General features: G+C 32.9%; 77 protein-coding genes and 1 tRNA gene (1 of these 78 running past the window's edge). 60 read left to right on the forward strand and 18 right to left on the reverse strand.

The genetic code is table 11. From position 1 onward, the window contains the following. A protein-coding gene (locus tag Q0807_RS09845) for a nucleotidyltransferase domain-containing protein (RefSeq protein WP_299109177.1) crosses the window boundary here: on the reverse strand, positions 1–214 show its start. Its footprint begins 692 nt before the window's first position; 214 of the gene's 906 nt are visible here — the first part of the coding sequence; its start codon is at positions 212–214; its stop codon lies beyond the left edge, outside the window. A 160-nt stretch (positions 215–374) separates the two neighbouring features. Then, on the reverse strand, positions 375–1,349 hold the full coding sequence (locus Q0807_RS09850) for an L-threonylcarbamoyladenylate synthase (RefSeq protein WP_299109179.1): 975 nt from the start codon (positions 1,347–1,349) through the stop codon (positions 375–377). 77 nt (positions 1,350–1,426) lie between these two features. Between Q0807_RS09850 and Q0807_RS09855 the strand changes: the two genes are divergently transcribed. After that, the gene (locus tag Q0807_RS09855; protein WP_299109182.1) at positions 1,427–3,058 is read left to right on the forward strand and encodes an ABC-F family ATP-binding cassette domain-containing protein; all 1,632 of its coding nucleotides are present in this window, start codon (positions 1,427–1,429) and stop codon (positions 3,056–3,058) included. Between the two features lie 186 nt (positions 3,059–3,244). Continuing rightward, positions 3,245–3,610: an endonuclease domain-containing protein gene (locus tag Q0807_RS09860; protein ID WP_299109184.1), complete on the forward strand. Its 366-nt coding sequence runs from the start codon at positions 3,245–3,247 to the stop codon at positions 3,608–3,610. A gap of 376 nt (positions 3,611–3,986) precedes the next feature. Here Q0807_RS09860 and Q0807_RS09865 read toward each other — a convergent pair whose 3' ends face one another. From Q0807_RS09865 to polA, 3 genes are read right to left on the reverse strand one after another with little or no spacing between them, the layout of a single operon-like run. Further along, positions 3,987–6,302, reverse strand: a complete 2,316-nt coding sequence (locus tag Q0807_RS09865; RefSeq protein ID WP_299109186.1) for a DUF2357 domain-containing protein — start codon at positions 6,300–6,302, stop codon at positions 3,987–3,989. 5 nt (positions 6,303–6,307) lie between these two features. Then, a complete protein-coding gene (locus Q0807_RS09870; protein WP_299109188.1) occupies positions 6,308–8,197 on the reverse strand; it encodes an McrB family protein in 1,890 nt (629 codons plus the stop codon). Between the two features lie 58 nt (positions 8,198–8,255). Further along, entirely contained in the window at positions 8,256–11,099 is a 2,844-nt protein-coding gene (polA, locus tag Q0807_RS09875) for a DNA polymerase I (protein WP_299109190.1), read from the reverse strand. A gap of 222 nt (positions 11,100–11,321) precedes the next feature. Here polA and Q0807_RS09880 point away from each other — a divergent pair, with 222 nt between their 5' ends. Continuing rightward, positions 11,322–12,251: an isoaspartyl peptidase/L-asparaginase family protein gene (locus tag Q0807_RS09880; RefSeq protein WP_299109193.1), complete on the forward strand. Its 930-nt coding sequence runs from the start codon at positions 11,322–11,324 to the stop codon at positions 12,249–12,251. A gap of 136 nt (positions 12,252–12,387) precedes the next feature. Here the strand turns inward: Q0807_RS09880 and Q0807_RS09885 are convergent, their stop codons facing one another. Beyond that, entirely contained in the window at positions 12,388–13,251 is an 864-nt protein-coding gene (locus Q0807_RS09885; protein ID WP_299109195.1) for a cyanophycinase, read from the reverse strand. A gap of 96 nt (positions 13,252–13,347) precedes the next feature. Between Q0807_RS09885 and cphA the strand changes: the two genes are divergently transcribed. Then, positions 13,348–15,990 (forward strand): cyanophycin synthetase, encoded by a 2,643-nt coding sequence (cphA, locus tag Q0807_RS09890; protein ID WP_299109198.1) that lies wholly within the window; start codon positions 13,348–13,350, stop codon positions 15,988–15,990. An 89-nt stretch (positions 15,991–16,079) separates the two neighbouring features. Here cphA and Q0807_RS09895 read toward each other — a convergent pair whose 3' ends face one another. Further along, positions 16,080–16,340, reverse strand: coding sequence for a hypothetical protein (locus Q0807_RS09895; RefSeq protein WP_299109200.1), 261 nt, complete (start codon positions 16,338–16,340; stop codon positions 16,080–16,082). A 275-nt stretch (positions 16,341–16,615) separates the two neighbouring features. On the opposite strand from Q0807_RS09895, the gene Q0807_RS09900 reads away from it, so the two are divergent. The 3 genes from Q0807_RS09900 to Q0807_RS09910 all read left to right on the forward strand — a co-directional run bounded on the left by Q0807_RS09900 (position 16,616) and on the right by Q0807_RS09910 (position 19,826). After that, complete coding sequence (locus tag Q0807_RS09900; protein WP_299109202.1) at positions 16,616–18,028, forward strand: aldehyde dehydrogenase family protein; 1,413 nt, start codon at positions 16,616–16,618, stop codon at positions 18,026–18,028. Between the two features lie 96 nt (positions 18,029–18,124). Beyond that, complete coding sequence (locus Q0807_RS09905) at positions 18,125–19,354, forward strand: metallophosphoesterase (protein WP_299109204.1); 1,230 nt, start codon at positions 18,125–18,127, stop codon at positions 19,352–19,354. A 175-nt stretch (positions 19,355–19,529) separates the two neighbouring features. Next, positions 19,530–19,826, forward strand: coding sequence for a co-chaperone YbbN (locus tag Q0807_RS09910; RefSeq protein WP_299109206.1), 297 nt, complete (start codon positions 19,530–19,532; stop codon positions 19,824–19,826). A gap of 10 nt (positions 19,827–19,836) precedes the next feature. Here the strand turns inward: Q0807_RS09910 and Q0807_RS09915 are convergent, their stop codons facing one another. Both Q0807_RS09915 and Q0807_RS09920 read right to left on the reverse strand, forming a co-directional pair. Then, positions 19,837–20,490, reverse strand: coding sequence for a polysaccharide deacetylase family protein (locus Q0807_RS09915; RefSeq protein WP_299109208.1), 654 nt, complete (start codon positions 20,488–20,490; stop codon positions 19,837–19,839). 6 nt (positions 20,491–20,496) lie between these two features. Further along, the gene (locus tag Q0807_RS09920) at positions 20,497–23,907 is read right to left on the reverse strand and encodes a DUF2723 domain-containing protein (RefSeq protein ID WP_299109210.1); all 3,411 of its coding nucleotides are present in this window, start codon (positions 23,905–23,907) and stop codon (positions 20,497–20,499) included. A 150-nt stretch (positions 23,908–24,057) separates the two neighbouring features. Here Q0807_RS09920 and Q0807_RS09925 point away from each other — a divergent pair. Further along, positions 24,058–24,134 (forward strand) — tRNA-Gln (locus Q0807_RS09925). Positions 24,135–24,357: 223 nt separating this feature from the next. Here Q0807_RS09925 and Q0807_RS09930 read toward each other — a convergent pair. After that, positions 24,358–25,182, reverse strand: coding sequence for a universal stress protein (locus tag Q0807_RS09930; RefSeq protein ID WP_299109212.1), 825 nt, complete (start codon positions 25,180–25,182; stop codon positions 24,358–24,360). A gap of 156 nt (positions 25,183–25,338) precedes the next feature. Between Q0807_RS09930 and rimP the strand changes: the two genes are divergently transcribed. From rimP to infB, 3 genes are all read left to right on the forward strand, one after another. Next, positions 25,339–25,803: a ribosome assembly cofactor RimP gene (gene rimP / locus Q0807_RS09935; protein ID WP_299109215.1), complete on the forward strand. Its 465-nt coding sequence runs from the start codon at positions 25,339–25,341 to the stop codon at positions 25,801–25,803. A 12-nt stretch (positions 25,804–25,815) separates the two neighbouring features. Next, on the forward strand, positions 25,816–27,048 hold the full coding sequence (nusA, locus tag Q0807_RS09940) for a transcription termination factor NusA (RefSeq protein WP_299109218.1): 1,233 nt from the start codon (positions 25,816–25,818) through the stop codon (positions 27,046–27,048). A gap of 87 nt (positions 27,049–27,135) precedes the next feature. Next, on the forward strand, positions 27,136–29,931 hold the full coding sequence (gene infB, locus Q0807_RS09945; RefSeq protein ID WP_299109221.1) for a translation initiation factor IF-2: 2,796 nt from the start codon (positions 27,136–27,138) through the stop codon (positions 29,929–29,931). Positions 29,932–30,045: 114 nt separating this feature from the next. Here the strand turns inward: infB and Q0807_RS09950 are convergent, their stop codons facing one another. Next, complete coding sequence (locus Q0807_RS09950) at positions 30,046–30,426, reverse strand: SPOR domain-containing protein (protein ID WP_299109223.1); 381 nt, start codon at positions 30,424–30,426, stop codon at positions 30,046–30,048. Positions 30,427–30,722: 296 nt separating this feature from the next. On the opposite strand from Q0807_RS09950, the gene Q0807_RS09955 reads away from it, so the two are divergent. The 21 genes from Q0807_RS09955 (at position 30,723) to Q0807_RS10055 (ending at position 66,122) form a co-directional block, all read left to right on the forward strand. Beyond that, on the forward strand, positions 30,723–32,009 hold the full coding sequence (locus tag Q0807_RS09955) for a c-type cytochrome (protein ID WP_299109346.1): 1,287 nt from the start codon (positions 30,723–30,725) through the stop codon (positions 32,007–32,009). A gap of 102 nt (positions 32,010–32,111) precedes the next feature. Further along, positions 32,112–35,402 carry a TAT-variant-translocated molybdopterin oxidoreductase gene (locus tag Q0807_RS09960; protein ID WP_299109226.1) on the forward strand — a complete coding sequence of 1,097 codons (3,291 nt, stop codon included), beginning with the start codon at positions 32,112–32,114 and terminating at the stop codon, positions 35,400–35,402. 27 nt (positions 35,403–35,429) lie between these two features. After that, a complete protein-coding gene (nrfD, locus tag Q0807_RS09965) occupies positions 35,430–37,178 on the forward strand; it encodes an NrfD/PsrC family molybdoenzyme membrane anchor subunit (RefSeq protein WP_299109228.1) in 1,749 nt (582 codons plus the stop codon). An 8-nt stretch (positions 37,179–37,186) separates the two neighbouring features. Continuing rightward, positions 37,187–37,726, forward strand: a complete 540-nt coding sequence (locus Q0807_RS09970) for a DUF3341 domain-containing protein (protein ID WP_299109231.1) — start codon at positions 37,187–37,189, stop codon at positions 37,724–37,726. Position 37,727: 1 nt separating this feature from the next. Next, positions 37,728–38,288 carry a cytochrome c gene (locus Q0807_RS09975; RefSeq protein ID WP_299109233.1) on the forward strand — a complete coding sequence of 187 codons (561 nt, stop codon included), beginning with the start codon at positions 37,728–37,730 and terminating at the stop codon, positions 38,286–38,288. 22 nt (positions 38,289–38,310) lie between these two features. Continuing rightward, positions 38,311–39,687: a quinol:cytochrome C oxidoreductase gene (locus Q0807_RS09980; protein ID WP_299109235.1), complete on the forward strand. Its 1,377-nt coding sequence runs from the start codon at positions 38,311–38,313 to the stop codon at positions 39,685–39,687. A 23-nt stretch (positions 39,688–39,710) separates the two neighbouring features. Then, positions 39,711–40,769 carry a cytochrome c oxidase subunit II gene (locus Q0807_RS09985; RefSeq protein ID WP_299109237.1) on the forward strand — a complete coding sequence of 353 codons (1,059 nt, stop codon included), beginning with the start codon at positions 39,711–39,713 and terminating at the stop codon, positions 40,767–40,769. 32 nt (positions 40,770–40,801) lie between these two features. Continuing rightward, a complete protein-coding gene (locus Q0807_RS09990; RefSeq protein WP_299109239.1) occupies positions 40,802–42,598 on the forward strand; it encodes a cbb3-type cytochrome c oxidase subunit I in 1,797 nt (598 codons plus the stop codon). A gap of 136 nt (positions 42,599–42,734) precedes the next feature. Next, positions 42,735–43,757 (forward strand): Holliday junction branch migration DNA helicase RuvB, encoded by a 1,023-nt coding sequence (ruvB, locus tag Q0807_RS09995; RefSeq protein WP_299109241.1) that lies wholly within the window; start codon positions 42,735–42,737, stop codon positions 43,755–43,757. Positions 43,758–43,781: 24 nt separating this feature from the next. Then, positions 43,782–45,116 carry a cytochrome P450 gene (locus tag Q0807_RS10000; RefSeq protein WP_299109243.1) on the forward strand — a complete coding sequence of 445 codons (1,335 nt, stop codon included), beginning with the start codon at positions 43,782–43,784 and terminating at the stop codon, positions 45,114–45,116. Further along, positions 45,116–46,042: a tRNA epoxyqueuosine(34) reductase QueG gene (gene queG, locus Q0807_RS10005; protein WP_299109245.1), complete on the forward strand. Its 927-nt coding sequence runs from the start codon at positions 45,116–45,118 to the stop codon at positions 46,040–46,042. Before Q0807_RS10000 ends, queG begins: the two co-directional genes overlap by 1 nt. 247 nt (positions 46,043–46,289) lie before the next feature. Further along, positions 46,290–47,615, forward strand: coding sequence for a sugar porter family MFS transporter (locus tag Q0807_RS10010; RefSeq protein WP_299109248.1), 1,326 nt, complete (start codon positions 46,290–46,292; stop codon positions 47,613–47,615). Then, positions 47,605–49,221: a glycoside hydrolase family 32 protein gene (locus tag Q0807_RS10015; RefSeq protein ID WP_299109250.1), complete on the forward strand. Its 1,617-nt coding sequence runs from the start codon at positions 47,605–47,607 to the stop codon at positions 49,219–49,221. The genes Q0807_RS10010 and Q0807_RS10015 overlap by 11 nt, the downstream gene beginning before the upstream one ends. 1 nt (position 49,222) lies before the next feature. Then, the gene (locus tag Q0807_RS10020; RefSeq protein WP_299109252.1) at positions 49,223–50,101 is read left to right on the forward strand and encodes a carbohydrate kinase; all 879 of its coding nucleotides are present in this window, start codon (positions 49,223–49,225) and stop codon (positions 50,099–50,101) included. A gap of 520 nt (positions 50,102–50,621) precedes the next feature. Then, positions 50,622–53,657 carry a SusC/RagA family TonB-linked outer membrane protein gene (locus Q0807_RS10025; protein WP_299109254.1) on the forward strand — a complete coding sequence of 1,012 codons (3,036 nt, stop codon included), beginning with the start codon at positions 50,622–50,624 and terminating at the stop codon, positions 53,655–53,657. Positions 53,658–53,667: 10 nt separating this feature from the next. Continuing rightward, the gene (locus Q0807_RS10030; protein WP_299109256.1) at positions 53,668–55,173 is read left to right on the forward strand and encodes a RagB/SusD family nutrient uptake outer membrane protein; all 1,506 of its coding nucleotides are present in this window, start codon (positions 53,668–53,670) and stop codon (positions 55,171–55,173) included. Positions 55,174–55,297: 124 nt separating this feature from the next. Next, the gene (locus tag Q0807_RS10035) at positions 55,298–58,618 is read left to right on the forward strand and encodes a VCBS repeat-containing protein (protein ID WP_299109258.1); all 3,321 of its coding nucleotides are present in this window, start codon (positions 55,298–55,300) and stop codon (positions 58,616–58,618) included. Continuing rightward, positions 58,611–61,853, forward strand: coding sequence for a VCBS repeat-containing protein (locus tag Q0807_RS10040; protein WP_299109260.1), 3,243 nt, complete (start codon positions 58,611–58,613; stop codon positions 61,851–61,853). Before Q0807_RS10035 ends, Q0807_RS10040 begins: the two co-directional genes overlap by 8 nt. Next, a complete protein-coding gene (locus Q0807_RS10045) occupies positions 61,822–63,171 on the forward strand; it encodes a vanadium-dependent haloperoxidase (protein ID WP_299109262.1) in 1,350 nt (449 codons plus the stop codon). The genes Q0807_RS10040 and Q0807_RS10045 overlap by 32 nt, the downstream gene beginning before the upstream one ends. A 1-nt stretch (position 63,172) precedes the next feature. Beyond that, entirely contained in the window at positions 63,173–64,081 is a 909-nt protein-coding gene (locus Q0807_RS10050; RefSeq protein WP_299109265.1) for a hypothetical protein, read from the forward strand. Positions 64,082–64,157: 76 nt separating this feature from the next. After that, positions 64,158–66,122 (forward strand): trehalase family glycosidase, encoded by a 1,965-nt coding sequence (locus tag Q0807_RS10055; RefSeq protein ID WP_299109267.1) that lies wholly within the window; start codon positions 64,158–64,160, stop codon positions 66,120–66,122. Between the two features lie 25 nt (positions 66,123–66,147). Here Q0807_RS10055 and Q0807_RS10060 read toward each other — a convergent pair whose 3' ends face one another. Continuing rightward, positions 66,148–67,182: a LacI family DNA-binding transcriptional regulator gene (locus Q0807_RS10060; protein WP_299109269.1), complete on the reverse strand. Its 1,035-nt coding sequence runs from the start codon at positions 67,180–67,182 to the stop codon at positions 66,148–66,150. Between the two features lie 427 nt (positions 67,183–67,609). Here Q0807_RS10060 and Q0807_RS10065 point away from each other — a divergent pair, with 427 nt between their 5' ends. Genes Q0807_RS10065 through Q0807_RS10075 form a run of 3 tightly spaced genes read left to right on the forward strand, consistent with a single transcriptional unit; the run spans position 67,610 to position 71,652 of the window. After that, a complete protein-coding gene (locus tag Q0807_RS10065) occupies positions 67,610–68,941 on the forward strand; it encodes an MFS transporter (RefSeq protein WP_299109271.1) in 1,332 nt (443 codons plus the stop codon). A 22-nt stretch (positions 68,942–68,963) separates the two neighbouring features. Further along, positions 68,964–69,890 (forward strand): carbohydrate kinase family protein, encoded by a 927-nt coding sequence (locus tag Q0807_RS10070; RefSeq protein ID WP_299109273.1) that lies wholly within the window; start codon positions 68,964–68,966, stop codon positions 69,888–69,890. A 22-nt stretch (positions 69,891–69,912) separates the two neighbouring features. Continuing rightward, a complete protein-coding gene (locus Q0807_RS10075; RefSeq protein ID WP_299109275.1) occupies positions 69,913–71,652 on the forward strand; it encodes a glycosidase in 1,740 nt (579 codons plus the stop codon). A gap of 2 nt (positions 71,653–71,654) precedes the next feature. Here Q0807_RS10075 and Q0807_RS10080 read toward each other — a convergent pair whose 3' ends face one another. Continuing rightward, positions 71,655–74,018, reverse strand: a complete 2,364-nt coding sequence (locus Q0807_RS10080; RefSeq protein WP_299109277.1) for a DUF5686 and carboxypeptidase-like regulatory domain-containing protein — start codon at positions 74,016–74,018, stop codon at positions 71,655–71,657. 104 nt (positions 74,019–74,122) lie between these two features. On the opposite strand from Q0807_RS10080, the gene Q0807_RS10085 reads away from it, so the two are divergent. The 8 genes from Q0807_RS10085 (at position 74,123) to Q0807_RS10120 (ending at position 89,167) form a co-directional block, all read left to right on the forward strand. Next, positions 74,123–76,402, forward strand: a complete 2,280-nt coding sequence (locus Q0807_RS10085) for an NADP-dependent malic enzyme (protein WP_299109279.1) — start codon at positions 74,123–74,125, stop codon at positions 76,400–76,402. Positions 76,403–76,482: 80 nt separating this feature from the next. After that, positions 76,483–77,064 (forward strand): Holliday junction branch migration protein RuvA, encoded by a 582-nt coding sequence (gene ruvA / locus Q0807_RS10090; protein ID WP_299109281.1) that lies wholly within the window; start codon positions 76,483–76,485, stop codon positions 77,062–77,064. Further along, a complete protein-coding gene (gene sprA, locus Q0807_RS10095; RefSeq protein WP_299109283.1) occupies positions 77,064–84,428 on the forward strand; it encodes a cell surface protein SprA in 7,365 nt (2,454 codons plus the stop codon). The genes ruvA and sprA overlap by 1 nt, the downstream gene beginning before the upstream one ends. A gap of 60 nt (positions 84,429–84,488) precedes the next feature. After that, the gene (gene gcvH, locus Q0807_RS10100; protein WP_299109285.1) at positions 84,489–84,869 is read left to right on the forward strand and encodes a glycine cleavage system protein GcvH; all 381 of its coding nucleotides are present in this window, start codon (positions 84,489–84,491) and stop codon (positions 84,867–84,869) included. Then, the gene (locus Q0807_RS10105; RefSeq protein WP_299109287.1) at positions 84,862–85,224 is read left to right on the forward strand and encodes a VanZ family protein; all 363 of its coding nucleotides are present in this window, start codon (positions 84,862–84,864) and stop codon (positions 85,222–85,224) included. Before gcvH ends, Q0807_RS10105 begins: the two co-directional genes overlap by 8 nt. A 65-nt stretch (positions 85,225–85,289) precedes the next feature. Further along, on the forward strand, positions 85,290–86,018 hold the full coding sequence (locus Q0807_RS10110; RefSeq protein ID WP_299109290.1) for an energy transducer TonB: 729 nt from the start codon (positions 85,290–85,292) through the stop codon (positions 86,016–86,018). Positions 86,019–86,133: 115 nt separating this feature from the next. After that, the gene (locus Q0807_RS10115) at positions 86,134–86,928 is read left to right on the forward strand and encodes an energy transducer TonB (protein ID WP_299109292.1); all 795 of its coding nucleotides are present in this window, start codon (positions 86,134–86,136) and stop codon (positions 86,926–86,928) included. A gap of 124 nt (positions 86,929–87,052) precedes the next feature. Further along, positions 87,053–89,167 (forward strand): gliding motility protein RemB, encoded by a 2,115-nt coding sequence (locus tag Q0807_RS10120; protein ID WP_299109293.1) that lies wholly within the window; start codon positions 87,053–87,055, stop codon positions 89,165–89,167. 3 nt (positions 89,168–89,170) lie between these two features. On the opposite strand, the gene Q0807_RS10125 is transcribed toward Q0807_RS10120, so the two are convergent. After that, positions 89,171–90,073: an MBL fold metallo-hydrolase gene (locus Q0807_RS10125; RefSeq protein ID WP_299109295.1), complete on the reverse strand. Its 903-nt coding sequence runs from the start codon at positions 90,071–90,073 to the stop codon at positions 89,171–89,173. Between the two features lie 149 nt (positions 90,074–90,222). Here Q0807_RS10125 and cyoE point away from each other — a divergent pair, with 149 nt between their 5' ends. The 15 genes from cyoE (at position 90,223) to tsaB (ending at position 103,736) form a co-directional block, all read left to right on the forward strand. Then, on the forward strand, positions 90,223–91,116 hold the full coding sequence (gene cyoE, locus Q0807_RS10130) for a heme o synthase (RefSeq protein WP_299109297.1): 894 nt from the start codon (positions 90,223–90,225) through the stop codon (positions 91,114–91,116). Next, on the forward strand, positions 91,117–91,716 hold the full coding sequence (locus Q0807_RS10135; protein WP_299109299.1) for a cytochrome c oxidase subunit 3: 600 nt from the start codon (positions 91,117–91,119) through the stop codon (positions 91,714–91,716). 37 nt (positions 91,717–91,753) lie between these two features. Further along, positions 91,754–92,752 carry a cytochrome c oxidase subunit 3 gene (locus Q0807_RS10140; protein WP_299109301.1) on the forward strand — a complete coding sequence of 333 codons (999 nt, stop codon included), beginning with the start codon at positions 91,754–91,756 and terminating at the stop codon, positions 92,750–92,752. A gap of 110 nt (positions 92,753–92,862) precedes the next feature. Beyond that, positions 92,863–93,309, forward strand: a complete 447-nt coding sequence (locus tag Q0807_RS10145) for a cytochrome C oxidase subunit IV family protein (protein ID WP_299109303.1) — start codon at positions 92,863–92,865, stop codon at positions 93,307–93,309. Positions 93,310–93,453: 144 nt separating this feature from the next. Beyond that, complete coding sequence (locus tag Q0807_RS10150; protein WP_299109305.1) at positions 93,454–94,173, forward strand: hypothetical protein; 720 nt, start codon at positions 93,454–93,456, stop codon at positions 94,171–94,173. After that, positions 94,166–94,933 carry an SCO family protein gene (locus Q0807_RS10155; protein ID WP_299109307.1) on the forward strand — a complete coding sequence of 256 codons (768 nt, stop codon included), beginning with the start codon at positions 94,166–94,168 and terminating at the stop codon, positions 94,931–94,933. Before Q0807_RS10150 ends, Q0807_RS10155 begins: the two co-directional genes overlap by 8 nt. A gap of 2 nt (positions 94,934–94,935) precedes the next feature. Next, positions 94,936–95,481, forward strand: coding sequence for a DUF420 domain-containing protein (locus Q0807_RS10160; RefSeq protein ID WP_299109309.1), 546 nt, complete (start codon positions 94,936–94,938; stop codon positions 95,479–95,481). A 53-nt stretch (positions 95,482–95,534) separates the two neighbouring features. Beyond that, positions 95,535–95,777 (forward strand): hypothetical protein, encoded by a 243-nt coding sequence (locus Q0807_RS10165; RefSeq protein ID WP_299109311.1) that lies wholly within the window; start codon positions 95,535–95,537, stop codon positions 95,775–95,777. Positions 95,778–95,918: 141 nt separating this feature from the next. Continuing rightward, positions 95,919–96,620, forward strand: coding sequence for an ABC transporter ATP-binding protein (locus Q0807_RS10170; protein ID WP_299109312.1), 702 nt, complete (start codon positions 95,919–95,921; stop codon positions 96,618–96,620). Then, positions 96,613–97,857, forward strand: coding sequence for an ABC transporter permease (locus tag Q0807_RS10175; RefSeq protein ID WP_299109314.1), 1,245 nt, complete (start codon positions 96,613–96,615; stop codon positions 97,855–97,857). The genes Q0807_RS10170 and Q0807_RS10175 overlap by 8 nt, the downstream gene beginning before the upstream one ends. Before the next feature lies 1 nt (position 97,858). Then, positions 97,859–99,118: an ABC transporter permease gene (locus Q0807_RS10180; RefSeq protein WP_299109317.1), complete on the forward strand. Its 1,260-nt coding sequence runs from the start codon at positions 97,859–97,861 to the stop codon at positions 99,116–99,118. 42 nt (positions 99,119–99,160) lie between these two features. Further along, on the forward strand, positions 99,161–100,321 hold the full coding sequence (locus Q0807_RS10185; RefSeq protein WP_299109319.1) for an HlyD family efflux transporter periplasmic adaptor subunit: 1,161 nt from the start codon (positions 99,161–99,163) through the stop codon (positions 100,319–100,321). A 50-nt stretch (positions 100,322–100,371) separates the two neighbouring features. Continuing rightward, complete coding sequence (locus Q0807_RS10190; RefSeq protein ID WP_299109322.1) at positions 100,372–101,694, forward strand: TolC family protein; 1,323 nt, start codon at positions 100,372–100,374, stop codon at positions 101,692–101,694. A gap of 2 nt (positions 101,695–101,696) precedes the next feature. Further along, on the forward strand, positions 101,697–103,010 hold the full coding sequence (locus Q0807_RS10195; RefSeq protein ID WP_299109324.1) for an efflux RND transporter periplasmic adaptor subunit: 1,314 nt from the start codon (positions 101,697–101,699) through the stop codon (positions 103,008–103,010). 54 nt (positions 103,011–103,064) lie between these two features. Continuing rightward, positions 103,065–103,736 carry a tRNA (adenosine(37)-N6)-threonylcarbamoyltransferase complex dimerization subunit type 1 TsaB gene (gene tsaB, locus Q0807_RS10200; RefSeq protein ID WP_299109326.1) on the forward strand — a complete coding sequence of 224 codons (672 nt, stop codon included), beginning with the start codon at positions 103,065–103,067 and terminating at the stop codon, positions 103,734–103,736. Here tsaB and Q0807_RS10205 read toward each other — a convergent pair whose 3' ends face one another. The 4 genes from Q0807_RS10205 to Q0807_RS10220 all read right to left on the reverse strand — a co-directional run bounded on the left by Q0807_RS10205 (position 103,737) and on the right by Q0807_RS10220 (position 107,661). Further along, complete coding sequence (locus Q0807_RS10205) at positions 103,737–104,549, reverse strand: mechanosensitive ion channel family protein (protein ID WP_299109328.1); 813 nt, start codon at positions 104,547–104,549, stop codon at positions 103,737–103,739. A gap of 82 nt (positions 104,550–104,631) precedes the next feature. After that, on the reverse strand, positions 104,632–104,832 hold the full coding sequence (locus tag Q0807_RS10210) for a dodecin family protein (RefSeq protein WP_299109330.1): 201 nt from the start codon (positions 104,830–104,832) through the stop codon (positions 104,632–104,634). Between the two features lie 73 nt (positions 104,833–104,905). Then, a complete protein-coding gene (locus tag Q0807_RS10215) occupies positions 104,906–105,808 on the reverse strand; it encodes a NifU family protein (protein WP_299109332.1) in 903 nt (300 codons plus the stop codon). Positions 105,809–105,915: 107 nt separating this feature from the next. Continuing rightward, on the reverse strand, positions 105,916–107,661 hold the full coding sequence (locus Q0807_RS10220) for a hypothetical protein (RefSeq protein WP_299109334.1): 1,746 nt from the start codon (positions 107,659–107,661) through the stop codon (positions 105,916–105,918). A gap of 279 nt (positions 107,662–107,940) precedes the next feature. Between Q0807_RS10220 and Q0807_RS10225 the strand changes: the two genes are divergently transcribed. Both Q0807_RS10225 and Q0807_RS10230 read left to right on the forward strand, forming a co-directional pair. Beyond that, entirely contained in the window at positions 107,941–110,994 is a 3,054-nt protein-coding gene (locus Q0807_RS10225) for a choice-of-anchor J domain-containing protein (protein ID WP_299109336.1), read from the forward strand. Between the two features lie 118 nt (positions 110,995–111,112). Beyond that, positions 111,113–114,970: choice-of-anchor L domain-containing protein (locus tag Q0807_RS10230; protein ID WP_299109338.1), on the forward strand; the 3,858-nt coding region annotated here is incomplete at its 3' end.

Here is a 114,970-nt window from a genome sequence, read left to right on the forward strand (position 1 = left end):
TTTTATTGCCCTTTAGTCGTCTGTTAACTAGTGCTATATCATTAATGTCAGAGTAGTAATCCCCTAAATTAAAGATGATTTTTTTATTAAGTAATGTTTCAAGTTCACGCTCTGTTTCTTGTAAATTAGGAGACGAGGAAAATGAATAAACTTCCTCTTTGGTTAAAGGATATTTAAAAATGGAAAAATAGATTATGACTTTTAAAGCATTCATCTTTAGCGTGGTGAATTTTTATAAAAATAAGGCATATTTTCAGATTAGTATAAAATTATAGCTTATTCCTCAGTGTTAGCATTGATTGTTGTCTATAAAACAACACAACTTTAAAAACTACTGATTAAAATAAAGATAAATTAGATGTTTTTTATATAAACTATTTTGTAGCTCTTGTCAGCCTATCATTAATTGATTTTCCTAAACCGTAATCTGGCAGTTTTTCGGCTATTATAACATCGAGATGCATATTATCTAACTGGTGTAAAATGTCGTAAAGGTTTGAAGCTGATTCTTCTAAGTCTCCAGATTTAGAAAGTGCTATTTGTACTTCTATTATTTTATGATTTATTTCGGATTGGAAGGTAATGAGTCCAATGCGTTTGTTTTTATACAAATCTAATGTCTCTTGGACGTTCTCCGTTAAAACCGTTTTGGTTTTTGGAGCATAATGACGCGCTAACATACCTGGCGCATCTGGTATTGTTTTTTGTTTAGGCGCTTCGGTAACTGTATTTTTTATTTCAATTTTACCAACGACCGCTTCAATAGCTTCTATTGCCGTAGAACCTAATCGGTATATAATAGGTTCGTCATTTTCAAAGCCAATGATTGTAGATTCAATACCACTTGTACATGCACCACCATCTAACACCATTTTAATGTTGTTTTTAAAATAGGTTTCTACGTGTTGTGCTGTGGTTGGACTAATACTACTAAAAGGATTAGCACTTGGTGCAGCTAATGGGAAATTTAAGCGATTTAATAATTCTAAAGTTGTGGGATGATTAGGTACACGTACGGCAACCGTATCTTTGCCTCCTGTAATTAAATCAGGAATTATAGCTTTCTTTTTTAAGACTAACGTTATAGGTCCTGGCCAAAACGCTTCGGCTAATAATTGGGCTTTTTCTGGGATGTATGCTACAATATCAGAAAGTTGGTCTATAGAAGGAATATGCACAATAAGCGGATTAAAAAACGGACGTTTCTTTGTTTCAAAAATAGACTTTATCGCTTTTTCGCTATAGATGTTACCTGCTAATCCATAAACCGTTTCAGTTGGGATAGCAACAATGTCTTCAGCTGTTAAAAGTTGAATGGCTTTTGATATGTCTTTAGAAATGATACTCATATTAACTTTCAGACTGCAATATTAGTTGAAAAAATCGAAAGATTTATTAGTAGTTTTGCACCTTTAAAAAATAAAGTATGATTTCAGTAGATAATTTAGCCGTAGAATTTAGTGGACAAACACTTTTTAAAGATGTGTCTTTCACTATTAATGAGAATGATAAAATTGCCTTAATGGGCAAAAATGGCGCCGGAAAATCTACCATGATGAAAATTATTGCTGGTGTTCAAAATGCCACACGTGGCAATGTACGTTCGCCAAAAGATACTGTTATCGCTTATTTGCCACAGCATTTGTTAACTAAAGATAACGCTACGGTTTTTGAAGAAGCGTCTAAAGCCTTTGCTCATGTTTTTGAAATGCGAGATGAAATGGAAGCGCTCAACAAACAACTAGAAACCAGAACTGATTACGAATCTGATGAATACATGAAAATCATTGAGCGTGTCTCAGATTTAGGTGAAAGTTACTATGCTTTAGAAGATGTAAACTATGATGCTGAAGTAGAAAAAGCCTTAAAAGGTTTAGGGTTTAAACAAGAAGATTTTACAAGACCAACCGATGAGTTTTCTGGTGGATGGCGAATGCGAATAGAACTGGCGAAAATATTACTACAGAAACCAGATTTAATATTGTTAGATGAGCCAACTAACCATATAGATATTGAATCTGTAATTTGGTTAGAAGACTTTTTAGTTAATAAAGCGAATGCCGTTTTGGTCATTTCTCACGATAGAGCGTTTATTGATAATATTACCAACCGTACTATAGAAGTCACTATGGGACGTATTTACGACTACAAAGCCAACTACTCACATTACTTGCAGTTGCGAGAAGATAGACGCATACATCAAGTTAAAGCTTACCAAGAACAGCAAAAGTATATTGCAGATAATATGCAATTTATTGAGCGCTTTAAAGGCACATATTCTAAAACGAACCAAGTATCATCGCGAGAACGTATGCTCGAGAAATTAGAAAAAATTGAAATTGATGAAATTGATACGTCGGCTTTAAAATTAAGATTTCCACCAACGCAACGTTCTGGTGATTATCCTGTAACGGTTAAGGATGTTTCTAAATCTTATGATGCGCATGTGGTGTTTAAAGATGCTAATATGTCTATTGCAAGAGGCGAGAAGGTGTGTTTTGTAGGTCGAAATGGAGAAGGGAAATCTACAATGATTAAAGCTATTTTAGGCGAAATTGATGTAGAAGGTACTTGTGCTTTAGGTCATAATGTAAAAGTGGGTTACTTTGCTCAGAACCAAGCTGCCATGTTAGATGAAGGTTTAACGGTTTTTCAAACGGTAGATGAAGTTGCTAAAGGTGATGTACGTACTCAGATTAAAAATATTTTGGGTGGTTTTATGTTTAGAGGTGATGATATTGAGAAAAAAGTAAGTGTGTTGTCTGGAGGAGAAAAAACCAGATTAGCCATGGTAAAACTATTATTAGAACCTGTTAATTTATTGATTCTCGATGAGCCAACCAATCACTTAGATTTAAAATCTAAAGATGTATTAAAAGAAGCCTTACAAAATTTTGATGGTACTTTAATTCTCGTGTCTCACGATAGAGATTTTCTACAAGGCCTTTCTAATAAAGTATTTGAGTTTAAAGAAAAACGCGTTATAGAACACTTTGAGACGATTGATGATTTCTTAATTAGGAATCGTGTTGAGAGTTTGAAAGGTTTGGATTTGTAGGATAAGGTTAAGAGTTTTGTTTTAAATAATGTTATCTTGAATAAATATAGAAGTGCATAAGCTGTTGATTATTAGTTGATAACAATTCAAATTATTATCTTTTACTAGAATTTTTTATCGGTCTAGATTGTCCCCTTGAGGGGACTTTAGGGGTGTAAAAAATGATGGGAACTTCTACAAGTACCAATGAAAAACAAAATAATCCCATACAACCCTAAACTAAAACTACTAGCCAGGCAACTAAGAAAAAACAGCACCTTACCAGAAGTTCTACTTTGGCAAAATATAAAACAACGTGCTTATGGAGTTCAATTTCATAGGCAAGTACCTATGCTAAATTACATAGCAGATTTTTATTGTCACGAAATAGGATTAGTAATTGAAATTGATGGTGACAGTCACGACCATAGTTTTTTGTATGATGCAAAAAGACAAGGAGAATTAGAGGCTTATGGAGTGAGTTTTTTAAGATTTTCTAACGAAGAAGTAAAAAAGAATATGTTTAGTGTGTTGTTGGTTATTGAAGAAAAAGTGAAGGAGCTAACGGAATAGGTACTACAAACACCCCTAAAGTCCCCTCAAGGGGACATTTGATAAAGGAAAACACAATATTTATAGGATTTTCGATTATGAATTGTTAAATAAATATTAGGATTTAGACTCAAGTTTGTTGGAAAGGATTGTCTCTTTGAGAGGACGTTTAATAAAGTAAAAATTTATTAAATCTTGATTATATTTTGTAGTACTAAATATTATTTTTTAAACACAAGTTTGTTGGTAAGGATTGTCCCCTTGATGAGATATTTTATAAAGGAAAACTAGGATTTTGATTATGCTTTGTAGAACTAATTACTATATTTTAAACACAGGTCTGTTGGTGAGTATTGTCCCCTTGAGGGGACTTGAGGGGTGTGAAATAATACACTATTTACTTTTCTAAAACTTTTCTCACTTTCAGTAATTGAGGTAAGCTAACTATAAAAGGTATGCCGGAAGCTCTGCCTGTTTTATAATTATTTAAGTCTTTAAAATTCCATGAAATATTTTCAAATTCAGTTTCACAAGATTTTTCTACACTAACGACTAAGTAATTTTTTTGTCTAGGATTTGGGTAATTTAGTCGTTTTAGCGTTGCTCTTTTTGTTACTCTATATTCCGGTTTTTTAATTGTGTAAAGCCTTGAAGAAGCTTGGTCGCCTGCCATATGGAGCAATAAATATTTTGCATTGAGAGTTTCTTCGTTTAATTTTAATGCACCTCTATTGCTATCCATTCTAAAATTATAGAGTAATTTGTCATCTATCCATTTTAAATGTTCTTCAGATTTACAATACCCAACCAAAACATAAGTTTCATCAGGAATTAATTTTTTCCCATTCACATATTCAGGAAGTGGTTCGTTTAAAGGCTTTGATTTGCCGCCTTTAATAATGTCGTAAGTTTTTGAGGCAATGTTTTCTCTTTGAGATGTTCTATTTAAAAGATGACTAATTATTTTATCAATAAAATCGCTTAGCTCTGCTGTTCCATTATTATTTAGACTAGGTCTTAGAGCAAATGCGCCTAAACCTGGTATTATCTCATGAAACCCTCGTTTCATATCTCCTTTACTATTTCCAGGATAGAGAATGTATGCGCCTCCTGTTCTTCTTATGGCATCTTTATAAGCATGCATTTTAAATAAATCTACATTCTTATAGTCTCCTTTTCTTTCTGCTTCTTCTTCTGTTTCTCTGGTATCGTCAATAGCTCCAGAATAATTTACTTTGTATTTTGCATCAAAGTGAATATGAACTATTAACTCTTTTTCTTCTGCTTCTTCATCTGTTGTATCTGCAGGCCAAAAAGACAAAGTGTAATCAGGATACATGTTTTTAGTATAACTGCCTTCTATCTTCTCAGATAGTTTTGTATCGCCTTTGAAAGTTTGATTATACGAAAAACGAACATTTAGCTTTCTGTTTTCAAATTCACTAATGCCATTAAAAGCAGTATGAGTCCCAGATTTTATAATAAAATTTAAACTCTTGTCTGTCTTCCTTATTAAACTATGGTAAGGATTACCATCATGTTCAATGTTTTCTATTGGGAATTTACTTTTAAATAAATCATACAACATAAAAAACAACCAATATTCATATAGTTTAGAAATATCTCTTTTGCCAGCATTGTAAACATCCTCACCACCAGTCCAAGTCAGTTTTGCAGCTAAATCAAATTTTAACCATGATTTTAAAATTTCTCTATAGCCACTTTTTCTTTGTAAAACAGGACTGTTAAAATTTAAGCTTGTTGGTCTCGAAACTTGTTTGAAAAACGAATTGTTTAAGTGCAACTCTAATTTAGTAGTTAAATATTTTACTTCTTTATGTGCACGAGTTTCGTTTTTAAATTTATCTAAACATTTTTCACTAAAGTGAAGATAAGTTTGTAGTGTGTGTTTGATAAATCTGTTTTCAGCATTATCAATAATCTCTACTTTTCTGTTATTGATAATATGTGATGGTAAGTTTTTTAGTGGTTTACCATATAAAGGATGAGAATCTGGTATTGATATTCTGTTTCCTCTACTTATTAATTGTTTAATAGAACTCCTTGTAAATTTCTTTACACTTCTAATATCCGCCAATTCTTCATTGCCTGCCCAATCCGTTTTTGGTGAGCTTATAATTTTCTGTATAGCTTCTTCAAACTCTATGCTTCCAATTACAGAATTAACAAAACTAAATTGTTGATATAGACTTTCACTTTCTTTGTTAAAATCGGTTTCAAAATGTTGTTGAATAGGAGAGTTAACTTGTAAAAGAAGTTCTGTGCATTTTTCGGTAATATCCTCAAGCATATACCTATAATTCTCCCTGTAACTTTTATCTATATTATCAGAATTAAATTTGGTGGCTTTCACTTCCAAAAAAGTGTGTTTCCGTTTTAATTCTTTCTCCTTGTGTGTAATGTTGAGTTTTAATGTGCCTACATAATAACTCGGATTAATTTTACCAGAAAATTTTTCTCTATGCGATTGTTTTACAATGCCTTTATTGTCACAACTTAATCGATAACCTTTTTTATTAAACGCATATTCATAGCTTTGGCTTTCCAATATTTGATATGGAAATTCACCAAATTCAATTGCCTCTGCTTCTTCAATTTTAAAAACTTTACTTTTTCCTTCAGGAAAAATATGTAGTTCTAAATCTTCAGTGATGTAAGATAATGGTATAGATATGTGTTTTTCTTTGGCCATTTATTTTAAGCTTCAGCATAACTTGCAAATCCATTTTCAATGGCATTTTTATACATACGCATAATCTTCTCGAAGGATAATTTGTACTTAATGTTTACATCTTTTTTAAAATCAATATTTTCAAAGTTTTCAAAATATTCTTTATCAAATTTATCATTTAAATCTATTAAACATAGCTTTGCTAATGGTTTAAGAGTACGCGTAAGTTTTGTTCTCGAACCATGAAGCTTTGGTAGCATCTTTTGCATAATAGCAATATCTAATTTGTCATTTTCATCAGATAATCCAAATTCTTCTAATTTGTAAATCAATTTAGATATTTCAAAAGCTGTTCTATAGCCAAACTCGGCTCCTGATTTTTGTAACTCTTTAAAGAAATCATTAATTATATCTTGATTATCTTTAAGTCGATAGTCCTCTTCTATTTTCTCTCCATCTTTTATTGCAGTTGCTATTTCAATAAAGTTTGTAGCCATATTAGCTCCTTTGCCATTTAGTTTTTCTAACTCTATATCTTTAGGGTTATTTAGAAAATCTGAAATATCTGTATCGCTAACTCTAAACTCAATAACATTAGCTCTATCTAAAACTTTTGGGCTAAACATATACGTAGTTTCGTCTATGTTTACGGTTCCAATTACATATAAGTTTTTTGGCCAAGTAAGTGCATTAGGTACTTCTGGTGAATTTTTAAATTTGTCTTTTTTATTTAAGTTTTCTTCAGAACTATGTAATTTAAATTCATTTTTAGATTCCATAACACTTAAAAAGTCTGCGAAATAGCGCTCTACATGACTCAAATTCATTTCATCTAATATTAGAAAATAAGGCTTGTTTTTATTTTCTTCTTTGTTTGCCTCAATTAATAATTTTAAGGCACCATTTTCTGGTAAAATATATTCGTCATTATCTAAAGCATTAACGTAACCTAACAGCGGTTCTCTATTAGTCCAATCTGCTCCAACAGGTATTAAAGTATATTGTTCTTCACTTTTGCAAATCCATTTCGCAAAAGCTTCTGCTAATTTTGTTTTTCCAGAACCTGATAATCCACTTAATAAAACAAATGGTTTTGTAGCTAATGATGCAATATATCTTGTGATTAGCTCAGGGGAATAAAATAAACCAGAATTAATAGTACCTCTTTCAAAGTCATTAATGTCAAAAGGTATAGTATCTTTAGTCTCTTCTACAATTTTAGAGGTTTCGTTTTTGACAACATCTAATTGACAGATTTTTAAAAATAATGGCTTTAAATCTTCTAATGTTTTGAGAATTTCATCATCGATTGATTCAGGTAGTGTTTCGGAAGTATATTGCTTAATTAAGTGAATTCTATTATCCCAGTTTTTTTCTATCTCAATTTTAGATTGAAAACGAACTTTATCTGATTCTTCTGCCAAATAATCTGCACCTTGAGTAAGTCTATATGCTGGGATATTTTTATTTAATTCAATAATAAGATCTTGAATTTCAATATTGTTTTTAACCTCTTGAACAATCGGTGATATGTTTTCGATTTGAGCGCCATAATCAATCCCAAATTTTATTCCATTAGAGTGAACCAAGACGTACAATTGTGGAGAACTTGAGGCATAAAGTGATTTGACATGTGGATATTTATAATATATACATGCCCAAACGAATTCATGCAAATTGTTGTTGCCGTAATGTTGATAGTTTCCTAATGTATATTCAGGCGGTAGAGTGTGCTTAATGGTTTCTAAATATTTCTTTAAATATTTATTAGGCGTCGTTTTGTAATTGGCTTTAAAATTTTCAATTTCAGGTTTAACAGTTTCAGAGTAATTCTTATAAGAAATAGATTCATCAAGATGACCATTTTTTATTTTTTTATTTATTCGTATAATATTTCTTATCGCTTCTGTAGACATGTTTTTCGAATTGAAATTTAATTTTTTTTTGACCAGGATTGTTTCTAACTTATTCTTCCTAATGCGCCTCCAACCAATTAATACCAGTATCTACTTCAACATCTAAAGGCACATCCATAATAAACGCACTTTCCATTTCAGTTTTAATCAACGTAGATAATTCTTCGAGTTCTGGTTTGTAGATATCAAATACCAATTCATCATGCACTTGTAAGAGCATTTTAGATTTGTAATTGCCAGCTTCTAGCTTGTTGTAAATATTAATCATGGCAATTTTAATAATATCCGCTGCGCTTCCTTGTATTGGTGCATTTACGGCATTTCGTTCTGCTGCACCACGTACAATGGCATTACGAGAATTAATATCTTTTAAATAACGACGACGACCCAAAACGGTAGATACATAACCATTATCTCTAGCAAAATCGACTTGCTTACTCATGTAGGCTTTTAATTTTGGATACGTTTCATAATAGGTATCAATTAATTCTTTGGCTTCGCCACGTGATAAATCGGTTTGGTTACTTAGGCCAAAAGCTGAGACACCATATATAATTCCGAAATTAACAGTTTTGGCATTACTACGTTGTTCTCTTGTCACTTCTGCCAATGGTACATTAAATACTTTTGAAGCGGTTGACGCATGAATATCTTCACCATTCTTAAAGGCTTCAATCATCGTTTCCTCTTCACTTAATGCAGCGATGATTCGTAATTCTATTTGCGAGTAATCGGCAGCTAGTAAGGTGTATTCTTCGTTTCTTGGTACAAAAGCTTTTCGCACTTGGCGACCACGTTCTGTACGGATTGGAATATTCTGTAAATTAGGATTATTACTGCTTAAACGACCAGTAGCAGCTACGGTTTGCATATAATCTGTGTGCACTCTACCTGTTGATGATTCAACTTGTAACGGTAAGGCATCTACATAAGTACTCTTTAATTTTGCGAGTCCACGATATTCTAAGATGTCTCTAATAATTTTATGCTCTTTTGCTAAAGCAGATAAAATATCTTCTCCTGTTTTGTATTGTCCGGTTTTGGTTTTCTTTGGCTTATCTACCAACTTCATGTTTTCGAATAAAACAATTCCCAATTGCTTTGGTGATGCAATGTTAAATTCTTCGCCTGCAGCTGCATATATTTCTTGTTCTAGATTTAAGATGTCTTTATTTAAATCGTCGGATAGTGAATTTAGAAATTCGGTATCTAAATTAATACCTTCTAATTCCATAGCAGCTAACACGCGTACCAACGGAATTTCAATATCATCAAATAATTTTTGAGTGTTGGCTTCGCCTAATTCTTTTTCAAAATGTTCCTTAAGTTGAAGGGTAATATCTGAATCTTCAACGGCATATTCGGTTTGTTTCTCTAAAGGTACATCTCGCATAGAGAGTTGATTCTTGCCTTTTTTACCAATAAGTTCTGTGATAGAAATTGGTGTGTAGTTTAAATACGTTTCAGCAAGAATATCCATATTATGACGCATATCTGGGTTTATCAAGTAGTGCGCTAACATGGTATCAAACAATTTACCTTTTACATTAATATTGTATTTGGCTAGGACTTTAATATCATATTTTAAATTCTGACCAATTTTTTCGATGTTTTCATTTTCAAAAAACGGTCTTAAGATTTCAATTAAAGCTTGAGCTTCGTTTTTGTCTTCAGGAAAAGGCACATAAAAACCTTTACCAACTTCCCATGAAAATGCAATACCAACCAATTCTGCAGTTAGTGGATTTAAACCTGTAGTTTCGGTATCAAAACATACCGAAGTCTGGTTCATTAAGTTTTTTACAAACAGTTGGGTTGCCATACCAGAAGCAACACTTTGATAAAAATGCGAATAGGTTGCTGCCGTTTTTCTCGTGTTTTCAGAAACCGCTTCTGTTGCAGAAGGTGTACCGCCTCCAAAAAGTGAAAACTGACCTTCGCCTGCTGATTTTTCTTCTTTAGGTGTTGTCTTTGGCGCTTCTGCTTTTGCTGAAGTTTGTGTTGGTGCAGCGATAGCTTCTGCTGAAAATGTTTTATTAAAATTATCTATTAGACGTCTAAATTCAAGATCTTGAAAAATTTCAGTCACCTTAGGAATATCGGGTTCAGACATTTCAAAATCTTTCTCGTTAAATTCCACAGGAACATCGAGCATAATGGTGGCTAATTGTTTAGATAATAAGCCTAGTTCTTGGTTAGCTTCTATCTTTTCTTTCATTTTACCTTTTAACTCATGCGAATTGGCAAAAAGGTTTTCCATACTTCCGTAAGCGGCTAAAAATTTCTTAGCAGTTTTTTCGCCAACTCCAGGTAAACCGGGAATATTATCAGAAGCATCACCCATCATACCTAAAAAATCTATGACTTGCAAAGGGTCTGTAACTTCAAATTTCTTTTGCACTTCTGGGATTCCCCAAGTTTCGTATCCACCACCAAACATTGGTCTGTACATAAAGATGTTTTCGCTAACTAATTGTGCGAAATCCTTATCTGGTGTTACCATAAAGGTTTGGTAGCCTTCTTTTTCCGCTTTTTTGGCTAAGGTTCCTATAACGTCATCAGCTTCAAAACCTTCTTTTACCATAATCGGTATGTGCATGGCTTTTAAAATCTCGTAGATATAGGGTATAGCAGTTTTAATGCCTTCTGGAGTTTCATCTCTATTGGCTTTGTATGCTTCAAACATTTCTACGCGATCAGCACTGCCGCCTTTATCAAAACAAACGGCTAAATGATCTGGTCGTTCGCGTTTAATGACATCTAAAAGCGAATTCATAAAACCCATAATAGCTGAAGTATCTTCACCTTTAGAGTTAATTCTTGGGTTTTTTATAAAAGCGTAATAGCCACGGAAAATTAGTGCGTAAGCATCAACTAGAAATAAGCGTTTTTGGTCTGACATGTTATATGGTTTGAAAAATGAATGTCACCTTGAGCATTACTGAAAACAAAATACATTTTGTTTGAAAGTACATTGCGTAGTAATACGAAAGGTTTTATTTGTAACGAATTGTTGAAAATTTAGTTCCCGTCTGCGCTCTAGCGGACAAGAGTTTCAAAACTACAAAAACTAAAGCGTTTATTTAAAATGCAATTCGTAATTTTCCAAACTTAAATTATAAGCATGAATACATTTTCGATAGCCATACATGGAGGAGCCGGAACTTTAGTAAAAGGGATGATGACGCCAGAATTAGAAGCACAATATAAATTAGCATTGCAACGTGCTTTAGATACTGGCTATGCACTTTTAAAAGGAGGAAAAACGGCTGTTGAAGCTGTTGAAGAAACTGTAAAAGTATTAGAGGATTCACCTCTATTTAATGCAGGAAAAGGCTCTGTATTCACGGCAACCGAAACGCACGAAATGGATGCTTCTATTATGGATGGTAAAACTTTGAATGCAGGAGGTGTGAGTTTAATAACAGGAATTAAAAACCCTGTATCGTTAGCTCGAGATGTCATGGAAAAGAGTGAACATGTTTTTTTAGCAGGAGAAGGAGCGATGCAGTTTGCTAAAGAATTAAATTATAAGCTTGAAGATGCTACTTATTTCTATGATGAGCTTAGACATAAGCAATGGTTAGAAATAAAGGATACAGATAGTTTTCAATTAGATCACGCTAAAAAGAAAGATTCTAAATTCGGAACTGTTGGCGCAGTAGCTTGTGATCAAGATGGTAACATTGCAGCAGCAACATCTACAGGTGGAATGACCAATAAAAAATGGGGACGCGTTGGTGATTCTCCTATGATTGGTGCCGGAAATTATGCCAACAATAAAACTTGTGCTATTAGCTGTACAGGAAGTGGTGAGTTTTTTATACGAGGTGTAGTGGCTTACGATGTTGCGTGTTTAATAGAACACAAAAACATGAGTTTACAAGACGCTTCAAACGAAGTCATCCATAAAAGAATTCTTGAAATTGGTGGTGATGGTGGTTTAATTGCTGTTGATACAAAAGGAAATATTGCTATGCCGTTTAATACGGAAGGCATGTACAGAGGGCAGAAATCTTCAAATGGAATAGATGAGGTTTCTATTTATAAATAAAATAAATCCCTTTAAAAAAAGGAATCTCTAAACCATTTATTTTGGTGTTATCAACAAGTATAAGCTGTACACTATATCTTTTTTACGCGTTCTAGATACATTTTATTCTTTCATCACAAAAAAACGCTAACTGTTTTTAAATAAAAGGTGCTTCAATAGGTAAAACCTTCACCTTTCTATTTTTAATATTGTATTGGTCACCATTAGATAAAACATGAACTGTAAGATTTGCCATAGTCATTGGTGTACCTTCTTCTAATATTTTTTCGTTGTTATGTGTGAGTTTACTACCATCAAAAACAATGACCATTCCAGAACCAATAACAGTGCAGTCGTTTCCGTTTTTAATAATCATTCCGGTATCTTCAGCGAGTCCAAATCCAATTAAATTAGGGAATTTTGCAACCGCTTCCGATTGTCTTCCAAAACGACCTCTTTTGATAAAGTGCGTATCTATAATCAATTCGGGTATTAACCCTAAACCTTTATACATGTTTACAGCACCTTTAATGAAAGACTCAGATGCGCTTCCGCCAGCAATCATTTCGTTTGCCATGACCATTGCACCAGCACTTGTACCAGCAATAACAAAACCGTCTTCGTTTTTGTAGCGATCCAATAATATATCTTGAATGGTTGTACCTCCAATTTTATCAGTAATTTTAGATTGATCTCCACCAGAAAACATAACACAATCTGCATTTTTAATCAATGCAATAGCATGTTCTGTTTCAGAATCTTCTTTAGAGCGAATGTCTAAAACTTCAACATTTTTACAACCTAAAGTGGTAAATGCAGTTAAATAATTTTCGCCAACTTCAACAGGAATGCTTGAGGCAGTAGGAATTACAACAATATTTGCATCAACACCTCCAGCTTCTTCAACCACATGAAATAAAATTCCGTCGTCAATAAATTCTAAAGTGTAAATTTCACTGTCTTCAATACCTTTATCTTCATTTCCTCCAATTGGTATTAATGTTCCCTTAATCTGCTGCATAATTTTATCTAAAATATAGGGCAAAAATAAGCTAATTTTTTTAGTGAAAATGTCTATATTTATAATCTTTCACTAACTAAACCAAAACCAACTTATATGAAAATACGCGAAATCAATGCGATGAGAGGACCTAATTATTGGTCAGTAAGAAGACATAAACTTATAGTAATGGTTCTCGACCTTGAAGAGATGGAAGCGTTACCTTCAAATAAAATTGATGGTTTTGCAGATCGTTTAAAAACAATGTTTCCATCAATGTATTCGCATCGTTGTTCTGAAGGTTGCGAAGGTGGTTTTTTTATGCGTGTAGATGAAGGCACGTGGATGGGTCATATTATAGAGCATATTGCTTTAGAAATACAAACTTTAGCAGGAATGGATACTGGCTTTGGAAGAACCAGAGGCTATGGAGAAGAAGGCGTTTATAGTGTGGTTTTTTCTTATATGGAAGAATCTGTAGGGCGTTTTGCAGCAAAATCAGCAGTGAGAATTTGTGAAGCATTAATTGCTGGTGAAGCTTATGATTTAACTGATGATATTCAGGAAATGAGAGAGCTTCGTGAGGCAGATCGTTTAGGGCCAAGTACAGGTTCTATTGTTGCTGAGGCTGAAGCAAGAGGTATTCCTTGGATTCGTTTAAATAAATATTCACTATGTCAGTTGGGTTATGGAGCCAATCAAAAACGTATTCAGGCAACGGTTACAAGTGAAACAAGTAGTATTGGTGTGGAATTGGCTTGTGATAAAGAAGATACAAAGTATTTATTAGAGCAGGCAGAAGTAGAAGTGCCAAAAGGTGATATTATTAGAAGAGAACGCAGTTTAGAAGAAGCTTGTGAGTATGTTGGTTTTCCTTTAGTAATTAAGCCAATTGATGGTAACCATGGAAGAGGAATTACGGTAGATATTAATAATTACGAGGATGCTTTAGTGGCTTTTCATCATGCTAAGGAAAGCTCTAAAAGCGGAGCAATTATCGTAGAAAAATTTATTGTCGGTGAAGATTATAGATTGTTGGTTATAAATAATAGGTTAGTTGCTGGAGCGATTAGAACTCCTGCGCACGTTATTGGAGATGGGAAATCTACAGTGCAAGAATTAATAGATAAAGTTAATAGTGATCCACGTCGTGGTTTTGGACATGAAAATGTATTAACGCAAATAACCGTTAACGAATTAACAAAAACCATTATAAAAGATGCTGGTTATACCTTAGATTCTATAATTTCAGAAGGAGAAAGGTTGATATTAAAAGATACGGCTAACTTAAGTACAGGCGGAACTGCTGAAGATATAACAGACATTATTCATCCTGCTAATGTGAGTATGGCAGAACGAATTTCAAAAATTATTGATTTAGATATTTGTGGTATTGATATAATGACCACAGATATTTCTCAACCATTATCAGAAACAGGAGGTGCTGTCTTAGAAGTTAATGCAGGTCCAGGATTTAGAATGCATTTAGCGCCAACTTCTGGCTTACCACGTAATGTGGCTGCTCCAGTTATTGATAAATTATTTCCTCAAAAAGGGGATACAGGTCGTATTCCTATTATAGCAATTACCGGAACTAATGGAAAAACGACCACTTCAAGATTAATCTCTCATATTGCTAAGATGAATGGTTATCGTGTAGGATATACGACGAGTGATGGTGTTTATATTCAGAACAGATTATTAATGACAGGTGACTGTACAGGTCCGGCAAGTGCAGAGTTTGTATTAAAAGATCCAACGGTGAATTTTGCGGTTTTAGAATGTGCTAGAGGAGGTTTATTAAGAGCTGGTTTAGGGTTTAAAAAATGTGATGTTGCGATTGTAACCAATGTAGCAGCAGATCATTTAGGGCTTAAAGGAATACATACTATAGAACAGTTGGCAAAAGTAAAAGGTGTTGTACCAGAAACTGTTTTGCCTGATGGTTATGCGATTTTAAATGCCGATGATGATTTGGTATATGATATGCGACGCAATTTAGATTGTAATGTCGCATTATTTTCTATGGACGAGAACAATCCACATATAAAAGCTTTACAGCGCCTAAATGGTATTACTGCGGTTTACGAAAATGGTTATGTAACCATATGTAGAGGAGAGTGGAAGATGCGCTTAATGAAGGCAGAACACATTCCGTTGACTTATGGTGGGAAAGCAAAATTTATGATTCAGAATGTGCTAGCAGCAGTTTTAGGAGCGCATGTACAAGGTATAAGTATAGAAGACATGAAAGCAGGTTTAGAAACCTTTATTCCTTCTGCAGCACAAACACCAGGACGCTTAAATTTATTTGAATTTAAAGACTTTACTATTTTATTAGATTATGCACACAATCCGGCAGGAATGCGAGCCTTACAGAACTTCACAGATGAACTTGAAGCAACCGTTAAAGTAGGCATTATTGCAGGTATTGGAGACAGGCGTGTTGAAGATAATAATGAAATGGGTGCTATAGCTGCTGATATGTTTGATGAAATTATTATTAGACAAGACAAACGTTTAAGAGGTAAAACGGAACAAGAATTAATTAAGATGCTAGATGATGGTATTAAGAAAAGAGACCCTAATAAAAAGACGACCATAATTCCTTCAGAGAAAGAAGCAATAAAGTATGCTGTTAAAAATGCAGTAAAAGGATCACTTATTATATTATGTAGTGACGTTATCCCTGATGCTTTAGATTTAGTGAAAAAATTTAAGGAGCAAGAAGCCAATGGCGAATTGAATTTCGCAGATTAATAACTATAAGTTATTATAAGAATAAAAAAGCCGAAACTTACGTTTCGGCTTTTTAAATATATATGGTTAATAGCGTAATGTTTGAAGGCTTAACAAAGCTTTACTGTCTTAACTTTAATTTGAAGACTCTTTCTGTAAGCTTTTATACTAATGATTGCGTTACTCTTTTTACGATTCATTTTTAAAACCTTAGCTTTTACTTCTGCAGAGATACTAATTGTTTTAGCTTCTACCTTTTCAGCTTTTTCAGTTTCAACTAGTTCAGTTTCGTTATTTGTAACTACATCTTGCTGAGCAAAGCCTGCTAGAGACATTGTTAAACATAATATGATGACTAAACCTTTTTTCATAATTTGTTGAAGCTATATTTGTTTAACTTCGGGTCAAAGGAACATAAGTTTCTAGTTGTGGTTAAAAATTTTAGACGAAAAGAAGAGTTCTGTAGTTAAGTGGTAGTTGATTGTGTAATTTTTCGACGAACGGCGTGTTTTGGGCTCGTAGCCCTTTAAAACCATTGTTTTTATAGTTCAAAACTTGATTTTTTCAGTTGAAATACAATATGTAAACATTAGTGTCGACGAATGGTACTAAATGAGCTTTTAATGTGTATAAATACCTATGATTTATGAATGATTTTAGTAATAATCCATATTTTGAATTGTTTACGAAGCAATACCAAAACCAGTTTAATATTGGTAATAGCACGTATAATAAGCGCATAAAAAAGTTGAATAGGCTTCAATACGCTATAGAATCTACTTATAGAATAGAAATACAAGAAGCGCTAAGTAAAGATTTAGGGAAACCAGTTGTAGAAACAGAGTTAACAGAGGTCTATGCAATCTTAGGAGATATTAAACATGCGAAAAAGCATTTAAAACAATGGATGAAAAAACATAAGGTAGATACTCCTCTGTCTATGTTAGGTTCTAGCTCGCACATTAAATTTCAGCCCAAAGGTGTTTGCTTAATAATTTCACCATGGAACTTTCCTTTTAATCTCACCTTTGGACCATTAGTGTCAGCAATTGCAGCCGGTAATACTGCGATTATAAAACCATCTGAAATGACACCACATTCTTCTAGCTTAATGGCTAAAATTATTTCTGATGTGTTTACTGAAGATGAGGTTGCTTTGCTAGAAGGCGAAGTTGAGGTTTCTACAGAGTTATTAAAATTACCTTTTAACCATATCTTTTTTACAGGGTCACCACAAGTTGGTAAAATAGTGATGACCGCAGCAGCTAAGAATTTGGCTTCTGTAACTTTAGAACTTGGTGGAAAATCACCAACGATAGTAGATACAACAGCCAATGTAGATAAAGCAGCAAAGAAAATTATGTGGGCGAAATTCTTAAATTGTGGACAGATATGTGTGTCGCCAGATTATGTTTTGATTGATGAAAGTATAAAAACAGAATTTATACAATCTTGTAAAAAATGGCTTCATATATTTTATAACGATAATCCAAAAACATCAGATTCTTACGGAAGAATTGTAACCAATAAACATTTTGAACGCTTAAATTCTTATTTAGAAAATGCAAAGACATTAAATGCTAAATTTGAAGTTGGAGGAGAAACCGATAGTACTTCAAAGTATATTGAACCTACAATAATTTCAGATTTAAAACCTGAAGCACAATTACTACAGGAAGAAATATTTGGTCCTATTTTACCAATTGTAACTTATGAAAGTTTGGATCTAGTAATAGTATACGTGAACTCAAAACCAAGACCATTAGCACTTTATATCTACAGTAAAAGCAAAGCTAGCACTAAGAAAATTATAGATAATACTAGGGCAGGAGGTACATGTATTAACAATAGTGTATTGCATTACGCTAACCACAACTTACCTTTTGGCGGTGTAAATAACAGCGGAATTGGTAAAAGTCATGGGTTTGATGGATTTAGAGCATTTAGTAATGAACGTTCAGTCTTAAAACAGCACACGTTTGGTGTTACAGAATTGTTGTTTCCGCCTTATTCTGGTTTTAAAGAGAAATTGGCGAGGTTGACTATTAAGTGGTTTTAGAAAGGTAATGGTGTTATTCTTGAAGTGAAACCTTTAACACTTTGATAAGATAAGTCGCTTAACATATTCTTAAATTTGTGATCTTAAATTAATGAGATGATTCGCTGGATACTATTTGCTATTAGTTTTATAATACTTACTCTTTACGGTTTTCAAGCCATTAAAACGGTTACTAAACAACCATGGGTTTATTACTTGTTTTTTGCTGTAGCATTAGTTGTAGTCGGAAATTTTATTATTCAATTTACTTTAGGTAATGAAGGTCGTGTTTTAACGGTTCATAAAAGTTATGCTTTTGGCTTTTTACTTTCCTTTATGGCTTTTAATTTGGTGTTATTGCCTATTTTATTTGGAGAAGATATTATTAGAGGTGCTATTGGTTTATATGAAAAAGTAACTACTAAAGGTGATGAATTCCATATGCCGTCTCGAAGAAAATTTGTGAGTCAGGTTGCCTTAGGTTTAGCAGCAATTCCTTTTTCTTCTTTATTATATGGTATGTTTAGAGGTAAATATAATTTTAGAGTTCTTAATTATACACTACATTTTGAAGATCTACCAGAAGCCTTTGATGGTTATAGAATTACTCAGATAAGTGATATTCACTCTGGTAGTTTTGATAACAAAGAAAAAATAGAATATGCTGTAGATTTAATTAACGAACAGAAATCAGATGTGCTTTTGTTTACAGGTGATATGGTCAATAATAAAGCCTCTGAAATGTTACCTTGGAAAGATACCTTTGGAAGATTAAAGGCTAAAGATGGAAAGTATTCCGTTTTGGGTAATCATGATTATGGTGATTATGTAGATTGGGATACACCTGAAGCTAAGCATCAAAACCTCGAAGATTTAAAACAAATTCAGAAAGATATTGGATTCGATTTATTGCTTAATGAAAGTCGATTCCTTGAAAAAGATAATCAGAGATTGGCTTTAGTAGGTGTAGAAAATTGGGGAAAAGGTGGATTTAAAAAAGCAGGAAGTTTGGAAAAAGCTTCTGAAAACATTCAATCAGACGATTTTAAAATCTTAATGTCTCACGACCCAAGCCATTGGGAAGCAAAAGTTATTGACGATCCATATCACTACCATTTAACTTTAAGTGGTCACACGCATGGCATGCAATTTGGAATTGAAATTCCGGGTTGGATAAAATGGAGTCCTTCAAAATGGCGATATAAACATTGGGCAGGTATTTATACAGAATTGGGTCAACACATTAATGTAAACAGAGGATTTGGCTATTTGGGTTATCCAGGACGTGTTGGTATTTGGCCAGAAATTACAGTGATTGAGCTTAAAAAAGGTTCTAAACCAGTTTAATACCAAGCTAAGTAAATCATAATTCAATTTCTGAATTGAACATTACATATTCAAATTGGTATAATTGCAAAGAATTGCTTATTTTTATAAGATATGTACTCTTGTTATACCATTTAATCGTCAAGATATAACGAAATAATGTAGTGCTTATTTATCAGACCAAAACTAAAAACATATGTCAAAATTTGGTGAATTAATAGATGTTGAAATTCCAGTGCTTCTGGATTTTTATACAGAATTAAACGAAGATTCTAATGCCATGCATCATATCCTTAGAGATGTTGCAGCCGGTTTAGGTGACAAAGTTAAAGTGATTAAAATTGATGTTGATAAAAATAGAGAACTCGCAGAAGCTTTAAGGGTAAAAGGTTTGCCAACCTTAATAATTTACAAAAATGGTGAAATGAAATGGCGTCATAGTGGTAAACAAGATGCTAACACTTTAATTGAAATTATTCAAGAATTCGTTTAAGGAATACAACCTATCCAGCTATACTCAGAAAGCTATAACCCTTTTCGTTATAATATTCTAAAACTTTGGGAAGTGCATATTTTAAATTTCGTGATGCTTTTACGCTATCATGAAACACAATAATACTACCTTCTTTTGCTGTAGATATAACATTTTCTAAACAGCGTTTTTCTGTTACAGCAATGTCCCAATCATAAGACAAAACGTCCCACATTATAATTTTATAACCTAAAGCTAGTGTTTGCTTACTTTGTTTAGATTTAATCTTGCCATAAGGTGGACGAAATAGATTTAAGCTTGTATGTTGATGCCTTTCGGATTTTGAATCTATTAACTCTTGAGTTTTCTTTATATCTTCTAAATAGGTGTTCGTTTTATGTTTCCAGCCTTTTAAATGATTATAAGTGTGATTGCCTATAGTATGGCCTTCTTCAATAATATTTTTAAAAACTAGAGGATGCTTTTCAATATTATTTCCAGTACAAAAAAAGGTAGCTTTTGCATTGTATGCTTTTAATGTTTCTAAAACCCAATTTGTAATTTCTGGTGTCGGACCATCATCAAAGGTTAAGAATATTTCTTTATTATTGGTATTGATATTCCAGATAAAATTTGGGAACAATGTTTTTACAAAGTCTGGCGTTTTAGCTGGAATAATCTGCATACTCTATTAATTCTCTGGCGTAATCATCTCAACGGTATCTTTTATAGCACGTTGAATATCTACATCTTCTGGTTCTGTAGTAGCTTCTCCATTTCCATAAAGCTCCATTAAATCATCAAACATACTTAGGTAACTATTGAATGTTTTAGTTTCTTGTAACGCAAAGTCCTGATCATTGTAGATAACTAAAATATCAATTAATGACCTATAACGTTGAATGTCCATATATATGTCTTCACCTACTACGCGATCTTGGTCTTTTAACGGTAGGCTACTATAATAAGCTAAGTTTTCTTGATACTTTTTAGCCACATCTTTATATAATGCACGTCCTTTTTCTTTATTACCAACTTCATAATAAGCGCTTACATAAGGTTCAAGAAGTGAATAAAATCCAAACTTATCAACTGGCATTTTTTCCATTGCTATGTCTGCAATTTCTTCTGCTTTGTCTAATTTATCTTCATTGATGAGTTGCTCAATTAAACGTGCTAAATTTCCTCTGTAAGTAATACCGTTTCTTCTCGTTTCAATGTCGTAATACATGTCTTCACCACTTCCTCCCCATTTCCAGTTCTTAACCATATCATACATTAAGTCTGGGTCAACTCTTCCCATATCATAAGGATTAGCTTTGTCTACTGCTGTTTTAATAGGAACAAGTTTGTAACACATACCATCAAGTTGAAGATAATCTTTTAGCCATACATAGTCTTCAGCTCCAAAAGCACCTCCTGTAAAATATATTGGTCGTTCCCAATTGTTATTAGCAAGAATATCTAACATTAAAAGGCGGTTTTTATATAGGTATCCTCCACTTATTCTAGTATAAAGATTGTCTACAATTAAATCAGCATCTTTAGGTTTTACTATACCATTTTTTAATACCATTTCCTTGTTTACAGGAATACTAATATTTCGTGTTGGATAGTAGTTAGAATTTAGCAAGTGCTTTGGATAACGGTTAGGGTCATCACCTTGGTTTTCAACAACAAATTTTACTTTAGTATTTGGTTTTTCACTAGAGACAAAGTCCATAAATTGTTTTATGTCTAAGGTATCTCTGGCAATACTTTCGTTAATTTCTTTATAAGCAACAACATCTCTTGTGCCACCACGATATTGCTTGTGTGTAAGTTGCGACGGAATTGGGTCACTATCATACGCCTTACGTTTCATTTGGTCAATGTACCAATCTGTTTGAAATAGACTTGTATTGATGACGCGTACATCTCTACGAACACCTTCAATTTCTTGCAAGTACCATAATGGGAACGTGTCATTATCTCCAATAGTAAATAAAATAGCGTTTGGTCCGCAAGACTCTAAGTATTTGCGAGCCATAGCGTTTGTAGTGTATTTACCAGAACGATCATGGTCATCCCAGTTGTTTGCAGCCAGAACTCCAGGAACAATGACAATGCAAACCAGAGTAATAACTGGTGCTAATAACTTCGTTTTAAAACTTGATTTTAATAAATCATAAATGGCATAAACACCAAAGCCAATCCAAATAGCAAATACATAGAATGAGCCTACTACAGAATAATCTCTTTCACGAGGTTCAAAAGGTCTTACATTGGTGTAAAATTGAATTGCTAAACCAGTCAGTAAAAAGAATACTAGTAAAACCCAAAAACGTTTTAAGTCAGAATACATTAAGAAAAAGAAACCTATTAGTCCTAAAATAAGAGGCAAAAAGTAATAGGTGTTTCTCGCTTTGTTTTCTAATACATCAGTAGGTAAGTTGTCTTGAGACATACCTAAATGTAACTCGTCAATTGCGTTAATTCCAGAAATCCAGTTCCCATTTTCATGCGTATATTTTCCTTGGATATCATCTTGTCTTCCTGTAAAATTCCACATAAAATAACGCCAATACATATAACCAAATTGGTATTGAAACATGTACATGGTGTTATCTATAAAAGAAGGTTTTTCTATTTCTAAATATTGTTGACCATAACGACTTAAAAACTGATTATAATCCTCATAATCCATTTCTCCATTAGCAACACGCATTTTAAAATCGTTAACTAACTGGTCAATTTGTAGTTTTTCTTGTAATGCATACTGACCTGCTTGTTCTTCTGATAAACCAGCATTCATGGCTTCATTGTATGCGCGTGTTTGTAATGTTGGGTCCGCTTTAAATTGAATTAACCCAGTAAACATCATGTAATTTTCTGCATGCTCTGAGCTCCACATTCTTGGTAAAATTGAAGCATGCTCATGGTTGTAGTTCTGCTTACTTTTCTCCCAATCATTAATAATAACGTATTCGCCAGCTTCTTCATCACGCTCATAATTTTTCTTATCATCAACAAAGGGTTCATCTTCGTCTGCGCCAGAATAAGCTTCAGTAAATTGTGGTCCGTAGAATAAATGTGTTTCTGGATATTGTTCTAAATTATAATAAGCTAAAAGTTCTCGAGCATCCGAAGGATTATTTTCATTAATAACTACTTGCGCATTGGCACGTATAGGTAACATCATCCAAGATGAGAAACCAATAAAAATAAACATTAAGCTAAGTACTAATGTATTGATGTGCTTGTAGCCTTTTTTTCTTGTAAAATTTAAGCCAAAATAGAACAAACCTATAACCATTAAGCCTGTGATAATTGTACCAGAATTAAATGGCAAGCCTATTGAATTCACAAAAAATACTTCTAAATAACCGAAGAGCTTAAGTGTAGATGGTAGTAATAATTTAAATATAAATAGTAGAATTGCAGCAGATGCTATGTTTGCTAAAATAAAATTCTTTACAGTAATAGTTTTGTAGTTCTTAAAATAGTAAAGAAGACCAATGGCTGGTATGGTTAATAGACCCATAAAGTGAACACCAAAAGAAAGCCCTATTACAAAAGCAATAAGTATTAACCAACGATTTCCTCTAGGTTCATTCATTTCTTGTTCCCAGCGTAAACCTAAATAAAACAGAACAGCCATTATTAAGGTAGCCATTGCGTAAACTTCCGTTTCAACAGCATTAAACCAAAATGAATCTGTAAACGTAAATGCTAAACTACCAACTAAAGCACTTCCTAAAATAGCATAGGCTTTGCTTGGGCTATCGTCTTTATTGTATTTAACTAGTTTAACTAAAAGTAAACTAATAGTCCAAAACATAAAAAGAATGGTAAATGCGCTGGCAACACCGCTCATCATGTTCAAAATCATACCAATTTGCGAAGGTTCTAACGCAAAAATGGAGAAAAATGCGCCAAACATTTGAAATAATGGTGCTCCTGGTGGGTGACCAACTTGTAATTTAGATGAGGTTAAAATATATTCTCCAGCATCCCAAAAACTCACTGTTGGTTCTATAGTAAGTCCGTAAACTACTACTGCTACTGCAAAAACAAACCATCCTAAAATGTTGTTCCACTTTTTAAAGTTAAAATCTGTCATGAAAACCTTGCTTAATAATGCAGGCGAATTTACTAATTATTACATAAACGCCTACGTTTTTAAGTTAACGTTAAGTATTTTTAAATATTTTTTCATTTTTTTTTGTCTAACTCAAACTTTGTATTAAATTTGCAGCCTCAATTGAAAGATTGGCCTATGGTGTAACTGGCTAACACATCTGTTTTTGGTACAGAAGAGTCTAGGTTCGAAACCTAGTAGGCCAACCAAAATTTAAAACCTAATCATTTATTTGATTAGGTTTTTTTTGTTTTTAACATGAAAACTATTGATATTAATCAGTTTATCTCTGTTTTAGGTAAGGAACTCAGCAAGCAATTGAAATAAAAATCCTAATCAATTTGATTAGGATTTTTTAAATTTCCATGGTTTTAAATAGCTCTTCGATGTCTTTTAAAGTCTGTGTTCTTCTAATATACCGAATATTCGAAATTATATTTTAAAGGTAATAACTGGTCGTTTAGCATGGTTTACTAAATCTTCGCTAATACTGCCGTTAAAGAAATGTGCTATACCTTGTCTACCATGTGTGCTAATACCTATTAAATCTGCATTAATGTCTTTGGAAACATTTAAAATGCCGTGTTCTACAGTAGTGTCGTTATGTATAGTGATAGTGTAATTATTAAAATCCTGTCCAGAGATAAAGTCCTTAATTCGAGAATTTGCTTCATAAGTAGTCATAAAGTTGCTCGATGTAATTACTAAGAGCAAATGGATTTTTGCATTGAATGCTTTTGCAAACTTAACAGCTTGCTTGTAGGTTTCTTTGTTGTCATTTTTAAAATCCGAAGCAAACACAAAATCAGAGACGTTAAAACTAGTGTGTTCATTTTTTATTACTAAAACTGGTACTTCAGATGTTCTTACCACTTTTTCTGCGTTAGAACCTACAAACATTTCCATTAGTCCAGAAGAGCCATGAGAACCCATTACAATCAAATCAATATCAAACTCTTTACAAGCATCTTTAATTTCATTAAATGTAATGTCAGCTTTTAAGGTTTCATGAACAGTAATACCTTCTAAGTAATCTTCAGCCATAAGATTTGCAAATCTTTTTTGAGCTAATTTCATAAAAAATAAAGTTTCCGGAATATCACTTTGTGTGCTGCCTTGGTCAGTTTGTTGCAACGGAATCTCCATCATGTGTAATAAGTATATTTCAGCATTATGGGTCTTGGCGAGCATTGCAGCTACCTTAAGTGCGTTTCCGGCTTGTTCAGAAAAATCTGTTGGAACTAGAATTTTATTCATATATCGATTGGTTTATATTAGTCTCAATAAATTTAAGAAAATAATTCCACATTAGGAAGCTTAGGTACTTTAATATAAATATCGTATATTTGCACCGTTATTTACTAAAAATAAATAAGCGAGAGGACGAAAAGTCCTCTCTTTTTATATCAAGAAATGTTTAAGAAAATAGTAGAAGACTTATTACAAGTAGCATTAAAAGAAAGACTAGATTTGTTCTTAATAGATTTTAGTGTTTCTGGAGACAATGCCGTTAAGGTTGTTATCGATGGTGATAATGGCGTTTTGGTAGAAGATTGCATGTTTATTAGTAGAGCTATTGAGCATAATATTGATAAAGATGAGCATGATTTTTCTTTAGAGGTTTTATCATCCGGAGCAGCAACACCTTTAGTATTACCAAGACAGTACACAAAACATATTGGTAGAAATTTAGAGATTAAGACTTTAGATAGTCAAAATTTAGAAGGAGAACTTAAGGAAGTAAATGAACAAGATGTGGTTTTAAGCTGGAAAGCAAGAGAACCAAAACCTGTGGGAAAAGGAAAAGTAACAGTAACTAAAACAGCAACTGTTGCATTTGAAAATATTAAGGAAGCAAAAGTTAAAATAAAATTTTAATTCATATCAATCATGGAGAATATAGCGTTAATTGATTCATTTTCAGAATTTAAAGACGACAAATCAATAGATAGAGTTACGCTAATGGCAATTCTTGAAGACGTATTGCGTAATGCGTTGAAGAAGAAGTATGGTGATGACGATAATTTTGATATTATTATAAATCCAGATAAAGGAGATTTAGAAATCTGGAGAAACCGTATTGTAGTTGCAGATGGAGAGGTTGAAGAACCAAATCAAGAAATAGCATTGTCTGAAGCTCAGAAAATAGAGCCAGATTTTGAAGTTGGTGAAGATGTTGCGGAAGAAGTAAAATTAATTGATTTAGGAAGACGTTCAATCTTAGCATTAAGACAGAATTTAATTTCTAAGATTCATGAGCACGATAATACTAACATCTACAAGCACTTTAAAGATCTTGAAGGTGAAATTTATACAGCAGAAGTTCATCACATTCGCCACAGAGCAATAATATTGTTAGATGATGATGGTAATGAAATTATACTTCCAAAGGACAAACAAATTCCTTCAGATTTCTTTAGAAAAGGAGAAAATGTAAGAGGAATTATAGAAAGTGTAGAGCTAAAAGGAAGTAAGCCTGCGATTATAATGTCTAGAACGTCGCCTGTATTTCTTGAGAAATTATTTGAACAAGAGATACCAGAAGTTTTCGATGGTTTAATTACAGTTAAAAAAGTAGTGCGTATTCCTGGTGAAAAAGCAAAAGTAGCGGTAGATTCTTACGATGATAGAATTGATCCTGTTGGTGCTTGTGTAGGTATGAAAGGTTCTAGAATTCACGGAATTGTACGAGAATTAGGAAATGAGAATATTGATGTTATTAACTACACAAACAATGTTCAGCTTTTTGTAACAAGAGCATTAAGTCCGGCTAGAGTAACATCTTTAAAGTTAGATGAAGAAAACATGCGTGCTGAGGTATTATTAAAACCAGAAGAAGTTTCTAAAGCTATTGGTAGAGGTGGTCACAACATTCGTTTGGCTGGTCAATTAACAGGTTACGAAATTGATGTGTTTAGAGAAGGTGCCGAAGAAGATGTAGAATTAAAGGAATTCTCAGATGAGATTGAGAGCTGGGTAATTTCAGAATTTAGCAAGGCTGGTTTAGATACAGCTAAGAGTATTTTAGAACAAGACGTTAACGATTTAGTGAAGCGTACAGATTTAGAAGAAGAAACGATTTTAGACGTTATCAGAATTCTAAAAGAAGAATTTGAAGATTAAAATATCAGTTAAAATTAGAATGAATTTTAAATTTCATTTTGAAGTTGATTTGGTATAACATATATTTAAGTATTTTACAGGCAGTTTATGGCTCAAATGACAAGATTAAATAAAGTATTAAGGGAATTAAATATCTCAATAGATCGTGCTGTGGATTTTTTAGAATCCAAAGGCGTTGAGATAGAGAAAAGCCCTAATACTAAAATTTCGCAAGAAGTTTACAATACACTTTCTGATGAATTTCAGACGGATGCATCTAAACGTGAAAAAGCTCAGGAGGTTAGTGAAGCAAAACTTAAGGAAAAAGAGGAGCTTCGTGAACAAAGAGAGCGCGAAATTGAGGAAAAGCAAAAACTTAAAGCCGAAAGAGAAGCTGTTGTTAAGGCAAAAGCTGAATTAAGTGGACCAAAACAAGTTGGTAAAATTGATTTAGACAAGAAACCTAAAACAGTAAAAGAGGAAACTCCTAAAGCTCCTGAGGTTAAGGAAACCCCTAAAGTTGAAGTTCCTAAGAAGGAAGTTGAAAAGCCTAAAGAGGAACCTAAGAAGGTTGAAAAAGTTGAAGAAACTGAGAAGACAGCGAAGACTGAGAAGGTTGAAACAACGGAAAAGGTAGCTAAAGTAGAAAAGGTAGAGAAAACTGAAAAAGTTGAAAAGCCTAAAGCGAAAGAAGCTCCTAAAAAAGAAGAGGCACCAGCTAAGCCAACTGCACCAATAGAAGAGACTTTAAAGACACAATATAAAAAACTTTCTGGACCAAATATTACAGGTAAAAAAATTGATTTATCTCAGTTTAATAAACCTAAAAAGAAGAAAGAAGTTAAACCAGCAGGTTCTGGCGATGCTAATAAACGTAAGAGGCGTAGAATTAGTAAAGGAGGAAATGATACTGCAGGGAAACCTAACTTCGATAATAGAAGAGGTGGAAAAGGAAGAGGTGGTAATGCTGCTAGACCAAAAGTGGTCAAAGAAGAGCCAACAGAAGAAGATGTAAAGAAACAAATTAGAGAAACCCTTGAGAAATTACAGGGTAAATCTAATAAAGGTAAAGGTGCTAAATACAGAAGAGATAAGAGAGATCAACACAGAGAACAAACTGAAATTGATCAGGAAATCGCTGCAGCAGAAAGTAAAACTATTAAAGTTACAGAGTTTGTAACTGTTAGTGAAATTGCTACGATGATGGAGGTTGGTGTAACGCAAGTTATTTCAGCATGTATGTCTCTTGGTATGATGGTAACCATGAACCAAAGACTTGATGCAGAAACATTAACTATTGTAGCTGAAGAGTTTGGTTATGATGTTGAGTTTATTACTGCAGGTATTGAAGAGTCTATTGAAGAAGTTGAAGATAAGCCAGAAGATTTAAAACCAAGAGCTCCAATCGTTACTGTAATGGGTCACGTAGATCATGGTAAAACATCTTTACTAGATTATATACGTGAAGAAAATGTAATCGCAGGAGAGTCTGGTGGAATTACACAGCACATTGGTGCATATGGTGTAGAATTGGCAGATGGTCAAAAAATAGCATTTTTAGATACACCAGGTCACGAGGCATTTACTGCCATGCGTGCTCGTGGTGCTCAAGTTACTGACATCGCAATTATTGTTGTAGCTGCCGATGATGCTATAATGCCACAAACAAAAGAGGCTATTTCACATGCGCAAGCTGCAGGCGTTCCTATCGTATTTGCGATAAATAAAATTGATAAGCCAGATGCAAACCCTGAAAAGGTAAAAGAGCAGTTGGCACAAATGAATCTGTTAGTAGAGGATTGGGGTGGAAAAATTCAGTCTCATGATATCTCTGCGAAAGTAGGAACAGGTGTCAAAGAATTACTTGAAAAAGTATTGCTTGAAGCTGAATTGTTAGAATTAAAAGCTAATCCTAATAAAGCGGCTAGCGGAACAGTTGTAGAAGCTTATTTAGATAAGGGTAGAGGATATGTATCAACTATATTAGTACAAGCAGGTACTTTAAAAGTTGGTGATTATGTTTTAGCAGGAAAAAATAGTGGTAAAGTAAAAGCGATGCAAGATGAGCGAGGGCACGATGTTGCTGTAGCTGGTCCTGCAACTCCAGTATCTATACTAGGTTTAGATGGAGCACCTCAAGCAGGTGATAAATTTAATGTTTTTGAAGACGAGCGTGAAGCGAAACAAATTGCAACAAAACGTACGCAGTTACAACGTGAACAATCTGTTAGAACACAACGTCATATTACATTAGATGAAATAGGAAGACGTATTGCACTTGGAGATTTCCAAGAGTTAAATATAATTCTTAAAGGTGATGTTGATGGTTCTGTGGAAGCATTAACGGATTCATTCCAAAAATTATCAACTGAAGAAATCCAGGTTAATATTATACATAAGGGTGTTGGTGCCATTACAGAAAGTGATGTGTTATTAGCAACAGCTTCAGATGCTATTATAGTTGGGTTTAATGTTCGTCCTGTTGGAAATGCAAGAATGATTGCAGACAAGGAAGAAATCGATATTAGAACTTATTCTATTATCTATGCAGCGATTAACGATCTTAAAGACGCTATGGAAGGTATGTTGTCTCCAGAGGTGAAAGAAGAAGTTACAGGTACTGCTGAAATTAGAGAAATATTTAAAGTATCTAAAGTTGGTAATATTGCTGGTTGTATGGTAATGAACGGTAAAATCTTTAGAAATTCTGGAATCCGTATTATTAGAGATGGTGTAGTTGTTCATACTGGTACGCTTGAAGCTTTAAAACGATTTAAAGATGACGTTAGAGAAGTAGCTAAAGGATACGATTGTGGTATGCAGATTAAAGGTTACAATGATATTGCAATTGGTGATGTAATTGAAGCATTCCAAGAAGTAGAAGTAAAGAAAAAGTTGAAGTAATAAGAAGTTATTAATTCAATAGATATAAAAAAACCGACAAATACTTGTCGGTTTTTTTATGTTTTAAAATAAAATTCAATTGTTGAATAATCAGTTTTTTTTAAGAAGAAAAGATTACTTATCTAATCTTGGTTGAATAACATTAGCATTCATGTATTTCTTTCTGATTTTTACCCAAGCACGATCAGCTTCAAGTCGTGTAGCAAAATTCCCGACCCAAACTTTATAGTTAGGTGTATTCCAAACGATTTCTACTTTCCATTCGTTGTAAGAATTTAGGAAATTAGATTTTTCTCTTTTAGCCTTATCTGGATCTGTACTATTGTAAACTTGTATAGTGTAAGTCTTAGACGTTTTAATATCCTTTTTGTATTCTAATAGTTTATCTATATCGCTATCTTGAGTGACGTTTATTTTACCTTCTTGTGCATTAATAGATAATGTAAGTGAGAACCCTAAAAGAATAAGGTATATAGTTTTTTTGTTAATTTTCATGTAATATTATTTAATGGCAAAGGTATAGTATTCAGTGAAAGAAGTAAAATTTTTTATTCAGATTCTATATGTAATCAATTGCACTTCAATATGTCGATGGATATCTAACGAATATTCACTCATAAAATTTTTAATCCTTATTATTTAGAATTGGTATAAATTATATATTAACAGTTCTCTAAGATTTCCAAAATCCACTTTAAATGTTACTTTTGCCTGAGTTTTTAAAAACATCTTTTTTCAAATTTTTAATGAAAAAATCGTACCAAAGTTTAGAAGATAATCCAAATTATAATATGAAACAGGTGATTTACTGTGGTTTAACCTCAAAGATATATAGTCTTTGTATTGTACTTTTACTTACGTTTTCAACTTCTCTTATTGCTCAAGAAGGTGATCCAGCTAATGGAAAATCACTTTTTAATTCTAATTGTGCGGCATGTCACAAATTGGATAAGCCAATGACTGGTCCTGCTCTACGTAATATAGAAGCAAGATTAGCCGATGAGCAAGGTTTAGATAGAGAGTGGTTGACGTCTTGGATTAGAAATAGTTCTGCGCTAATCAAATCTGGTGATGCGTATGCTAACAAAGTGTATAGTGATTATAACGGTGTTGCCATGACGCCTTTTCCTCAGTTGAGTGATACGGATATCTCCGATATTTTAGCTTATACTGCTGCTCCGGCTCCCGCACCTGTTGTTGTTGAAAAGACGACTGGCGAGGCCTCTGGAGAACAAGGAGGAGTTTCAAATAATCTAATTCTTGGAGCTTTAGCTTTATTGTTTGCTCTATTGGCAATGGCATTAGTATTAGTGAAACGTACATTAGATCGTTTTGCTGAAGCAAAAGGTTTAGACGTTGTTACGGAAAACAAAAGAACACCATTATGGAAAGCGTTTGCTCAAAATCAATTCTTAGTACTAGTTACTGCAATATTCTTTTTGCTTGCTAGTGGTTATTTTGTTTATGGTTATTTAATGCAGGTTGGTGTAGATCAGGGTTACGAGCCGGTTCAGCCAATACATTATTCACATAGAATTCATGCAGGTGATAACGGTATTGATTGTAAATATTGTCACTCTTCTGCAAGAGTAAGTAAGACTTCAGGCATTCCTTCTTTAAATGTATGTATGAATTGTCATAAGTCTATATCAGAAGTAGCACCAGAAACTTTAGCTGAAGGTGAAGAGTTTGGAGTTAATTATAATGCTGAAATTCAAAAATTATACGATGCAATTGGATGGGATGGAACTGGTTATACTGGAGAGTCTCAGCCAGTAAAATGGATTCGTATTCATAATTTACCAGACTTTGCATACTTTAATCACTCACAACACGTAACTGTTGGTGGTATTGAGTGTCAAACTTGTCATGGTCCAGTTGAAGAAATGGAAATTATGTATCAACACGCTCCATTAACAATGGGTTGGTGTATTAACTGTCACAGAGAAACTGACGTAAAAGTTAAGGATAACGCATATTACACTAAAATTCACGAAGAACTATCTAAAAAGTATGGTGTTGAGCAGTTAACTGCAGCACAAATGGGTGGTTTAGAATGTGGTAAGTGTCATTATTAATAAAAAGAATAAATTTAAAGAAATACGGTAAGCCGAATTTAATAAGCTAGTAGCTCATTAGATATTGTTAATCGTAAGTCAAAAAAATCATAAATAAACACTATGTCATCAAACAAGAAATACTGGAAAAGTGTTGAAGAGCTAAACGAGAATAGCTCTATTGTTGAGGCGCTACAACAAAACGAGTTTGTGGAAGAGATTCCTACAGATGAGTTTTTGGGAGATAAAGAGTCGTTAGAGTCTTCGTCTACTTCGCGTCGTGATTTCTTAAAATACGTTGGTTTTAGTACTGCAGCAGCTTCTTTAGCGGCTTGTGAAGGACCAGTGATTAAATCAATACCTTATATTGTTCAACCAACGGAAATTATTCCAGGTGTGGCAAATTATTATGCAACTACGATTGCAAATGGATTTGATTTTGCTAGTGTTTTAGTAAAGACAAGAGAAGGGCGACCAATTAAAATTGAAAATAACACGGATGCTTCTACCAACGGAATAGCAAATGCGAGAGTTAATGCTTCAGTTTTAGGGTTGTATGATAATCTAAGAGTAAAGGCACCAATGAAAGGTGATTCGAAAATCTCTTGGGAGACTTTTATGTCTGAAACAACTTCAACATTAAAAGGACTAAATGGTAAGTCTATTGTATTGTTAACGCAATCAATACCAAGTCCTTCTACTCATAAATTAATTGCAGAGTTTAAAGCTAAGTATGGCAACGTCACACATGTTGCTTATGATGCGGTTTCAGAATCTGCAACTTTAGATGCTTACCAAGCTAAGTACGGAAGAAGAGGAATGGCTAATTACGATTTCTCTAAAGCTAAAACGATTGTTTCTATTGGAGCTGATTTCTTAGGAGATTGGCAAGGTGGAGGTTTTGATTCTGGTTATGCAGCAAAGCGTATTCCTGATCATGGTAAAATGTCTAGACATATTCAGTTTGAATCTAATATGTCATTAACTGGTGCAAATGCAGATAAGCGTGTGCCATTAACACCAAGTCAACAAAAATTAGTTTTAGCTAAATTATATAGTGAAGTAACTGGGAATTCTGCAGGAGGTGTAAAGCTTACTGAAGGATTAGATGCAGCAGTAAAAGCAGCAGCTAAAGAGTTAAGTTTAGCTGGTAGAAATGGTGTTGTTGTAACAGGGGTTCAAGATGTAAATGCTCAGACAACTGTATTAGAGATTAATGCATATCTTAGAAGTGCAGCATTTGATCCTAGTACAACTATAAACACAAGACAAGGTAGTGATAAAGCTGTTTCTCAGTTAGTAGCTGATATGAAAGCTGGAAAAGTTGGAGCTATTATTATGGACGGGGTGAATCCGGTTTACACGTTGCCAAATGCTTCAGATTTTAAAGAAGGATTGGCTAAAACGGAATTATCGGTTGCTTTTTCAATGAAGCAAGATGAAACGTCTACAATTTGTCAGTACATCGCTGCTACACCTCATAACTTAGAATCTTGGGGAGATTATGAATTAAAGACTGGTCATTATTCTATGATGCAGCCAACAATTCGTCCTTTATTTGATACTAAGCAGTTTCAGGAAGTGTTAATGAGTTGGACTGGTTCTACATGTTCTTATAGAGATTATTTAAAATCTGTTTGGACTAAGGATATTTTAAATGGAGCTTCATTTAATAAAGCAGTTCAAGATGGAGTATTTGTAACACGTACTGCTGGAAGTGGTAGTAGTTCAAATGGTTCGTCATCAACGATTGATTCTTCTTCTACAGAATTAAAAGATAAAAAAGATAGAACGTTTTTAGGTGGTGTTATACATGATGTTGCTGTAGGAGTTGGTATCAAAGATGAAGATAAAGATGAGTATGTTACTAGTACGACGTCTACAACAGTAAATAATACAGGGAGTAGTAATGCGGATGTAAGTTCAGTATTGACTGGAGGAGCTGCAGCATTAGCTTTAGCTAAAACAAAGGTTTCTGAAGGTATGGAGTTGTCACTTTATACTAAAACAGGAATGGGTGATGGCCAACAAGCTAATAACCCTTGGTTACAAGAGTTTCCTGACCCGATAACAAGAACAACTTGGGATAACTATTTAACGGTATCTCAAGCTGATGCTGATAAATTAGAATTAAAAAATTGGAATGTTGCAAATGGTGGTTTAAATGGTAGCTACGCTAAAGTTTCAGTAAATGGAGCAGAAGCGATTACAGTACCAGTAATTATTCAACCGGGTCAAGCAAAAGGGTCTGTAGGATTGTCATTTGGTTTTGGAAGAACGTCTAAGGCTTTAAAAGATGAAATGAAAACAGGTGTTAATGCTTATCCATTATACCAAAATTTCAATTCAGTACAAAGTGTGTCTATTGAAAAAGCTGTTGGTGAACATGAGTTTGCTTGTGTACAGTTGCACAATACTTTAATGGGTCGTGGTGACATTATTAAAGAAACGACTTTAGAAATATTTAATACTTACGATAGAGAAGATAAAAAGCACGGATGGAATAAAGTTCCTGTAGTGTCTTTAAATCATAATCCTGTAAAGGTAACTGAATCAGAGGTTGATTTATGGGATGAATTTGACCGTTCAATTGGTCATCACTTCAACTTATCAATTGATTTAAATGCATGTACAGGTTGTGGATCATGTGTTATTGCATGTCATGCTGAAAACAATGTACCTGTAGTTGGTAAATCTGAAATGAGACGTAGTAGAGATATGCACTGGTTGCGTATTGATAGATACTATTCTCATCAAGAAACATTTGAAGCTGACGATGCTAAAAAAGAGGGTTTCAATGGCTTATTTGGTGACAATGGTTCTTTAGGAGGTTTTGGTGAGATGGAAAATCCTGCTGATAATCCACAAGTGGCTTTTCAACCTGTAATGTGTCAACATTGTAACCATGCACCTTGTGAAACAGTTTGTCCTGTTGCAGCAACTGCTCATGGTCGTCAAGGTCAAAACCACATGGCTTATAACCGTTGTGTAGGTACGAGATATTGTGCTAACAACTGTCCTTATAAAGTACGTCGTTTTAACTGGTTCTTATATAATAAGAACGATGAGTTTGATTATTACATGAATGACGATTTAGGTCGCATGGTATTAAATCCAGATGTAACTGTTCGTTCTCGTGGTGTTATGGAAAAATGTTCTATGTGTATTCAAAAAACACAAAAAACAATTTTAGATGCTAAACGTGAAGGTCGTTTAGTTAAAGATGGGGAATTCCAAACAGCTTGTTCTGCAGCATGTGGAAATGGAGCTATGATTTTTGGAGATGTTAATGATAAAGACAGTAAGATTACTGCATTAAAAGAAGATGATCGTATGTATCACTTGTTAGAAAGTGTTGGGACAAAACCTAATGTTATCTATCAGACAAAAGTGAGAAACACATCAAAAGCATAAAATAATTAAAGAAACAAGTATATAATTATGGCGTCTCATTACGAAGCACCTATTAGAAGACCTTTAGTAACTGGAGAAAAATCGTATCACGATGTTACAGTTGATGTAGCAAGACCAGTTGAAGGCAAAGCCAACAGAGCATGGTGGATTGTTTTCAGTATTGCTTTGGTAGCATTCCTTTGGGGAATAGGTTGTATTATTTATACAGTATCTACGGGTATTGGAGTTTGGGGTCTTAACAAGACTGTAAACTGGGCTTGGGATATTACTAACTTCGTTTGGTGGGTTGGTATTGGTCATGCAGGAACATTAATTTCTGCAGTACTATTATTATTCCGTCAAAAATGGAGAATGGCAATTAACCGTTCTGCTGAAGCAATGACAATTTTCTCTGTAGTCCAAGCAGGTTTATTTCCAATTATTCACATGGGTCGTCCATGGTTAGCATATTGGGTATTACCAATTCCTAATCAATTTGGTTCATTGTGGGTAAACTTTAACTCACCATTGCTTTGGGATGTATTCGCAATTTCTACATATTTATCTGTGTCATTAGTCTTCTGGTGGACGGGTTTATTACCGGATTTCGCGATGTTAAGAGATAGAGCGGTTAAACCTTTTCAAAAGAAAATTTACTCTTTAGTAAGTTTCGGTTGGTCTGGTAGAGCGAAAGATTGGCAACGTTTTGAAGAAGTGTCTTTAGTACTTGCTGGTTTAGCAACACCTTTAGTACTTTCTGTGCACACAATTGTATCTTTTGATTTTGCTACTTCAGTAATACCAGGTTGGCATACAACAATTTTCCCACCTTATTTCGTTGCAGGTGCGGTATTCTCAGGATTCGCAATGGTAAATACGCTTCTTATTATTATGAGAAAAGTTTGTAGCCTTGAGGACTATATTACAGTGCAACACATCGAATTAATGAACATTGTAATTATGATTACTGGTTCTATTGTAGGTGTGGCATATATCACTGAGCTATTTATTGCATGGTATTCTGGTGTAGAATACGAACAGTATGCATTCTTAAATAGAGCAACTGGTCCTTATTGGTGGGCTTATTGGGCAATGATGTCTTGTAATGTTTTCTCTCCACAATTTATGTGGTTTAAGAAATTAAGAACAAGTATTATGTTCTCATTCTTCATCTCTATTGTCGTAAACATTGGTATGTGGTTTGAGCGTTTTGTAATTATTGTAACATCATTACATAGAGATTATTTACCATCATCTTGGTCTATGTTCTCTCCTACATTTGTTGATATCGGTATTTTTATTGGAACTATAGGATTCTTCTTTGTATTATTCTTGTTGTATTCACGTACATTCCCAGTAATAGCACAAGCAGAAGTTAAAACAATATTAAAGTCTTCAGGTGAACGTTATAAAAACATTAGAGAACGAGGTGATAGCCTAGTTGGTACTGGTGCTGATAGTAGAACATCTAAACCTATTGCTTTTAATTCAATTACAACTGCTCCAGATAAGCCTGCAGAATTACCAAAAAATAATGATGAAAAGCTAAATAGCTTATTTGAAGGAATTGGTAAATTTGATGCGGCAACTCAAACAGCTGATGATTTAAAAACTGTTAATGGAATTGGTCCTAAAATGGAAGAAGTTCTTAATAGTATAGGTATTTATACTTTCCTTCAGGTAAGTAAAATGACGAAAAAAGAATATGATTTGTTAGATTCAATTACAGGTTCTTTCCCAGGAAGAGCAGAACGTGATGATTGGTCAGGACAAGCTAAAAACTTATTAAACAACTAATATAGTCTATGGAAGCTTCGAAAGTAATTCATGCTATTTATACAGATGATGATGTATTAATGTCAGCCGTTAAAAAGGTAAAGGCAGAAAAATATCACATTGAAGAAATATACACTCCTTTTCCGGTTCACGGACTAGATAAGGCAATGGGATTAGCACCAACACGTTTAGCAATAACAGCATTTATTTATGGTTGTATTGGTTTAACAGTTGCTGTTGTAATGATGAATTTCATAATGATTAAAGATTGGCCTCAAGATATTGGAGGTAAGCCGAGCTTTAGTTATTTAGAAAATATGCCAGCATTTGTGCCTATTATGTTTGAACTTACAGTATTTTTTGCTGCTCACTTAATGGTTATTACATTCTATATGAGAAGTAGAATGTGGCCTTTTAAAAAGGCAGAAAATCCTGATCCAAGAACTACAGATGACCATTTTTTAATGGAAATTGCAGTTCATAATAATGAAGAATCATTAACTAACTTGTTGAAAGAGACAGGAGCAGTTGAGATAAATATTGTTGATAATAATGAAGATGCACATTAATATGAAGACAGTAGCGAAATTTAGCGCAGTTATAGTTGTATTGGTTAGTCTTGTGTCTTGCCAAAAGACCTCAAGTCGAAACTATCAATACATGCCTAATATGTATGAGTCAATTGGCTATGAGACGTATCAGGAGTCTGATGCATTTGGTAATGGTGTAGAAGCACAGTTGCCAGCAGAAGGGTCAATTCCAAGAGGTGATTTTATGCCATTTGAAATTGAAAACACTAATGATGGTTATGCTTTTGCAAAGGCTAATTTAATTAGTCCTTTAGATTCTACGCAAGTGGATTATGAGGTAGGTGGACCATTATACAATATTTATTGTGGAATCTGTCACGGTAATAAAGGTGATGGAAAAGGTAAATTAGTTCAACGTGAAAAAATATTAGGTGTTCCTAGTTATGCGGATGTTGGAAGGGCAATTACAACAGGTAGTATTTACCATACTTTATATTATGGTAAAAACACAATGGGTTCATATGCTAACCAATTGAACGAAAATGAGCGTTGGCAAGTTGTTGCTTATGTTGAGAAGCTTAAAGCAGATTTAGAAAAGTAAGATTTAGATAAAGATTATATAAATGGAATATAAAATTTCAAATCGATTAAGAATAGGTGCTATCGTTTTAATGGTTTTAGGACTATTAGGTGTTGGTTACGGCTTTATGGATGCACATAGTGTGACTGAAGAGAATATAACTGAATTTTTAGCGAATGAAGATCATCATGGAGATGCTCATGCTGAAGAATCTCATACTGATTCGAATGAAGCAGCAGCGTTACATGTAGATGACAATCATGGCGAAGAAGCACACGGATCTTCGCATGCTGAGTCTGACCACGGAATGAGTCATGAAGAGCATGTATTACATCAGATACATAATAGACCATGGTCTGCTTTATATATAGCGGCTTTCTTTTTCTTTATGATTGCGTTAGGTGTATTAGCGTTTTATGCAGTACAATATGCAGCACAAGCAGGTTGGTCACCAGTCTTATTTAGAGTAATGGAAGGAATTACATCGTATGTATTACCTGGTGGGTTATTAGTATTGGCTGTCGCATTTGCTGCAGATAGTCATTTATTTGTTTGGTTAACAGATGGTGTAACTGAAGTAGGTAATGATAATTATGACGCATTAGTGGCTGGAAAATCAGGATGGTTAAACAAAACAGGATTTTTTATAAGAGGTCTTATTTTCTTAGCTGGTTGGTCGTTATATCGTCATTTTTCAAGAAAGTTTTCGTTGGCTCAAGATAGTGCAGATGATAACCGTTACTTTAAAAAGAATTTCAGAATTGCTGCGGCATTTTTAGTATTCTTTATTTACACTGAATCTATGATGTCTTGGGATTGGATAATGAGTGTAGATCCACACTGGTTTAGTACGTTATTTGGTTGGTATTTATTAGCAGGTATGCTTGTTTGTGGTATTACTGTAATCGCTATGATTGCTATCTACTTAAAATCTAAAGGCTTATTAGAGCATGTAAATGATAGTCATATTCATGATTTAGCTAAATTTATGTTTGGATTTAGTGTTTTCTGGACATACCTATGGTTCTCTCAATTTATGTTAATCTGGTATTCAAATATCCCGGAGGAAGTGACTTACTTTGTAACACGTATTGAGGATTATAATTTACCATTCTTTGGTATGATAGCGATGAATTTTATATTCCCACTATTATTATTAATGAATAGTGATTTCAAACGTGTAAATTGGTTTGTAATTATGGCTGGAGTTGTAATACTTTGTGGTCATTATATAGATATTTTCAATATGATTATGCCTGCAACTGTAGGAGATAGATGGTTTATTGGAATTCCTGAGATTGGGTCTATTTTATTATTTGCTGGTATATTTTTGTTGGTCGTTTTTACAGCGCTTAGCAAACATCCATTATTGGCAAAAAGAAGCCCATTCATTGAGGAAAGTAAACATTTCCATTATTAATATAAAAAAGAACAGAAACGATAATGACTGCTTTATTAACTATTATAATTGTACTCTTTGTTGCTATTGCCTTATGGCAAATGGTAAAGATTTTTGACTTGGCTCAGGTGGGCACAACGAATTCTCAGGTTGCCGACGACCATGATAATAAAATCAATGGTTATTTAATGATGGGATTTTTAATCTTTATCTATTTAATAACAATCCTTAGTTTTTGGTATTTAGGAGATTTACCATTGATGTCTAATGCTGCCTCAGAACATGGTGTTGAAGTTGATAATCTAATGATTATCTCAATGGTTGTGATTTTTATAGTGCAAATTTTAACCCAATTTGTACTTCATTTCTTTGCCTATAAGTACAGAGGAGAAAAGGGTAAGAAAGCATTATTTTATGCTGATAATACAACTTTAGAATTTATCTGGACTGTTATTCCTGTTATTGTATTGGCAGGTTTAATTATCTATGGATTATTTACTTGGAATGATATTATGAATATCGATGAAGATGAAGATCCTATGGTTATTGAGTTATATGCACAACAGTTTAACTGGAAAGCACGTTACAGTGGAGCTGATAATGTCTTAGGTAAAGCTAATGTAAGATTAATTGATATTGATCGCGCTAATATCTTAGGGGTTGATGAAGAAGATCCAAATGCAAAAGATGATGTAATTGTTACTGAACTTCATTTACCAGTAGGAGAACCAGTTGTATTTAAAATGCGTTCTCAAGATGTATTACACTCGGCTTATATGCCTCACTTTAGAGCACAGATGAACTGTGTTCCTGGTATGGTAACACAATTTAGTTTTACACCAACCATTACTACTGCGGATATGAGAGAAAATCCGGATATGGTTGAAAAAGTAAAAAATATTAATGGACTTAGATTAGAGCGAAAAGCTGAAATTGAAGAAGCAGGACAGGAGTTAGTTTACGAATTTGATTACTTATTATTATGTAATAAGATTTGTGGTAAATCACACTACAATATGCAAATGAAGATTATTGTAGAAACTCAAGAAGAGTTTGATGCATGGATGAAGGAGCAGAAAACCTTTCCAAATTCATTAAATTAATAATATATTTTTAAGAAAAGATAATTCAGATTATGTCAGCAACTATTGATACACACGGTCACGAAGAAGATCACGACGTACATCACCATAAAGAAACGTTTATTACTAAATATATTTTTAGTATTGATCATAAAATGATCGCTAAGCAGTATTTAATTACTGGTACTATAATGGGAGTTATAGGTGTTTTAATGTCTATTATGTTCCGTATGCAAATTGCATGGCCAGAACAGCCAAATGTTTTATTTGAAGCATTATTAGGTAAATGGGCTCCAGATGGTGTTATGGATGCAGATATTTATTTAGCATTAGTAACTATTCATGGTACCATTATGGTATTCTTTGTACTTACCGCGGGTTTAAGTGGTACGTTTAGTAACTTATTAATTCCGTTACAAATTGGTGCGAGAGATATGGCCTCAGGATTCCTAAACATGGTATCTTATTGGTTATTCTTTTTATCTAGTGTTATAATGATTTGTTCATTATTTGTTGAAGCTGGACCAGCTGCTGCGGGTTGGACGATTTACCCACCTTTATCTGCATTGCCTATGGCATCAGGTGGTTCTGGTATGGGAATGACTTTATGGTTAGTTTCAATGGCTATCTTTATTGCATCGTCATTATTAGGGTCATTAAATTATATTGTTACCGTAATTAACTTACGTACAAAAGGAATGTCAATGACAAGATTGCCACTTACAATTTGGGCTTTCTTTGTAACAGCTGTTATTGGTGTTGTTTCATTCCCTGTATTATTATCTGCAGCATTATTATTAATAATGGATAGAAGTTTTGGTACATCATTCTTTTTATCAGATATATTTATTCAAGGAGAAGTTTTACATTACCAAGGTGGTTCTCCTGTATTATTTGAGCACTTATTTTGGTTCTTAGGTCACCCAGAAGTATATATTGTAATTTTACCAGCAATGGGATTAGTGTCTGAAATTATGGCTTCTAATTCACGTAAACCAATTTTTGGTTATCGTGCAATGATTGCTTCAATTTTAGCAATTGCATTCTTATCTACTATTGTTTGGGGCCACCACATGTTTATTTCAGGTATGAATCCTTTCTTAGGGTCTGTATTTACATTTACAACATTGTTAATTGCAATACCTTCAGCTGTAAAAGCCTTCAACTGGATTACCACCATTTGGAAAGGTAATCTGCAAATGAATCCAGCCATGTTATTTTCTATTGGCTTTGTATCTACTTTTATTACAGGTGGATTAACAGGAATCATTTTAGGAGATTCAGCTTTAGATATTAACGTTCACGATACATATTTTGTTATTGCACACTTCCACTTAGTAATGGGTATTTCTGCTCTTTACGGTATGTTTGCAGGTATTTATCATTGGTATCCAAAAATGTTTGGACGTATGTTAAATAAAAACTTAGGTTATTTGCATTTCTGGATTACTGCAGTGTGTGCATACGGAGTTTTCTTCCCAATGCACTTTATCGGTATGGCAGGTTTACCTAGACGTTATTATACAAATTCAAACTTTCCATTATTCGATGATTTAACAAATGCAAATGTTGTGATTACAATATTCGCAATCGTTGGTGGTCTTGCACAGATTATATATTTATATAACTTCTTTGCAAGTATGTTCTTTGGTAAGAAAGCTGAGCAAAACCCTTGGAGATCTACAACATTAGAATGGACTACACCAGTTGAACATATTCATGGTAACTGGCCAGGAGCTATTCCTCACGTTTATCGTTGGTCTTATGATTACAGTAAGCCAGGTCATGATGTAGACTTTGTACCTCAAAACGTTCCTTTAAAAGAAGGAGAAGAGGAATTACAACATTAAACTTGTCTCTATTAAAATGGGATTTAATTAACGAGACTCACAATATAAAAGCCTTTCTGTTTTCAGAAAGGCTTTTTCGTTATATTTGATTATTGAATAACAATTAAAAGTAACTCTTGCTTTAGTAGGAAGTATTATGAACGAAAACCTAAATCCAAACAACGATAATTTCACACCAGAAGAGTTAGATGTCGAAAAGAAATTAAGACCATTATCGTTTGATGACTTTACAGGCCAAGATCAAGTATTAGAAAATCTATTGGTTTTTGTACAAGCGGCAAACCTTAGAGAAGAAGCTCTAGATCATACGTTGTTTCATGGACCTCCTGGTTTAGGTAAAACAACTTTAGCACACATTTTAGCAAATGAATTAGATGTAGGTATTAAAGTAACTTCTGGACCGGTTTTAGATAAGCCAGGAGACTTAGCAGGCTTACTTACTAATCTTGATGATCGTGATGTACTTTTTATAGATGAAATTCACAGATTAAGTCCTATTGTAGAAGAGTATCTATACTCAGCAATGGAAGACTATAAAATTGATATAATGATTGAGTCTGGACCAAATGCTAGAACTGTTCAACTCAATTTAAATCCTTTTACACTTATTGGTGCAACAACACGTTCAGGATTGTTAACAGCGCCAATGCGTGCACGATTTGGTATTCAAAGTCGTTTACAATATTACAAAACAGAATTACTAACAACTATCGTTCAGCGTAGTGCTTCAATATTAAATATGCCTATCAGTATGGAGGCAGCTATAGAAATTGCAGGTAGAAGTAGAGGTACACCTCGTATTGCAAATGCCTTATTAAGACGTGTTAGAGATTTTGCCCAAATAAAAGGTAATGGTAAAATTGATATTGAAATTGCAAAATTTGCACTTAAGGCTCTTAATGTAGATGCTTACGGATTAGATGAAATGGACAATAAGATTCTAACCACAATTATCGAAAAATTTAAAGGTGGACCTGTAGGTATTAGCACTATTGCTACAGCAGTGAGCGAAAGTACAGAAACGATTGAAGAAGTCTATGAACCTTTTTTAATTCAGCAAGGATTCATTATGCGAACACCTCGTGGACGTGAAGTCACCGAACAAGCTTATAAACACTTAGGTAAAATAAAAGGCCCTACCCAAGGAGGATTGTTTTAAGCCAAATTAATAAGACACCTCAATATGGAAACTAAACAAAATATACCTACTGTGCCTCTTAGGAGATTCTTCAAACATTCTTTAGAAATTTTGAAGAACCCTTTACCTTTTCATCATCAAAATTTTGAAGAGCAAGGTGATGTTTTCAAACTTAAAATCGGATTTAAAAACAGCGTCATTTTTATACGTGATGCTTCTATGGCAGAATATGTTCTTCAAAAAAATCAAAAGAACTATACAAAATCCAAGATTCAAACTGAAGATTTAGTAAAGTATGTTGGTAAAGGTTTATTGACGTCAGAGGGAGAGCTATGGAAAAAGCAGCGTAAACTGATTCAGCCAGCTTTTCATAAAAAACAATTAGAGAATCTTTTAGAAAGCATAAAAGACGCTATTCAATTAGAGTATAATAAGATTATACCAAATAGTGTAATAGACATTTTTCCTATTCTCAATGATTTAGCATTTCAAACGGTTGTAAAGTCGTTATTTAGTAGTGCTGCAAATCAAACCGATATTAATCGACTTCAATATATTACAGAGCAAGCACAACAGATGTTAGTTAAAGAATTACGCCAGCCTTATTTAGGTTGGTGGTTTAATGTTAGTGGAGAGATTAAAAAGCATGTAGACCTTACTAATGAAGCTAGGGAAATATTAAAGCGAATAGTTAACGAACGTCGGATTTCAAATATAAAGGAACACGATTTGTTAGATATGTTGTTAGATGCAAAATATGATGATGGTACTTCCATGGAAGAAGAACAACTTGTAGATGAAATTTTAATTCTATTTACAGCAGGACATGAAACGACCTCTAATGCACTTACTTTTATTACGCAATTATTGGCTTTGTATCCAGAATGGCAAGAGAAAATTTATAACGAGCGTATAGCCTTAAAAAATGAAAGCGATGATTTAATGGATTTAGTTACTAAATCTAAAATTTGTCAGCAAGTTATAGAAGAAGCCATGCGATTGTATCCACCAGCTTATTTTATTGATCGTGTTAACAAAGAACCAGACACATTTAATAACATGGATTTTGAAGCTGGATCTAACTTATTGTTTTCAGTTTACGAAATACATCGTCATTCTAAATTATGGGAACAACCAGACGAATTTTTACCCGAGCGTTTCAGTGAAGGAAGCCGAAAGTTTTCATCACAGTACTTTCCTTTTGGAGCAGGTCCAAGAAAGTGCATAGGAAATAATTTTGCCATGTTTGAAATGATAATTGCAGTTTCAGAACTAGTATCAAGCTATAAAATTATCCCAGATTTTGAAACTATTGATATTACACCATTAATCACATTAAAGCCAAAAAATGCATTTTTAAAGTTTGAAGAGAGAATGTAATGCTTAATAATACCACTAAATATACTGAGTTGATTAAATCCGAAGCTAAACGTCTCGGATTTTTGTCTTGTGGTATAAGTAAAGCAGGATTTTTAGAAGAAGAAGCACCACGCCTAGAAACTTGGCTTAACAAGAATATGAATGGAGAAATGCGTTACATGGAAAACCATTTCGATAAACGTTTAGATCCAACCTTATTAGTTGAAGGTTCAAAATCTGTGGTGTCTTTGCTATTAAATTATTACCCTTCTGAAATTCAGGATCAAGATTCTTATAAAATTTCAAAATATGCTTATGGCAACGATTATCATCATATTATAAAACACAAGTTAAAATCACTTTTGTATTTTATTCAAGATGAAATAGGAGAAGTTGGTGGACGCGCTTTTGTAGATTCCGCACCAGTTTTAGACAAGGCTTGGGCTGCAAAATCTGGTTTAGGTTGGATTGGGAAACATAGTAATTTATTAACTCAGCAAGTTGGCTCATTCTATTTTATAGCTGAATTAATAATAGACTTAGAATTAGATTATGATACACCTGTAACTAATCATTGCGGAACTTGTACTGCTTGTATTGATGCTTGCCCAACGGAAGCGATTACAGAACCTTATGTGGTAGATGGCAGTAAATGTATTTCTTACTTTACAATAGAACTCAAAGAAAATATTCCCTCAGAATTTAAAGGGCAGTTTAATGACTGGATGTTTGGTTGCGATATTTGTCAAGATGTTTGCCCTTGGAATAGATTTTCAAAACCACATAACGAACCTTTGTTTAATCCACATCCTGAGTTATTAGATATGACCAAAAAGGATTGGGAAGAGATTACTGAAGATACCTTTAAAAAAGTGTTTCAAAAATCAGCATTGAAGCGAACTAAGTTTTCTGGATTGGAACGAAATATTGGGTTTTTAAAAGACTAGTTCTTCACTAATCAAATTTTATTTAATGGAATTGATTAAAATTCCTCTAGTACTCTTTACGATTAAATATTATGTACATTTTTAGTCTCTACTAACAATAAATAAAGACTTTAAAATAAGAGCAATCAATAAACGATATATTACCGAAATCGTTTTCGGATGCAGAAAGGCCTAATTGTGGCTAATAATTAATTACCATATATAAAGTTTAGTTAATTTAACGTGCTAATAGGTAACAAACTAAATTATGAACAAAAAGATATTAATCTGGTCGATAACAGCAGCCTTGGCTGGATTTTTATTCGGTTTTGATACTGTTGTCATTTCTGGAGCAGAAAAAAAATTACAAACATTATGGGGTTCTTCAGATATGTTTCATGGTGTTGTAGTAATTGGAATGGCACTGTGGGGAACTGTTGTAGGTGCTTTATTTGGTGGAATTCCAACAAATAAACTAGGCCGTAAAAAAACATTGTTTTGGATAGGTGTTTTGTATACCATTTCAGCAATTGGCTCTGCATTGTCTAACGATCCCGTAACATTTGCTGTTTTTAGATTCATCGGTGGTTTAGGTGTAGGAGCATCAACAATTGCCGCACCAGCCTATATTTCAGAAATCGCACCAGCCAAAGATAGAGGTAAACTAGTGGGTCTATATCAATTCAATATTGTATTTGGTATCCTTGTAGCATTTCTATCTAATTATCTTTTAAATGATATAGGTGAAAACGCATGGAGATGGATGGTTGGTGTGGAAGCGATTCCTGCAGTTATATACACACTATTTGTTTTGACTGTTCCACAAAGTCCGAGATGGTTATTAACTAAGTTAAGAAATAGTGAAGCGGTCAGTGTACTCCAAATAATAAATCCAGATCAAGATCCAGAAAAACTCATGTTAGAGATTAAAAACGAAATGGAAAATACGGTACCTAACGAAAACATTTTTTTGAAAAAGTATAGGTATCCGTTAATCTTAGCTTTTTTAATAGCATTTTTTAATCAATTATCTGGTATTAATGCATTGCTTTACTATGCTCCTAGAATTTTAGCAGAAGCAGGATTAGAGGAAAGTTCTGCACTTTTAAGTAGTATAGGAGTTGGTGTTACTAATTTATTGTTTACGCTATTAGGTATTTTTTTAATTGATAGATTAGGTAGAAAGCAGTTAATGTATATTGGATCTATAGGATATATCGTTTCATTAAGTTTAGTGTCATTAGCGTTCTTCTTAGATTGGGAAGGCGGTTTTATGCCTGTGTTTTTATTCTTGTTTATTGCTGCGCACGCCATAGGTCAAGGAACTGTAATTTGGGTGTTTATTTCTGAGATTTTCCCAAATCATTTAAGAGGCTCTGGGCAATCATTTGGTAGTTCTGTTCATTGGGTGCTGGCAGCTATAGTACCATCGTTAGTACCAGTTCTTTTTTCAACTATTGGAGCTGGAACTGTATTCATGATATTTGCTATAATGATGGTATTTCAACTATTATTTGTAATTTTTATGATGCCAGAAACTAAAGGGATTTCACTTGAAAAACTAAGTAAAAAATTAATCAGAGATGAAAAATAAATTATACAATTATTTACTATTGATTTCTTTAGGAATCTTTTTAGTTAACATAACAGCTTGTAAAGAAAACAAATCTAAAAAGCAGGAAGACGCTGTAGTAGTTTCTGAAACAAGTCTTGAAGAGGAGCTTTATAGGCCTAATTTTCATTTTACGCCAGAAGCTAATTGGATGAATGATCCAAATGGTATGTTTTATCTAAACGGAAAATATCATTTATATTTTCAATATTACCCAGAAAGTAATGTTTGGGGTCCAATGCATTGGGGACATGCTATTAGTGATGATATGATTAATTGGAAAGAACAACCAATAGCGCTTTATCCAGATGATTTAGGTCTCATTTTCTCTGGTAGTATTGTAGTGGATACAAACAACACATCTGGGTTTGGTGAAAATGGTATCGCACCTGTGGTTGCCATTTTTACGCATCACAATATGCAAGGTGAAAAAGACGGTAAATTAGATTTTCAAACACAGTCAATTGCTTATTCTCTGGATGAAGGATTTACATGGACTAAGTATAGTAATAATCCCGTGATTTCAAATCCAGGAATTAAAGACTTTAGGGATCCAAAAGTTATTTGGGATGATAAAAATAAAAAATGGATTATGTCATTGGCTGCTGGTAATAAAATTATGTTTTACAGTTCTACTAACTTAAAGGAATGGAATTTTGAATCTGATTTCGGTGAAAACCTAGGGCAACATGGAGGACTTTGGGAATGCCCAGATTTATTTCCAATAAAAGTAGATGGAAGTGATGAAACTAAATGGGTGTTGATTGTAAGTATCAATCCTGCAGGTCCAAATGGCGGAAGCGCTACTCAATATTTTATAGGTGATTTTAATGGAAAAAGTTTTGAGTTAGATAAGAAGTTTTCTAAGCAATTAAATGAAGATAATGCGGTGTGGTTAGATTATGGGCGAGATAATTATGCAGGTGTTACTTGGTCTAATATTCCAGAAACTGATGGTAGAAAATTATTTATTGGTTGGATGTCTAATTGGGAATATGCTAGAGATGTTCCAACTTTTAAATGGAGAAGCACAATGACAATAGCTAGAGAACTTAAACTCAAAAGCAATAAAGACAAATTTATATTACATAGCTTACCAGTGGATGAATTGAATAGTTATAGCAATAAAACTATTAAAAAAGACAAAATAGAAAGTTCAGATATTAAAAAATTGTTGAATGACTCTGATTTAGATATGGCTAAGTTAAATCTTGAATTTGAACTTAATGATTTAAAAGAAGAAACCTATAATATTTCTTTCTATAATAAAGAAGGTGATACACTTATAATAGGATTAAACAACTTGGACAATAAGTTTTTTATTAATAGACAAAAATCTGGTAAAGTAGATTTTTCAGAAAAATTTGCTCCAAATACTTCTACCGTCTCAATGCAAAAAGGGATGAAATCTCTAAAGTTCCAAATTCTTTTAGATAAGACTTCAATTGAAATATTCTTAAATGATGGAGAAATAGTTATGACAGAATTGTTTTTTCCTAATTATCCTTTAGAATTGTTTTCGATAACATCTAAGGACAAAACCTTTAAAATAGAAAATCTACAAATTCAAGAATTTAAGTTTAATTAATATGTCTAATATTGTTTGTTTTGGTGAAATTTTATGGGATGTGTTTCCTACGCACAAGAAGATTGGTGGAGCACCTCTAAATGTTGCATTGAGATTACGTTCTTTTGGCAATGAGGTAACTATAATTAGTAGTGTAGGCAATGATAAAGATGGAAGTGAGCTTATAAAATTTATAAAAGAAAAAGGTATTTTGTATAAAGAAGTGCAAGTAAGTGATACTTATAAAACGGGTTGTGTTAAAGTTGCATTAGATAATAATGGCTCAGCAACTTATGATATAGAATTTCCTTGTGCATGGGATTATATTGAATTACATAAGTCTTCTGTAGACATTGTAAAGAATTCTGACGCATTCATCTACGGAAGCCTTATCTGCAGAAATGATATGTCTAAGTCCACGCTACAAGAGCTATTAAAATTTGCAAGATTTAAAGTCTTTGATATAAATTTAAGAGTACCACACTATAACATGACTCAATTAGAAGAATTAATGAATGATGCCGATTTCATTAAGTTTAATGATGAAGAATTGATAGAGATATGTGAGCATCTTAATTATAAATATGAAGATATAGAAGATGCCATTAGGTTTATTGCCAAAACTACAAGAACAAATAACATTTGTGTAACCTTAGGTGGAGATGGTGCATTGTTATTTAAAGATGATAATATCTTTAAAAGTTTAGGATATAAGGTAACCGTTAAAGATACTGTAGGTGCAGGTGATTCTTTTTTAGCTACTTTAATAAATAAATTATTGAGCAATATCCATCCACAGGAGTCTTTAGAATATGCTTGTGCTATAGGAGCATTAGTAGCATCAAAGGATGGAGCAAATCCTAATATTAAAACAGTAGAAGTTAAATCACTAATGGGTTAGCATAATTTTACTAAATATCTAAGAATATTGAAGGTATAACTAATGCATTGGTTTAGTTCTAAACCTGAAATATTAGAGAGTTCTCATTTAACAATTTTACATTTTCTTTAAACTCGCTTAATATCACATTAAGGAATGTCAAAAGTGTATTGAATTGCAATAGACTAGTATGATAAAACTGATTTTTTTTCATATAAATATGAAAGCAAATCAATATTTAATCATTTATGATGTGACATAAGTTAGACGAAAAAAAGAGTTTGTTCAGTCTTTTTACTAGAATAATTTCCGACTAATATTTATAATAACTAATGATATCGATTGACTCATTAGCTTCACTTGGTGAAAATATTATTTTATTAATATGATAAACGAAAACGATTTCGGTTGCTTTTTATGTGATTTTTAACTCTTTTTTTGGCAAAACATTAAAAAAGTTTGACATTGCTTTAACATTTAGCATCATTTGTTAATGGGTTTTAAACTAAATAATTAACGTAAACAACTAAATAAATTCAATATGACACAACAATTATTAAGAAAACTTATAGGTAGTTTATTCCTGCTATTTGGTGGACTATTATATGCACAAACTGTTACAGGAACAGTTTCTGATGCTTCCGGCTCATTACCTGGAGTAAATATATTAGTTAAAGGAACTACTAATGGAGTGCAAACAGATATGGATGGGACATATGTACTAAATGATGTGAACAATAATGATGTTATTGTTTTTAGTTATTTAGGATATAAAACCCAAGAGGTAATATATACAGGACAAGAGGTTGTCAATGTAATTCTAGTAGAAGACGCAGCTGCTTTAAATGAAGTCGTTGTTGTTGGTTATGGATCTATTAGCAAAAAAGATGCTACTGGATCTGTAGATGTTGTAAGTACTGAAGACTTTAATAAAGGTGTTACGACATCTCCAGAGCAATTACTTCAAGGTAGGTCAGCTGGTGTACAAGTGACTACTGCAAGTGGTGAACCTGGTGCAGGTGCTTCTATTAGAATAAGAGGTGCTTCTTCTGTAAGATCTGGTAATGATCCTTTATACGTTATAGATGGTGTTCCATTTAACAATGCATCAAATTCTGCAGGTTCAAGTACTGGAGATATTGCTGGTAGCTCAAGCGCAAAGAATCCATTAAATTTTATTAACTCAGATGATATAGAGTCTATATCAATTCTTAAGGATGCTTCAGCAACAGCTATTTATGGTTCACGTGCAGCAAATGGTGTTATAATTATTACAACGAAATCAGGTAAAAGAGGAGAAGGAAGATTAAGTTATTCATTTACAACTACAACCTCTGCAGTTGCAAATTCGTATGATTTGTTAAGTGCTGGTGCTTTTGCTAGTGCTAATTCAGCGGCAGATGCTGGATCTAATGTTGACGCTTTTGATGAAATTACAAGAAATGCAGTAACTACGCAACACAATTTATCTTATTCTGGTGGGTCTGAAACAGGAAAATATAGGGTGTCTCTAGGTTTATTGAATCAAGATGGTGTTATTAATAATACTGGTTTAGATAAATACAATTTAAACACTAATATATCACAAAAGTTTTTTGATAATGTTGTTGAAGTTTCTGCAAGTATAACTGCGTCACAAATTAATAGTGAAGCTACAGCTCTTTCAGAGTCTATTGGTGCACAAGGCGATTTATTACTTTCTGCGTTAAAATGGAATCCAACACAATCGTTTTATAATGCTGATGGAACGTATTTCCAACCATCAGATAATCAAAGAAATCCTTTAGCGTTTTTAGATTATTATAGTGATAATAGCGAGACAACTAAATTATTTGGTAATGTAAAAGCGGCAATTAATTTCACTGATGATTTAAAGTATGAATTTACATATGGTTTTGATAGAACTAATTCTTATAGAGGAATTGGAGTTTCAAGACTAATGAATACCAATAATACACTTGATAGAGGGTTTGCTAACGTTCAAAACTCACGATTTTTGAATCAATTAATAACAAACACATTATCGTTTACTAAAGATGTTTCTGAGAATTTGAATGTTAACGCAGTAGTCGGACATTCTTACGAAACTTATGATGGAGCAGGAGAAAGTATTACATTAAGAGATTTTTATTCTAATGATCAAAATTCTTATTTAGACAATATTTTTGCTGCAGAATCTATAGATAGAGCAGATTATTCATCTTTTTCCTTTGATCCAAACAATACATTGGTTGGTTTTGTACCTGTTTCTTTGCAATCTTATTTCGCGAGAGGTATTTTTAATTACAAAAGCAAATATATTTTTACAGCGACTGTAAGAGCTGATGGATCAAGTCGTTTTGGAGGAAACAATAAATATGGTTATTTCCCAGCGTTAGCGGCTGCATGGAAAGTTCATGAAGAAGGTTTTTTACCTGAAGTAATTAATGAGTTTAAATTAAGAGCAGGTTGGGGACAAACTGGTAACCAACAGTTTAATGCTGAAGCAGCAAGAGATGTATATGCAGCTCAAGATGGTGGTGGAACACCGGTAGCACCTGGTCTTATTAATATTGGAAATCAAGACTTAAAATGGGAAACAACTACACAATTTAATGTTGGTATTGATTTTGGATTGTATAATGGCATTGTCACTGGTAATATAGATTACTTTAGAAAAAACACGGACGATCTATTATTTAGACTTCCAGTCGCACAACCAGGACCAGTTGGCTCATTTACATGGTCTAATTTTAGTGATGAAATAGTTAATTCTGGTGTGGAAATTGGATTAAACTTTAAAGCCATTCAAAAAGAAGACTTTACATTAGATGTTGGTGGTAATATTTCATTCTTAAAGAATGAAATTAGAGGAAAAGATGCTTTTTTAGATAACGGAACTCCGACAGGTTTTGCGAGTGGGCAAGGGCTTTCTGGTGAGAATTTACAATTATTATATGATGGTCAACCGTTATATGCATTTTACCTTCCAGTTTTTGAAGGGTTTGATTCTACAGGAACTCCAATTTATGCAGATACAAATAATGACGGAACAGTAAATACAAATTTTGATCAGCCAGGTGGTGAAAGTGATAGAGCTTTTGTAGGTGATCCAAATCCAAACATTAATATTGGTTTATATTTAAGAGCAGGATATAAAGATTGGGATTTTACTGCTAATGGTTATGGAGCTTATGGACATCAAATTTATAATAATACTGCCAATGCTTTATTTAGTCAAAGTGCTTTAAATAGAGGTGAAAATGTTATTGGAAGTGTTGTTAATAATGGTGAAGACCCAGGTTCTAGCCCAATAGTATCTACTAGGTTTTTAGAATCAGGTGATTTCTTTAGATTATCAAACGCTAGTATTGGTTACACATTATCCGGTGACAAATTGGGTAAAGTAGGTAAATATTTATCAAGTGCTAGACTCTCTTTAACAGGACAAAACTTATTTATTATTACTCCTTATAGTGGTTTTGATCCAGAGGTAAATACAAACAAACAAGTAAATGGTGTGCCTTCTTTTGGAATTGATTACTCAGGATATCCTAGAGCTCGCTCATTTTCATTAGGATTAAACTTAAACTTTTAAAAAAAGAATTATGAAAAAACAATTAATATTAGCATTCAGTGCTGTACTTATATTTGCCTGTACAGATCTTGAAGAAAATTTAGATGGACTTTCAGAAGAAAGTGGGCTTGCAGATCAAGAAATAGTATCTGGTGGTATAGCTTCAGCATATAATCAATTACGTTCGTTTCAAACTGTTGGTAATCAGTATGTGCTTCAACAGCATTCATCTGACGAAATGGCTGGTCCTACGCGTGGTGCAGATTGGGATGATGGTGGAGCATGGAGGGCTTTACATTTACACCTTTGGAATTCATCGCATCCAAATGTAAATAATACGTGGAACCAATTATTAGGTGGCTTATTTCCTGCTATTAATGCATTGTCAAATAATCCTAATATTGAAGATGAGGCAGTTGCAACATTTTATTTGAGCTTTTATATGTTTAATGCTCTTGATATTTTTGGACAAGTACCATTTAGAGAACCAGGTTCTGATTATGCGGATGATCCAATTGTATTATCGAGAATTGAAGCTGTAGATTATGCTATTACAGCGTTAGAAGCTGTATTTGATAATCTTCCTGCAATAGCAGAGAGTAATTCAGCAAATAAATATTCTGCAGCGACGTTATTAGCTAAGTTATATCTGAATAGAGCGGTATATAAAGCTACAGATGAAGATGGAACACCCCAAGCAGGACCATATACTTTTGATGCTACAGATATGCAGAAAGTAATAGACTATTGTGATATAATAATGGCTGGTCCTTATAGCTTACAATCCACGTACTTTGATATGTTCGCACCAAATAATACGGATTTGTCTACAGAAGATATTCTTGTGTCTGAAAATAGCAATAACAGTGGTGGGAATTTAAGAGAGTTATATCTGATGACTTTGCATTACAATCAAGGTGGTTGGAATGGTTTTGTAGGATTAACAGATTTATACGAAAAATTTGATGATAGCGATGCTAGAAGAGGCGGTTCATATCCAGGTCTTACGGATGTTTCTGGTATAAATGCAGGTATGTTAGTAGGGCAACAGTACGATGAAAATGGGGTAGCACTAGAGGATAGACAAGGAAATCCTCTAAATTATACGCAGGAGTTTGAAATAGCTAATACTACTGAAGTAAGAGGTATGAGGGTTATTAAATATTTGCCTGACTATGAAAACGTAGATCGTCCTGCTAATGACTATGTTGTGTTCAGATTAGCAGATGTTTACTTAATGAAAGCTGAAGCAATGGCAAGAATGGGAGGAGACCCTTCTGCTTTGTTAACAGAATTAAGAACAGCTAGAGGAGTAGAAACTGTATATACAGGTACGACGTTAGCAGATATTTTAGATGAACGTTCTAGAGAATTATACTGGGAAGGCTGGAGAAGAAATGATCAAATTCGTTTTGGTACATTTTTAAATCCGGTACAAGAAAAACCTGAAACTTCAGATAGAACAAGGTTAGTTTTCCCAATTCCTGCAACTGCACTTAGTACAAACCCTAATTTGAAGCAGAACCCAGGATATTAAAAGTGAGAAGTGTTGATTAAATTATTTGATTAGTTTATTTAATTAAACAACTGAAAAGAGGCGCAAATAATTTTGTGCCTCTTTTTTAAATTATACTTATATTTAATTAGTATATTTTGCTATTATGATTAGAAGAATATTTGCATTAATTATTGTTGTCTTTACTTTTTCTTGTGACGAGAAAAAAGATGAATTGCTTGTTGAGAATAAAGTTTTATTTACAAAACTGAATAGTACTCAAACAGACATTATATTTATAAACAAAATAGAAAATTCACCTGAATATAATATTTTTAAATATCGTAATTTCTACAACGGAGGAGGTGTTGCAATTGGCGATATTAATAACGATGGTTTATCAGATGTATACTTAACAGCAAATCTTGGTAAAAACCAATTGTATTTAAACCAAGGAGATTTCAAATTTGAAAATATCACCAATCAAGCAAATGTTGGCGGCACAAATACATGGTCTACAGGAGTCGTAATGGTAGATATCAATGCAGATAGATTATTAGATATTTACGTTTGCAACGCTGGTAACGTAAATGGCGATAATTTAAAAAACGAGCTTTTTATTAATAATGGTGATCTCACATTTACAGATAGGGCTGCTGAATACAATCTTGATGAAAACGGACTAACTACCCATGCTTCTTTTTTCGATTATGATAAGGACGGAGATTTAGATTTGTATTTACTAAATAACAGTTTTATTCCTGTAAATTCTCTCAATTACAATAATAAACGAGAGTTGCGAGACAAAGATTGGGATGTACCAAATATTCTCAAAGGTGGTGGTGATAAACTCTTAAGAAACGACAACGGTATATTTACTGATGTCAGTGAAGAAGCAAATATTTTTGGAAGCTTAATTGGCTTTGGGCTTGGTGTAACAGTAAGCGATATAAATAATGATACGTATCCAGATATTTATGTTTCTAACGACTTTTACGAGCGCGATTATCTATATATTAATAATACAGATGGTACGTTTACAGAATCTATTAAAGAGTGGACAAACCACTTAAGTCAATCTTCAATGGGAGCCGATATTTCCGATATTAATAATGACGGTTTATTAGATGTATTTGTAACCGATATGTTACCAGAGAATAGTAAAAGGCTAAAAGAAACTACTCAATTTGAAGATTATGATGTATTTTCAAGAAAACAGAATTTAGATTTTTACCCACAATATATGCAAAACTCTTTGCAACTCAATTTGGGTAATAATCATTTTTCTGAAATAGCTAATTATGGTAATGTCGCTAAAACTGATTGGAGTTGGGGAGCTTTGGTGTTTGATATGGATAATGATGGCTATAAGGATATTTTTGTGTGTAATGGAATTTATAATGATTTGACCAATCAAGATTTTATGAATTTCTTCGCTAATGATATCATTCAAAAACAAGTCTTAACAGGAAAAAAAGAAAAGGTAGAATCTATTATTGATAAAATGCCAAGTACACCAATTCTAAACTATGCGTTTCAAAATAATAATGACCTGACATTTACCAATGTTGCGAATAATTGGGGATTTGACACCCCAAGTTTTTCTAATGGAGCTGCATATGGTGATTTAGATAATGATGGTGATTTAGATCTCATTATCAATAACGTTAACCAAGATGTTTTTGTGTATAAGAACAATTCTGAAAGCTTCAATAATAACAATTACTTACAATTTAAGTTAGTTGGTTCAGAAAAAAACACTTTTGGTGTTGGTAGTCGAATTCAAATCTATTCAAAAGATGAAACAATAATACAAGAAGTATTTCCGGCTAAAGGATTCCAATCTTCAATAGATTATGTGCAAACTATTGGTATTGGTAATAAAACAATAGATTCTATTTTAGTGTCTTGGCCAGATAATAAACAACAATTAATTACTTCAGTAACTCCAAATAAAAGGATTGTTATAGATTACAAGGATGCTATATCTAAAAGTATAAGAAATAAACAATTCTCATCTCCCTTGTTAAAAGAGGTAAATACAAGTTTTAATAAACATCAAGAAAATGTATATGTAGACTTTAATTATGAAGGCCTAATACAGAAAATGTTGTCTAAAGAAGGACCTACATTCTCTATAGCAGATGTTAATAAGGATCAACGTGACGATGTATTTATTGGTGGCGCAAAAAATCAAGAAGCCCAATTATACATTCAAAACGCATCTGGTAAATTAGAATTATCCTCAATAGAAGCATTCAATGTAGATAAAGACTTTGAAGATACTGCTTCTGCTTTTATTGATGTTGATAAGGATGGTGACTTAGATTTAATCGTGGGTTCTGGTGGCAATGAACTTAATGAAGCAAAGAACTATAATACAAGATTATATCTTAATAATGGTAAAGGTAAATTCACAAAATCTCAAATAGCAATCCCTTCAACCAAACACAATACATCTGTAATTAGACCTTTTGATTTTGATAATGATGGTGATAAAGATTTATTTATAGGAAGCCGAAGTGTACCAGCCGTTTATGGTATTAACCCAACACATCAATTACTCGAAAATGATGGTAGTGGTGTTTTTAAAGATATTACAGAATCTAAAGCTTACGATCTAAAAACCATAGGAATGGTAACTGATGCACAATGGAGAGATGTCGATAATGATGGTATTAAAGATTTAGTGATTGCCAGAGAATGGGATGCACCAATAATTCTTAAAAATTCAGGTAAACGCTTATCTAACATGCAATCGAATTTAGATAATTTAAAAGGCTTGTGGAATTCTTTTGCGATAAAGGATCTTAATAATGATGGTTTTGATGATTTTATTTTAGGTAACGACGGTCTTAATTTAGCCTACAAGCCTTCAAAAGATAAGCCATTAAAATTGTATATAAATGATTTTGATGATAACGGAACCATTGAGCAAATCCTAACAGAAACTATTGATGGAAAGGATATTCCAATTATAACAAAGCACGAATTAACCAATCAAATAGTGTCTTTAAAGAAGCAAAATTTAAAGTTTTCGGACTATGCGACTAAATCTATTCAAGAATTATTTCCAAAGGAAAAATTAGATCAATCCATCATAAAAGAGGTGAATATAACTGAAAGTATTGTGGCTTATGGATCAGATTCAGGCGAGTATGAAATTAAAATATTGCCAGCCGAAGTTCAGTTATCTTCCGTTAATGCTATAGAAATATTAGACATCAATAATGATGGCAAGCAAGACCTTATTCTTGGCGGAAATGAATATAATTATAAACCTCAATATGCCAGATTAGACGCGAGTTTTGGTTCTGTACTTTTAGGTACATCCTCTGATGATTTTGAAGTATTGAAACAAGCGAATTCTGGCTTCTTTGTTCGAGGTGAAATCAAGGCTATAAAAACAATTCAGCTAAATAATAAACCGCATATTTTGGTCGTAATTAATAATGAAATCCCTAAACTGTTTAAGATTAATGACTAAGGTTTTTAAATTTCATATCATATTAGTAGTCTTAACGATTTTTAGCTGTAATTCAGATAAGAATCTCAAATTTTCTGTGATACCATCTAGCGAATCTGGTGTAACATTCAACAACGTGCTTAAGGACACTACAGATCAAAATATACTAGATTATTTGTACCATTACAATGGAGGCGGTGTTGCAATTGGAGATATTAATAATGATGGACTTTCCGACTTATTTTTTACATCTAACCAACAAGAGAATGCACTGTATCTAAATAAAGGAAATCTAAAATTTGAAGATATTTCTGAAAAAGCAAGCATACAAGGACATAGTACTTGGAATACAGGTGTGAGTATGGCTGATGTTAATGGTGATGGTTTTTTAGATATATACGTTTGTGCTGTGGTTGGTACCAACGGATTTAGAGGAGCCAATGAACTTTACATTAACAATGGCGATTTAACCTTTACTGAAAAAGCTAAGGACTTTGGATTAGATTTCGAGACGTTCTCATCTAATGCCTTTTTCTTCGATTATGACTTAGATGGCGATTTGGATCTTTACCTATTAAATCACGCTATTCATACACAAGAATCTTTTGGAAAAGCGAGCACCAGAAATAAAAGAAATGAACAAAGTGGTGATAGATTATTAAACAACGATAATGGTGTTTTTGTTGATGATAGTGAGGTTGCAGGAATTTATGGTGGTCCAAATGGTTACGGTTTAGATGTGTCTATTTCAGATTTTAATAATGATGGTTATCCAGATTTATATGTAAGTAACGATTTTCACGAAGATGATTATTACTACATAAACAAGGGTGACGGAACGTTTAAAGAAACTTTAAAATCATCTTTTGCGCACATTAGTAAATTCTCAATGGGAAGTGATGCAGCAGATATTAATAATGATGGCTTTACAGACTTAATGACACTAGATATGTTACCAGAAGATGAGGTTGTTTTAAAATCGTCTGCTGGTGATGATGACGTACAATTACAAAAATTAAGAACGGAAAATTTTGGATATCACTATCAGTATAGCCGAAATATGTTACAAATTAATAGTAACTCAAATACATTTACAGAAACGGCATTGCTAAGTAATGTTGCGGCCACAGATTGGAGTTGGAGTACACTAATTGCAGATTACAATAATGATGGTGTTCAAGATATTTTTATTTCTAACGGAATACCTAAACGACCAAACGACCTAGATTATATTAATTATATCTCTAACGACCAGGTCAGTAAAAAATTAAGCACAACTAATTTTATTGATAAAGAGGCACTAGCAAAAATGCCATCAGGAAAATTAGAAAACAATTATTTTGAAGGACAACAAGATTTAAAGTTTAACCACATTAAAGACTGGACAAAACAGGAGTCAACATTTTCAACAGGAGCAGCTTACGGAGATTTAGATAATGATGGCGATTTAGATATCGTAGTGAATAACATTAATCAAGAAGCTACAATCTATAGAAATAACACGGAAAACAACAATTTTCTGGCAGTTAGTCTAAATTACAAAGACAAAAATCGAAGAGGTATAGGCAGTAAAGTTATTGTTTATGTGAATGATACAAAGTTGCAACGCGAATTGTTTCCACAACGCGGTTTTCAATCTTCAGTAGAACCAAAATTATATTTCGGAATTCATAAGGAAACATCAATTGATTCCCTTAAAGTAATTTGGCCAAACAAAACAGAACAAGTTATAGCTAATCCAAAGGTGAATTCACAATTAGATATAAGTTATGACAAAGCCAAGACTCAACCCTTTAGTAGTTATAAATTAAAAAGTATAACGCCAATTTTTGAACAAGCAGATAGCCTAATCACACCAGCTTATACACATATTGAAAACGATTATATTGATTTTAATAGGCATAAGTTAATTCCTTATAAAATTTCAGATAGAGGACCAGCTGTTGCTATAGGCGATTTTAATAATGATGGCCTAGACGATATTTATTTAGGAAGCAGTAAACACATTGAAGATCAAATATATCTGCAAACTGCTGAAGGTTTTGTAAAAATGAAAGATTCAATTTTTAAAACGTCTGCTTTAAAGGAAACAGTTTCAGCTCAAGCGGTTGATATCAATAATGATTCAAAAGAAGAATTGTTAATTGGAGTTGGAGGTGGTGAGTTTTTTGGAAAATCAAATGCACTAACTAATCAGTTGCTAGGATTTACGGAGAGTGGCATAAAAACTATAGAGTTATCAAAAAATTTTGAAGATACTGCTGTCGTAAAAGCATCAGATTTTGATAATGATGGTGACACGGACTTTTTTATCGGTAATGCAACTATTTCGAACGATTTTGGACAAATTCCTGAGAGTTATATTCTGGTAAATACAAACGGTAAATTCTCTAAATTATCTTTAGGTAAACTAGGTATGGTTAGAGATGCAGTTTGGACAGATTTCAACAATGATAATGCCTTAGATGTAATCGTTGTTGGCGAATGGATGTCACCACAATTTTTAGAAAATAAGGGCAACACTTTTAAAAACGAAACGTCGAAATACGATTCAAATTCAACTAATGGCTTATGGAGAGCCATTTCACCTTTTGATATCGATAAGGATGGTGATATGGATTATTTAATCGGAAATTGGGGCACAAACACCAAATTTAAAGCCTCTGAAGCGTTTCCTATGTTAATGTATTATTCGGACTTTGATAATAATTCTAAAGCAGAAACCATTATTGCTACCGAAAAGAATAGTACTTACTATCCTATAGAAGGTTTAGATATGTTAAGTAGTCAGATGTCATCGCTATTTAAGAAAAAATATAATACTTATAAATCCTTTGCAGGTCAACCAATTTCAGAACTATTAGATGCGTCTAAATTGAAAAGCGCAACAGTTTTTGAGGTACATACCTTGCAATCTGGTTATTTAGAAAATAACAACGGTGTGTTTAGTTTTCAACCTTTTAATAACGAATTGCAAGTTGCACCCATAAATACATTTCTAAAAATAAACACAAGTCAAGGTGATGGTATTTTAGCTGCTGGAAATTACAAAGGTATTACACCATTTCATGGTAAACTAGACGGATTCAAAGGCGCTTTAATTTTAGGTGAAAACCAAGCATTAATGGGTGATGAGATTGGTTTAGATTTCTATGATAAGGTGATAAATAACATCAAAATTATAACCATCAATAACCAACAATATTTAGTAACTGTAGTACATAATGACAAACTTCAATTTTATAAAATTAATTAAGAAAGCTGCATCAGTTCTTACAATTTTCATCAGTTTTAGTTGCTCGCAACCTACTGAAGATATCGTAATTACATCAGATATGTATTTCGAATCTGTTGACCAAGTAACACAGGTTATGGTACACGATATATTTTCACCACCTGTAGCAAGTAGAATTTACGTATATCCAAATATTGCAGCTTATGAAATTATAGCCAATACAGATAAAAATTACAATAGTTTAGTAGGTCAGGTTCAAGGTTTAGAAGCAATTCCTGTGACCAGTGATAAAAATGTAAACACACGTTTAGCATCATTAATTGCACATATGGATGTAAGTAGAGGTTTAGTGTTTTCCGAAGCTACTATAGAACATTATAGAGACAGTCTTTATGCGTTGTGGCAAAATAAAAACGAAAAGCAATTTGAAGCTTCAAAAACTTACGGATTAGAAGTTGCCAACCATATAAAAACTTGGGTCAGTAAGGACAATTACAATCAAACCAGAACAATGCCTAAATATGATGTAGATGCAAGTAATCCATCTAAATGGCAACCAACACCACCTGCATATATGTCTGGTATAGAACCGCATTGGAATAAAATTAGGACTATGGTCATCGATTCTGCGTCACAATTTAAGCCTAAAGCGCATCCAGAATTTTCGTTAGAAAAAGGAAGTAAATTTTATGAAGAATTAATGGAAGTCTTAAATGTAAGTAATACAATTACAGAAAAAGGTGATGCATCCGAAGAAATTGAAATTGCTCAATTTTGGGATTGTAATCCTTATGTATCTGTAACTCGTGGACACTTAATGTTTGCAACAAAAAAAATAACGCCTGGTGCACATTGGATTGGTATAACTAAAATAGCCTGTAGAAAAAATGAGTCAACTTTTGAAGAAACAGTTTATACCTATACAAAAACATCAACCGCAATTTTTGATGCTTTTATAAGTTGTTGGGACGAAAAATATCGAAGTAATCTCATAAGGCCAGAGACACTAATTAATCAACATCTCGACGAGGCTTGGAAACCTATTTTACAAACACCACCATTCCCTGAATACACAAGTGGTCACTCTGTGGTTTCGGGCGCTGCTTCAACGGTTTTAACGTCAATATTTGGAGATGACTTTCAGTTTGATGATGATACAGAAACACCTTATGGCTTGCCAATTCGCTCATTTAAATCATTTAATTATGCTGCAGATGAAGCTGCGTTAAGTAGATTATATGGAGGCATACATTACAGAGCAGCTATCGATGAAGGTCTTATACAAGGTCGAAGCATCGGTAATTTTGTCATTAATAATCTTAAAATGAAAGTGAATTAATATGCTCAAAAAAGTATTGTTTAGTGTTATCGTTATTATTCTACTTGCAGGAGTATGGTATTTCTTTATTAAAAGTCATGATTATCAAATAAGTTTTGAGATTAAGAATCCAAAAGGTGTGGCTTATGAGAACATTGTAAAGTGGAATAATGGTCAACCTAAATCGAAGCAAGAAGTATTTACAATTTCAAAAGAACCATATTCTGCAATTCATCAAGAATTCAAGCCAACACAAGATTCTATTTTTGCTATAGATTGGCAACTATCAAAAAAGAATGATTCTGTAACCAAGATTAAAGGTTACTTTACAGATAAAAATTCGAGATTAAAACAAAGAGTTAAAATTCTATTTGGCAAAACAGATTTCGTAAAGCGCAGTATTAGTTTTACAAAAGATATGAGAGAATATATGTCTTATGATATTGAAACGCACAGAATTTCTAAAATAGATACCACAACCATTTTACCTAAAAAATATATCTATACAACACTGAGTACAACGGTTGCCAACAAAGCAAATCTTATGATTTCCGAGAATGCTAAAATGATGAGTTATATTAATCAAAATGAATTAACCTTAAACGGTTTTCCATTTTTACAAGTTGAGTCTTGGGATAAAACAACAGATAGTATAACCTTTAAATTTTGTTATCCAATTAAAGAAGTACATAACAGTCCTAGTAATATGGTTACATACAAAGAAGATGAGAGTTATAAAGCTATGCAAATAATTTATAACGGAAACTATAGAAAATCTCATGTAGCTTGGTATGCCTATGATGATTATTTTGATACAATTGAAATAGATAAAAATGTACTTCCGACAGAAGTTTTTATGAACGATCCACATCAAGGAGGTGACGAATTAAAGTGGGTAACAAAAGTTTTAATTCCTATTGATAAGGAATAATTTTTTTTTCTGATTAATTCTAATACGAGTGTTGGAGTTTTGATGTCTATCTTCAAAAAGATAAAATTTATTTACAATGGAATACAATTACAGAATACTTATAGTTCTAGGCTTGTTGATGCTGTCATGTAAAAATGATTCTGAAAAAATGTCCGCAGAAGGTATATCCTTTAAGGTAGATATAGAACAAACCTTAGCCCAATTGTTAAAGCAAGAAGATACTGATGGCGATAAAAAAATCACGATTGAAGATAAGTCTTCTAAAGTGTTCGAATTAAAATCAAACTCAGGTGAAACATTAAAAATAGAAGGAACTTATAAACTTTCTAATTTACTACAAGAGCTAGTTTTGGTAAAGAACAAAGGTGAGACTATTGGGACTATAAAGACGAAATACATCGATGAAAAGCCAGTTGATAGAACATCGCGATTAATCAAAAATTATTATTGGGATGGACTCACAAGGCATTTAGATAAAGACGGAATTGAAAATCTTATTAAAGATACTAAAAATAAGAGTCTAGTTTCCGAAGAACTTAGAATATATGTACCATATCAAGATTCTGTAGCTTTTAATTATTACCAAAAATTAGAAACTAGTTTACCAATTACCACAATAAAACTACCAGAATCAATCACACCAGCATATGTTAAATCCATTAATAATCAGCCAGGAATTTTAAGCTTAAAACTCGATAACAACAATGGCAAGTTACAAGGTGTTCCGTTTGTTGTTCCTGGAGGTCGTTTTAATGAGATGTACGGTTGGGATAGCTATTTTGAATCTATAGGATTAATTGTAGATGGTAGAGTGGATTTAGCCAAAGCCATGGCAGATAATTTTCAATATCAAATCGATAATTATGGTAAAATTTTAAACGCCAACAGATCCTATTATCTTACAAGAACACAGCCACCTTACTATTCAAGTTTAGTAAGAGCTGTTTTTGAAAAAACTGAAGATTTAAAATGGCTAAGCAAGCATTTAGAAACTGCTATTAAAGAATATGAAACCGTCTGGATGGTATCTGAAAAGCGATTAACTTTCAATGGACTAAATCGTTATTTTTCTGATGGAATTGGTATTCCACCAGAGACAGAAGAGGGTCATTTTAACCATGCATTATCGAAGTATGCAAAAGGGCAAAATATGACGATTGCAGAATTTACTGAGCAGTATCAATCAGGCAAACTTAAATTGCCAGAAGTCGATATGTTTTTTACCCACGACCGCAGTATGCGCGAATCAGGTCATGACACGTCTTATCGTTTAGACGGCAAAACAGCAAATCTTAATATAATAGATGTTAATGCTTTATTATATAAATATGAAATTGATTTCGCAGATTTAATAGCTCAAAATTTTAAGGGTTCATTTAAATCCTCCAACGGAAAAGAATACACATCAGACTACTGGAAAAAGAAAGCGGAGAATCGCAAAAATCGAGTTGATGAATTATTGTGGAATGAAGAAAAAGGATTATATCTAGATTATAATATAGTAACAAAACAACAAGAGACCTTTGTGGCTGCTACTACATTTATGCCAATGTGGGCAAATATGGCAGATAAAGAACAAGCTAAGCAATTAGTAGAGAGGACATTGCCATTACTAAAAGAAAAAGGAGGTATTGTCGCTTCAACACAAGAAAGTCTAGGCGATATATCCGAAGGTGGACCTGCAAGACAATGGGATTATCCAAGCGGTTGGGCACCACACCAGATGATGATTTGGAAGGGGTTAATAAATTATGGCTACAATGAAGAAGCTCAAGAATTAATTTACAGATGGTTGTATATGATTACAAAAAATGCTGTGGATTATAATGGTACTATTCCTGAGAAATATGATGTTGTAGCTGCCACACACAAAGTATTTGCAGAATACGGTAACGTAGGTACAGATTTCGAATATATAACTCAAGAAGGTTTTGGTTGGATGAACGCGTCTTATCAATATGGATTGACGTTATTAGAATCAAATTTATTAGATAATTTGAATCAACTTAAAGCACCAGAGTTAATTTTTAATTCACAATAATTCAAATTATAATTGGGATGCGCGGTTATTTAGCTTCAATTGTTGATTCTCTTACAACAAGAGCTGTATCTAAAACAATTTTTTTATGGGTAACGGTTTCGTTTCGCTTTATTTGTTGTATCTCTTTATAGAGTCGCTTAAAAGCTGTTTTACCCATTTGGTATCCAGGCTGATCAATTGTTGTTAAGGTTGGTGAGATTACAGAAGACATAAACCAATTACTAAAACCTACAATAGATATATCTTCCGGAACTTTAACACCTAATTTCTGAAATTCGGTCATTGCACCAATAGCTACTAAATCGGTGTTAATGAAAATCCCATCTACATCATTATGCTCATTTAATAATTTACGAGCACTTTCTTTTCCTTCTACAAAACTCCTGTCTCCACATTCACAGATGTAAACTAAAGAAGAATCGTATGGCATATTATTATCTAATAATGCTTGTTTGTAGCCAAGAAATCTATCTATAGAATTTTGTGGTAATAGCGACCCTCTGAAATGCGCAATTTTTTTGCAGCCAATATCTACTAAATGCTGAGTGGCCGTGTAAGCCGCTTTTCTATCATCTATTATTACTTTAGAACATTTTATGATTTTTGCAATCTTATCAAACATAACAAGAGGTTTGTTTTGCAGAAGAACGTCATTAAGATGATCAAAATTTCCAGTGCCATTTGCAAGTGATATTAAAATCCCGTCAACACGCTGACTCAATAATAGGTCTAATTGCTTTTTTTCGAGTTTATAAGATTCATTAGATTGAAGTATAATAACTAAATATCCTTTTTTCTCTGCTTGAGAGATTATACCTTTAATGACACTTGAAAAAAAATGATGCACAATTTCAGGGACAATAAGACCTATAGTTTTAGATTCACTTGTTCTAAGATTTACAGCAAAAGAATTGGGTCTATAATTCATAAGCTTAGCGGTCTCTAGCACAAGACGCTTTGTTTTCTCACTTACATCTGAGTAACCTTTTAATGCTTTTGAAACAGTTGATGTAGAAATATCTAACAGTTCTGCTATTTGTTTTAGGGTAGTGGGTTTCATAGAGTTCTTAATAAAGCACTAAATATATTAGCGCAACAAAGTAGTTAAAGCACTAATGTAGTAAAAGAAATTAAAAATCGAAAACGATTTCGGTAAAACGAAATCGTTTTCGTTACGAAATTTTTAATTAGATAGATTATAAAATGTAAATTCATTATAAGAATGATATTTAAATACTAATTAGATAATCTATGGTCTTAATTATTCCATTGAGGTTTTTATTATAAAGCGAACATTTTTTTGATTGATTGTGAAAATAGGCGTGAATTAATTTTAAAAGTATTTATATACATGTTTTAAAAATTTTTGAGTTTGATTGATTGGTAAGAAAGAGTTAATGTAAATATTTTGTCATTGGCTCTTTTTTAATTAAAATGATTAATTTCCAACATTATAGCGATACAACTAATTAAAGAAATTTAGAACTATGTTAAAAACAAAACCAAAACTAAGTTTCTGGCAAATACTCAATATGAATGTTGGATTTTTTGGCATACAGTATAGCTTTGGCTTACAACAAAGTGCTGTAACACCGATTTATGATTTTTTGGGTGCTAGTCCAGATCAAATTCCGATATTACATCTCGCTGGTCCAGTTACAGGATTATTAGTTCAACCCATTATAGGTGCATTAAGTGATAAAACATGGAGTCCCAGATTTGGAAGGAGAAAACCATTTTTCTTAATTGGCGCAATTTTATGCAGTTTAACTCTATTAGCATTCCCGTTTAGTAGTAGTTTATGGATGGCTGCTGGTTTACTCTGGATTCTAGATGCAGGTAATAATACAGCAATGGAACCTTACAGAGCACTTATTGCAGATAATCTAGATGATGAGCAACAACCTTTAGGTTTCCAAATGCAAAGCTTCTTTACTGGTTTAGGGCAAGTTTTAGCTAATTTATCATTGTTTATCTTTCCTATGATTTTTATTGGAATGACTGGGTCATTACCAACTTGGGTATACGCTTCCTTTTTCTTAGGAGCATTTTGTTCTATAGCTTCAATTTTATGGAGTATTAGTAAAACAAAAGAAATTCCACCAACTGATGAAGAGTTGGCAAAGTTAAAAAGTGAAAAACGAAGTGTTTTAGGCCCCTTAATAGAAATTTTTGCCGCCATAAAGGATATGCCAAAAGTAATGTGGCAGTTAGCATTGGTATATTTATTTCAATGGTATGCTTTATTCTGTTACTGGCAAAATTCATCAAAAAGTGTTGCACTTTCTGTTTGGAATGCAACACCAGATAATAAAGAAGCTTATAGTGAGGCAGTTAGTTGGACTGGTTTGGTAAACGGTTGGTACAATGTGGTTACTTTTTTAGTAGCATTTGCATTAGTTGGCTTCGCGAAAAAGTACAGTGCAAAAAGGGTACATGCCTTTTGTTTGCTTATAGCTGCAATAGGTTTTTTAGCTTTCCCTCATATAGAAAACAAAAACTTATTATTTTTTGCAATAACAGGATTTGGTATTGGATGGGCAAGTATGATGGGAATACCTTATCTAATGGTAGTTTCAGAAATTCCAAAAGAAAGGTATGGTGTTTATATGGGAATTATAAATATGATGATTGTTATACCTATGATTTTACAAACGTTGTCATTTGGTTTTATTTTAAAGAATTTTCTAAATAATGATCCTCGTCAAGCCATTACATTTGCAGGAGTGCTTTTAGTAATTAGTGCAGTTTTAACATTATTTATTAAAAGTAAAAAAGTGTCAGATACAATTACGTCAGTGTCTATGTCTGGTCACTAAATTTTTTTAACATTAGTTTATTATGAAAAACATAGACATTCTATGTGTAGGCGAAGTCCTAATAGATTTTATAGGACATCAAAAAGATGTTCAAATTAACAATACTAGAGATTATCACAGGTATTTAGGAGGTTCACCCACAAATGTGGCCATGAATTCGGCAAGGTTGGGGTTAAATTCTAGAATGGTAGCCAGTATTGGTGATGATGGCTTTGGTGAATACGTTTTTGAACGATTAAATGAGGTTGGTGTTAATACAGAATCGATTTTTAAAATTGATAAAACGCCAACTAGTGTCATATTTGTATCGAGAACTCAAAACACACCAGAATTTATTCCTTATCGCGAAGCAGATTTTGTCATATTAGAAAAACAAATTCCAACAGAATTATTATCGGTAACAAATATTTTTCACACCACTTGTTTTGCACTGAGTAAAAATCCAGCGCAAACAACTATTTTAAAAAAGGCAGAAGAAGCCTTTAATTTAGGTTGCCAATTAAGTATAGACATTAATTATGCAGATGAACTTTGGGCGAATAAAGAAGAGGCATTAAGAGTTATTAAGGCATATTGTAAATTTAATCCGCTAATAAAAATTAGTGAAGATGATATGCTAAGGTTTTTTGAGCGCACTTTACCTCATAATGACATTTTTAAATTTTTCCACAATGAAGGAGTAGACACTATCTGCTTAACATTAGGGAGTAAAGGAGTTAAGCTATCTCAAAAGAATAAAGAACTTATTCAATTACCTGCAATTAAAGTTGAAAATGTAATGGATGCAACTGGAGCTGGTGATGCTTTTTGGTCAGGGTTTTTATTTGCTTACATAAAGGAAAAGCCAGTAGAAGAATGCTTAAAAGTTGCTTTACAATTGGCAGCTTTAAAATTACAAAATGTAGGACGATTACCCGATAACATTGATATATTATCTAAACTTTTATAATCATTTTTTGTAAATAGATATTATGCAAATAACAAAAAGTAATACGATTACTAATGGTGTAATGCTTAATGCGTATCCAGATAGTATAGGTCAAAAATTAAGCGATACTATTAAAATGCTTAAAATGCCAGAGTTTAAAGATGCCTTTTCTTTATTCTATGTGTTACCTACATTTTTTAATAGTGATTTAGATCGAGGGTTTTCCGTTATTGATTATAACCTCAACAAAGAACTTGTTTCAGAAGTAGATTTAGAAGCATTAGAGGCTCTCAATATCTTATTGAAATTTGATATTGTCTTAAACCACTTATCAGTCGCTTCACCACAATTTAAGGATTTATTAGAGCATGGTAACGATTCTAAGTACAAAGATTTTTTTATTAACTGGAATACCTTTTGGGAAGGTTATGGTGTAAAAAATAAGGATGGAATTGTAATTCCTCATAAAGAATTTCTCGATAAATTATTTATGAGAAAATCGGGTTTACCGATATTAAAAGTGCCATTTCCAGATGGTTCAAAACAGCCATACTGGAATACGTTCTATCAGCAAATTACTTACAATAAAATATCGATAGCTGATTTAGAGGATATCAAAGAATTTAATAATGTCAATAAAATAGCCATAGTAGAAAAGGTTAATAGGGCTATAGATGAAAATCTAGAGATAACGACCATTGACTTTGGAGAAAGTAATTATTTAAAATCCGAAATATCAAAGGTTGTAGATAGAGCCTGTACCTATTTAGGGCAGATGGATGTTAATGGAAATTCTGAATTGGTTTGGGATTTTTATGAAGAAACCCTAGCAAAAGTAAAAAGCTTTGGATGCAAAATTTTAAGACTAGATGCTTTTGCTTATTTACATAAAGAAATTGGAGAATCTAATTTTTTTAATAAACCTGGAACATGGAATTATCTAGAACGTATTAATCAAATAGCGCAGAAAAATGATCTTATACTTTTACCAGAAATCCATGCGGAATATGGATTAGACTTGCATGATGAGGTTGCGAAAAAAGGATATCAAATTTATGATTTTTTCTTGCCAGGATTGGTAATTCATACCTTAGAGAAAGGAACTAATAAGGCTATTATAAAATGGGCTAAAGAAATTATAACTAAAGGTTACCAAACAGTAAATATGTTAGGCTGCCATGATGGTATTCCTGTTTTAGATTTAAAAGGCAAAGAAGTTAACGGTACATATCACAATGGCTTATTAGAAGATAAGGAGATTGAAGATATAATGAATATTATTTTGGAGCGAGGAGGTCGTGTTAAAAACCTCTATGATCCATCTGGTAAAAAGATTTCTTACTATCAAGTTAATGCGACCTTTTTTAGCGCTTTAGGTGAAGATGAGCAAAAATTATTACTAGCAAGAGCCATCCAATTATTTATGCCAGGAATTCCTCAAATCTGGTATCTCGATATTTTTGCAGGAAAAAATAATTATAAAGCCGCGGATCAAGCGGGTAGTGGAGGGCATAAAGAAATCAATAGAACAACGCTGTCTTTAAAAGATATTGAAAACGGACTTGACACAGATATTGTTAAAAATCAACTTAAATTAATTAGACTAAGAAATACTTCAAAAGCATTTTTTGGAATTGTAAAAATTAATAATTCATTAGATAATGAAATAGATATCAAATGGTCTAATAATGGAGATTTTGCTCAATTACAAGGAAATCTTAAAACTTATAAGTTTACTATAACATATAATGAAGGAAATGAGAATAGAGTTATGAGTTTTTAATTCTACTTAAAAGTAAATCCAACGGAATATTTTAGAGTAAAATTATCACTAGACTTCTCAAGATTATGATAACCATAGCGATAAAAAGCACCAAAGCCCATTCCTAAATAACCTAAATTCTGAAATGGTACCTTTATTAAATTATGAAGTTCTAAACCTGTTTCTAAAAATAAGTGATTTTTAGTTTTAAATTCAATATTTTGATGATACTCATTATGGTTTAAATCACCAATTCCAACATTGTTGTAAAGCAAAATATCAGGTTGAAAATAACCTTTATTATTAAAAAGTCTTCCAAAATTATGAGTAATAAATAAGTGTGCATACCTATCGGATAAAAATTCATAAGGTGTTACTGTTTGAAAATAATTTTTAACCACAAAGGGTATTTGTCGGTCTAAAGTCCCTTCTCCAGTAAATAGTAATCCATAAGGTAATGCAGTGTCTATATAGCCTAAATCGAGTCGATAAGTTGTTCTGCCGACACCTTTAGTCATAAAACTATGGTCTAACGTAAAACGCAGTTTGTTGTAACTAAAATTAGATTCAAAAGCACCTTCTAATCCTCTAGAATATATAAGTTTTAAAACCGGAGCGTCATTAGCAAGTCTAGTTGTGGCACCAAAAGAATTAATTAGTTTTTCATTAACATGGTAACCAACACCAATGGTAACTTCAGAATTATTATAACCAGTTACCGAATTATTATTTTGAATAAATTGGTAGTTGTACAACGGATTTATTTTAGCGGTATTAAAACCCAAAAACCAGTTGATGTTTCTCAATAACTTCATGTCAGTTCTAATACTGTAAGATTCAATGGCATCCATTTGGCTCGCTATAATATTACGTGATACAAATGGATTGTTAACTCTGTTTCCAGAATAGGTGCCAGCCTCTCTAATGCTATTTTCATATTTTAGATTAAAAGAAATATCTTTTTTTCCAGGCACATCAATCTCTAATTCTCCTCCATATTTCCATGTATCATCTTTAAATCCATAACCAGCAAATGCGCCTAAGGAAACATTTTTAAGAATGTCGTCATTAGTGTAAAAACCAGCACCTAATCTTGTGCCTTCATATTTATTAAACCTTACGATGTTTAGCAAGTCTATATCAACATATTTTAAAGGATATTTTCCTTCAAATAACTTTTGAGGAATTGATAAATATTTATCGAGCTTTATTTTGTCTCCAATACTATCAATCAGTGCATAGGTTCGCAGTTCTCGTTTGTCTAAAGCATCTTTTCTGTAATCGTCCCAGTACTTTGAATCTCTTCCATCTACATTTTTAGGCAATGTGAGCGATACAAACGGAAAATCTTTCTTTTCCAATGTTGCATTTGGTGCAATTTCATAAAGGTAACTTTTACCAACATATTTAAAACTGCCAAAACCTTGTCCCAAAATAATGACAAAATTCAGCTGTTCAGGAAACCAATATTCATCATTTATATATTTATATTTCTGTTGAATAGTAAAATCAATTTTTCCAGAGTTAAATGTAGAAGCATCGACGCTTTCAACTGCATATCTGTTAGAGTTGATGTAAAGCAATCCTTTTAAGCCTTCAAAATTTCTATTTGTCTTTGGTTCAAAAGAAATAACAAAAACTGTATCCTTACCTTTTAGGTATTCTTCTTTTAACTTGAATTTATATTTTTTTGTACTCCCTTTAGAAATCGGATTAAGGTAAGGCGTTTCAAAAAGTTCAATATGTTCATTATAAAATGAAAAAGGCTGAAATGCATTTGCCAGAACGGCAAAATTAGGATCTTTTAAACCAGATGTTCTTATCGCAATAATGCTATCTTCACTAAATCGTGGTTTTAAATATTTGTGTTTAGCAATGGTTTCTGTTATAAAAAAGTAAGAGCCCTTTAAAAATGTTTGAGTCTCCTTTAAGGAATCATTCATTGGTTTACTATCATCTACATCAACAACAATTTTATCGTAAGACTTGTAAGTGTAGGATTCTAAATTTTCCGGATTATTAATAGCTTTATTAGCAACTGCATTTCTAATAATACGATGCGCTGGGTTTTCTCCATCAATAACAACTTCATCTAATTCGCTAAATTTTGATTTAAGTCTTATGATTTGAGAATTAATTTCATCTAGTTTTATTTCTTTTGTTTCATAACCAACATAGCTTATTGTTATTGTTTTGACGGTATTAGGTACATAAAAAACCCCATCAATATCGGTAGACGTGCCTTTATTTTCTAATTCGCTAAAAAGCACATTTGCAAAAGGAATGATCTCTTGTGTAGTACTATCAATAAGTTTAAATTTCTTTAGAGTTTGAGCACTCATTATTAGGCTAAAAAAATAGACGAATAAAACTAATAACTTTTTCATTTTTTGAATTTAGAATAGGCTTAGAAAAATAAGCAATTTTTATAAACTTTGACCACTATAGCCGACATTCATTGCTTATCTTTGTAGCTTAATTCTTTTTGATTATGAGCAAACAAAGCAAACGCATAGAAGCTTTATTATATCACGCAAAACCAACTCCAGGAAAGATAAAAGTAGTACCTACAAAAAAGTATGCATCGCAACGCGATTTATCTTTAGCATATTCTCCGGGTGTAGCAGAACCATGTTTAGAAATTGAAAAAGACGTTAATAACGTTTATAAATACACGGCTAAAGGTAATTTAGTTGCTGTTATTTCTAACGGAACGGCTGTTTTAGGTTTAGGAAACATTGGTCCGGAAGCCTCTAAACCAGTAATGGAAGGAAAAGGTTTGCTCTTTAAAATTTTTGCAGATATTGATGTTTTTGATATTGAAGTAGATACAGAAGATGTTGAAGCTTTTATTGCTACAGTTAAAAATATTGCACCAACATTTGGTGGAATTAACCTTGAAGATATTAAAGCTCCTGAAGCTTTTGAGATTGAACGACGCTTAAAGGAAGAATTAGATATTCCTGTGATGCACGATGATCAGCATGGAACAGCAATAATTTCGGCAGCAGCTTTAATCAATGCTTTAGAGATTGCAGAAAAAAAGATTGAAGATGTTAAGATTGTAGTAAGTGGTGCTGGTGCAGCTGCTATTTCTTGTACAAGATTATACCAAGCTTGTGGTGCTAGCCGTAAGAATATAGTAATGCTAGACAGTAAAGGTGTTATTAGAGACGATAGAGATAGTTTAACGTCTCAAAAAGCAGAGTTTGCGACGCATCGTAGAATAGATACCCTTAGTGAAGCCATGAAAGATGCGGACGTATTTATAGGTCTGTCACAACCAAATATTGTAACTCCAGAAATGTTGTTATCAATGTCGGCAAATCCGATAGTATTTGCCATGGCAAATCCAGTTGCAGAAATTAGTTATCAATTAGCAGTAGATACTAGAGATGATATTATTATGGCAACTGGTCGTAGTGATCATCCTAACCAAGTTAATAATGTTCTTGGATTTCCATTTATATTTAGAGGAGCTTTAGATGTTAGAGCAACTAAGATTAATGAAGAAATGAAGATGGCAGCTGTAAAGGCGTTATCTAATTTAGCAAAAGAGCCTGTGCCAGAGCAAGTAAATATTGCATATGGTGAAACACGTCTAACTTTTGGCAAAGATTATATTATTCCAAAACCGTTTGATCCAAGATTAATTGCAGAAGTTCCTCCAGCAGTAGCAAAAGCAGCTATGGAAAGTGGTGTTGCTAAAGAGCCAATTGAAGATTGGGACCGTTATAGAAACTCATTGTTAGAACGTTTAGGTTCTGATAATAAATTGGTAAGAATGCTTATCAGTAGAGCAAAAACAAACCCTAAAAGAGTAGTTTTTGCAGAAGCAGATCAATTAGATGTATTAAAGGCCGCACAGATTTCGCATGATGAAGGTGTCGCTTTTCCTATTTTATTAGGTCGTAAGGATGCGATACTTAAACTCATGGAGGAAATAGAATTTGATGCAGATGTTCAAATTATAGATCCAAAATCAGACGAAGAAACAGAACGCAAAAACCGTTATGCAAAAGCATATTGGGAAAAACGCAAAAGGCAAGGCGTAACTATCTATTCGGCACAAAAGAAAATGCGAGAGCGTAATTATTATGCTGCGATGATGGTTAATGAAGGCGATGCAGATGCAGTAATTACTGGTTATTCTCGTAATTATCCTTCAGTTGTAAAACCAATGTTAGAGTTAATTGGTATGGCAGACGGTGTGGCAAGAATAGCAACCACCAATGTTATGATGACGCAACGTGGACCAATGTTTTTAAGTGATACGTCTATAAATATTGATCCTAACGCAAAAGATTTAGCTAAGATTGCAAGGATGACGTCTAGAGTCACAAAAATGTTTGGTATAGAGCCTGTTACTGCAATGATTTCATATTCTAATTTTGGGTCTTCAGAAAATCCTAGAGCAGAAAAGGTAAGGGAAGCGGTTTCGTATTTACATAAAGCGTATCCAGAAATGGTTGTTGATGGTGAATTACAAACAGATTTCGCTTTAAATTCAAAATTATTACAAGATATTTTTCCGTTTTCAAAATTAGCTGGTCGTAAGGTGAACACGTTAATTTTTCCAAATTTAGATTCAGCAAATATTACATATAAGTTATTGAAAGAATTAAATAGTGCAGAATCAATTGGACCTATAATGATGGGAATGCGAAAACCAGTGCATATTTTACAATTAGGTGCAAGTGTAGACGAAATTGTAAATATGGCGGCAATTTCAGTTATTGATGCTCAAGAACGTGAAAGAAAACACCATTAATAGTGATTTTTATTAGTGTTTAGGGAAATATTTTAATGAAAATAATTTTATTACTTTTGGTTTTTTAACTTCAGTTATAAATGATTACACATATAGAGGGTAAACTCGTAGAGAAAAATCCAACAGACGTTGTTATAGATTGTAATGGTGTTGGGTATTTCATTAATATATCTTTTCATACTTTTTCTCAAATTCCAGATAAAGAACATTTAAGACTTTATACGTACCTTCAGGTGCGAGAAGATTCCCAGAGCCTTTACGGTTTCTCAACTAAAATGGAACGCGAGATATTTGTATTATTAATATCAGTAAGTGGTATTGGTGCTAATACAGCACGTACTATGCTGTCTTCATTAACACCAGATCAAGTAAAGGACGGTATTGCAAGTGGTGATGTTTCCTTAATACAAAGTGTAAAAGGAATTGGTCTAAAAACGGCACAGCGTGTTATCATAGATTTAAAAGATAAAGTGTTAAAAGTTTACGGTTTAGATGAACTTTCTCTTACGCCAAACAATACGGACAAAGATGAAGCGTTATCAGCTTTAGATGTTTTAGGATTTAATAGAAAACAATCTGAAAAAGTAGTTGATAAAATTTTACAAGCCCAACCAGATGCCCTTGTAGAGCAAATTATAAAAGAAGCGCTTAAAAACTTATAATGCAATTGAATAAAACTAACCATAATTACGCTTTATCCTATAGGTTTTATTGTGTATTAGCTCTTGTAATGCTAATAGGTAATTCGCTTTTGGCTCAAGAAACACAGCCAGAAACCGAACAAGATAGTACAATAACTACGTTTTCATTTGGTAAATTAAATATGCCAAACCCTAACAGTATTGTATCTAAATACGAATACGATCCTATTCTTGATCGTTATGTCTACACAGAAAAAATAGGAAATTTTAATATTAACTACCCATTAATTTTAACGGCAGAAGAATTTCAGAAATTAGTATTAGAAGAAAAGCTTAAAGCTTACTATAAGAAAATGGCTGATGCCAAGGCTGGACAAAAAGAAGGTGCAGAAGAAGATCAGAAAAACTTATTACCAGAGTTTTATGTCAATTCTGGATTATTTGAAAGCATTTTTGGAGGAAATACTATTAATGTAATTCCACAAGGTTCTGTTGAAGTAGATTTAGGGGTACTGTTTTCAAAACAAGATAACCCTTCGTTCTCACCAAGAAATAGAACAAATTTTACTTTCGATTTTGACCAGAGAATAAGTTTAAGTTTATTAGGTAAAGTTGGTACAAGGCTTCAAGTAACTGCTAATTATGATACAGAAGCTACTTTCGATTTTCAACAAGTTGTAAAGTTAGAGTACACACCAACCGAAGATGATATTATTAGAAAAATTGAAGTTGGTAATGTTAACATGCCATTAAATAGTTCACTTATAACAGGTGCTCAGAGTTTATTTGGTGTTAAAACGGAATTACAATTTGGTAAAACAAGAGTTACTGCTGTATTCTCAGAACAACAATCTCAAGCCAAATCAGTGGTTGCAGAAGGTGGTGGAACGGTAGAAGAATTTGAATTTTATGCTAGAGATTACGACGAAAACAGACACTTTTTCTTAGCGCAATATTTTAAAGAAACTTATGATAAGTCTTTATTACAATATCCTTTTATAGATAATCAAGGACTTCAAATTACAAGAATAGAGCTTTGGGTTACTAACAGAAATAACCAAACTGAGAATGTTAGGAATATTGTAGCGTTTCAAGATTTAGGAGAATCTTCAGCTGAGAATATTGGTTTAGAACCTTTACCAGCAGGTTTTATTAATAACCCAGGAGCAAAGCCAAATAATAAAAATAATGATTTCGACCCAACAAGTATTGGTGTTGGAGGATCTCAATTAACGGATTTAGTAAGGAATATTACGTCTGTAGAAAACGGTATTAATGTATCCGTAAATGAAGGATATGATTACGGAAAGTTAGAATCTGCAAGAAAGTTAACAGAAGGACAAGAGTATATTTTAAATTCAGAATTGGGTTATGTTTCATTAAATCAGCGTTTATTAAATGATGAAGTATTAGCAGTAGCCTTTCAATATACATTAGGAGGGGAAGTTTTTCAAGTTGGTGAATTTGCTAACGATGGCGTTGACGCAACAACTGTAAGTGATACCTCAGGAACTCAAGTTGTAAATAATCAAAGTTTAGTCTTAAAAATGTTGAAAAGTGCAGTAACATCTGTAGAGCAACCTATTTGGGGTCTAATGATGAAAAATATCTATGATACTGGTGCTTTTCAATTAAGTGAAGAAGATTTTAAACTGAATATCTTTTATACAGAAGCCTCTTCAGTAAATTATATAAATCCAGTTGAAGGCACAACATTTCCGACTTTTGATAATAATACAGTTTACAGTGGTGACGATTCAGAAATTAATGAAACACCATTAATAAGACTGTTCCATTTAGACCGTTTAAATTATAATAATGATCCGCAAGAAAGAGGTGATGGATTCTTTGATTATGTTGAAGGAACTACGGTCTTATCTCAAAATGGTAAAATAATATTCACAAAAGCGGAGCCATTTGGACGTTATTTATTTGATGTTTTAGACGATGATGGTAACCCAAATAACAATGAAGCTGATTATGATGATGTAACCAACACTGAAAGTGGATATAACGAAAACCAAAAGAAATACGTTTATGATATTCTTTATAAGTCTACAAAAACCGCAGCTTTAGATGAAGCTGAAAAGAATAAATTTCAAATAAAAGGACGTTTTAAAAGTAGTGGAGGAGATTCAGGTATTCCAATAGGTGCTTTTAATGTACCAAGAGGTTCTGTTAGAGTAACAGCAGGTGGACGTCAACTTGTAGAAGGTGTAGATTATACTGTAAATTATCAATTAGGTCGTGTTGAAATTTTAGATGAAGCGCTAAAAGCATCAAACACACCAATTAATGTTTCTGTAGAAAACAATGCCGTTTTTGGACAGCAAACAAAACGTTTTACAGGTGTAAATGTAGAGCATCAATTCGATGAGAATTTTGTTTTAGGAGCAACATTATTAAATCTTAGTGAGCGACCAATAACGCAAAAAGCGAATTATAATTCAGAGCCTATAAATAATACAATTTTTGGTTTTAACGGAAACTACTCAACAGAAGTTCCTTTCTTAACAAGATTAGTCAACAAATTACCAAATATTGATACAGACGTACCTTCTAATCTTTCTGTTAGAGGTGAGTTTGCATACTTATTACCAGGAGCAGCAAGTGGAGCAGATTTTAATGGAGAAGCTACAGCATATATTGATGATTTTGAAGGTACACAAGGTGCAATTGACTTATTAAGTCCGTTGTCTTGGTCATTAGCTAGTAGACCACTTACAGTAAATGGTGTAGGTGAAAATGATATATCTAACAAACAAGGTATAGAAAATGGTTTTGGTAGAGCGCTTTTAAATTGGTACACAATTGATCCAATTTTCTTTAGTGCACAGCGTCCTAGTGGTATGACCGATGATGATGTTTCTGATATTTATACACGTCGTGTGTTTATTGAAGAAATATTTCCTGATCAAGATATTGTGCAAGGACAGACATCAGTAATCAATACGTTAGATTTAGCTTATTATCCAACAGAAAGAGGTCCATATAATTTTGACCCAACAATAACTAATAACGTATTAACTAATCCTGCTGAAAGTTGGGCAGGTATAACGAGACAAATTACATCTACCGATTTTGAGCAATCCAATGTAGAATATATAGAATTTTGGATACAAGATCCATTTTTAGATAACCCAGCAAATACAGGAGGTAAATTATTTATAAACCTCGGTAATATTTCAGAAGATGTTTTAAAGGATGGTAGAAAACAATACGAAAATGGTTTACCAGAAGATGGTGACGTTTCATCATTAATTCTACAACAACCTTTAACGTTAGAAAATCCTTATGTAGTACCTCAAAATCAATCATTGATTTACACCTTTGATACTACAGGAGACCAAAGAACAAATCAAGATGTTGGTTACGATGGTTTTGATGATGCAGAAGAGGCTCAAATGTTACAGACACTTTATGGAGGAAATAACTTTGGAGAAGATCCTGCAAACGATAACTATTCTTACTACTTAAACGAAGAAGGCGGTATTTTTGAACGTTATAAAAAATATAATGGTTTAGAAGGCAATACACCAGATACGTTTACAGATACTAATAGAGGTTCTACAACTCAGCCAGATGTGGAAGATATAAACAGAGATAACACAATGAATACCATTGATAGTTATTTTGAATATGAAATAGACATTACACCTGCCAGTTTAACGGAAGATAATCCGTACATCTTTGATGTAAAAGGAGGTCCAGGCGAACCCATAAGTGTTACACTTCCAAATGGAGATGTAAGGACTGATGTGAAGTGGTATCAGTTTAGAATTCCTATTGCAGATAGTGATATACGTGAAGCAATAGGTGGTATTTCAGATATTCGTTCTATTCGTTTTGCGCGTATGCATTTATCTGATTTTACACAGAATACAGTTTTACGTTTTGCATCATTAGATTTAGTGCGTAGTGATTGGAGACGTTATTCGCTGCCATTAGATGATGAGACTATTACAGAACATGAAAACGACCTAACCGAATTTAATGTTGGTATTGTTGGTATACAAGAAAATAATGGCTCATACGAAACACCTCCAGGAGTAGAAAGAGAAGAGCTAAATAATAACAATAGTATAATTAGACAAAATGAACAATCTTTAGTTCTGCAAGCTTGTGATTTAGAAGTTGAAGATTACAGAGGTGTTTATAAAAATATTAATTTAGATATGCGTCAGTACAAACGTTTACGAATGTTTTTACACGCAGAAGCTCAAGATGGAGAAGCATTAGATATAGGAGAAATGACTGCTTTTATACGAATGGGTAATGATTTAACTGAGAATTTTTATCAGGTTGAAGTCCCATTATTACCATCAGATTTTGCAGAAGGCACTGGAGCAGAACAGCTTTGGCCAGATGAAAATGAGATTAATATTTCCTTAGAAGCGTTTCAACAAATAAAGTCTAAAGGTATTTTTGACCAAACGTTGTCTAATGAAGACCCAACATTTTATAATGTTATTGATGGTGAAGTAAGTGAAAATGCAGTAGATGAATTTGGTACGGTTGCAATTGGTCAGCAACGTGTTGCGATAAAAGGTAATCCTAATTTTGGAGATATTAGAGTCCTGATGGTTGGTGTTAAAAACAGCAATACAACAGAAAGTGTTTGTGGTGAGGTTTGGTTTAACGAATTAAGAATGTCTGGTCTAGAAAACGAAGGTGGTTGGGCTGCTGTTGTTAGCATGGATACAAACTTTGCAGATTTTGCAGATATTAGCGCAACGGGAAGCAGAAGCACAATTGGGTTTGGAGGTATAGAACAAGGGCCAAATGAAAGAAGCTTAGAAGATGTACAGTCCTATGATGTTGTAACTAATGTACAATTAGGGCAATTATTACCAAAAAAATGGGGAGTACAGATTCCGTTTAATTATGCGCAAAGTGAAGAATTGGTAACACCAAAATTCGACCAATATTATAATGACCTTACATTAGATTCTCGCATAGATGCAGCAGAAACTAGCGCAGACGAAGATCGTATTAGAGAACAATCGGAAGATTATACCAAACGAAAGAGTATAAACTTTATTGGTGTTAGAAAGCAAAAAGCAGCCGAATCTGAAAAGCACTTTTACGATGTAGAAAACCTAACATTAAACTATTCTTATAATAAAGTAGAGCATAGGGATTTTGAAATTGAAAACGCATTAGATCAAACAGTGAGAGCTGGTGCCAATTATAATTATGCTTTTGAGCCTGTAAAATTTGAACCATTTAAAAAGAATGATTCACTGTTTACTGGAAAAAACTGGAAGATTTTAAAAGATTTTAACCTTAATTTATTACCATCTTCTTTTTCAGTTAATACAGATATTAATAGACAGTTTAGTAAACAAAAATTTAGAGAAGTAGAGTTAGGTGGTAGTAATATTGGTATAGAAGAATTGTTTAGGAGAAATTATACATTCGATTTTCAGTATGCTATAAATTATAACATTACAGATGCATTGAGTTTAAACTTTTCTGCAGCGAATACAAATATTGTTCGTAATTACTTTATTGATGATCGTATTAGTGGTCTACAAGATCCAGAATTAGATGTTTGGGATGGTTTCTTTGATTTTGGAGACCCTAATTATCAAACACAACAGCTACAAGTTAATTACGAAATACCACTGTATAAGATTCCAGCGTTAAGTTTTTTAAGAGCAACGTATTCTTATAATGGTTCATTTCAATGGCAAAAAGGATCTGATTTAAACGAAGGATTAGAAGTAGAGGATCCAGACAATCCAGGGGTTTATAATACTTATAATTTAGGGCATTCTATTCAGAACTCTAATACCCATAATATTAACTCTACACTTAATATGGAAACCTTATACAAAACTGTAGGTTTAGTTAGAAAAGGAAAAAAGCGAAGTAGAGGGCGTACTAGAGCAGTAAGTACAAAAGGGCGTTCTGCAACACCAAATAAATCTATAGCTGATAAAGATAAAACTAAAGATCCAAATAAACTAAGTACAGGTAAAAAGGCATATAACACGTTTGTAGATGTTGTTACTATGGTAAAACGTATTCAGCTAGGTTATACAGAAAATAACGGAACTTTTCTTCCTGGATATATGCAAACACCAGGTTTCGTTGGTACTTTAAAACCAACTATAGGTTATACTTTTGGTAGTCAGCAAAATATTAGAGACCTAGCAGCAAGAAATGGTTGGTTAACTGTATTTCCGGATTTAAACCAACAATATACTGAAGTAAAAAACACATCGCTTGTATATTCTGCCAATATAGAGCCTATGAGAGATTTAAAAATTGATCTTACAGGTAACAGAACATTTGCAGAAAATATGTCTGAAAGTTTTCAGGCAATTGATGATGACTTAGATGGTTTAAGTGATAGGTACGAGGATTTAATCACAAACTCCTTTGGTAACTTTAATATCTCTACAGCATTAATAAAAACAGCCTTTAATACAAGTGATGAAAATCAATCAGAAACTTTTGATGATTTTAGATCTAACAGGTTAGTTATAGCAAATCGTTTGGCAAAAGAGTTTTATGGAGATACACCATATGCCACAGATGCTGAAGGTTACCCAGAAGGTTTCGGAAAAAATAGTCAACGTGTATTATTGCCAGCATTTTTATCTGCGTACCAAGGTACAGATCCAGATAAAGTAACTACAAGTGCTTTTAGAGATGTGCCAATTCCAAACTGGACTTTAAAGTATACTGGTTTAATGAAAATTCCATGGTTTAAAAAGACCTTTAGACGATTTTCTATTCAGCATGGTTACAGGTCTAGTTATACTATTAATCAATTCAGAACTAACTTAGATTTAGTGACAGAAGACTTAATTCCTGGTCTAGCTTATGGTGATCAGTCTCCTGATGTTATCGATCAAGCTGGTAATTATAAAAATGAAACGCTTTACAGTAACATTAACTTAGAAGAGCAGTTTAGTCCTTTAATGCGTTTAGATTTTGAAATGAAAAATTCTATTAAGGTTTTAGCAGAGATAAAAACAGATAGAATGTTATCATTAAGTTTTGATAATAATTTAATGACTGAGATACAAGGTAAAGAATACACGCTTGGTCTAGGATACCGATTTAAAGATTTAAGAATTAGATCACAACTTGCAGGTCCAAAGCAAATTATTGTAAGTGATTTAAATATGCGTGCAGATATTTCGGTAAGAGATAATAAAACGATTATTAGGTATTTAGATTTAGAAAATAATCAGATTACAGCAGGTCAAACTATTTGGGGATTAAAGTATACCGCAGATTATGCATTTAGTAAAAACCTAACCGGAATTTTCTACTTTGATTATACGTTCTCAGATTTTGCAATTTCAACATCGTTCCCACAAACCTCTTTAAGATCAGGAATTACATTACGATATAATTTTGGAAATTAAATTTGAATTGAAAGTATTAAAAATTTACATTTGTTGGATTAATTATATAATAGAATAAAAATGAATATACCATCAGAATTAAAATATACAAAAGACCACGAGTGGGTTAAAATTGAAGGCGACGTCGCTACAATAGGTATTACGGATTTTGCACAAAGCGAATTAGGTGATATAGTTTATGTAGAAGTTGATACTTTAGATGAAACTTTAGATATTGAAGAAGTGTTTGGTACTGTTGAAGCTGTAAAAACGGTTTCAGATTTATTTTTACCACTGTCAGGTGAAATTATAGAATTTAATGAAGGTTTAGAGGATGAACCAGAAAATGTAAATTCTGATCCTTATGGAAATGGTTGGATGATAAAATTAAAATTTTCTGATGCTTCACAAGTAGATGGCTTATTATCTGCAGATGCTTATAAAGCATTAATTAGTGGTTAAAAAAATACTATTACCTGTGTCAATAATATATACATTGGCATTAATCATTGCGAGTTTAATAACATTAAATGGAGTGCCGAGTTTAGGGTCGTCTTTTGATGATAAAATTTATCACATAGTCGCATATATAGGTTTAGCATTTTTATGGGCTTCTTGTTTTAAGCCCTTTGAAACAAAGTATATACCTTTTCTTGTGTTTTTTTTATCAGCTTTTCTTGGGTTTATATTAGAGTTACTTCAATACTTTGTTAATCCTAATAGAATGTATGATACCTACGATTTAATTGCAAACAGTATTGGAGCAATTTTTGGTACGTTAATTGCAACACAAATAAATGTATATAAATTAAAATAACATAAAGCCTTGCTTTTTTTACTATTATTTATTTAAATTAGCGATGTTATAAAAATTAAAACACTATGGAACTTAAAAAAAATCCGAAATCGGACGTCAGTCGTAACAGCTCGTTATACTTTGCTGTTGGTCTTGCGTTAATGCTTGGCATTACGTATATGGCGATCAATTATAAAACGTATGATAAAAGTGATATTGTAGCTGAATCTCTTAATTTAGATGATGAATTAGAGGAAGAAGTACCAGTTACGGAACAAATTGCGACGCCACCACCTCCACCACCACCACCACCTGCAGCTCCAGAAGTGATTGAGGTTGTAGAAGATGAAGTTGAGGTTGAGGAAACTGTAATTGAATCAACTGAAACAGAAATGGAAACAGAAATTGTTGAAATTGAAGAAGTAGAGGTTGTAGAAGTAGAAGAAGATATTGAAGTTCCTTTTAACGTAATTGAAAACGTTGCTGTTTTTCCAGGTTGTGAAAAAAAGAAAGGAAATGCTGCTAAAAAAGAATGTATGAACGAAAAGGTGAATAAGTTCATCGGTAAAAAGTTTAATACAGATTTAGCAAGTGATTTAGGTTTGCCTCCAGGAAAAAAGAGAATATTTGTACAGTTTAAAGTAGATAAATCAGGAAACATTTCTAGTATTGTTGCTCGTGGTCCTCACCCAGGATTAGAAAAAGAAGCAAAACGAGTTATCAGTCAATTACCTAAAATGAAGCCAGGAAAGCAAAGAGGAAAAGCAGTGGTTATGCCATTCTCAATTCCAATTGTATTCCAAGTACAAGACTAAGAAGTATATTTTTTATACCATATAAAAATCCCGTTCAAAATTAATTGAACGGGATTTTCGTTTTGGTATGCTTATTGTGACTTTGACATAATATTAACATTTAAATAATAGTATTATGAAAAATTCTAAAAAAGACTTCGGTTTTGCTGGTCAGAGCACTACAGAAGCAAAGAAACCACAAAAGCACGATGCAAATTTACAAAAAAACTCAACCCTTTATTTCCAAATTGGGTTGATACTTTGTTTATTGGGTACTTATGCACTTTTCGAAATGCAGTTCCAAGAAAAAAAAATCAATATCATTGAGGACGATATAGCTCAAGTCGATCCAGTTCTTATTGATTATGTACCACCTTTTATTGAAGAGGTTATTAAACCAAAAGCACCAGAGCCAACACCAAGTATTGAAATAATAGATAAGGTTAAGGTTGTGAAAAATGATCACCCTGAAATTAAAACTATTATTAAAGCACCAGATGAGCCAGTAGTTTCTACGCAGCCTGCTAAGATTGGAGATATTGATGTTATTGAAGAACCTACAGATTTAGAGCCTATTCCTTTTGTAGCTATTGAAAAAGTTCCAGTTTATCCAGGATGTGAGAAATACACCACTAACAACAAGCGTAAAAAATGTATGTCAGAAAGAATTACAAAATTAATCAACAATAAATTTAATACAAATATTGGTTATAAGTATGGTCTTTCTGGAAGACAAAGAATTCATACGCAATTTACTATTGATAAAAACGGAAATATTACGGATATAAAAATCAAAGGGCCTCATTCTGCATTAGAGAAAGAAGCTAACCGAGTAATCAATAAAATACCTAAAATGCAACCAGGTTTGCAACGCGAGGAACCAGTAGGAGTTATCTATACATTACCAATTATGTTTGAAATTAGAAACTAATTCAAAATAGTTACTATCATATTAGAACCGTTATTATTGTTATAACGGTTTTTTTTATGCACAGTTTGTCACTAAGGTTACTAAAAAAATTAAGTATCTTTCGCACATTAAAAATTAGTCCTTTATGAAGCGCATTGTGCTATTTGCTGTTCTACTAATGACCACTTTAGGTTATGCTCAAACGTTTTCTTCTTATGAAAAGCCTCCTGTGTTTAAAGCTTGTGATTCTGTAGCAGTAGATCAATTAAAGTCTTGCTTTAATTTTACGTTAAATACTTTCATTTATAAGAACTTTAAAGTACCTCAAGTTGTTGTAGACGAATCATACCAAGGAGATGTTCAGTTATTGTTTGAAGTTACCAATGAAGGTGAATTCAAAATTATATATGCTGATGCTATTTATGATGAATTAAAAACAGAAAGTAAACGTGTTTTCGATTTGCTTCCAAAAATAAGTCCGGCAACCTATAACGGCAATCCAACTTTTACACAATACAGCATAAGTATTGCTATTCCGTTAGCAGAGCCAAAAGAAGAACCGGTAAAGCAATTAGATGCTGAAGTCTTAACAGAAAATGACAGCCTAAATGCTACATTATCAGATGAGTTTAATCAACTTGAAAAAGAATTAAAACCTTACGAGAAATTAGAATATACGAGTCAATTAAATATACCATTTACGCACTCTTATTACGCACGTTTTGATGATGAAATGAATGCTATTGGTACAAACAGTCATACAGCTGCAAAACCTTTTGTTTATAGTGATGTTGCGCGATATTATGATATTCAAGCAGAAAAAGAGAGTTTAGCTAAGGATACGGATACGTGGTTAGGTAAAAAGATATTCAATGAGCATTTAGTAGAGGTTCAAGGAAAGGATTTTTGGTTTACGGTAGATCCTATATTAGATCTTCAAATAGGAAAAGATACAGATACTGATGCAGATTTTAATTCTACTTGGAATAATACAAGAGGTATTAATATTCAAGCAGGTTTAGGTAAACGGTTTAATTTAACAGCTTCAGTTTATGAAAGTCAAGGACGTTTTGCAGAATATTTTAATCAATATGCAGAAAGCTTAAAGGCTTTTGGTCCGGATCCGGCTATTATTCCTGGTCGTGGTATAGCAAAGAGCTTTAAGGATGATGCTTATGATTATCCTGTTGCTGAGGCCTATTTATCATATACTCCAGCTGATTTTTTAAACGTTCAATTTGGGCATGGTAAGAATTTTATAGGTGATGGCTATCGTTCATTGTTGCAAAGTGATGTGGCAAGTCCTTATCCGTTTTTAAAAGTGAATGCTACATTCTGGAAAATTAAATATACTAGTACTTGGATGTGGTTAAAGGATGTTAGACCAGAAGTTGTGGTTGATGATGCTTTTTTAACCAAGTATATGGCAAATCATTATTTAAGTTGGAATGTCAATAAACGTTTAAATATAGGTTTGTTTGAGTCTGTTATGTGGGCAGACACCAACGGAAGAGGTTTTGATGTTAATTACTTAAATCCAATAATTTTTTTTAGAGCAATAGAATTTCAAACAGGGCAAGGTGCAGGTAATGCAATTTTGGGTTTAACCTCTAAATACAAATGGAATAATAAGGTAAACCTTTATGGTCAGTTTGTTTTAGATGAATTTTCATTAAGTGATGTCAAAGCAGGAGATAAAAGTTGGAAAAATAAATTTGGTTTTCAATTAGGTGCAAAATATTTCAATGCATTTAAGGTTGATAATTTATTACTTCAGGCGGAATACAATCAAGTTAGGCCTTATACGTATTCTCATAATACACAAATTTTAAATTATGGACATTTTAATCAACCAATGGCACATCTTTGGGGAGCAAACTTTAGAGAGTTTGTATTGATTGGTCGTTATAATTATAAAAGATGGTTTGGTGATGCTAAAATGATTATAGGTCAACGTGGATTAGACTACAATACTGATGAAGATAGTTTTTCTTATGGAGGTGATATCTACAGAGACTATAATGACCGTAATGCAGACACAGGTATTCAAATAGGGCAAGGAAATAAGACTAATAGCTTTATGGCAGAACTGCAAGCAGGTTATTTATTAAACCCTACAACTAACCTTAAAGTATTTACTAATATTATCTATAGAGATTACAATCCAGATACAGTTAGTGCATCTACTGTACGTTCTGGTTCAGTTTGGTTTAGTCTTGGTGTAAGAACCGACTTGTTTAATTGGTATACCGATTTTTAGGATTTAATCTTCGGATTCGTTATGTTGGTCTTTCAAGCTATTATAAAAAGTTACTCTAATTTTTTCGCTATTAATAAAACCTGTTCCGTAATCTAAATCATCATAGATTTTGGTGAGACTTGTGTCTATTTTTACTTCGTCTTCAGTTTTGCCTTCGTCAATTGCTTTTTGAATTGTAGTTTTTAGGGTTTCAAGCATATTTAAAAAAACTTTATACTCTTCTATATTAGATAACTTTCCATGACCAGGAATTATTTTAGTGTCTACATTTATTACCATTAAGCCGCGCTTTACAGCTGTAATGTAGCCATCTACGCTTCCTCCAGAATTTAAATCAATATAGGGATAACGACCATTAAAATAAGTGTCACCAGTATGTAAAACGTTACTTTCTGTAAAATATAAAAGCGCATCACCATCAGTATGAGCATTTTCTGTGTGAAATATAGCGACGCTTTCTCCATTAATTGTAATGTTTAATTTATCGTTAAATGTAATTACTGGTAATGCCTTTTTTGGTTTAAAACTACCATCGCGCTGTTCTTCTTCTAGACGCTTCTTTACATTATCATGAGCAATAATAAGTGCACCAGCTTTGGCCATGTTTTCATTTCCACCAGAATGATCACCATGAAAATGTGTGTTCACTAAAAATTTTAAAGGTTTATCGCTCAATTCTTTAATCGCTTTTAAAATTTTATCAGACAAAGGCGCAAACTGATCATCTATAACAAAAACACCATCGTCGCCAACTGAAACACCAATATTTCCACCAGCACCTTCAAGCATATAAATATGCTCGGTTAGTTTTGTTGTTTTAATTTGAATATCGTCAAACCGGTTTTGAGAAAATATTGAAGTCGAAACGAGTAATAATAAAAGTGAAATGTGCTGTACAGTTTTCATTTCGTAGTTTTAAGTGCTGTTAGTCCTATAAAAATAAACAAACTTACAGTTAAATATGCTGTTAAATTAAAACTAAGGCTTTACGTTGGTTAGAATCAATTTTCAAACTATCTTTGCACTCGTTTTAAAAGGAATAAAATTTATACAGTTTGAGTAGCACAAAATCATCGGTATCAACAGCTTCTGTTGTAACAGATTTTAAGGAAATCACCAAAATGGGATTATCCTTAAGTGTTGTGTTTTCTTCATTGGCTGGTTATTTCCTTGGAGCGGAAACCATAAGTTTTACCACTTTACTTTTATTAGCTTTTGGAGGTTATTTTATGGTTGGTGCATCTAATGCCTATAATCAAATAATTGAGCGTGATTTAGATGCGCTTATGGATAGGACTAAAAATAGGCCAATTCCTGCAGGTCGTATGACCGTGAATACTGCATTTATTATAGCAACATCATTTACAATTTTAGGACTAATTACGTTATATGTGATAAATCCTAAAACAGCAATGTATGGTGCTATCTCAATATTTTTGTATACAAGTGTCTATACGCCTTTAAAAACTAAAACCTCATTATCTGTATTTGTTGGAGCCTTACCAGGAGCGATTCCTTTTATGTTAGGTTGGGTTGCGGCAAGAGATAGTTTTGGTATTGAACCAGGAATGCTGTTTGCTATTCAGTTTTTTTGGCAGTTTCCACATTTTTGGTCTATTGGTTGGTTTTTGCACGAAGATTATAAAAAAGGCGGATTCCACATGTTACCAACAGGTGAACCAGATAAAGGTACAGCCGTGCAAATTATAATGTATAGTGTTTGGACTGTTATAGCTTCTATTCTGCCTGTGTTTGGTTTTACAGGAGATTTAAAATTGTCTATTGTTGGTGCTATTCTTGTATTTATATTAGGGATGGTAATGCTAGCTTATGCATTAAAGCTGTTTAAACTAAGAACTGTAAAGGCAGCAAAGCAACTCATGCTATCAAGCGTATTTTATATCACATTATTGCAAATTATATATGTTGCAGATAAATTTTTGAGATAAATGGATTTAACACAAGGAACACATCAAGAAAAAACGGCTAGGTCTAAAAAGATGATGCTTTGGTTTGGTATAGGCTCTTTAATTATGTCTTTTGCAGGCTTAGTAAGTGCGTTTATTGTAAGTAGTAAACAACGACTTAATGAAGATTGGTTAATTGAATATCAATTGCCACCAGCATTTTTAATAAGTTTAGTACTTATTTTGTTAAGTAGTTTTACGTTTATTCTTGGTAAACAGGCACTAAAACAAAATAACAGAAAAATGGTAACCGTATGGTTATTAGTAACTTTAACTTTAGGAATTGGTTTTGTTTATAGCCAATTTGTAGGTTTTGGTGAGATTATAGCATCTGGCTATCATTTTGCTGGTCCTACCAGTAATATTACAATGTCTTACATCTATGTTATAGCTGTATTGCACATAGCGCACGTTATTGCTGGCCTAATATGTCTAATTGTTGTAATTTATAATCATTTTAAACAAAAGTATAACGCCAACAATATGTTGGGTTTTGAACTAGCAGCTAATTTCTGGCATTTCGTAGATGTGCTTTGGCTTGTGCTCTTTTTGTTTTTATATTTTTTTAAATATATAATTTGATTATTTTTGTCCAATCTTTAAAATTTAAATAAATTCTATGAATTCTACAGTAGCTACTGGTACAGAAGAAAAAACTTGGGGAGGAGGCAATCAGCCACTAAAAGCAAGTTACGGAAAAATGATGATGTGGTTCTTCATTGTATCTGATGCATTAACGTTTTCAGGTTTCTTGGCCGCTTACGGTTTTTCGAGGTTTAAGTTTATCAACGAATGGCCTATCGCAGACGAAGTGTTTACGCACGTTCCGTTTTTACACGGACAAGAATTGCCAATGATTTATGTGGCATTTATGACCTTTATTCTTATTATGTCTTCAGTAACTATGGTGTTAGCCGTGGACGCTGGTCATCATATGAATAAAGCCAAAGTAACCATTTATATGTTTCTTACCATTATTGGTGGTGCAATTTTCGTAGGCTCACAAGCTTGGGAATGGGCAACCTTTATTCAAGGTGATTATGGAGCAGTGCAAACTAAAGGTGGAAACATTTTACAGTTTGGAGAAAAGGTAACTGTTGATGGTGTTGCAAAGTTTAAGCGTATATCGATAGATGATATCGCAATTGCTCAAGCTGGTGAACGCGCTGCACATGAGCGTAAAAACGGACTTTGGTTTGTAGAAGAAAGTACATTACCTCCTTATTCTGTAAATGAAATTTATACAGGTTTAGCTGCTAATGATAATATCTTAGTTCGTACTCAGCTTCTTGATGAGAATGGTCATAAGACAATATTATCTAGAGAAGAATCTTTAAAACAAATAAAAGAGAATGGTAAGCTTGTAGTAAAAGGTGCTAATCTTCATGTTAATGAATATGGTACTACACTATTTGCAGATTTCTTTTTCTTCATCACAGGTTTTCACGGTTTCCACGTATTGTCTGGAGTTGTAATTAACATTATTATATTTTTTAATGTTATTTTAGGAACTTATGAGAGAAGAGGGAGTTATGAAATGGTTGAGAAAGTTGGATTATACTGGCACTTTGTCGATTTAGTATGGGTATTTGTATTTACATTCTTCTATTTAGTATAAAAAGAAACGAGCATATAAAAAGTTTTGTTACTCTAGAGAATGGTTAATAGCGAACAGTATGGTTTCTATTAAAAGTAATAAATAGAGTCACATGAAATTAAGATTATATTATGGCACACGAGCATAAATTAGAAATATTTAGAGGTTTAGTTAAGTTTAAATCTAACACAAGTAAAATTTGGGGAGTTTTAATCTTCTTAACCATAGTTACAGCAGTAGAAGTTGTTTTGGGTATCTATAAACCAGAAATGTTTATGCATACTTGGATATCTCCTTTTGAAGGAGGTTTCTTTGCAACATTAGGAAACATTATTTTGTCACCTTTTGTTTACATGAAACCTTTAAACTTAATCTTCATTGTATTAACTGTTGTAAAAGCATATTATATCGCATGGGATTTTATGCACCTTAGAGACGAAACAGGTAGTTTTAGAAAAATGATTGTTTGGACAGGGGTTTTCTTAATCTGTTATTTAATATTCATCTTATTACAAGAAGGTGGTTATGTCTTTAGTGTATACAATGGTGAAGATGCGTTGATAAAAAGAGATTTTTAGAAAACAACATATTTATATCACACTTTTATGAAGTGTTAAATACAATTTAAAGGTGGTTTTTCTAAACCACCTTTTTTATTTTTGCAATTCTAAATACAGGTATTTTAAACCAACTACAATATTTAGAATTTTAGTTAAGAAAGGATGGAAGCAAGCAAAGTAAAACGTAATATAGTTCTCGGTATTTTATTCTTTTTACCTGTAGCATTTTTGTTAATGCTGTATCCTGCAAAGCATAACTATGAACCTTTAAATGTTGTTAATGAAAAAGTTTCAGATATTGAAAATCTCTCATCAGAGAATTTAGATAGTTTACGATTAAAAAATCAGATTACCGTTTTAGGATTTCTTGGTAAATCGCCTTTAGAAAAATCAATTTCTGCTTTAAACCTAAAGGAGTTGGTTTATGATAAATTTAAAGGCTTTAAAAATTTTCAAATTATAATCGTTGTTCCAGAAGGAACAGAAGATCAAGTAAAAGAACTTAAGAAAGAGATTAATACTTACGAAGATTTAAAGTTTTGGCGCTATGCTTTTGGTACTGAGGGCGAAATAAGAATGCTATATAATACTTTAAAATCAAAACAAAGTTTAGATGAAGATTTATCTTCTACTGATGTTTTTATTATAGATAAAGACCTCAATCAACGTGGAAGACTAGATGGAAGAACAGAACGCGAAGTAGAAGATAATAAACCTGCTTTTAGCGTTTATTCTTATAATACAATTGAAGTTGCTGAAATTAAGAATATGATGAGTGATGATGTTAGGATACTATTTACAGAATACCGTCAAAAGCGACAAGGTAAATTTGATGATTCTAATACAAGAAGAGAAAAAGAATTAAAACAAAACCATGAGTAAAAAATCAAATTATTCGTACGTTGGTATTGCATTTATTTTATTAGTTTTTGGGATTATGTTTGTTCCTAAAATTATGAATAGAATTAATGAAGGTGATATTACCAGAGATGAAAGCCGAAGTGAGGATGTTTCTAATTCACCCATTGAAGAAAAAAAGAATAAGGAGAATAAAAGTGATTTAAGGTATTTAGAAATTAATGGAACTCCTAAAAAAGTACCAGCATTTAGTTTCACCAATCAATATGGCAAAACAATTACCAATGAAGACTATTTGGGTAAGGTGTATGTTGTAGAATTCTTTTTTACGACGTGTCCAACTATTTGTCCAATAATGAATAGAAATCTAGTGGAAGTACAAAATGAGTTCAAAGATTTAAAAAACTTTGGAGTTGCTTCGTTCACCATCACACCAGAAATTGATACACCAGAAGTTTTAAAAGCCTATTCAGAAAAATATGGTATCACCAACCCTAACTGGCATTTAATGACAGGTGATGAGGACGTTATTTATAAATTAGCCAATCAAGGATTTAATCTTTACACAGCAAAAGACGAAAGCGTAGAAGGAGGATTTGAACACTCAGGAAACTTTGCCTTGATAGATAAAGAAGGATTTATTAGGTCTAGAGAAGATAATTTTGGTAATCCTATGATTTTTTATAATGGATTAATTCCTGAGGAAGTAGGAGTTGACGAAGATGGAATTCCACAAGAAATTTCCATTTTAAAAGAAGATATTACTAAGCTTTTAAAAGAGTAATTATGAATTCAATTGACGTAGAAAAAGAAAAAAAATACAATAAGTGGATAATTGCATTGTCTGTTATTATTCCTATTGCTGTAGCAGCATTGTTTGGTGTTAATTTAAGGAGCTTAGGTTTTGATGTAGAGCCACTAACCTTTTTGCCGCCTATTTACGCAGCTACAAATGGTTTAACTGCTGTGATTTTAATACTCGCAGTTGTAGCTATAAGGAATAAGAATAGAAAACGTCATGAAGGTTTAATGAAATTTGCTATTGCCCTTTCAGTACTGTTTTTGGTATTGTATGTCGCTTATCATATGACGAGCGATTCTACAAAGTTTGGAGGAGAAGGCGTAATTAAATATGTTTATTATTTTATTCTGTTTACGCATATAGTGTTATCCGTAATTATTATTCCGTTCGTTCTAATTACTTATGTGAGAGCAATTACTAATAATATAGAACGTCATAAAAAAATAGCTAAAATTACATTTCCGTTATGGCTATATGTAGCTGTAACAGGTGTTGTAGTTTATGTAATGATTTCGCCTTATTATGCATAATAACGTTAACTGTTAGTATTAGAATAAACTATCAGGTCTAAATGGGATGTTCAATGAAAAATAAATTCATCTTTTTAATTTTTTTACTTTTCGCTTTTCTAAATACAAATGCGCAATGCGCTATGTGTAGAGCTGTTTTAGAAAGTGGAGAAGACCAATCAGCTGCAGAAGGTATCAATGATGGTATTATGTTTTTAATGGCAGTGCCATACATATTGGTAGGTACACTTGGTTATATTATCTACAGAAAATTCAGTAAACCAGATATAGTCGAAATTTTAGACGAAAAACTGTAACAATTCCTTTTATTAATAGTCTTAGTGATAAGTGCTTATTATAGGTATTAACAATTTGTTGGCATAATAACCATTCAGATTTTCTTAAAATTGCAATAGACCAAATTTTAATTTGGTTTCAATTAACCAACCAACTAAGCTATGATTCAGATTAAAGATTTGCACAAGTCTTATCACATGGGAAGCAATTCGCTGCATGTACTTAAGGGAATTAATTTTGATGTAAAAGAAGGTGAGTTGGTGTCTATAATGGGTTCTTCAGGTTCTGGGAAATCTACATTATTAAATATTTTAGGAATGCTAGATGAAGCTGATTCAGGCGAATATATTCTAGATAATGTCCCTATTAAAAATTTAAATGAAAAAATTGCTGCAAAGTATAGAAACGAATTTCTAGGTTTCATTTTTCAATCTTTCAATCTTATTAATTATAAAAGTGCATTAGACAATGTGTCTATGCCATTGTATTATAAAGGAATTAAGCGAAAAGAGCGCACAGAAAAAGCGATGCATTATCTCGAAAAAGTAGGTCTTGCACAATGGTCTCATCATTTACCTAGTGAACTTTCTGGTGGTCAAAAACAACGTGTAGCAATTGCTAGAGCATTAGCAAGTGACCCAAAAGTATTATTGGCAGATGAGCCAACAGGAGCATTAGATACCAAAACTTCTTATGAAGTGATGGAACTTATTCAAGGTATTAATGATGAAGGCAAAACAATCTTAGTGGTTACTCACGAAGATGATATTGCACATATGACTAAACGAATAGTTAATCTTAAGGATGGTTTAATCATTGATGATAGTCCAGTTCAACAAGTAAGAGCCTCACTACATGTTTGATCTAGAACGTTGGCAAGAGATATTTGAAACGTTAAGCAAAAATAAATTGCGGACGTTTTTGACAGGTCTATCTGTAGCTTCAGGAATCTTTATATTAGTTATTCTTCTTGGCTTTAGTAAAGGTATAGAAAATGGCGTAAAATCTCAATTTGAAAGTGATGCAACCAATAGAATTGCGGTACGGACAGGTGTAACCACAAAAGGTTATAAAGGCTTAAATCCTGGTCGATATATTCAGCTAAAAAATTCAAGTTTTGATGCTGTAGAGCAGAAGTACGATGAGTTTTTTGAATACCGAACAAGAGATTACCCAATTTGGGGTGCAAATATTTCCTATAATAACGAAACAGGAAATTATAGAGTGCGTGGTACTTTACCAGATAACCAATTTATAGAAAATGCAGATATAGGTTCTGGTCGTTTTATTAATCAGTCTGATGTTGATGGTAGTAAAAAAGTTGCAGTTATTGGTAATAAATTAAAAACAGATATTTTTAAAGGACAAGACCCAATTAATAAAAATATTCAAATTTTTGGAATGAATTTTAAAGTGGTCGGTGTATTCTATGACCCAGGAGGAGACCGTGAAGAAGGACAAGTTTACGTACCTATTTCTACAGCTCAAAAAGTATTTAATGCAGGTGAGAATATTAGAAATATGGCTTTTACCGTAAAAATGGCTGATAATTTTGATGAAGCGGTATTGCAATCTAATGCTATTGCAGAAGGTATTGAACAACAACTTAAAGAAATTCATATTGTTGCACCAGATGATGTCAGTGCAGTTAGAGTTTTTAATACCTTAAAAGAAGCAGAGAAAATATACTCTCTTATCGCAACCATTAGAGCGGTTTTTTGGTTTGTAGGTATAGGAACCATTATCGCAGGTATAGTTGGTGTAGGTAATATTATGCTGATTATAGTTAAAGAACGAACTAAAGAAATTGGGATTAGAAAAGCTTTAGGCGCATTACCAATGTCTATTGTTGGTATGATTTTACAAGAGGCTGTTTTTGTAACGATGTTTGCAGGCTTATTTGGATTAATATTTGGATTAGGCTTATTAGAATTGGCTGGCCCTTATATAGAAAATGACTTTATAAAATATCCACAAGTAGATTTCAATATTGCTTTAACAACAGTTTTTTTATTGGTGTTTGCTGGTGCATTGGCAGGTTTCATTCCTGCATACAGAGCAGCAATGATAAAACCAATAGATGCATTAAGAGACGAATAATATGTTTAGTAGAGACCGTTGGGATGAAATATTAGAAGCATTAAATGCTAACAAGTTTAGAACTTTGTTAACGGCGTTTGGTGTGTTTTGGGGAATTACTATTTTGGTGTTATTACTTGCGCTTACCAATGGGCTTAAAAATGGTGTAACCGCAGATTTTGGCGATTTTGCAACCAACTCAATGTTTATGTGGACGCAAGGCACATCTAAACCCTATAAAGGTTTGCCAAAAGGTCGCTATTTTAATTACAAAATAGATGATGTTGCTGCATTGAAGTCCCAAATCCCGAATTTAAAATATGTATCGCCTAGAAACCAATTAGGTGGCTATAATGGTGCTAATAATGTTGTTAGAGGTACAAAAACAGGAGCGTTTGAGATTTATGGTGATTATCCAGAATATATAAAACAACAACCTATGGATATTCTTCAAGGTCGTTTTATAAGTTATTCAGATATTAACTCTAAACGAAAAGTTTGTGTGGTTGGTACAGGTGTTGTAAAAGGACTTTATGATAAAAATGAAGATGTTTTAGGAACATATATTAAAGTTAATGGAGTAAATTTTTTAGTAGTCGGGACGTTTAAAATGAGTAATAGTCAGGGTGATGATGAACAAGATGCAAATACAATTTATATTCCATTTACTACCTTTAGTCAAGCATTTAATAGAGGAGATAGAGTAGGTTGGATGGCTATTACAGCTGTAGATGATGTCTCTATCACGTCTTTAAAACATCAGATTTTCGAATTAATGAAATCGAAACACACAGTTCATCCTGAAGATGATCGTGCTATAGGTCATTTCGATTTGTCAGAACAGTTTGAGCGTGTTAGTGGTTTATTTTCAATATTAACTTTTGTAGGTTATTTTGTTGGCGCATTAGTGCTAATGTCTGGTATAATAGGCATCAGTAATATAATGCTTATCGTAGTTAAAGAGCGCACCAAAGAAATAGGTGTAAGGAGAGCTTTAGGAGCAAGTCCATGGACTATAAAATCACAGATTTTACAAGAAAGCTTAATCTTAACTATTTTATCTGGTATGGTGGGGATTTCGTTTGCAGCATTTGTCATTTGGATTATGAATACCATTTTAGATAGTGTAGGACCAGTTCAGAATTTTGCAAACCCAAGTGTAAGTATGTCAGTTGTATTTACGGCTTTAATAATTTTAGTAGTTTCTGGTTTGCTCGCAGGACTCATTCCAGCAAATAGTGCTACAAAAATGAAACCAGTAGATGCTTTAAGAATTGATTAAAAAAAATAATAATAGTCATCAACCAATTATAATTATCAACTAATGAAAAGAACAAAAACCATCATAATACTAGCGCTAATAGTCATTGTCTTTACTGCGGCATTATATTATTTGTGGAAAAAGAATCAGGAAGACCCAGTAACTTATACTACTGAAAGTCCGACAGAACAAACTATAGTCGTTAAAACTGTTGCAACAGGAAGTATTGTGCCTAAGGAAGAAATCTTAATTAAGCCAAACATTTCTGGTGTCATAGAAGAAGTTTTTATTGAAGCTGGAGAATATGTAAAACAAGGAGACTTGATCGCTCAGATTAAAGTAATCCCAAATGCTTCGAGTTTAACGAGTGCTAAAAACAACATTGCTTCAAATAGAACAGCCTTACAAACAGCACAAATAAATTTGCAAACACAACAGTCTAATTACGATAGACAAAAAGCTTTATTTGATAAAGGTGTAATTTCTGCTAATGATTTTGAAGCTGTAAATAATTCATATTTACAAACAAAGCAAAGTGTAGAGCAAGCAAGAATAAACGTGAATTCTGCCAATCAGAATTACGATATTATTAAAACCGGTACAACTTCTGGCTTAGGTAATATTGCGCAAACACAGGTAAGAGCTACCGTTTCAGGTATGGTTTTAGATGTGCCAGTTAAAGCAGGAAACCAAGTGATTGAAGCTAATAATTTTAACGAAGGAACTTCAATTGCATCTTTAGCGGATGTAAAACAAATGATTTTTGAAGGTAAAGTGGATGAAAGTGAAGTTGGTAAAATAAAAGAGGGTTTACCTCTTGAAATCACGGTTGGTGCTATTGAAAATAAAAAGTTTGATGCCATTTTAGATTATATAGCACCAAAAGGTGTTGCAGAAAATGGGGCTATTCAATTTGAAATAAAAGGTTCACTTAAAAAAATAGATTCAACATTTATTAGGGCAGGTTTAAGTGCCAATGCATCTATTATTTTAGAAAAAGCAGAAAAAGTTTTGGCTATAAAAGAAGCCCTTGTTCAATATGATAAGGAAACTCAAAAACCATATGTAGAAGTAGAGATTGGTGATCAAAAATTTGAACGAAAAGATGTGGAATTAGGGATTAGTGATGGTATTTTTGTAGAAGTGAAGAGTGGTATTACTAAGGAAGATAAAATAAAAATTTGGAATCAAGTACAAGGTGTTCCAAAATACGCACAAGAATAAAAAACATAATTTCTGTAACACTTTAAGTTTTACATAGACAAATAAGCATCATGAAAAAATCAATCATCATAGTTTTACTTCTTTGTGGAGTTATAACACAAGCGCAAAATAAAAAATGGACGCTAAAAGAATGTGTAGAGTATGCTCTAGAAAATAATATTTCAGTTAAACAAAGTGAACTCGATTTATTAGCAACAGATATCGATAAGTTAACCGCAGTTGGTAGTTTTTTACCAACAATTAATGTTAGCGGAAGTGTTTCAAAAAATACAGGTTTAAGTTTTGATCCAACAACAGGGAATTCCTCAACTACAACTTTTCTGTCTTCGTCAGGGAGTATAAATTTGGGTTATAATTTATTTGATGGTTTACAGAATATTAGACGAGTTCAACGTGCTGAAATTTCGAAAATGGCAGCGGAATATAGTTTGTCTAAAATGAAAGATGATATTTCTCTCTTTGTAGCAAATGGTTATATTACTGTAATATTAAACAAAGCGAATCTTGAAGTTTTAATATCTCAAAATGCGGTGACTCAAGAACAAATAGATAGAACGAATCAATTGGTAGAAGCAGGATCTTTACCTAGAGGAGATTTGTTAGAAATTCAAGCAACAGATGCTAACGAAAAACAAAACATTGTAAATGCAGAAAATGCAATTCAAATTTCGTTAATAAATTTAGCACAGTTACTTTTAATTAAAGATTACGAAAACTTTGACATTCAAGATGAAGGTTACGATATTGTAAATGAAGGTATTTCTAATAAATCAGTATCAGAAATTATTGAAAATGCAAAAGCAGAAAGGTCAGAAATTAAGATTGCTGAACAGAATGTGTCATTAGCAGAAAAAGATGTTCAAATTGCAAAAGGTTCTTATTGGCCTTCTTTAAGAGCTTTTTTGGGTTATGACACACGTTATACAGATGCAAGTGAAATACCTTTTAGCGATCAAATTTATTTAAATGATGGTATTGGTTATGGTTTAAGCCTTAACATCCCTATTTTAAATGGTTTTTCTGTAAAAGGAAATGTACAAAGAAGTAAGATAAATTTAGAACGTTCTAAATATCAATTAGAACAAGAGGAATTAAATTTAGAGTCTACAGTTTATCAAGCTTATGTTGATGCTAAAGGTGCTTTAAAATCATTTGAAGCCGCAAATAAAGCATTAGAATCTCAAGAATTAGCTTATGATTATGCTAAAGAACGTTATGATGTTGGTTTAACCAATGCCTTCGATTTTAGTCAATCTAAACAGAGATTCGATAATGCTAAGATTCAATTAAATCAAGCTAAATACGATTACATTTTTAAGTTGAAGGTTCTAGAATTATATTTCGGAATTCCTGCAACTGAATTAAAGTTTTAAATATGAGCAAAACAGTAAAAATTATTATCGGAGTTGTTATTCTAGCATTAGGACTATTAGTTGTAGGGTCTAAATTAGAATGGTTTGGTAAAAAAGGAAACTTTAAAGAAGTTACCGAGAAGCAAGTTTCTATTCGAGATATTGTACAAACCGTCTCTGCAACAGGAAAAATACAACCAGAAGTTGAGGTGAAAATTTCTTCGGAAGTTTCAGGAGAAATACTTGAGTTACCTTTTAAAGAAGGACAAGAAGTTAAAAAAGGAGATTTACTAGTACGTGTAAATCCAGATTTAATTCAATCTGCAGTAAGTCGTTCGCAGGCTTCTTACCAGAATGTTAGAGCAGGTTTAGAGCAGGCAGAAGCGGGTCTAAAACAGGCTAAAGCGGATTATGATAGAAGTAAAACACTTTTTGATAAAGGTGTTATTTCTAAAGCAGATTGGGATCGTTCTATAGCAACTTACGAAACTGCAGTTGCTAGTAAAAGTTCGGCATATTACAATGTGCAAAGTGCTGCTGCAACAGTAAACGAGGCAAAAGATAATTTAAATAGAACAACTATTTATGCACCAATGAGTGGGACAATTTCACTTTTAAGTGTGGAGTTGGGTGAGCGCGTAGTTGGTACGCAGCAAATGGCAGGTACAGAAATTTTAAGAGTCGCAAACTTAAACAACATGGAAGTTGAAGTTGATGTTAACGAAAATGACATTGTAAAAGTAAATATTGGTGATTCTACAATTGTTGAGGTTGATGCTTACTTAAAAAAAGAATTTAAAGGTATTGTAACTGAAATTGCAAACTCTGCTGAAGGGAACTTAACTGCGGATCAGGTAACTAATTTTAAGGTTAAAGTAAGAATTGTAGAAGAATCTTATAAAGATTTAACAGAAGGAAAGCCAGCAACATATTCTCCTTTTAGACCAGGAATGACAGCTACTGTAGATATTATTACTAAAAAGCAAATGGATGCGATATCTGTGCCAATTAGTGCGATTGTTATTAAAACGGATACAACGTCTACGAAGAAAACTTATGATAAAACTGTAGAAGTTGAAGAAGATGATTCTGATAAAGAAGAAGAAAAGTTTGAATGTGTATTTGTAAATGAAGGTGGTAAAGCAAAATTAAAAGTTGTTAAAACCGGAATTCAAGATGATACTAATATCGAAATTATTTCAGGATTAGATAAAGATGATAAAATCATTACAGGACCATATAATATGGTGTCTAAAAACTTAAAGCCTGGTGATTTATTGGAAGTAAAAAATAAAAAGCCTGAAAGTACTTCTGAAGAAAAAAGCGAAGATGAATAATCATTGCAGTTAGAATTTAATTACAATTAGTAATAAGAAAATAACGACTTACCTATGGCATTAGTGCTAAATATAGAAACAGCAACAACAAATTGTTCGGTCTCTCTGTCTAAAGATGGAGAGACTTTAGTTTTAAAAGAAGATAATAGTTTGGGTTATTCACATGCCGAAACTTTACATCTCTTTATTGATGAGGTTTTTAAAATTTCAAAATTAAAACCTTCAGAAATAGATGCGGTTGCTGTGAGTAAAGGTCCAGGTTCTTATACTGGTTTAAGAATAGGAGTTTCTTCTGCAAAAGGCTTATGTTTTGCGTTAGAGAAACCTTTAATTAGCATTTCGACATTAGAAAGTTTAGCGCATCAGGTAAAAGCGACAGACGGATTAATAATTCCTATGTTAGATGCGAGACGAATGGAAGTATATTCTGCAATCTATAACCAAAATTTAGAACTACAAAGAGAGATTAAAGCTGAGATTTTGTCAGAAGAAAGTTATTCTGAATTACTAGATTTTAATAAAGTCTATTTTATTGGTAATGGTGTAGAAAAAACCAAAGCACTTATTAGTCATTCTAATGCTTTCTTTATTGAGGGTAAATTGCCGTCAGCTAATGAGATGTCTCTATTAGCAGAAATGAAATACAAAAAAAGCGACACCGAAGATGTCGCTTATTTTGAACCTTATTATTTAAAGGATTTTGTAGCTTTAAAAAAGAAGCAATAATTAACCTTCTTTTTGTATCTCTACTGCATGTGGATAAGGTATTTCTATACCAGCAGCATCTAGAGCTATTTTTACTTGTTCGTGAGTTGAGAAGTATACATCCCAATAATCTGCAACTGTAGACCATGGTCTAACTGCAAAGTTAACAGAGCTATCAGCTAGCTCAGAAACGTTAACTGTAGGAGCAGGATCTTGCAGTACTTTAGGGTTAGAGGTTAATACTTTCATTAAAACTTCTTTTGTTTGTTTAATGTCTGCGTCATAACTAACTCCAAAAGTTAAATCAACTCTCAATTTACCTTCAGTAGAATAATTAACAATGTTACCATTAGATAAAGCACCGTTTGGTATAATTACTTCTTTATTAGTAGGTGTGTTTAATTTGGTTGTAAAAATTTCAATTTCTTTTACCACACCTAATTCACCTTGAGCTTCGATTAAATCTCCAATTTTAAATGGTTTAAAGATCATAAGTAAAACACCTCCTGCAAAGTTACCTAGTGAGCCTTGTAATGCCAATCCGATTGCTAAACCTGCAGCAGCAAGAATTGCTGCGAAAGATGTAGTTTCTACACCTACAGTACCTAATACAACAACGATTAAGACTATTTTTAGAACCCAATTGGTAAGGTTAATTAAAAATTTCTTTAAGCTTTCATCGTAATCGCCTTTATTTAATGCTTTTTTAATGCCTTTAAGTAACATTTTAATTACCCAATTACCGATAATCCATATTAGAATAGCTCCAATAACTTTAGGTCCGAATTCAACTATAAAGTCGAAACCTTTGTCAATCCATTTTTGTGTGTCCATTTTTGGTTTTCTTAGTTTTTGTGATTAAAAAAAACTCGGCTAATTTATTAGTCCGAGTTATATGCGGTGAGAATAAATAATATTATTTAACCTCGAAAGTCAATTTTAATGCAACTCTAAATTCAGTAACATCATCGCCATTTACAATAGCACTTTGGTCTTGTACGTATACAGACTTAATGTTTTTTACGGTTTTAGAAGCTTCTTTTACTGCTTTTTTAGTTGCGTCTTCCCAACTTTTATCTGAGTTAGATAATACTTCAATTACTTTTAATACTGCCATTTTATATAATTTTAAAGGTTTCTAATTGTAAGACACTTAAAATGATATTTTGTCACTATAAAATTATGAAATCCTAACCGTTTATAGCATTTACAGTTATAGAATTGTCATTTAGCATTTCTTTTAGCATACTTTCAATTCCATTTTTTAGAGTAAATGTAGAAGAAGGACAGCCACTGCAAGCGCCTTGTAATAAAACTTCTACTTTTTTAGTGTTAGCATCATAAGATTTAAACTCAATATTGCCACCATCACTTTCAACAGCAGGTTTAATGTATTCCTCAAGAATGTTGACTATGTTTTTAGAGATGTCATCTAAGGCTTCAAATTTTTGCTCTACTGCTTCTTCAGTTTTGTTAAGTTGTTTAGGTGCATTATCGTTTAAGATTGTTTTCCCGTCCTCAACATAAGATTTTAAAAATTCTCTTAATTGGATGGTAATGTCTTCCCATTCAATAATATCAAACTTTGTTATGGAGATAAAATTCTTTTCCATAAAAACGTTTTTTACAAACGGAAATTGAAATAATGCAGTCGCAAGTGGAGAAGGTTTAGCATCTTCAATAGAGGTAAACTCAAATATACTTGGGACTAATACTTTATTACAAACAAATTTTAAAACTCCAGGGTTTGGTGTACTTTCTGCATAAATAGTTACGGCAGCTTTTGGCTTAATAGCTTCATCAGTTACAATAATACCATCATTAGATAAATATTCTTCAATCTGAGAAGCAACTTCGTCTTGTACATCTGCCCATTCAACTATGCTATAACGTTCTATTGCAATAAAATTTGTTGCGATATAAACTTTTTTTACAAAGGGTAAATAAAAAAGCTGTTGCGCTAATGGTGAGTGTTTGGCTTCATCAATATTATTAAACTCAAAACTGTTATGATTAGTTAAAAATCGGTCTGCTTCAAATTTTAATATAGTTTCGTTAGAAGTAGGTATTATAGATATTTTGGTCTGTGCCATCTTTTATTTGCAAAAATATGAAATATCATACTGTTCTGATTAGACTTTTAACTAAGTTTTAATTAGATAGTGCAATTAAAAAAATATTGTTTTCTCAATAAAACGAATTACTCTTTCGCTAATTGGTCTAAGAATAGTTTAAACGACATTTCTGGTGGTATATTTAGCTTTTTCTTTAATCTGCTTCTGGCCACCTTTACTGTGTCTGGTGTTACATTTAATATGCTAGCTGTTTCTTTTATTGATAAGTTTAATTTTGTCAATAGGCAATACCTTATTTGAGTGTCTGATAAATTAGGATATTTATCCATTAATTTATTAGCCATTGTTGGATATTCAGATTCTATTCTTTTTGTTATAATAGACATATCTGAAGCGGATCTAATAAGGTCGTTTATTTTTGATTTAGCTTCTTCTAGTTTTGGGATTTTTGGATGTTTAATAAGATTTAATTCGTCTTTTATTATGTTTAGTGTTTCTAAGCGTTGAGAAACCGCAATTGCAGATGCTTCCAATTCGTTTTCTCTAAGTGTTATTTTCTCTTCTAATAATTTTTTTTCATTCGTTTTTAGTATCTCAATTACTTTCTCACCTTTTTTATACTTTCTAAAAATGAGGATGCTTCCAAGTAATAGAATTATACTTATTAGGGCTGTGCTAATATTATAAAGGTAAAGTCTTTGCTTTTTATTTTTTTCCTCCAAAAGTTGCACGTCAAAAAGCATTTGTTGGTTTTTTTGTTTTTCATTAAGAAGTTTTACGTTTGATTCTATGTAGTTAGTTACGGCCTTTTTTTCATTTGAACGAATGCTGTCAACTAAACTGCTCTTCTTTTTGTAGATTTCTGTTGCCTTAAAATACTGTTTATTTTCTGTATAATACAAAGCAAGTCTGTCATACACATCTTTTTTTGTTTCTAATCCTGTAGAATAATCAAGAGCTTGTTCTCTATATGCAATAGCTTTCTTTATATCACCTATACCATGGTAATAGGTACTTAAATTGATCGTATTATTAAATAGGAGTTGATGTAGGTCATGTTTAAGACAAAATTCTCTAACAGCTAATGCTGAATCTATTGCTTTGTCTGCATTACCTAATCGAAAATAATCATTAGCCAATCTGTTTTTTGCCCACCAAATTCCTTTTATATCATTTTCTTTAATTGCTAGATTTAGAATTTCTTTGTGAATAGGATAGCTTTTTTCTGGCATCTCTTTTAGGACATAATTCGCGGCGATATTTTGAAGTAATCTAAATTTTGTGAAATTTCCTATTTTGGTGGTGTCATTTAATAATGGTGTTAAAACTTCCAGAGCTTTGTCGTATTGAAATTTTTGATAATATATTTCAGAAATGGAAATGTAATATGCAAAGGTCAATTTAATGTCCTTCTCAGGTATTAATGGGTGAACTTTAAAATAGCTTTCTAACCCTTGTTCTGGTAAGCCAAATGCATTTGCTAATAATTGTCCTTTGTTTAAATAGTAATTAGGGAGTTCTAATGCTTTAAGCATTACAGTGTCTTTCGGTTTATTGTATGTCGCTATTTTTGTTTCAAATAGATCTGCGTAATATAAAACACTATCCAAATTCGCATTTTTATTTGCACCATGTAGCCACATTAACGCTTTGTAGGTCGCGGCTATTTTTTCTTCATATTTAGTTTTAATGGATTGTTTAAGTACTTTATGATGCACTGCAAATGCTTCTTCAGAATGTTGACCATAATAGCGTCTGTGAAGACTGTCTAATTCATGTGTGCTAATGTCTTTTTCTTGCGCATATAATGTTGTACTAAATGTAATAGTTAATATTAGTATGCCTATTTTTTTTATAGCTTTTGTAAACATAATTCCGCTTTATTATTTAAAAAAAATCATTGAATTCAGGTTTTATTTGTGGTGATACTCTAAATATTATAAACATTCAGGGTAAATAAATAAGATACTGGTTAATAGTGTTTTAACGTCTATTTTGTTGCGTGATTACCTTTTGATAACCTTAAAAAAGGTGTAATATAAAACATATTTATCAACTTTAGCTTCTCAAGTTTTAAAGGTTTAGGCTTTTTAGCTGAAGTTCCTTCATCTTTTTAACAAAAAAACACTAATTAATTAATTCTAACCTTTATGAAAAAAATTACGTTACTATTTGTTGTAATGATTGCTTTTTGTTGGCAATCTAATGCACAATTTACAGAAAGCTTTGAAACAGAAATTCCCGCAAGTTGGACCGTTTTAGATGAAGCAAGTACCAATACATGGGTTTGGGATGATACACCAGAAAGCGATGGTGCACAAGATGGTTCTGCTATTGCCAGAATTTCTGCTGGTACTGACAGTGCTAACGATGATTATTTAATTACACCTCAAATCACTGTTAATTCAGGTGTAAATGATAGATTGTCGTTTTATGTACGCTCAAGAAGTGGTTCTTTTTTAGAATCTTATGAGGTATTGTTATCTACTACGACAGCTGCAGCATCTGAATTTACAGTGGTTTTACAAGCAGAAAGCCTTGCGCCTGAATTATGGACCAATGTTATTTTTGATTTAACAGCATATGTAGGTCAGTCAATATATGTGGCAGTAAGAGCTAAATCATACGATGAATGGGAGTTACATGTTGATAATTTTGTTAACGATACATTTCCTGCTTGTAGAGAGCCTTTAGCATTTAATGCTTTGAGTATTGGTAGTACAACCGTTAATTTAGAATGGACTGAAGATGGTTCAGCTACGTCTTGGAATATAGAGGTTGTTGATATAACGGCTGGAGAATCGGCAACAGGAGTTGCAACAATTACTGGAGTTACTAATCCTTACATGGTAACTAGTTTAATGGCTAATAATGAATATGAATTTTATGTGCAAGCAGATTGTGGTACTGATGGACCATCTTTTTGGGTAGGTCCTGTTTCTGTTACTACTGCTTGTGATACTTTCACAGCACCTTTTTCTGAAGGTTTTGATAATGCTGGTGTGATCCCAGATTGTTGGTCAATGAGTGGTGGTGAGGATTGGCAATTTAATACGTCTGGTCCAAGTCACGTTGGTGATGGTGGCACATTAACAGGGAATACATTTTCTGATGGTTATTATGCTGCATGTGATGCTTCTAGTGATCATGGTCCAAGATATTTATTGAGTCCATTAGTAGATGTAAGTACACTTGCATCGCCAGAATTAAGATTCTATGAAATTAGTGATGCTGAGGATTCTGACAATGCACAATTAGATGTAGAAGTATGGGATGGTAGCGCTTGGAACCTTATGGCAACTTACAATACTAATACTGTAGGTTGGGAATTAAAATCAATTAACCTAAGTGGTTTATCATTTACTGGGCCAGCACAAGCTAGATTTACGTTTTCAGAACCTAATGGAGGTGGTGATGATGATATTGCAATTGATGATGTTACTTTCGATGAGCCTATATCTTGTGTAGCTCCATCGTTTTTAATGGTTTCTAATATTACAACGACTACTGCAGATTTAGCTTGGACTGAGAATGGTACAGCTGCTTCTTGGAATATTGAAGTAGTTGATGTTACTGCTGGTGAAACTGTAACTGGTGTGGCTACAAATACAGGTGTTACAAATCCATTTGGGTTATCAAGTTTGCAGTCTAATACTACTTATCAGATATTTGTTCAGGCAGATTGTGGTGTTTCTGATGGTACTTCTTTCTGGTTTGGACCAATTGAGTTTACTACAGAGTGTGATGCATTTACTGCACCATATACTGAAGGTTTTGATAATGGAGGTGATATTCCAGATTGCTGGAGAATGTCTAGTGATTCAGGAGAAGAAGAATGGTTTTTTCAAACATCAGGATTGGGACACGTTGGAAATGATGGTGTAATAACAGGAAGTACAGCTACTAACGGTTATTATGCAGCTTGTGATGCGTCAGGTGATCATGGTCCTAGGTATTTAGTTAGTCCTTTAGTTGATGTAAGTACACTTGCTGCACCAGTTTTAAGTTTTTATGAAATAAGTGATTCTGAAGATTCTCTAAATGCACAATTAGATGTTGAGGTTTGGGATGGAAGTTCTTGGAATCTCATGGCTACTTATAACACAAATACAGTCGGTTGGGAATTAAAAATTATTGATATAGCTGGTTTAACATTTACGGGTCCAGCGCAAGCTAGATTCACTTTTTCGGAAATTTTAAATCCAAGTGATTTTGATGATGATTTAGCAATTGATGATGTTTCTTTTGAAGAAGCACCATCCTGTATACCGCCTTCAACGCTTGCAGCATCAAATATTACAACGACTACGGCAGATTTAAGTTGGGCTAGTGGTACAGCAACATCATGGAATATTGAGGTTGTAGATGTTACTGCAGGAGAAACCGTAACTGGTGTTGCTACAGCTACAGGAATTTCCAATCCTTATAACCTAACAGGTTTAGTTGCTGATAATAATTACGAGTATTATGTTCAGACAGATTGTGGTGTGGATGGTAATTCTTCATGGGTTGGTCCTTATGCTTTTGCGACAGCAATTATTCCGCCTTCTTGTGGTGGTAACTTTGTAGATACTGGTGGGGCTAGTAATGATTATTCTAGTTCAGAATTTACAACAACTACCATTGTGCCAGATACTGCAGGTGAGGCTGTGACTATTACATTTACTTTTGTGGATTTAGAAGCAGATGATTATTACGATGGAGCGCAAGGTGGATGTTATGATTACTTAACTATATACAATGGTCCAGATAATACGTTCCCTGTTTTAGCACAAACATTATGTGGTCAAGAAAGTGGAATTGGAACTATGCCTTCTGTTGTTGCGAGTAGGCTTAATGTTGGTGATGCTTATACTTCTACAGATGCTTCAGGAGCTTTAACTATTGAGTTTAGTTCTGATGGTGGTATTGAATATGGCGGATGGGTAGCTGATGTAACTTGCGCTACTTTAGGAATTGACGATGTAGATAATGTAAATGCATTCACTTACTATCCTAACCCAGTAAAAAACACGCTTACATTAAATGCTATTAACACTATTGATGCTGTAAACGTTTACAATATGTTAGGGCAACAAGTATTAGAAAAGATGCCTAATGCTGTAAATAGTGAATTAGATTTATCAGGTTTACAAACAGGTACTTATTTTGTGAAAGTTACCATTGGTGGTGTTGTTAAGACTATCAGAGTAATAAAAGATTAAATCTTGCTGAAGTCAATAACGGAAAGCCACTGATTTTTTTGGTGGCTTTCCTATTAATAAATACATCTTAAAGAAGGTGTTAATTATATTATTTCTGTTGAATTAATAAAAAAATGAAATGAAAAATTTAATCCTAACATTTAGCTTAATTATTGTGTGTATGCTATGTAGCACAAAAGCTTTAAGTCAAACAATCAATCCTCCAGTAGGTGTAACTTGTCCCTCTAATAATTCTTCTTTTGTATTTGAAGCAGAATTTGATGATTACAATGGTTGGACAGGTGATTTAACAAATACAAATAACGGAGGACAATGGGAAGTGCCAGGTAATGCAAATAGTTCAGGTACAGGACCAGATTCGGCGTATAGTGGTGCTAATTATATGAATTATGAAGCTTCGGGTAATGCACAACTTTTATCCGCTTCAGCAATTAGTCCTGTTATTGATCTTACAACTGCAACAGATGAGGCAGAACTTTCTTTTTATATGCATGCCTATGGTGAAGGTATGGGAACTTTAGAAGTTGGAATTTCTAATTCAATTTCTGGGCCATTTACTAATCTATTTACATGGAGTGGTCAGCTACAAACTTCAGGTGGTGAACCATGGGTGCCCGTAGGTGTTAATTTAGATGCATATTTAGGGCAATCCATATATTTAGAGTTTAAACAAACTAGAACAGATAATTTTAGAGGGGATATGTCAATTGATTTGGTGCGTGTGGAAACGTGTGGTTCAATCTGTGCTTCTCCAACAGTATCTGTTGATGGCGTAGATTCTGATGATATAAGTGCATCAGTAGATTTTTCTTGGATTGCCAATGACAGTGAAACTTCATGGGAATATGCAATACAAATTGAAGGTACTGGTACGCCAACATCAGGTACAACATCATTAGTGCAAAATGTTACAGAAAACGGATTGTTATTTGGTACAGATTATGAAGTCTATGTTAGGGCAAATTGTACCAACGGAAATAGTATTTGGGCAGGTCCTTTACTTTTTACGACACCAATAAAAACAGATTTTATTATAGATTGTTCAGCTGGTCCTATAACAGAAACAATGTGTTATGGAGATAATGGTGTTGTTAATCCTGAAATTTTCACATTTACCAGTATTGATGGTTCAGCATTAACATTGAATTTTTATTCAGGATTTATTGATGAAGGTTGGGATCCACTTGTTGTTATAGATACTGATGGAACTTTTATTGTGCCTTATGATGATTATTTTTTCGGTAATGAAGGTGATCTTTCAGGTCTTTCATACACATCTACAGGAGATACCATATCATTTTATATTGCGTCAGATGATTTTGTGCCAAGTAGTTGTGCAAATGGAGATGCTCCTATGAATGGTGGAATTACTTATACAGTTGCTTGTGCAACATGTACCAATTCAGAAGCGACATACACTATTGTTGATGATTGTGATAACGGTAGTCAATTTCTAATAGATGTTAACGTTACGTCTTTAGGTAGTGCTACATCACTTACTATATCTAATAATGTCGATACCAATACGGCTACTGTTAATGCTATTGGTACCTATCAAATTGGTCCTTTCCCTTTCTTCACAGATATTATATATACATTAAATAATAATCAAGATGCTAATTGTGTTTTTAATAGTTTGCCAATATTAGTTAGGGGTTGTATTCCTGATAATGATGATTGTGATTCGGCAACAATAGTAACTGTTAATACAGATGACACATGCACGGAGCTGGCTTATGGTACAATTTTATCGGCAAGCCCTTCTAATGTGGCAGCGGTTTCTTGTGATGGTGATGCAGATGATGATGTATGGTTTCAGTTTGTTGCTATTAATGATACGCAAATAATTGAGTTTTTAAATATTGTTGAAAATGATGTGACATCAAGCCTCAATCATGCTGTTTATGAAGGTTCTTGTGGTGCGCTCAATGAGCTATATTGTATGGATGGTGGTCCTAGTGTAACACCACAATTAGTCATTGGTGATACTTATTATATAAGAGTATTTTCAGAAGGTTCTGAGGATGAGGATGTAAGTTTTGATTTATGCATTAGGCCTGGTTTTAATAGTATTGAAGTAAGTGATAGTGCTTACACTATAGAAGAATTGGTGCAAGATGTATTATTCGCTAGTGATTGTGCTAACGTATCAAATATTACCTTTACAACAGGTACAAGCTTTGACCCTTTTAATCCTAACGGAATAGGTTATTTTTCAATGGATGGTGATCAGTTTCCTTTTAGCGAAGGACTCTTAATGAGTACAGGTCATGCAGAAGATGCGGCTGGCCCCAATGATGATACAATAAATTCATCAGGTAGCCAATGGGTTGGTGATACTGATTTAGATACTATTTTAGGAGTCGATTCTAGAAACGCTACGATTATAGAGTTTGATTTTGTGCCATATTCTCAAAATATAAGTTTTGATTTTTTAATGGCATCGGAAGAATACAATGGTGGTAGTTATGAGTGTACGTTTTCAGATGCTTTTGCTTTTTTCTTAACGGATTCTAATGATAACACAACTAATCTAGCCGTTATTCCAAATACTACAACACCAATTTTAGTAACAACGGTTCATCCTAGTAACGATGATTGTCCTGCTATTAACGAAGCATATTTTGGGGAATATACACCTGACAATTTACCACCAATGGATTATAATGGTAGAACGGTAGTTTTTACAGCTCAATCCGCAGTTAATATTGGAGAAACTTATCATATAAAACTTGTGGTTGCTGATGATTCAGACCCACAATTTGATACTGGGATCTTTATTGAAGCAGGTAGTTTTGAAATTGGAGAATTAACTCTAGGAGATGATTTTACAATAGACGCAGGTACCGCAAGTTGTTTAAATGAGCCTGTAGTTTTAGATACACAAGCTCCAAATTTAGAGCATGTTTGGTATAAAGATGGATTACTTATTTCTGAAGAGTCAAGTTCTATTTTAACGGTTAGTGAGCCAGGTGTTTATACAGCTCAAGTAATATTTTCTAATCAATGTATAATAAGTGACGAAATTACTGTAGAGTTTTTAGAAACTCCTATTGCAAATCCGGCGAATGATTTATTAGAGTGTTCTGCAACAAACCAAGCATTCTTTGATCTTACAGAAAATGACGCTTATATTTTAGGTAATCAAATTGCTTCAGAGTATACAATTACGTACCATTTAAATGAGCAAGATGCTATAGCTAATTCTAGTCCATTGCCTTCTGTTTATGAAAATGTTTCAGACCCTCAAATTATTTATGCAAGAATAGAAAGTAATACTTCTGGTTGTTTTGCTACGACTTCATTTTTCATACTACTTACTAATCCTAGTCATATAGCAGAAAGTGTAGATTTATTTGGCTGTGATAATGATGGAGATGGCGTTGCGAGTTTTGATTTAGAATCACATAATGCTGATATTCTAAATGGTCAAGATGAAACGCAGTTTTTAGTTTCTTATTACCTGTCAGAGTCAGATGCTATAGCTGCTACAGGAGCTTTGCCTGATTTATATGATAGTTCTGGCGAAACTTTATACGTTAGGGTAGAGTCTGTTGATTTTGCAGATTGTTTTGTTACTAATAGTTTTAACTTGATCATAGGTATTGAGCCTATTACAAGTTTTTCTTTAGATGTTGAATACGAAATTTGTCCTAATGCATCCTCACCATTTATTATTGATGCAATTCCAGAAAATTATTCTTTATCTGAAGTGTCTGTTTATTGGTATCGTGATGGTGGTATTGTTTTAGATGAGAACACTTTAAGTCTTCCTGTATTGGAGGGAGGTTTGTATGGAGTTGAGGTTGTTTTTAATGATACAGGATGTTTTGGTTTAAGTGAGGTGACAGTTACTGAGTCAGGTACTTGTGTATTCCCAGAGGGCATATCACCAGGTGTGTCACCAGGACAGAATGATTCTTTTGATTTAAGTAGTTTTAATGTGACTGAACTCAAAATATTCAACAGAAACGGT

It is taken from the genome of uncultured Winogradskyella sp., from assembly GCF_947495255.1.
Lineage (GTDB): Bacteria > Bacteroidota > Bacteroidia > Flavobacteriales > Flavobacteriaceae > Winogradskyella.

What these genes read in the sequence shown, in the direction of transcription:
- Q0807_RS10040 (WP_299109260.1), top strand. Translation starts at nt 58,611, where the DNA reads ATGACTAAGGTTTTTAAATTTCATATCATATTAGTAGTCTTAACGATT.
- Q0807_RS10220 (WP_299109334.1), bottom strand. Translation starts at nt 107,661, where the DNA reads ATGTTTACAAAAGCTATAAAAAAAATAGGCATACTAATATTAACTATT.
- Q0807_RS10185 (WP_299109319.1), top strand. Translation starts at nt 99,161, where the DNA reads ATGAAAAGAACAAAAACCATCATAATACTAGCGCTAATAGTCATTGTC.
- Q0807_RS09880 (WP_299109193.1), top strand. Translation starts at nt 11,322, where the DNA reads ATGAATACATTTTCGATAGCCATACATGGAGGAGCCGGAACTTTAGTA.
- Q0807_RS09855 (WP_299109182.1), top strand. Translation starts at nt 1,427, where the DNA reads ATGATTTCAGTAGATAATTTAGCCGTAGAATTTAGTGGACAAACACTT.
- cphA (WP_299109198.1), top strand. Translation starts at nt 13,348, where the DNA reads ATGAAAATACGCGAAATCAATGCGATGAGAGGACCTAATTATTGGTCA.
- Q0807_RS10015 (WP_299109250.1), top strand. Translation starts at nt 47,605, where the DNA reads ATGAAAAATAAATTATACAATTATTTACTATTGATTTCTTTAGGAATC.
- Q0807_RS10155 (WP_299109307.1), top strand. Translation starts at nt 94,166, where the DNA reads ATGAGTAAAAAATCAAATTATTCGTACGTTGGTATTGCATTTATTTTA.
- Q0807_RS09915 (WP_299109208.1), bottom strand. Translation starts at nt 20,490, where the DNA reads ATGCAGATTATTCCAGCTAAAACGCCAGACTTTGTAAAAACATTGTTC.
- Q0807_RS09975 (WP_299109233.1), top strand. Translation starts at nt 37,728, where the DNA reads ATGAAGACAGTAGCGAAATTTAGCGCAGTTATAGTTGTATTGGTTAGT.
- Q0807_RS10115 (WP_299109292.1), top strand. Translation starts at nt 86,134, where the DNA reads ATGAAAAATTCTAAAAAAGACTTCGGTTTTGCTGGTCAGAGCACTACA.
- Q0807_RS09920 (WP_299109210.1), bottom strand. Translation starts at nt 23,907, where the DNA reads ATGACAGATTTTAACTTTAAAAAGTGGAACAACATTTTAGGATGGTTT.
- rimP (WP_299109215.1), top strand. Translation starts at nt 25,339, where the DNA reads ATGTTTAAGAAAATAGTAGAAGACTTATTACAAGTAGCATTAAAAGAA.
- Q0807_RS10210 (WP_299109330.1), bottom strand. Translation starts at nt 104,832, where the DNA reads ATGGCAGTATTAAAAGTAATTGAAGTATTATCTAACTCAGATAAAAGT.
- Q0807_RS10020 (WP_299109252.1), top strand. Translation starts at nt 49,223, where the DNA reads ATGTCTAATATTGTTTGTTTTGGTGAAATTTTATGGGATGTGTTTCCT.
- Q0807_RS09930 (WP_299109212.1), bottom strand. Translation starts at nt 25,182, where the DNA reads ATGAATAAAATTCTAGTTCCAACAGATTTTTCTGAACAAGCCGGAAAC.
- Q0807_RS09860 (WP_299109184.1), top strand. Translation starts at nt 3,245, where the DNA reads ATGAAAAACAAAATAATCCCATACAACCCTAAACTAAAACTACTAGCC.
- Q0807_RS09960 (WP_299109226.1), top strand. Translation starts at nt 32,112, where the DNA reads ATGTCATCAAACAAGAAATACTGGAAAAGTGTTGAAGAGCTAAACGAG.
- nusA (WP_299109218.1), top strand. Translation starts at nt 25,816, where the DNA reads ATGGAGAATATAGCGTTAATTGATTCATTTTCAGAATTTAAAGACGAC.
- polA (WP_299109190.1), bottom strand. Translation starts at nt 11,099, where the DNA reads ATGTCAGACCAAAAACGCTTATTTCTAGTTGATGCTTACGCACTAATT.
- Q0807_RS10010 (WP_299109248.1), top strand. Translation starts at nt 46,290, where the DNA reads ATGAACAAAAAGATATTAATCTGGTCGATAACAGCAGCCTTGGCTGGA.
- Q0807_RS10180 (WP_299109317.1), top strand. Translation starts at nt 97,859, where the DNA reads ATGTTTAGTAGAGACCGTTGGGATGAAATATTAGAAGCATTAAATGCT.
- Q0807_RS10135 (WP_299109299.1), top strand. Translation starts at nt 91,117, where the DNA reads ATGGATTTAACACAAGGAACACATCAAGAAAAAACGGCTAGGTCTAAA.
- Q0807_RS09990 (WP_299109239.1), top strand. Translation starts at nt 40,802, where the DNA reads ATGTCAGCAACTATTGATACACACGGTCACGAAGAAGATCACGACGTA.
- Q0807_RS10065 (WP_299109271.1), top strand. Translation starts at nt 67,610, where the DNA reads ATGTTAAAAACAAAACCAAAACTAAGTTTCTGGCAAATACTCAATATG.
- Q0807_RS10175 (WP_299109314.1), top strand. Translation starts at nt 96,613, where the DNA reads ATGTTTGATCTAGAACGTTGGCAAGAGATATTTGAAACGTTAAGCAAA.
- sprA (WP_299109283.1), top strand. Translation starts at nt 77,064, where the DNA reads ATGCAATTGAATAAAACTAACCATAATTACGCTTTATCCTATAGGTTT.
- Q0807_RS10080 (WP_299109277.1), bottom strand. Translation starts at nt 74,018, where the DNA reads ATGAAAAAGTTATTAGTTTTATTCGTCTATTTTTTTAGCCTAATAATG.
- Q0807_RS10000 (WP_299109243.1), top strand. Translation starts at nt 43,782, where the DNA reads ATGGAAACTAAACAAAATATACCTACTGTGCCTCTTAGGAGATTCTTC.
- Q0807_RS10195 (WP_299109324.1), top strand. Translation starts at nt 101,697, where the DNA reads ATGAGCAAAACAGTAAAAATTATTATCGGAGTTGTTATTCTAGCATTA.
- Q0807_RS09865 (WP_299109186.1), bottom strand. Translation starts at nt 6,302, where the DNA reads ATGGCCAAAGAAAAACACATATCTATACCATTATCTTACATCACTGAA.
- Q0807_RS09980 (WP_299109235.1), top strand. Translation starts at nt 38,311, where the DNA reads ATGGAATATAAAATTTCAAATCGATTAAGAATAGGTGCTATCGTTTTA.
- Q0807_RS10170 (WP_299109312.1), top strand. Translation starts at nt 95,919, where the DNA reads ATGATTCAGATTAAAGATTTGCACAAGTCTTATCACATGGGAAGCAAT.
- Q0807_RS10085 (WP_299109279.1), top strand. Translation starts at nt 74,123, where the DNA reads ATGAGCAAACAAAGCAAACGCATAGAAGCTTTATTATATCACGCAAAA.
- Q0807_RS10145 (WP_299109303.1), top strand. Translation starts at nt 92,863, where the DNA reads ATGGCACACGAGCATAAATTAGAAATATTTAGAGGTTTAGTTAAGTTT.
- Q0807_RS10055 (WP_299109267.1), top strand. Translation starts at nt 64,158, where the DNA reads ATGGAATACAATTACAGAATACTTATAGTTCTAGGCTTGTTGATGCTG.
- Q0807_RS10190 (WP_299109322.1), top strand. Translation starts at nt 100,372, where the DNA reads ATGAAAAAATCAATCATCATAGTTTTACTTCTTTGTGGAGTTATAACA.
- Q0807_RS09970 (WP_299109231.1), top strand. Translation starts at nt 37,187, where the DNA reads ATGGAAGCTTCGAAAGTAATTCATGCTATTTATACAGATGATGATGTA.
- Q0807_RS09950 (WP_299109223.1), bottom strand. Translation starts at nt 30,426, where the DNA reads ATGAAAATTAACAAAAAAACTATATACCTTATTCTTTTAGGGTTCTCA.
- Q0807_RS10025 (WP_299109254.1), top strand. Translation starts at nt 50,622, where the DNA reads ATGACACAACAATTATTAAGAAAACTTATAGGTAGTTTATTCCTGCTA.
- Q0807_RS10045 (WP_299109262.1), top strand. Translation starts at nt 61,822, where the DNA reads ATGACAAACTTCAATTTTATAAAATTAATTAAGAAAGCTGCATCAGTT.
- Q0807_RS10120 (WP_299109293.1), top strand. Translation starts at nt 87,053, where the DNA reads ATGAAGCGCATTGTGCTATTTGCTGTTCTACTAATGACCACTTTAGGT.
- Q0807_RS10070 (WP_299109273.1), top strand. Translation starts at nt 68,964, where the DNA reads ATGAAAAACATAGACATTCTATGTGTAGGCGAAGTCCTAATAGATTTT.
- Q0807_RS09885 (WP_299109195.1), bottom strand. Translation starts at nt 13,251, where the DNA reads ATGCAGCAGATTAAGGGAACATTAATACCAATTGGAGGAAATGAAGAT.
- Q0807_RS09850 (WP_299109179.1), bottom strand. Translation starts at nt 1,349, where the DNA reads ATGAGTATCATTTCTAAAGACATATCAAAAGCCATTCAACTTTTAACA.
- Q0807_RS10035 (WP_299109258.1), top strand. Translation starts at nt 55,298, where the DNA reads ATGATTAGAAGAATATTTGCATTAATTATTGTTGTCTTTACTTTTTCT.
- nrfD (WP_299109228.1), top strand. Translation starts at nt 35,430, where the DNA reads ATGGCGTCTCATTACGAAGCACCTATTAGAAGACCTTTAGTAACTGGA.
- Q0807_RS10165 (WP_299109311.1), top strand. Translation starts at nt 95,535, where the DNA reads ATGAAAAATAAATTCATCTTTTTAATTTTTTTACTTTTCGCTTTTCTA.
- Q0807_RS09985 (WP_299109237.1), top strand. Translation starts at nt 39,711, where the DNA reads ATGACTGCTTTATTAACTATTATAATTGTACTCTTTGTTGCTATTGCC.
- queG (WP_299109245.1), top strand. Translation starts at nt 45,116, where the DNA reads ATGCTTAATAATACCACTAAATATACTGAGTTGATTAAATCCGAAGCT.
- Q0807_RS10150 (WP_299109305.1), top strand. Translation starts at nt 93,454, where the DNA reads ATGGAAGCAAGCAAAGTAAAACGTAATATAGTTCTCGGTATTTTATTC.
- Q0807_RS10060 (WP_299109269.1), bottom strand. Translation starts at nt 67,182, where the DNA reads ATGAAACCCACTACCCTAAAACAAATAGCAGAACTGTTAGATATTTCT.
- Q0807_RS10125 (WP_299109295.1), bottom strand. Translation starts at nt 90,073, where the DNA reads ATGAAAACTGTACAGCACATTTCACTTTTATTATTACTCGTTTCGACT.
- Q0807_RS10225 (WP_299109336.1), top strand. Translation starts at nt 107,941, where the DNA reads ATGAAAAAAATTACGTTACTATTTGTTGTAATGATTGCTTTTTGTTGG.
- infB (WP_299109221.1), top strand. Translation starts at nt 27,136, where the DNA reads ATGGCTCAAATGACAAGATTAAATAAAGTATTAAGGGAATTAAATATC.
- Q0807_RS10075 (WP_299109275.1), top strand. Translation starts at nt 69,913, where the DNA reads ATGCAAATAACAAAAAGTAATACGATTACTAATGGTGTAATGCTTAAT.
- Q0807_RS09870 (WP_299109188.1), bottom strand. Translation starts at nt 8,197, where the DNA reads ATGTCTACAGAAGCGATAAGAAATATTATACGAATAAATAAAAAAATA.
- Q0807_RS09905 (WP_299109204.1), top strand. Translation starts at nt 18,125, where the DNA reads ATGATTCGCTGGATACTATTTGCTATTAGTTTTATAATACTTACTCTT.
- Q0807_RS10110 (WP_299109290.1), top strand. Translation starts at nt 85,290, where the DNA reads ATGGAACTTAAAAAAAATCCGAAATCGGACGTCAGTCGTAACAGCTCG.
- Q0807_RS09910 (WP_299109206.1), top strand. Translation starts at nt 19,530, where the DNA reads ATGTCAAAATTTGGTGAATTAATAGATGTTGAAATTCCAGTGCTTCTG.
- Q0807_RS10160 (WP_299109309.1), top strand. Translation starts at nt 94,936, where the DNA reads ATGAATTCAATTGACGTAGAAAAAGAAAAAAAATACAATAAGTGGATA.
- Q0807_RS10215 (WP_299109332.1), bottom strand. Translation starts at nt 105,808, where the DNA reads ATGGCACAGACCAAAATATCTATAATACCTACTTCTAACGAAACTATA.
- Q0807_RS09900 (WP_299109202.1), top strand. Translation starts at nt 16,616, where the DNA reads ATGAATGATTTTAGTAATAATCCATATTTTGAATTGTTTACGAAGCAA.
- Q0807_RS10205 (WP_299109328.1), bottom strand. Translation starts at nt 104,549, where the DNA reads ATGGACACACAAAAATGGATTGACAAAGGTTTCGACTTTATAGTTGAA.
- Q0807_RS10030 (WP_299109256.1), top strand. Translation starts at nt 53,668, where the DNA reads ATGAAAAAACAATTAATATTAGCATTCAGTGCTGTACTTATATTTGCC.
- Q0807_RS10050 (WP_299109265.1), top strand. Translation starts at nt 63,173, where the DNA reads ATGCTCAAAAAAGTATTGTTTAGTGTTATCGTTATTATTCTACTTGCA.
- Q0807_RS09955 (WP_299109346.1), top strand. Translation starts at nt 30,723, where the DNA reads ATGAAACAGGTGATTTACTGTGGTTTAACCTCAAAGATATATAGTCTT.
- Q0807_RS10140 (WP_299109301.1), top strand. Translation starts at nt 91,754, where the DNA reads ATGAATTCTACAGTAGCTACTGGTACAGAAGAAAAAACTTGGGGAGGA.
- tsaB (WP_299109326.1), top strand. Translation starts at nt 103,065, where the DNA reads ATGGCATTAGTGCTAAATATAGAAACAGCAACAACAAATTGTTCGGTC.
- ruvA (WP_299109281.1), top strand. Translation starts at nt 76,483, where the DNA reads ATGATTACACATATAGAGGGTAAACTCGTAGAGAAAAATCCAACAGAC.
- ruvB (WP_299109241.1), top strand. Translation starts at nt 42,735, where the DNA reads ATGAACGAAAACCTAAATCCAAACAACGATAATTTCACACCAGAAGAG.
- gcvH (WP_299109285.1), top strand. Translation starts at nt 84,489, where the DNA reads ATGAATATACCATCAGAATTAAAATATACAAAAGACCACGAGTGGGTT.
- Q0807_RS09895 (WP_299109200.1), bottom strand. Translation starts at nt 16,340, where the DNA reads ATGAAAAAAGGTTTAGTCATCATATTATGTTTAACAATGTCTCTAGCA.